114 protein-coding genes and 3 tRNA genes (1 of these 117 running past the window's edge) are annotated in these 111643 nt (G+C 60.8%); 56 read left to right on the forward strand and 61 right to left on the reverse strand.

Going from position 1 to position 111643, the window contains the following annotated elements; translation table 11 throughout:
* The 3 genes in view from PUT78_RS09665 to PUT78_RS09675 are tightly spaced (each overlapping or abutting the next) and all read right to left on the reverse strand, a layout consistent with a single transcriptional unit that may run on beyond the window.
* Positions 1-260 carry the 5' portion of a hypothetical protein gene (locus tag PUT78_RS09665; RefSeq protein WP_274352057.1) on the reverse strand. It extends 19 nt beyond the left edge of the window, so only the first 260 of its 279 coding nucleotides appear in the window; its start codon is at positions 258-260; its stop codon lies off the left edge, out of view.
* Complete coding sequence (locus PUT78_RS09670) at positions 257-811, reverse strand: hypothetical protein (protein WP_274352058.1); 555 nt, start codon at positions 809-811, stop codon at positions 257-259. Before PUT78_RS09670 ends, PUT78_RS09665 begins: the two co-directional genes overlap by 4 nt.
* On the reverse strand, positions 798-1010 hold the full coding sequence (locus PUT78_RS09675) for a hypothetical protein (RefSeq protein ID WP_274352059.1): 213 nt from the start codon (positions 1008-1010) through the stop codon (positions 798-800). Before PUT78_RS09675 ends, PUT78_RS09670 begins: the two co-directional genes overlap by 14 nt.
* A gap of 184 nt (positions 1011-1194) precedes the next feature.
* Here PUT78_RS09675 and PUT78_RS09680 point away from each other — a divergent pair, with 184 nt between their 5' ends.
* The 5 genes from PUT78_RS09680 to PUT78_RS09700 all read left to right on the forward strand — a co-directional run bounded on the left by PUT78_RS09680 (position 1195) and on the right by PUT78_RS09700 (position 7900).
* Positions 1195-2169, forward strand: a complete 975-nt coding sequence (locus PUT78_RS09680) for a hypothetical protein (protein WP_274352060.1) — start codon at positions 1195-1197, stop codon at positions 2167-2169.
* 591 nt (positions 2170-2760) lie between these two features.
* Positions 2761-4323: an ABC transporter substrate-binding protein gene (locus tag PUT78_RS09685; RefSeq protein ID WP_274352061.1), complete on the forward strand. Its 1563-nt coding sequence runs from the start codon at positions 2761-2763 to the stop codon at positions 4321-4323.
* 98 nt (positions 4324-4421) lie between these two features.
* Positions 4422-5375, forward strand: a complete 954-nt coding sequence (locus PUT78_RS09690; RefSeq protein WP_274352062.1) for an ABC transporter permease — start codon at positions 4422-4424, stop codon at positions 5373-5375.
* Positions 5376-5378: 3 nt separating this feature from the next.
* Positions 5379-6299, forward strand: coding sequence for an ABC transporter permease (locus PUT78_RS09695; RefSeq protein ID WP_274352063.1), 921 nt, complete (start codon positions 5379-5381; stop codon positions 6297-6299).
* On the forward strand, positions 6299-7900 hold the full coding sequence (locus PUT78_RS09700) for an ABC transporter ATP-binding protein (protein WP_274352064.1): 1602 nt from the start codon (positions 6299-6301) through the stop codon (positions 7898-7900). The genes PUT78_RS09695 and PUT78_RS09700 overlap by 1 nt, the downstream gene beginning before the upstream one ends.
* Positions 7901-8174: 274 nt before the next feature.
* Here the strand turns inward: PUT78_RS09700 and PUT78_RS09705 are convergent, their stop codons facing one another.
* From PUT78_RS09705 to PUT78_RS09715, 3 genes are all read right to left on the reverse strand, one after another.
* Positions 8175-9620 (reverse strand): aldehyde dehydrogenase family protein, encoded by a 1446-nt coding sequence (locus PUT78_RS09705; RefSeq protein ID WP_274352065.1) that lies wholly within the window; start codon positions 9618-9620, stop codon positions 8175-8177.
* Positions 9621-9690: 70 nt separating this feature from the next.
* Complete coding sequence (locus PUT78_RS09710) at positions 9691-10395, reverse strand: winged helix-turn-helix domain-containing protein (protein WP_274352066.1); 705 nt, start codon at positions 10393-10395, stop codon at positions 9691-9693.
* Positions 10367-10657 (reverse strand): hypothetical protein, encoded by a 291-nt coding sequence (locus PUT78_RS09715; protein ID WP_274352067.1) that lies wholly within the window; start codon positions 10655-10657, stop codon positions 10367-10369. The genes PUT78_RS09710 and PUT78_RS09715 overlap by 29 nt, the downstream gene beginning before the upstream one ends.
* A gap of 149 nt (positions 10658-10806) precedes the next feature.
* Here PUT78_RS09715 and PUT78_RS09720 point away from each other — a divergent pair, with 149 nt between their 5' ends.
* The 3 genes from PUT78_RS09720 to PUT78_RS09730 all read left to right on the forward strand — a co-directional run bounded on the left by PUT78_RS09720 (position 10807) and on the right by PUT78_RS09730 (position 13382).
* A complete protein-coding gene (locus PUT78_RS09720; protein ID WP_274352068.1) occupies positions 10807-11499 on the forward strand; it encodes a hypothetical protein in 693 nt (230 codons plus the stop codon).
* 40 nt (positions 11500-11539) lie between these two features.
* A complete protein-coding gene (locus PUT78_RS09725; protein ID WP_274352069.1) occupies positions 11540-12163 on the forward strand; it encodes a ribonuclease HII in 624 nt (207 codons plus the stop codon).
* A gap of 115 nt (positions 12164-12278) precedes the next feature.
* Positions 12279-13382: a site-specific DNA-methyltransferase gene (locus PUT78_RS09730; RefSeq protein WP_274352070.1), complete on the forward strand. Its 1104-nt coding sequence runs from the start codon at positions 12279-12281 to the stop codon at positions 13380-13382.
* Between the two features lie 302 nt (positions 13383-13684).
* Here PUT78_RS09730 and PUT78_RS09735 read toward each other — a convergent pair whose 3' ends face one another.
* The 3 genes from PUT78_RS09735 to PUT78_RS09745 all read right to left on the reverse strand — a co-directional run bounded on the left by PUT78_RS09735 (position 13685) and on the right by PUT78_RS09745 (position 15430).
* Positions 13685-14020, reverse strand: coding sequence for a carboxymuconolactone decarboxylase family protein (locus PUT78_RS09735; protein WP_274352071.1), 336 nt, complete (start codon positions 14018-14020; stop codon positions 13685-13687).
* Positions 14021-14111: 91 nt separating this feature from the next.
* Positions 14112-14759 carry a ChrR family anti-sigma-E factor gene (locus PUT78_RS09740; protein ID WP_274352072.1) on the reverse strand — a complete coding sequence of 216 codons (648 nt, stop codon included), beginning with the start codon at positions 14757-14759 and terminating at the stop codon, positions 14112-14114.
* Positions 14760-14761: 2 nt separating this feature from the next.
* On the reverse strand, positions 14762-15430 hold the full coding sequence (locus PUT78_RS09745) for a sigma-70 family RNA polymerase sigma factor (protein ID WP_420793488.1): 669 nt from the start codon (positions 15428-15430) through the stop codon (positions 14762-14764).
* Positions 15431-15562: 132 nt separating this feature from the next.
* Here PUT78_RS09745 and PUT78_RS09750 point away from each other — a divergent pair, with 132 nt between their 5' ends.
* The 5 genes from PUT78_RS09750 to PUT78_RS09770 are packed head-to-tail and all read left to right on the forward strand — an operon-like array spanning position 15563 to position 20211.
* Positions 15563-16861: an NAD(P)/FAD-dependent oxidoreductase gene (locus PUT78_RS09750; protein ID WP_274352074.1), complete on the forward strand. Its 1299-nt coding sequence runs from the start codon at positions 15563-15565 to the stop codon at positions 16859-16861.
* Complete coding sequence (locus PUT78_RS09755; RefSeq protein ID WP_274352075.1) at positions 16858-17631, forward strand: DUF1365 domain-containing protein; 774 nt, start codon at positions 16858-16860, stop codon at positions 17629-17631. The genes PUT78_RS09750 and PUT78_RS09755 overlap by 4 nt, the downstream gene beginning before the upstream one ends.
* Positions 17628-18887, forward strand: coding sequence for an MFS transporter (locus PUT78_RS09760; protein ID WP_274352076.1), 1260 nt, complete (start codon positions 17628-17630; stop codon positions 18885-18887). The genes PUT78_RS09755 and PUT78_RS09760 overlap by 4 nt, the downstream gene beginning before the upstream one ends.
* On the forward strand, positions 18884-19444 hold the full coding sequence (locus tag PUT78_RS09765; RefSeq protein WP_274352077.1) for a DUF3833 domain-containing protein: 561 nt from the start codon (positions 18884-18886) through the stop codon (positions 19442-19444). Before PUT78_RS09760 ends, PUT78_RS09765 begins: the two co-directional genes overlap by 4 nt.
* Positions 19441-20211 carry an SDR family NAD(P)-dependent oxidoreductase gene (locus PUT78_RS09770; RefSeq protein ID WP_274352078.1) on the forward strand — a complete coding sequence of 257 codons (771 nt, stop codon included), beginning with the start codon at positions 19441-19443 and terminating at the stop codon, positions 20209-20211. Before PUT78_RS09765 ends, PUT78_RS09770 begins: the two co-directional genes overlap by 4 nt.
* A 204-nt stretch (positions 20212-20415) precedes the next feature.
* Here the strand turns inward: PUT78_RS09770 and PUT78_RS09775 are convergent, their stop codons facing one another.
* The 15 genes from PUT78_RS09775 to PUT78_RS09840 all read right to left on the reverse strand — a co-directional run bounded on the left by PUT78_RS09775 (position 20416) and on the right by PUT78_RS09840 (position 28821).
* Entirely contained in the window at positions 20416-20901 is a 486-nt protein-coding gene (locus PUT78_RS09775; RefSeq protein ID WP_274352079.1) for a hypothetical protein, read from the reverse strand.
* A 48-nt stretch (positions 20902-20949) separates the two neighbouring features.
* Positions 20950-21132 carry a hypothetical protein gene (locus tag PUT78_RS09780; RefSeq protein ID WP_274352080.1) on the reverse strand — a complete coding sequence of 61 codons (183 nt, stop codon included), beginning with the start codon at positions 21130-21132 and terminating at the stop codon, positions 20950-20952.
* Positions 21133-21147: 15 nt separating this feature from the next.
* Positions 21148-21216, reverse strand: coding sequence for a hypothetical protein (locus tag PUT78_RS23795; protein WP_420793490.1), 69 nt, complete (start codon positions 21214-21216; stop codon positions 21148-21150).
* A 17-nt stretch (positions 21217-21233) separates the two neighbouring features.
* Positions 21234-21536: a PAAR domain-containing protein gene (locus PUT78_RS09785; protein ID WP_274352081.1), complete on the reverse strand. Its 303-nt coding sequence runs from the start codon at positions 21534-21536 to the stop codon at positions 21234-21236.
* Positions 21537-21662: 126 nt separating this feature from the next.
* Positions 21663-22541, reverse strand: a complete 879-nt coding sequence (locus PUT78_RS09790) for a hypothetical protein (RefSeq protein ID WP_274352082.1) — start codon at positions 22539-22541, stop codon at positions 21663-21665.
* Positions 22538-23050: a hypothetical protein gene (locus PUT78_RS09795; protein WP_274352083.1), complete on the reverse strand. Its 513-nt coding sequence runs from the start codon at positions 23048-23050 to the stop codon at positions 22538-22540. Before PUT78_RS09795 ends, PUT78_RS09790 begins: the two co-directional genes overlap by 4 nt.
* 98 nt (positions 23051-23148) lie before the next feature.
* Positions 23149-23559 carry a hypothetical protein gene (locus PUT78_RS09800; protein WP_274352084.1) on the reverse strand — a complete coding sequence of 137 codons (411 nt, stop codon included), beginning with the start codon at positions 23557-23559 and terminating at the stop codon, positions 23149-23151.
* Positions 23552-24055 (reverse strand): hypothetical protein, encoded by a 504-nt coding sequence (locus PUT78_RS09805; RefSeq protein ID WP_274352085.1) that lies wholly within the window; start codon positions 24053-24055, stop codon positions 23552-23554. Before PUT78_RS09805 ends, PUT78_RS09800 begins: the two co-directional genes overlap by 8 nt.
* A gap of 733 nt (positions 24056-24788) precedes the next feature.
* Positions 24789-25625: a hypothetical protein gene (locus PUT78_RS09810; RefSeq protein ID WP_274352086.1), complete on the reverse strand. Its 837-nt coding sequence runs from the start codon at positions 25623-25625 to the stop codon at positions 24789-24791.
* A gap of 2 nt (positions 25626-25627) precedes the next feature.
* Complete coding sequence (locus PUT78_RS09815; protein ID WP_274352087.1) at positions 25628-26086, reverse strand: hypothetical protein; 459 nt, start codon at positions 26084-26086, stop codon at positions 25628-25630.
* A gap of 36 nt (positions 26087-26122) precedes the next feature.
* The gene (locus PUT78_RS09820; RefSeq protein WP_274352088.1) at positions 26123-26326 is read right to left on the reverse strand and encodes a hypothetical protein; all 204 of its coding nucleotides are present in this window, start codon (positions 26324-26326) and stop codon (positions 26123-26125) included.
* Entirely contained in the window at positions 26323-26817 is a 495-nt protein-coding gene (locus tag PUT78_RS09825; RefSeq protein WP_274352089.1) for a hypothetical protein, read from the reverse strand. Before PUT78_RS09825 ends, PUT78_RS09820 begins: the two co-directional genes overlap by 4 nt.
* A 10-nt stretch (positions 26818-26827) precedes the next feature.
* Positions 26828-27955, reverse strand: a complete 1128-nt coding sequence (locus PUT78_RS09830; protein WP_274352090.1) for a type VI secretion system Vgr family protein — start codon at positions 27953-27955, stop codon at positions 26828-26830.
* A 93-nt stretch (positions 27956-28048) separates the two neighbouring features.
* Positions 28049-28216 (reverse strand): hypothetical protein, encoded by a 168-nt coding sequence (locus PUT78_RS09835; protein ID WP_274352091.1) that lies wholly within the window; start codon positions 28214-28216, stop codon positions 28049-28051.
* 11 nt (positions 28217-28227) lie between these two features.
* The gene (locus PUT78_RS09840; RefSeq protein ID WP_274352092.1) at positions 28228-28821 is read right to left on the reverse strand and encodes a type VI secretion system Vgr family protein; all 594 of its coding nucleotides are present in this window, start codon (positions 28819-28821) and stop codon (positions 28228-28230) included.
* A 536-nt stretch (positions 28822-29357) separates the two neighbouring features.
* On the opposite strand from PUT78_RS09840, the gene PUT78_RS09845 reads away from it, so the two are divergent.
* Positions 29358-29678: a hypothetical protein gene (locus PUT78_RS09845; protein WP_274352093.1), complete on the forward strand. Its 321-nt coding sequence runs from the start codon at positions 29358-29360 to the stop codon at positions 29676-29678.
* A gap of 243 nt (positions 29679-29921) precedes the next feature.
* Here the strand turns inward: PUT78_RS09845 and PUT78_RS09850 are convergent, their stop codons facing one another.
* The gene (locus PUT78_RS09850; RefSeq protein ID WP_274352094.1) at positions 29922-31154 is read right to left on the reverse strand and encodes a hypothetical protein; all 1233 of its coding nucleotides are present in this window, start codon (positions 31152-31154) and stop codon (positions 29922-29924) included.
* Between the two features lie 472 nt (positions 31155-31626).
* Positions 31627-32070, reverse strand: coding sequence for a redox-sensitive transcriptional activator SoxR (gene soxR / locus PUT78_RS09855; protein ID WP_274352095.1), 444 nt, complete (start codon positions 32068-32070; stop codon positions 31627-31629).
* Positions 32071-32175: 105 nt separating this feature from the next.
* Between soxR and PUT78_RS09860 the strand changes: the two genes are divergently transcribed.
* Together PUT78_RS09860 and PUT78_RS09865 are read left to right on the forward strand one after the other, a co-directional pair.
* On the forward strand, positions 32176-32553 hold the full coding sequence (locus PUT78_RS09860) for a VOC family protein (RefSeq protein WP_274352096.1): 378 nt from the start codon (positions 32176-32178) through the stop codon (positions 32551-32553).
* A gap of 341 nt (positions 32554-32894) precedes the next feature.
* Positions 32895-33260: an SOS response-associated peptidase family protein gene (locus PUT78_RS09865; RefSeq protein WP_274352097.1), complete on the forward strand. Its 366-nt coding sequence runs from the start codon at positions 32895-32897 to the stop codon at positions 33258-33260.
* Here PUT78_RS09865 and PUT78_RS09870 read toward each other — a convergent pair.
* Both PUT78_RS09870 and PUT78_RS09875 read right to left on the reverse strand, forming a co-directional pair.
* Positions 33248-33321: transfer RNA gene (locus PUT78_RS09870), tRNA-Cys, on the reverse strand. The genes PUT78_RS09865 and PUT78_RS09870 overlap by 13 nt on opposite strands.
* 49 nt (positions 33322-33370) lie before the next feature.
* Positions 33371-33754 carry a histidine triad nucleotide-binding protein gene (locus tag PUT78_RS09875; protein WP_274352098.1) on the reverse strand — a complete coding sequence of 128 codons (384 nt, stop codon included), beginning with the start codon at positions 33752-33754 and terminating at the stop codon, positions 33371-33373.
* An 86-nt stretch (positions 33755-33840) separates the two neighbouring features.
* On the opposite strand from PUT78_RS09875, the gene PUT78_RS09880 reads away from it, so the two are divergent.
* Both PUT78_RS09880 and PUT78_RS09885 read left to right on the forward strand, forming a co-directional pair.
* Positions 33841-34680: a sulfotransferase family 2 domain-containing protein gene (locus tag PUT78_RS09880; protein WP_274352099.1), complete on the forward strand. Its 840-nt coding sequence runs from the start codon at positions 33841-33843 to the stop codon at positions 34678-34680.
* 320 nt (positions 34681-35000) lie between these two features.
* Positions 35001-35330 carry a DUF3775 domain-containing protein gene (locus PUT78_RS09885; protein ID WP_274352100.1) on the forward strand — a complete coding sequence of 110 codons (330 nt, stop codon included), beginning with the start codon at positions 35001-35003 and terminating at the stop codon, positions 35328-35330.
* A 13-nt stretch (positions 35331-35343) separates the two neighbouring features.
* On the opposite strand, the gene PUT78_RS09890 is transcribed toward PUT78_RS09885, so the two are convergent.
* Complete coding sequence (locus tag PUT78_RS09890; protein WP_274352101.1) at positions 35344-35862, reverse strand: holin family protein; 519 nt, start codon at positions 35860-35862, stop codon at positions 35344-35346.
* 258 nt (positions 35863-36120) lie between these two features.
* Positions 36121-36720, reverse strand: a complete 600-nt coding sequence (locus PUT78_RS09895; RefSeq protein WP_274352102.1) for a holin-associated N-acetylmuramidase — start codon at positions 36718-36720, stop codon at positions 36121-36123.
* Positions 36721-36885: 165 nt separating this feature from the next.
* Between PUT78_RS09895 and ribB the strand changes: the two genes are divergently transcribed.
* From ribB to aat, 4 genes are read left to right on the forward strand one after another with little or no spacing between them, the layout of a single operon-like run.
* Positions 36886-38007 carry a 3,4-dihydroxy-2-butanone-4-phosphate synthase gene (ribB, locus tag PUT78_RS09900; RefSeq protein ID WP_274352103.1) on the forward strand — a complete coding sequence of 374 codons (1122 nt, stop codon included), beginning with the start codon at positions 36886-36888 and terminating at the stop codon, positions 38005-38007.
* Position 38008: 1 nt separating this feature from the next.
* Complete coding sequence (locus PUT78_RS09905; RefSeq protein ID WP_274352104.1) at positions 38009-38557, forward strand: 6,7-dimethyl-8-ribityllumazine synthase; 549 nt, start codon at positions 38009-38011, stop codon at positions 38555-38557.
* Positions 38558-38559: 2 nt separating this feature from the next.
* Positions 38560-39042 (forward strand): transcription antitermination factor NusB, encoded by a 483-nt coding sequence (nusB, locus tag PUT78_RS09910; protein WP_274352177.1) that lies wholly within the window; start codon positions 38560-38562, stop codon positions 39040-39042.
* 19 nt (positions 39043-39061) lie between these two features.
* On the forward strand, positions 39062-39688 hold the full coding sequence (gene aat / locus PUT78_RS09915; RefSeq protein ID WP_274352105.1) for a leucyl/phenylalanyl-tRNA--protein transferase: 627 nt from the start codon (positions 39062-39064) through the stop codon (positions 39686-39688).
* Here the strand turns inward: aat and PUT78_RS09920 are convergent.
* Together PUT78_RS09920 and PUT78_RS09925 are read right to left on the reverse strand one after the other, a co-directional pair.
* On the reverse strand, positions 39652-40047 hold the full coding sequence (locus PUT78_RS09920) for a DUF2155 domain-containing protein (RefSeq protein WP_274352106.1): 396 nt from the start codon (positions 40045-40047) through the stop codon (positions 39652-39654). The genes aat and PUT78_RS09920 overlap by 37 nt on opposite strands.
* Positions 40048-40572: 525 nt before the next feature.
* Positions 40573-40947 (reverse strand): NADH:ubiquinone oxidoreductase subunit NDUFA12, encoded by a 375-nt coding sequence (locus PUT78_RS09925; protein WP_274352107.1) that lies wholly within the window; start codon positions 40945-40947, stop codon positions 40573-40575.
* Positions 40948-41123: 176 nt separating this feature from the next.
* Here PUT78_RS09925 and msrB point away from each other — a divergent pair, with 176 nt between their 5' ends.
* The gene (gene msrB / locus PUT78_RS09930) at positions 41124-41567 is read left to right on the forward strand and encodes a peptide-methionine (R)-S-oxide reductase MsrB (RefSeq protein WP_274352108.1); all 444 of its coding nucleotides are present in this window, start codon (positions 41124-41126) and stop codon (positions 41565-41567) included.
* 378 nt (positions 41568-41945) lie between these two features.
* Complete coding sequence (locus tag PUT78_RS09935) at positions 41946-43373, forward strand: protein adenylyltransferase SelO (protein WP_274352109.1); 1428 nt, start codon at positions 41946-41948, stop codon at positions 43371-43373.
* 24 nt (positions 43374-43397) lie between these two features.
* Here the strand turns inward: PUT78_RS09935 and PUT78_RS09940 are convergent, their stop codons facing one another.
* Genes PUT78_RS09940 through tsaD form a run of 4 tightly spaced genes read right to left on the reverse strand, consistent with a single transcriptional unit; the run spans position 43398 to position 46186 of the window.
* A complete protein-coding gene (locus PUT78_RS09940) occupies positions 43398-43823 on the reverse strand; it encodes an EVE domain-containing protein (RefSeq protein WP_274352178.1) in 426 nt (141 codons plus the stop codon).
* The gene (locus PUT78_RS09945; protein ID WP_274352110.1) at positions 43823-44098 is read right to left on the reverse strand and encodes a YciI family protein; all 276 of its coding nucleotides are present in this window, start codon (positions 44096-44098) and stop codon (positions 43823-43825) included. The genes PUT78_RS09940 and PUT78_RS09945 overlap by 1 nt, the downstream gene beginning before the upstream one ends.
* Positions 44099-44117: 19 nt before the next feature.
* Positions 44118-45068 carry an NAD(P)H-dependent glycerol-3-phosphate dehydrogenase gene (locus tag PUT78_RS09950; protein ID WP_274352111.1) on the reverse strand — a complete coding sequence of 317 codons (951 nt, stop codon included), beginning with the start codon at positions 45066-45068 and terminating at the stop codon, positions 44118-44120.
* On the reverse strand, positions 45065-46186 hold the full coding sequence (gene tsaD, locus PUT78_RS09955) for a tRNA (adenosine(37)-N6)-threonylcarbamoyltransferase complex transferase subunit TsaD (protein ID WP_274352112.1): 1122 nt from the start codon (positions 46184-46186) through the stop codon (positions 45065-45067). Before tsaD ends, PUT78_RS09950 begins: the two co-directional genes overlap by 4 nt.
* Before the next feature lie 74 nt (positions 46187-46260).
* On the opposite strand from tsaD, the gene PUT78_RS09960 reads away from it, so the two are divergent.
* From PUT78_RS09960 to PUT78_RS09980, 5 genes are all read left to right on the forward strand, one after another.
* A complete protein-coding gene (locus tag PUT78_RS09960) occupies positions 46261-47004 on the forward strand; it encodes a uroporphyrinogen-III synthase (RefSeq protein ID WP_274352113.1) in 744 nt (247 codons plus the stop codon).
* A 57-nt stretch (positions 47005-47061) separates the two neighbouring features.
* On the forward strand, positions 47062-48438 hold the full coding sequence (locus tag PUT78_RS09965; RefSeq protein WP_274352114.1) for a hypothetical protein: 1377 nt from the start codon (positions 47062-47064) through the stop codon (positions 48436-48438).
* A gap of 10 nt (positions 48439-48448) precedes the next feature.
* Positions 48449-49930, forward strand: coding sequence for a heme biosynthesis protein HemY (locus PUT78_RS09970; protein ID WP_274352115.1), 1482 nt, complete (start codon positions 48449-48451; stop codon positions 49928-49930).
* Between the two features lie 147 nt (positions 49931-50077).
* Positions 50078-50153: transfer RNA gene (locus tag PUT78_RS09975), tRNA-Thr, on the forward strand.
* A 351-nt stretch (positions 50154-50504) separates the two neighbouring features.
* A complete protein-coding gene (locus PUT78_RS09980) occupies positions 50505-51491 on the forward strand; it encodes a cytochrome-c peroxidase (protein ID WP_274352116.1) in 987 nt (328 codons plus the stop codon).
* A 68-nt stretch (positions 51492-51559) separates the two neighbouring features.
* On the opposite strand, the gene leuB is transcribed toward PUT78_RS09980, so the two are convergent.
* Entirely contained in the window at positions 51560-52663 is a 1104-nt protein-coding gene (leuB, locus tag PUT78_RS09985; protein ID WP_274352117.1) for a 3-isopropylmalate dehydrogenase, read from the reverse strand.
* Between the two features lie 130 nt (positions 52664-52793).
* Between leuB and PUT78_RS09990 the strand changes: the two genes are divergently transcribed.
* From PUT78_RS09990 to PUT78_RS10000, 3 genes are all read left to right on the forward strand, one after another.
* On the forward strand, positions 52794-52979 hold the full coding sequence (locus tag PUT78_RS09990) for a hypothetical protein (protein WP_274352118.1): 186 nt from the start codon (positions 52794-52796) through the stop codon (positions 52977-52979).
* Between the two features lie 441 nt (positions 52980-53420).
* The gene (locus PUT78_RS09995) at positions 53421-54392 is read left to right on the forward strand and encodes a glycosyltransferase family 2 protein (protein ID WP_274352119.1); all 972 of its coding nucleotides are present in this window, start codon (positions 53421-53423) and stop codon (positions 54390-54392) included.
* Between the two features lie 38 nt (positions 54393-54430).
* Positions 54431-56530, forward strand: coding sequence for an NAD-dependent epimerase/dehydratase family protein (locus PUT78_RS10000; protein ID WP_274352120.1), 2100 nt, complete (start codon positions 54431-54433; stop codon positions 56528-56530).
* A 377-nt stretch (positions 56531-56907) separates the two neighbouring features.
* Here the strand turns inward: PUT78_RS10000 and PUT78_RS10005 are convergent, their stop codons facing one another.
* The 4 genes from PUT78_RS10005 to PUT78_RS10020 all read right to left on the reverse strand — a co-directional run bounded on the left by PUT78_RS10005 (position 56908) and on the right by PUT78_RS10020 (position 61787).
* Positions 56908-57333 (reverse strand): universal stress protein, encoded by a 426-nt coding sequence (locus PUT78_RS10005; RefSeq protein WP_274352121.1) that lies wholly within the window; start codon positions 57331-57333, stop codon positions 56908-56910.
* Between the two features lie 24 nt (positions 57334-57357).
* Positions 57358-60039, reverse strand: coding sequence for a TRAP transporter permease (locus tag PUT78_RS10010; protein ID WP_274352122.1), 2682 nt, complete (start codon positions 60037-60039; stop codon positions 57358-57360).
* Positions 60040-60159: 120 nt separating this feature from the next.
* A complete protein-coding gene (locus PUT78_RS10015) occupies positions 60160-61125 on the reverse strand; it encodes a TAXI family TRAP transporter solute-binding subunit (RefSeq protein ID WP_274352123.1) in 966 nt (321 codons plus the stop codon).
* Between the two features lie 248 nt (positions 61126-61373).
* On the reverse strand, positions 61374-61787 hold the full coding sequence (locus PUT78_RS10020) for a VOC family protein (RefSeq protein WP_274352124.1): 414 nt from the start codon (positions 61785-61787) through the stop codon (positions 61374-61376).
* A 565-nt stretch (positions 61788-62352) separates the two neighbouring features.
* Here PUT78_RS10020 and ileS point away from each other — a divergent pair.
* The 5 genes from ileS to PUT78_RS10045 all read left to right on the forward strand — a co-directional run bounded on the left by ileS (position 62353) and on the right by PUT78_RS10045 (position 69460).
* A complete protein-coding gene (ileS, locus tag PUT78_RS10025; RefSeq protein WP_274352125.1) occupies positions 62353-65364 on the forward strand; it encodes an isoleucine--tRNA ligase in 3012 nt (1003 codons plus the stop codon).
* A gap of 74 nt (positions 65365-65438) precedes the next feature.
* Positions 65439-66104 (forward strand): SDR family NAD(P)-dependent oxidoreductase, encoded by a 666-nt coding sequence (locus tag PUT78_RS10030; RefSeq protein WP_274352126.1) that lies wholly within the window; start codon positions 65439-65441, stop codon positions 66102-66104.
* Between the two features lie 80 nt (positions 66105-66184).
* On the forward strand, positions 66185-67288 hold the full coding sequence (locus tag PUT78_RS10035; protein WP_274352127.1) for a pyridoxal phosphate-dependent aminotransferase: 1104 nt from the start codon (positions 66185-66187) through the stop codon (positions 67286-67288).
* 78 nt (positions 67289-67366) lie between these two features.
* Entirely contained in the window at positions 67367-67795 is a 429-nt protein-coding gene (gene copM, locus PUT78_RS10040) for a CopM family metallochaperone (RefSeq protein WP_274352128.1), read from the forward strand.
* Positions 67796-68281: 486 nt separating this feature from the next.
* Positions 68282-69460, forward strand: a complete 1179-nt coding sequence (locus PUT78_RS10045) for an MFS transporter (protein WP_274352129.1) — start codon at positions 68282-68284, stop codon at positions 69458-69460.
* 139 nt (positions 69461-69599) lie between these two features.
* Here the strand turns inward: PUT78_RS10045 and PUT78_RS10050 are convergent, their stop codons facing one another.
* On the reverse strand, positions 69600-71087 hold the full coding sequence (locus tag PUT78_RS10050) for an NAD-dependent succinate-semialdehyde dehydrogenase (RefSeq protein WP_274352130.1): 1488 nt from the start codon (positions 71085-71087) through the stop codon (positions 69600-69602).
* Positions 71088-71487: 400 nt separating this feature from the next.
* Entirely contained in the window at positions 71488-71964 is a 477-nt protein-coding gene (locus PUT78_RS10055) for an Lrp/AsnC family transcriptional regulator (protein WP_274352131.1), read from the reverse strand.
* A gap of 275 nt (positions 71965-72239) precedes the next feature.
* Between PUT78_RS10055 and mbhE the strand changes: the two genes are divergently transcribed.
* Genes mbhE through mnhG form a run of 7 tightly spaced genes read left to right on the forward strand, consistent with a single transcriptional unit; the run spans position 72240 to position 77942 of the window.
* Positions 72240-74543 (forward strand): hydrogen gas-evolving membrane-bound hydrogenase subunit E, encoded by a 2304-nt coding sequence (mbhE, locus tag PUT78_RS10060; protein ID WP_274352132.1) that lies wholly within the window; start codon positions 72240-72242, stop codon positions 74541-74543.
* The gene (locus PUT78_RS10065) at positions 74543-74965 is read left to right on the forward strand and encodes an MnhB domain-containing protein (RefSeq protein WP_274352133.1); all 423 of its coding nucleotides are present in this window, start codon (positions 74543-74545) and stop codon (positions 74963-74965) included. The genes mbhE and PUT78_RS10065 overlap by 1 nt, the downstream gene beginning before the upstream one ends.
* A 3-nt stretch (positions 74966-74968) precedes the next feature.
* Positions 74969-75340: a Na+/H+ antiporter subunit C gene (locus PUT78_RS10070; RefSeq protein WP_274352134.1), complete on the forward strand. Its 372-nt coding sequence runs from the start codon at positions 74969-74971 to the stop codon at positions 75338-75340.
* Positions 75337-76839, forward strand: a complete 1503-nt coding sequence (locus PUT78_RS10075; protein ID WP_274352135.1) for a Na+/H+ antiporter subunit D — start codon at positions 75337-75339, stop codon at positions 76837-76839. The genes PUT78_RS10070 and PUT78_RS10075 overlap by 4 nt, the downstream gene beginning before the upstream one ends.
* Complete coding sequence (locus PUT78_RS10080; protein ID WP_274352136.1) at positions 76836-77315, forward strand: Na+/H+ antiporter subunit E; 480 nt, start codon at positions 76836-76838, stop codon at positions 77313-77315. Before PUT78_RS10075 ends, PUT78_RS10080 begins: the two co-directional genes overlap by 4 nt.
* The gene (locus tag PUT78_RS10085) at positions 77312-77647 is read left to right on the forward strand and encodes an MrpF/PhaF family protein (RefSeq protein ID WP_274352137.1); all 336 of its coding nucleotides are present in this window, start codon (positions 77312-77314) and stop codon (positions 77645-77647) included. The genes PUT78_RS10080 and PUT78_RS10085 overlap by 4 nt, the downstream gene beginning before the upstream one ends.
* Entirely contained in the window at positions 77640-77942 is a 303-nt protein-coding gene (gene mnhG, locus PUT78_RS10090) for a monovalent cation/H(+) antiporter subunit G (protein WP_274352138.1), read from the forward strand. The genes PUT78_RS10085 and mnhG overlap by 8 nt, the downstream gene beginning before the upstream one ends.
* Before the next feature lie 193 nt (positions 77943-78135).
* On the opposite strand, the gene PUT78_RS10095 is transcribed toward mnhG, so the two are convergent.
* Both PUT78_RS10095 and katG read right to left on the reverse strand, forming a co-directional pair.
* Complete coding sequence (locus PUT78_RS10095; RefSeq protein ID WP_274352139.1) at positions 78136-79986, reverse strand: SLC13 family permease; 1851 nt, start codon at positions 79984-79986, stop codon at positions 78136-78138.
* A gap of 177 nt (positions 79987-80163) precedes the next feature.
* Entirely contained in the window at positions 80164-82335 is a 2172-nt protein-coding gene (gene katG / locus PUT78_RS10100; protein ID WP_274352140.1) for a catalase/peroxidase HPI, read from the reverse strand.
* 274 nt (positions 82336-82609) lie between these two features.
* Here katG and PUT78_RS10105 point away from each other — a divergent pair, with 274 nt between their 5' ends.
* The 4 genes from PUT78_RS10105 (at position 82610) to pnp (ending at position 89401) form a co-directional block, all read left to right on the forward strand.
* The gene (locus tag PUT78_RS10105; protein ID WP_274352141.1) at positions 82610-83335 is read left to right on the forward strand and encodes an ABC transporter ATP-binding protein; all 726 of its coding nucleotides are present in this window, start codon (positions 82610-82612) and stop codon (positions 83333-83335) included.
* Positions 83329-85695, forward strand: a complete 2367-nt coding sequence (locus PUT78_RS10110; RefSeq protein WP_274352142.1) for an ABC transporter permease — start codon at positions 83329-83331, stop codon at positions 85693-85695. Before PUT78_RS10105 ends, PUT78_RS10110 begins: the two co-directional genes overlap by 7 nt.
* A 19-nt stretch (positions 85696-85714) precedes the next feature.
* Positions 85715-86926 carry an efflux RND transporter periplasmic adaptor subunit gene (locus tag PUT78_RS10115; protein ID WP_274352143.1) on the forward strand — a complete coding sequence of 404 codons (1212 nt, stop codon included), beginning with the start codon at positions 85715-85717 and terminating at the stop codon, positions 86924-86926.
* Positions 86927-87268: 342 nt separating this feature from the next.
* Positions 87269-89401 carry a polyribonucleotide nucleotidyltransferase gene (gene pnp / locus PUT78_RS10120; RefSeq protein ID WP_274352144.1) on the forward strand — a complete coding sequence of 711 codons (2133 nt, stop codon included), beginning with the start codon at positions 87269-87271 and terminating at the stop codon, positions 89399-89401.
* Positions 89402-89929: 528 nt separating this feature from the next.
* On the opposite strand, the gene ruvB is transcribed toward pnp, so the two are convergent.
* From ruvB to ruvC, 3 genes are read right to left on the reverse strand one after another with little or no spacing between them, the layout of a single operon-like run.
* Positions 89930-90970 carry a Holliday junction branch migration DNA helicase RuvB gene (gene ruvB, locus PUT78_RS10125; RefSeq protein WP_274352145.1) on the reverse strand — a complete coding sequence of 347 codons (1041 nt, stop codon included), beginning with the start codon at positions 90968-90970 and terminating at the stop codon, positions 89930-89932.
* A gap of 3 nt (positions 90971-90973) precedes the next feature.
* Complete coding sequence (gene ruvA / locus PUT78_RS10130; protein WP_274352146.1) at positions 90974-91639, reverse strand: Holliday junction branch migration protein RuvA; 666 nt, start codon at positions 91637-91639, stop codon at positions 90974-90976.
* On the reverse strand, positions 91636-92142 hold the full coding sequence (gene ruvC, locus PUT78_RS10135) for a crossover junction endodeoxyribonuclease RuvC (RefSeq protein WP_274352147.1): 507 nt from the start codon (positions 92140-92142) through the stop codon (positions 91636-91638). Before ruvC ends, ruvA begins: the two co-directional genes overlap by 4 nt.
* A 270-nt stretch (positions 92143-92412) precedes the next feature.
* Between ruvC and PUT78_RS10140 the strand changes: the two genes are divergently transcribed.
* Complete coding sequence (locus tag PUT78_RS10140; protein WP_274352179.1) at positions 92413-92583, forward strand: DUF1127 domain-containing protein; 171 nt, start codon at positions 92413-92415, stop codon at positions 92581-92583.
* A 340-nt stretch (positions 92584-92923) separates the two neighbouring features.
* Here PUT78_RS10140 and polA read toward each other — a convergent pair whose 3' ends face one another.
* The 3 genes from polA to PUT78_RS10155 form a co-directional block, all read right to left on the reverse strand.
* The gene (gene polA, locus PUT78_RS10145; RefSeq protein ID WP_274352148.1) at positions 92924-95743 is read right to left on the reverse strand and encodes a DNA polymerase I; all 2820 of its coding nucleotides are present in this window, start codon (positions 95741-95743) and stop codon (positions 92924-92926) included.
* Between the two features lie 35 nt (positions 95744-95778).
* Positions 95779-95976 (reverse strand): zinc-finger domain-containing protein, encoded by a 198-nt coding sequence (locus tag PUT78_RS10150; RefSeq protein WP_420793489.1) that lies wholly within the window; start codon positions 95974-95976, stop codon positions 95779-95781.
* A 78-nt stretch (positions 95977-96054) separates the two neighbouring features.
* Positions 96055-96537: a DUF805 domain-containing protein gene (locus tag PUT78_RS10155; protein WP_274352149.1), complete on the reverse strand. Its 483-nt coding sequence runs from the start codon at positions 96535-96537 to the stop codon at positions 96055-96057.
* Positions 96538-96660: 123 nt separating this feature from the next.
* On the opposite strand from PUT78_RS10155, the gene PUT78_RS10160 reads away from it, so the two are divergent.
* Positions 96661-97581: an ABC transporter ATP-binding protein gene (locus tag PUT78_RS10160; RefSeq protein WP_274352150.1), complete on the forward strand. Its 921-nt coding sequence runs from the start codon at positions 96661-96663 to the stop codon at positions 97579-97581.
* Between the two features lie 259 nt (positions 97582-97840).
* On the opposite strand, the gene PUT78_RS10165 is transcribed toward PUT78_RS10160, so the two are convergent.
* Positions 97841-99172, reverse strand: coding sequence for an HlyC/CorC family transporter (locus PUT78_RS10165; RefSeq protein ID WP_274352151.1), 1332 nt, complete (start codon positions 99170-99172; stop codon positions 97841-97843).
* A 115-nt stretch (positions 99173-99287) separates the two neighbouring features.
* Between PUT78_RS10165 and prfA the strand changes: the two genes are divergently transcribed.
* From prfA to PUT78_RS10180, 3 genes are all read left to right on the forward strand, one after another.
* Positions 99288-100343: a peptide chain release factor 1 gene (prfA, locus tag PUT78_RS10170; protein ID WP_274352152.1), complete on the forward strand. Its 1056-nt coding sequence runs from the start codon at positions 99288-99290 to the stop codon at positions 100341-100343.
* Complete coding sequence (gene prmC, locus PUT78_RS10175) at positions 100340-101185, forward strand: peptide chain release factor N(5)-glutamine methyltransferase (protein WP_274352153.1); 846 nt, start codon at positions 100340-100342, stop codon at positions 101183-101185. The genes prfA and prmC overlap by 4 nt, the downstream gene beginning before the upstream one ends.
* A gap of 238 nt (positions 101186-101423) precedes the next feature.
* On the forward strand, positions 101424-102248 hold the full coding sequence (locus tag PUT78_RS10180) for a DUF4167 domain-containing protein (protein ID WP_274352154.1): 825 nt from the start codon (positions 101424-101426) through the stop codon (positions 102246-102248).
* 347 nt (positions 102249-102595) lie between these two features.
* Here the strand turns inward: PUT78_RS10180 and PUT78_RS10185 are convergent, their stop codons facing one another.
* The 9 genes from PUT78_RS10185 to PUT78_RS10225 form a co-directional block, all read right to left on the reverse strand.
* Positions 102596-103243, reverse strand: coding sequence for a MarC family protein (locus tag PUT78_RS10185; protein ID WP_274352181.1), 648 nt, complete (start codon positions 103241-103243; stop codon positions 102596-102598).
* A gap of 2 nt (positions 103244-103245) precedes the next feature.
* Complete coding sequence (locus PUT78_RS10190; RefSeq protein WP_274352155.1) at positions 103246-104331, reverse strand: 2'-deoxycytidine 5'-triphosphate deaminase; 1086 nt, start codon at positions 104329-104331, stop codon at positions 103246-103248.
* Positions 104332-104444: 113 nt separating this feature from the next.
* Positions 104445-104521 (reverse strand) — tRNA-Pro (locus PUT78_RS10195).
* Positions 104522-104693: 172 nt separating this feature from the next.
* Positions 104694-105554, reverse strand: a complete 861-nt coding sequence (locus PUT78_RS10200; RefSeq protein WP_274352156.1) for a MerR family transcriptional regulator — start codon at positions 105552-105554, stop codon at positions 104694-104696.
* Positions 105555-105563: 9 nt separating this feature from the next.
* Entirely contained in the window at positions 105564-105866 is a 303-nt protein-coding gene (gene ihfA, locus PUT78_RS10205) for an integration host factor subunit alpha (protein WP_274352157.1), read from the reverse strand.
* Positions 105867-105964: 98 nt separating this feature from the next.
* Entirely contained in the window at positions 105965-106942 is a 978-nt protein-coding gene (locus tag PUT78_RS10210; RefSeq protein ID WP_274352158.1) for a beta-ketoacyl-ACP synthase III, read from the reverse strand.
* A complete protein-coding gene (plsX, locus tag PUT78_RS10215; protein WP_274352159.1) occupies positions 106939-108093 on the reverse strand; it encodes a phosphate acyltransferase PlsX in 1155 nt (384 codons plus the stop codon). The genes PUT78_RS10210 and plsX overlap by 4 nt, the downstream gene beginning before the upstream one ends.
* 30 nt (positions 108094-108123) lie before the next feature.
* Entirely contained in the window at positions 108124-108330 is a 207-nt protein-coding gene (rpmF, locus tag PUT78_RS10220; protein ID WP_274352160.1) for a 50S ribosomal protein L32, read from the reverse strand.
* A gap of 194 nt (positions 108331-108524) precedes the next feature.
* Positions 108525-109103 (reverse strand): YceD family protein, encoded by a 579-nt coding sequence (locus PUT78_RS10225; RefSeq protein WP_274352161.1) that lies wholly within the window; start codon positions 109101-109103, stop codon positions 108525-108527.
* 157 nt (positions 109104-109260) lie between these two features.
* Between PUT78_RS10225 and PUT78_RS10230 the strand changes: the two genes are divergently transcribed.
* From PUT78_RS10230 to cysE, 3 genes are all read left to right on the forward strand, one after another.
* A complete protein-coding gene (locus PUT78_RS10230) occupies positions 109261-109740 on the forward strand; it encodes an outer membrane protein assembly factor BamE (RefSeq protein WP_274352162.1) in 480 nt (159 codons plus the stop codon).
* A gap of 53 nt (positions 109741-109793) precedes the next feature.
* The gene (locus PUT78_RS10235; protein ID WP_274352163.1) at positions 109794-110585 is read left to right on the forward strand and encodes a GNAT family N-acetyltransferase; all 792 of its coding nucleotides are present in this window, start codon (positions 109794-109796) and stop codon (positions 110583-110585) included.
* Between the two features lie 87 nt (positions 110586-110672).
* Positions 110673-111491 (forward strand): serine O-acetyltransferase, encoded by an 819-nt coding sequence (gene cysE, locus PUT78_RS10240; RefSeq protein ID WP_274352164.1) that lies wholly within the window; start codon positions 110673-110675, stop codon positions 111489-111491.
* Positions 111492-111643: the final 152 nt, after the last annotated feature.

Raw genomic sequence — 111643 nt, forward strand, 5'->3', positions numbered from 1 at the left:
TCGAAATCCTCGTCATAATAGCTGTGGACCGCGATGAAGGGCCTCTCGCCCTCGGCCTCGAATACATAGACATGCAGCGCGTCGTCATTCATCGTGACGCGGCAGATCACATCGCCTGTGGCCAGCCCGTCCGGGCATTCTGCCAGATCGATATGCGGCACCGATACTTCGAAATCGGCATAGACATAGCGGCCATGCTCATCCGCCAGCGCGGGCAGAGCGATCAGGCAGCTTGCGGCGGCGATCAGGGTACGGGTCATGTGACATCTCCTTTTGTCGGGTCAATGGTGGGGTCGAAAACGGAACCGGGATATGCGTGATGGGTCAGCAGAACCTGCATGCCCGACAGCAGTGCCGTATCGGGCACGCCATCGCACAGGAGCTGGGCAATGATATGCGCCTGTCCGTGCTGACCCCTGCGCAGCGCTTCCAGCAATTCCAGAAGGCGGCGTTCATCGGGTGTCAGCCAGACACGGCAACAGGCGCAGGCTTCGGAATTGAAACTGACAGGGGTGGCGCGCGCCATGCGCAGGGTTTGCACAATGGCCACGATGTCAAAGCACAACCCGCCCGCCCGGCGTGATCCGACCTGCGCCGAGGCAAGGCGCAGCGCGGTCAGCCAGCTATGGCTGTCGGGCCGGGCGAAATTCTGGAAATGCCAGCGCAGCAGCGCCAGTGTCAGGCGTGCGAAAGGGTCGGGGGCCATCTGGTCCAGATGCACCTCGTCGGGTCGGCCTGCGCGGGCGGGGCTATGTGGTGCTGCGCTGTGGGGGCAATGCGGGTGGGCGCTGCCGCGGTTACGGCCGCGCATGGCGCAGCCCTTCAGGTGTGGCATGGCCTGCCGGGCCATCATGCCGGATTGGCAGGTCAAGTGCGGGAATGCCGGGGTGGCGGGCGTGGCGGTCCAGAAGCATGTCGCGCAGGCGCGGATTCAGCCCGCAACCATGGGCGCTGGCCTGCGCATTCATGGCCAGCATGTCGATCAGGAAGGGATGGCTTGGGGTGGTCATGAAACCTCCGGCAACAACAGGGGGCATTGGGGTCTGTCCTGCCGGGCTGCCGGGGCACGGGGGGTGACCGGCGGCTGGGTTTGCAATACTTGACAAAAATACTAGGCATTGTAAAGATATTTCTTGCCCATATGACCGCCAGCCGCGCGCCAGCAAGGAACCTTTTTATTTCAGGAGCTTGCCCATGCGTAAAACCACTGCCCTTGTTGCCGCCATCGGCCTGGCCGTCGTCAGCCTTCCCGTCCGGACCCAGGCATCGGATGACTGGCAGCTTGCCCATGGCGGGTTCGTCACTGCATCAGATGTCCGCCCGCATAACGGACTGGCGCAGGACCGCGCCGATATTCTGGCCGCGCTGTCGGGTGATACCCCCGACTGGGCGCAGGCGCTGGCGCTTTACACCTGGGGGGCGAATTTCCCGTGGCGGGACATGACCCATTCGCTGGGCCGTTTTGCCGACAATTACAACGGCGCGATGCCTGCGGTTTTGCCGCTGTCGGTCGCGCATTGGGGTGATGGCGCTTTTGCCTTGGCGCCGGTCTATTCGGCGCTTGCGGGGACGGGGGCGTTCAGCCCGCTTGCGCCCGATGCGCGCGTTGCCTTCATCGATGGGGCGAGTTTGGCGACGATCTTGAACTGGACGCGGTTTGAACTGGCCATGTCTGAACGCAAGGCGCTGGCGTCTGAACCCAACTGGGCGCTGAGCAATGGCAGCCCCAAGAACTGGAATGAAATCTTCGCCTTTCATTGGGGGCCGGAAGGGCAGCATTCGGTGCATGCCGCGCTGGAACAGGTGCCAGACGGGGCGCAGGTGAATGCGGCACTTTATGCCGCATTGGCCGAAGGGCAGCCGCAGCTGTTGCAGGAACGCTGGGCCGCAGCAGAGGCCGCGCGCGTTGAAACACTGCTGCATGAAGGGGCCTTGCGCCTGTTCCTCGCGGCATTGATGGATGCGGATACAGCCAGCGATGATGACAGCCGCACGCGCGCGGTGATGCGGGCGCGGGGGCTGTGGCTGGCGGCGGCGGAAGCCCTGCTGAGCGTGACCCCGGCAGAAGCTGACGGGATCGAGGCCGCATTGGCGGGCACAGGCGATGCCGACCTGCTGCCCTTCGCGGTGCAAGCTGTTGCGGATGCGCTGGCGCAATTGCACGGATGAGCGGGCGGTATGATTGCCGCAACGAAAAGATGCAGGAAATGAGACCGGTCCGCACGCTGCTGTTTTTGCAGCATGGCGTTTGCGGGCGGTTGCCGAGCTGAAGCGCAGGTTTCGGAAATCCCCAACGCGCGTGGAACAACGGCCGCGAGGCTGGCCCACGCCACCGGCGGGCCGTCCCGCGGCCTGCCGGGTACCCCAGAGACACGCCAGGCCTTGAATGGCGGAGTAACGCCGCTTGCATAAAGTGATCCCCTCACATGTCGGACCGGCAGACCCCGGCCCGCCGACAGCGCGGGCTTGATGCGTGGCCTGACCCCTGTTTCACACCCTCACCGACCGCCACCTGACGGCCTGATTGCGTGGATTGGGGCGATCACAACGGGCCGCCCCTGTCCAAAGCCCGTCCCGGTAATCCTGCAATAACCCACTATTAACCCTATGCTGCGTCTTGACGGCATGTTTTCTTTCGGTTCTTGTCGAAGAAGTCAGGCGCATGGGACAATCCGTTATTACAATGCGCCGGTAAACAGCGGTTATACTCTGCGGATTTCCGGCAAGAGCGAACCAACACCGCGAACAGGGAGACAGAACATGCATAATAAACCCACCCGTAACAGCGTGACGCGCCGGGGGTTGCTGAAGGGTGCCACAGCGCTTGGCGCGGCAGGGCTGATCCTGCCCGCAAGCTACCGCGCGGCGCAGGCAACCCCAAATCAGGGCGGCACGTTTCGCATTGGTCTGGGCCATGGCAATTCGACCGATGGCTATGATCCGGGGCTTTGGGATAACCTGTATGCCCAGGTTTTTGCCGCATCGCGCCATAACCAGCTGATCGAAGTGGACGCAGACGGCCAGCTTGCCCCAGAAATTGCCGAAAGCTGGGAATCCCCGGATGGGAAAACCTGGGTGTTCCGTATCCGCGAAGGTGTCAGCTTTCATTCCGGCAAGACAGTGACCGTGGAAGATGTGATTGCCTCGCTCAACCATCACCGCGGCGATGATGCGACATCGGCCATCAAGCAGTTCTTCGACCCGGTGACAGATATCAGCGCGGATGGGCAGAATGTGGTTGTCACGCTGGATGCGCCCAATGGTGACTTTGCCTATCTGATGTCGGATTACCATCTTGCGATCATGCCGTCTGTGGATGGCCGGATTGACCCGGCCTCGACCGATGGCTGCGGTCCTTATGTGGTGGAAAGCTATGAACCGGGCGTGCAGGCGTCGCTGACGCGCAACCCCGATTACTGGAAATCCGACCGCGCGCATTTCGACCGTGTGGAAATTCTGGCGATCCTTGATTCAGCCGCACGCCTGAATGCGCTGATGACAGGGCAGGTGGACCTGATCGACCAGATCGACCCGGCCACCATCGGCATGCTGGAAGCGCGCAATGTCGCCAATATCCTGTCGATTCCGGGCAATGCGCATTATGTCTTTCCGATGGACAGCCGCGCCGCGCCCTTCAACGACAACAATGTGCGGCTGGCGCTGAAATATGCTATCGACCGGCAGGAAATGGTGGACAAGATCCTTGGTGGTCATGGTGCCGTGTCCAATGACAACCCGATCGGCCCGGCCAACCGCTATTTCCATGCCGATATGGAAGCCAAGACATTTGACCCCGACCGCGCGCGCTTTCACCTGCGCGAGGCCGGAATGGAAAGCCTGAGTGTTGATCTGCATGTCGCGGATGCGGCGTTTTCGGGCGCGGTTGATGCGGGTGCGCTGTTTGCGGAAACCGCAGCGCAATCGGGGATCAACATCAATCTGGTGCGCGAACCCAATGACGGCTACTGGGACAATGTCTGGATGCAGAAACCCTTCTGCGCCAGCTATTGGGGCGGGCGCGCGGTCGAAGACCACATGTTCACCACCGGTTATGCCACCGGCGCGTCATGGAATGACAGTTTCTGGTCGAATGAACGGTTTGACGAATTGCTGGTCATGGCGCGGTCCGAAATCAACGAAGACCTGCGCCGCGAGATGTATCAGGAAATGCAGCAGATCGTGTCGTTCGAAGGGTCGGTCATCATTCCGATGAACAACAACTTCGTCATGGCCACCGCGCAGAATGTTGTCACGCCCGAACAGGTTTCGGCCAACTGGAACCTTGACGGGTTCCGCTGTGTCGAACGCTGGTGGTTCGCCTGATCCTGCCTTGCCCCGCCCCTTTCGGGCGGGGTTTTCGCCTGTCGTCACAACTGTCACGGCGCAGGCGCAACGAAGAATAACAATAAGAGGGGGGGACAATGCACGCAGTCCTCATGATGATCCTGCAGCGGCTTGGGCTGGGGATACTAACACTTTTCGTGGTATCGGTCGTCATTTTCGGCGCAACTGAATTGTTGCCGGGTGATCTGGCCTCGTCGCTGCTGGGCCAGTCGGCCACGCCGGAAACGGTGGCCGCGCTGCGCCAGCAGATGGGCCTGGATCAACCCGCGCCGGTGCGCTACTGGACATGGCTGACAGGGGTGGTGCAGGGCGATTTCGGTGTGTCGCTGGCCACGCGCAGGCCGATCAGTGACATGATGTCGATGCGGCTGGGCAACACGGTTTTCCTGGCGCTTTACGCCGCCGCGATTGCTGTGCCGCTGTCGCTGGTTCTGGGCATTCTGGCCGCACTGTGGCGCAATTCGCTGTTTGACCGTGTGGCCAATGCGGGCGCGCTGTCGGCGATTTCCTTTCCGGAATTCTTTGTCGCCTATATCCTGATTTTCCTGCTGGCTCAAAGTGGTGTGTTCCCGTCCATGGTGCGGATTTCGCCTGCGATGGGGCTGACGGACAAGCTGTATGTCACTTTCCTGCCCGCGCTGACACTGACGCTGGTGGTCACGGCGCATATGATGCGCATGACGCGCGCCGCGATCATCAACCTGATGGCCAGCCCCTATATTGAAATGGCGCGGCTGAAGGGGGTTTCGCCCCTGCGCATTGTGCTGCGCCATGCGTTGCCGAATGCACTGGCGCCGATCATCAATGTGGTGGCGCTGAACCTGGCCTATCTGATCACCGGTGTGGTCGTGGTTGAAGTGGTGTTCGTCTATCCCGGTCTGGGGCAGTTGATGGTCGACTCGGTCGCCAAGCGTGACATTGCGGTTGTGCAGGCCATCGCGCTGATCTTTGCCTCGGCCTATGTGTTGCTGAACCTGACGGCGGATGTGCTTTCGACCCTGACCAATCCCCGCCTGATGCGGAGGAAATAGGCAATGAATGTTCTGATCTTTCTTGTTCTGGCCATCGCCGCCAGCATTCCGTTGTCCTATGCCTTTCGTGCGGGGCTTGTCCGTGTCCTGCCACATGAAAAAGCGCTGGTGGCGCGGGATATGCCGCTGACGGCGGCCTTCGGAATCATGGTTATCGGGGTCTATGTTATTGTGGCGTTTGCCGCACCCCTTCTGGCCCCGTTTCCCGAACGTGCCGTGGTGGGCAGCCAGTTTCAGCCATGGGACAGCACCTATCTTCTGGGCACTGACCGGCTGGGGCGCGATATGCTGTCGCGGCTGATCTATGGCGCGCGCAACACGGTCGGCATTGCCTTTGCCACCACGGCGCTTGCCTTCGTTGTCGGCGCGCTTCTGGGGATTTGGGCTGCGTTGCGTGGCGGGTGGCTGGACCAGCTGCTGTCGCGCTTTGTCGATGCGCTGATGGCCATTCCGTCGTTGATTTTTTCGCTGCTGCTGCTGACAATCTTCGGCACCTCCGTTCTGACGCTGATCCTTGTGATTGCGGCAGTGGATGCGACCCGCGTTTACCGTATTGCGCGGTCTGTGTCGCAAGGCGTGGTGGTGATGGATTACATCGAGGCCGCGCGCCTGCGGGGCGAAGGCAACTGGTATCTGATCCGGCATGAAATCCTGCCCAACGCGCTGGCACCGCTGGTGGCGGAATTCGGGCTACGCTTCTGCTTCGTGTTCCTGACGATTTCATCGCTGTCCTTCCTTGGGCTTGGCATTCAGCCGCCCACGGCGGACTGGGGCAGCATGGTGCGCGACAATGCCACGCTGATCACCTTTGGCGACATGACGCCGCTTATGCCGGCGGGGGCGATTGCACTTCTGACAGTGGCGGTGAATTTCGTGGTGGACTGGCAGCTTTACCGCGCCTCTGGCCTGAAGGAGCAGGGATAATGAGCAGCGATGTGCTATTGCAGATCCGTGACTTGCAGATCGAAGGTCGCGCGGGCGAGGACTGGTTGCCGATCATCAAGGGCGTGAACCTGACCCTGAAGCGTGGCGAGGTTCTGGGGCTGATCGGTGAATCCGGGGCGGGAAAATCCACGCTCGGACTGGCCGCGATGGGCTTTGCGCGCGATGGCTGCCGCATTTCGGGGGGGGAGATCAATTTCGACGGGATTGACCTGCGCACCGCATCCGAACGCGCGAAGCGCAATCTGCGCGGGCAGCGCATTGCTTATGTCGCACAATCGGCGGCGGCCAGTTTCAACCCTGCGCATAAGCTGATCGACCAGTATTGCGAAGTGCCGGTCCTTGGTGGCATGTCCCGCAGCAAGGCCGCGGATGAGGCAGTGACCCTTTATCGCAAGATGCAGTTGCCGGACCCCGAAGATATCGGTTTTCGTTATCCGCATCAGGTGTCCGGCGGGCAGTTGCAGCGCGCCATGACCGCGATGGCGATGGCCTGTCATCCCGACCTGATCATCTTTGATGAACCCACCACCGCGCTGGATGTGACAACCCAGATAGAGGTGCTGGCCGCCATCCGCGATATCGTGCGCGATTTCAACACTGCCGCGATCTATATCACCCATGATCTGGCCGTGGTGGCGCAGATGGCCGACCGCATAAAAATCCTGCTGCGCGGCGACGAAGTGGAAGAGGCCGACACCCGCGCCATGCTGGCCGCGCCAAAGGCGGAGTACACCAAAAGCCTGTGGGCCGTGCGCAGTTTCACGCGCCCCGAACAGCCCCCCGCCGAAGGCGCGCCGCTGGTGTCCGTGCAGGGTGTCACGGCGGGTTACGGCAAGGCGCAGATCCTGCATGATGTCAGTTTTGACATTCATCCGGGGCGCACTGTGGCCGTGGTGGGCGAAAGCGGGTCGGGGAAATCTACCGTCGCGCGGGTGATTACCGGCCTTTTGCCGCCGCGCGAAGGGCAGGTGGTGTTCGACGGCCAGCCTTTGCCGCCTGATTACCGCGCGCGGACCCGCGACCAGTTGCGCCAGTGCCAGATGATCTATCAGATGGCGGATACGGCGCTGAACCCGAAACTGCCGCTACGGGAACTGATCGGCCGTCCGGCGCAGATGTATCTGGGGCTGAAGGGGCGCGCGCTGGACGCGCGCGTGCGCGATCTGCTGGCACTGATCGAACTGGAACCGGATCAATATATCGACCGCCTGCCATCTGAATTGTCGGGGGGCCAGAAACAGCGTATCGGCATCGCGCGTGCGCTGGCCGCAGAACCGCGCCTGATCATCTGCGATGAAGTGACAAGCGCGCTTGACCAGATCGTGCAGGAAGGCATTCTGAAACTGCTGGACCGGCTGCAACGTGAATTCGGGCTGGCCTATATGTTCATCACGCATGATCTGTCGACAGTGCGTGCCATTGCCGATGATGTGGTGGTGATGCAACTTGGCCGCGTGGTCGAACAAGGCCCGAAACCAGAGATGTTCACCCCCCCGCATGCGCCCTATACCGATCTGTTGCTGTCATCGGTTCCCGAAATGGACCCCGACTGGCTGACCCGCCTGCTGGCGGCGCGGTAGGCCGGGGGCAGCGGTCAGGATTCCCAAAGGCGCGGAGCAAAGGCCGCAGGGCTTGAAGGGACCGTCGCGCCAGTGGCGCGGCGAAAGCCCGGAAAACGCGCCACCGGCGGGCCGTCCCGCGGCCCGCCGGTGGCGCTGATGACACGCCAAGCCAATGATGCAGGAATTATGCCGCCTGCATAAAGTGAACTTATCCCACGTCGGACCGGCAGACCCCGGCCCGACCTGTGTCGCGGGCTTTGTGTGTCGTCGCCCCACCGGATGCCACGACAGCCTATTGCGCTGCGTTGTCCCAGCCGGAAACGGATTTCACTTCCAGAAAGTCCTCGATGCCCCAGATGCCGCCTTCGCGCCCGTTGCCCGAATGTTTCATCCCGCCGAAGGGCGCGCCTGCGCCGCGTGACTTGCCGTTCATCTCAACCATGCCCGCGCGCAATTGCCGCGCCAGCCGGTTGCGGCGCGCGCCGTCACTGCTCTGGACATAATTGGTCAGGCCATAAACCGTATCATTGGCGATGCGCAGCGCGTCGGCTTCTGAATCGAACGGAATGATCGACAGGACCGGCCCGAAAATTTCCTCTCGGGCGATGGTCATGTCATTGCTGACATCGGCAAACACGGTCGGGCGCACGAAATAGCCGCGATTCATGCCCTCTGGCCGTCCCAGCCCGCCCGCGACCAGCCGCGCGCCTTCGGATATGCCCTTGGCGATCAGGTCCTGAATCTTGTTGAACTGCGCTTCGCTGACCACCGGGCCGATGTGGCGGCCCTGCGCGCTGGCGGGGCCGACAGGGGTGGCCATGGCCACCTCGCGCGCCGTGTCCACAGCGCGGTCATAGGCGCTGCGTTCCACCAGCATACGGGTGGGGGCGTTGCAGGACTGGCCTGAATTGTTGAAGCAATGCTGCACGCCGCGCTTCACTGCCGCGTCATCGGCATCCGCGAAAATCAGGTTTGCGCCCTTGCCACCCAGTTCCAGATGCACCCGTTTCAGCGTGTCGGCGGCATTCTTGGAAATCGCAATGCCCGCGCGGGTGGACCCGGTGAAGCTGACCATATCGACATCCCGGTGGGTGGAAAGCTGCGTGCCCACACCCGCGCCATCGCCGTTGACCATATTGTAAACCCCCGGCGGGGTTCCGGCCTCGTGCAGGATTTCCGACCAGATAATTGATGACAGCGGCGCAATTTCAGACGGTTTCAGCACCATGGTGCAGCCCGCCAGCAGGGCCGGGATCACCTTCAGGGTGACCTGATTCATCGGCCAGTTCCAGGGCGTGATCAGCGCGCAGACGCCGACAGCTTCGCGGATGATGCGGTCATCGGGGGCATGCTCGCCAAGCGGTTCGATAAAACGGATATGGTCAAACGCTGTGATGAAATTGCCGATATGGCTGGCCCCCGCGCCGACCTGCGAATTGCGCGCCATATCGATGGGCGCGCCCATTTCAAGGCTGATCGCCTGTGCCATGTCATCGGCGCGGCGGGCATAGACATCGCTGATACGCTTGACCAGTTCCAGCCGGTCGGCGGGGGCGGTATGCATCCAGCCGGGCAGGGCGGCCTGCGCGGCAGCCACAGCGGCATCAGTATCGGCCTGCCCGCCAAGGGAAATCACCGCGCAGGACTCCTCGGTCGAGGGGTCAATGACCGCCAGATCACGCCCGTCCTGCGGCGCGACCCATTCCCCGTTGATATAGAATTTGCGTTTGTCCAGCATCACACCCTCCCGCGTTGCACATGTTCACTATCTTGCATCCGGGGGGCGGGGTTTCAAGGGACAGCGCGCATCAGCGCAGCGAGATCACCTTGCGGTCAATCGCCAGCATATAGCCTTGCCGCGCGATATTGCGCACCAGAACTTCGCTGATCAGCTGGTTGCCCAGCGTGTCGCGCAGCCGCTTGATGCGGGTGGCGCCCGCCGCTTCGTCGCAATCGGTGATGTCGCGGCCGGAAATCACGGATTCGATGGCGGCGCCGGTCAGCACTTCATCATCAATGCAGGCTTCGGCCAGCACGGCCAGCGTTTCAACGGCAGCGGGCGTCAGGCGGAATTCCATGTCATTCAGCGCGACCGTATTGGTGGCGCGGTCGATCACCAGTTGCGACACCTGCAACCCCTGTTTTTCGACCTGCACCATGCGCCGGTTCAGCGTGATCAGCACAACAATCACCACGAAGGACGTGATCAGAAGCCCGGTGGCAAACACCAGCAACACGAAAATCACCACCCGGTAGGAGATCAGCGTTTCGGAAAATGCCGTGCCCGACTGCGCCAGAATTTCCAGCAGCTTCAGTTCCGCCTGGCTGGTCAGATCGGCGTTTTCAACGAACACACGTTCCACGCGCGCATTGAAGGCCCCGGCATCGGGCAGGTGCAGAAACAATGCCACCGCGGCCAGTGCCAGCACGCCCACAATCGCGACAATGCCCCAGACAACCGCGCGGTTGCCCATGCGCGCCAGATCACTGGCGGAGATGGATGGCCCCTGCATTGACGCTCCTGCGTTGGAATTCGGCTTCCCCAAAGATGGATTCAATTTGTAGAAGGGTCCAGCCGCTTCGTGAAATGACAGGTTCGGCATAATTGCGTGCGGCCTGCGGTGATGTGCAGGCCGCCTGCGGCAATTCAATGATGCCATATTGCAGGCGCAACGGGTTGTCCTGCTTGGCCTTGTAATCCGCGTAACACTGGGCCGAGGCTTGTCCCGCAAGCGCCAGAACCAGAAAAGCAGCGGTCAGGAATGTGGTTTTCATGCCGGAACCATCGCACCAGTGATCGCGTTATTCAATATCAGCCACCCTGTGGGGAGGATGTTATCGGATAACATGCGGGCGTTATTGCGTGACGGGACCGGGCAGGCGCAGGGTCATGCCATGGCCCGTTTACGAAAGGAACCCGAGGCATGAGTAATTTATTCAGCAACCTGAGAACACGGACGACCGGTGCCCTGATGGCAGCAGGTGTCGCCATGGGCGCAATGACATTGCCCGCAACACCCGCGCAGGCCAATGACGATGCGCTGGTGAAATTCCTGTTGGGGGCCGCTGCAGTCGCGATTGTCGTGCATGCCGCGCGGTCTGATGGCGGCAGCAGCAATCGCGGCGGCAACCGGGGCCGCCCCCCACAGAACAGCCGCGAACTGCCCGCCCATTGCCAGGAAACATGGTCGGTGCGTAACCGCAACATCGCGCTTTACAACGCGCAATGCCTGAATGATGCAGGGTTGCGGCACCTGCCGCGCCATTGTCTGGAAAACTCGCGCACCAATCGCGGACATCGCAGCGTTTATCGCGCGGCCTGTCTGCATGATGCGGGCTACTACCCTGAACGCGCCGGGCGTCCGGGCCGTGACCACCCGCGCCCGGTTCCGCCGCGCGGTGGTGGTGGTGGCTGGCAGGACGGCATGCTTCTGCCGCAGCAATGTCTGATATCCTATCGCTATGGTGGGCAAACACTGGCAGGCTATCGCGCGTCTTGTCTGGAACAACACCGTGTTCGTGACCTGCCACGCACCTGTCAGGTGCGCAGCACCACCGGCACGATCTATTCCGCGCAATGCCTGACGGAACGCGGATATCGCACCCGCAACCGTTGATGGTTGCACTGGTCCGGGTGGTTGGGGCAATACATGCCCCATGACCCCGGCAGCAGAACCCGATTATGAACATGAGCGCCTTGCAGCAATGCAAGGCGCGCGCCGCGTTGTCGGCGTGGATGAAGTGGGGCGCGGGCCGCTTTGCGGGCCGGTCACGGCGGCTGCGGTCTGGCTGGACCCTGCCGCGCTGCCTGCGGGGCTGGCGGATTCCAAACGTCTGAGCGCGCAGGCACGCGAGCGCGTGTTTGCCGCCATCATGGCCAGCGCCGATGTGGGCATCGGCCATGCCACCCCCGCCGAGATTGACGCAATCAACATCCTGCAGGCGACCTATCTGGCGATGCAGCGCGCCATTGCCGCGCTGCGCGTGCCGCCTGACCATCTGCTGATCGACGGCAACCGCCTGCCGCCCGCGCTGCAATGTCCCGCGCAGGCTGTGGTCAAGGGGGACGGACGGGTTCTGTCCATCGCGGCGGCGTCCATTATCGCCAAGGTCACGCGCGACGCGATCATGGCGGAACTGGCCCTTCGCTACCCCGGTTATGGTTGGGAGGTGAACGCAGGTTATCCGACAAAGCGTCACAAAAATGCCATAGCAGATTTGGGTATCACCCCAGAGCATAGACGTTCATTCGCCCCCATACGCAAAATCTTGTGTCCATAGGTGACGTGAACAAAGTTTTTCAACCAACTGATTCAAAAAGAAATTGACGGCGAATCACCTTTGACTCATCTTAGGCCCATAACAAGCGCACCAAGCGCAATAAACAGAGGCAGAGATGGCAGTTTCAACATTGGCGCAGGGGGCGTCTGTGCTACCCTTGGATGAAATTCTGGACGGAGACTGCATCAAGGTGATGAACGCACTGCCCGAAGGCAGTGTTGATCTTATCTTTGCTGATCCGCCCTATAATCTTCAGTTGCGCGGTGAATTGCACCGCCCCGATAACAGCCGCGTCGATGCCGTGGATGATGCCTGGGACCAGTTCGACAGTTTCAAGGCCTATGACACCTTCACCCGCGCCTGGCTGAAGGCCGCGCGCCGGTTGCTGAAACCCAATGGTGCGATCTGGGTTATCGGGTCTTATCACAATATCTTCCGCGTGGGCACGGCGCTTCAGGATGCGGGCTTCTGGATTCTGAATGATGTCGTGTGGCGCAAATCCAACCCGATGCCGAATTTCCGTGGCAAACGGCTGACCAATGCGCATGAAACCATGATCTGGGCGTCAAAATCTGAAGGGGCGAAATACACCTTCAATTATGAAGCGCTGAAGGAGTTGAATGAAGGCGTGCAGATGCGCAGCGACTGGGTTCTGCCGATCTGTTCAGGGCATGAACGCCTGAAAGACGACAATGGCGACAAGGCCCACCCGACGCAGAAGCCGGAATCCCTGCTGCATCGTGTGCTGGTGGGCTCCACCAATCCCGGTGATGTGGTGCTGGACCCGTTCTTCGGCACCGGCACTACGGGCGCTGTGGCCAAGTTGCTGGGGCGGCATTATATCGGCATCGAACGCGAGGAAAGCTATCGCAAGGTTGCTGCGAAACGGCTGGGGCAGGTGCGCCCGCTGGAAGCCAGCGCGCTGGAAACCACCATTTCAAAACGCGCCCAACCGCGCGTGGCCTTTGGCCAACTGGTCGAACGTGGCCTGTTGCGCCCCGGCGAGGTTCTGGTCAACCCGCGCGGGCAGGCCGCCAAGGTGCGCGTTGACGGCTCGCTTGTCAGTGCGGAACATCGCGGTTCCATCCATCAGGTGGGGGCAGCGCTGGAAAACGCGCCCTCGTGCAATGGCTGGACCTATTGGCAGTTCAAACGCGATGGTCGTCTGATCCCGATTGACCTGCTGCGCCAGCAGATCCGGTCGGAAATGCACGACTGATCCCGCAGTATTACAGTTACCGCCGGTGTCCCAGTTCCCGCCGGGACACCCACTGACCCCGCCTGCTTGGCGGGGTTTTTTTGTGCCGCAGCGGTCGCAGGATTCTGATAGCGGGGGTGGCACTGGCACCAAGCCCGCGCCAGCCTGCGGCCTTTGTTCCGCGCAAATATCCGGTCAGCCGGGGCTCTCCCTTTCCCGCAAACCACATGCGAACACTGCACCAACACGGAACCCCCGGCCCGCAGGGCAGGGGGTGACATGATAAACCTGCGGCGCCAGCCGCACTATCAGATCACGCCGCGTCAGCCCGCCAACTGGTCCCAGCAGTCCAGCGCCTTGCCCGCATACATCACAGCCGGGCCGCCGCCCATCTGGATGCACATGCCAAGCACATCTGCCAGTTCTTCGCGGCTGGCGCCCGCCTTCATCAGCGCCTCGACATGAAAGGCGATGCACGGCTCGCAGCGCACGGCGACCGCAATGCCCAATGCCACGAATTCCTTTTCCTTGGCCCCCAGCACGCCGCTTGTCTTGGCCGCCATCGACAATGCGCCAAACCCTTTCATCGTGTCGGGAATGGCTTTGGCCAGAGTGCGGGACTTGTCGCGGGTTTCAGCGATGAAGGCGGGGTAATCCATGTCAGACCTCATATATCATGTTGTGCATATGATGTGCCTGACGCGCGCCGCCCTTGCGTTGATGCAGATCAAGCCGCGCGCAGGGGCCAGGTCATATTCTGAAAAACGGCTGCACCAGACGCGGCAGCAATGCGCGGAATCTCAGCGGCGCATCCGTGGCCGCCAGACAGATGCAATCCATCCCGGCTTCGGCAATGGGTGTGTGTTCCAACGCCTCATCCGCGATTTCAATGTCACCGCGCGCGAAACGGTCGGTTTCATCGACAAACGCGCCTTGCAGCACCAGCGTCAGTTCCAGCCCCCGATGCCCGTGATCGGGCACGGCGGTTCCGGCGGGAATATACAGCAGCCTTGCGCTGGCATTGCGCGAGGTGGGCAGAATGGCCTGCCGCACGCCGCCGCCGATACTGCGCCAGCGCACCGCATCCAGCCCCCCGCCGACATAGTTGCGCAACGGGCCGGGCAGAACGCTGTCGCGCGCAGGCAGGGGCGTAGCGGGGGATGGCTCGGCCCTTGATTTGATCTTCGCCATGGTCAGGGACAACGCATCAGATGACATGGCAACCGGGGCCACCCGCTGGTCCAGAACCGCCCCGCCCACACTGTCGAACGCGGCCAGACGGGCGCGGCATTCGTCGCAGATCGAAATATGTGTAGCGACAACAAGGCTGAATGCCTCTGGCAGGGTGCCTGCCGCATAGGCCATCAGTAACTTGTCGCTCAGGTGGTGTCTTATCATCGTTATGTCGTCTCTTTTTGTTCGGTCATGGAATGGCGCAGCCGTTCCAGTGCCAGTCTTATCCGCGATTTTATCGTGCCAAGCGGTAGCCCGGTTTCATCTGCGATTTCATTATGTGTCAGATCCCCGAAGTAAGCGCTTTCGATCATCTTGCGTTGCTTTTCGGGCAGGGCATTCAGGGCCTGCGCCAGTTTTTCGGTGTCCTGTTGCAGCGCCAGCGCGTCGAACTGGTCGGTTTCGCTGTCCGGGCCCCATGGCAGGTCTTCGGGTTCGGGCCTGCGGTCACGGCGCAGCATGTCAATGCGCCGGTTGCGCGCGATGGTGAAAATCCATGTTGCGGCACTGGCGCGGGCAGGGTCGAATTGTGCGGCCTTGTGCCAGACAGTTGCCATGACATCCTGCGCGCATTCTTCTGCTGTGGTCGGGTCCGCGCCCGATTTCATCAAGAACGCCTTCACCCGTGGCGCGAAATGTTCAAACAGCATTGTGAAGGCCTGCGCGTCCTGCGCGCGTGCCACACGGGTCACCAATTCGGCCCAAAGGGTTTTATCGCTTTTGTCCAACCTTGCCTGTCCCGCCGTCCTGCCCATGGCCCGGCCATCTGCGCCCACAGAAACTGCGGCGTGCCCGGGCTGTCTTGTGGTTGCATCGTCACAGATCTGATCAAACATGCAAGTCTTACGTCCACAAGGGGCAGTTGGATCAGAATGTCCGCCCGCGCGCGGAAGATGTTTTTTGCAGTGATCTGCATGCAGGGGGCGGACGTATAAGGTCACAACGACAAAAAACCGGAGCTTCCCCGCATGCCCTTCGAGATGCCAGAAAACCCCGCCCGCCGCATTGCTGTTATCGGCGGGGGAATATCGGGGCTTGCCGCGGCGTTTCTGCTGGCGCAGCACCATCGCATAACCTTGTTTGAATCGGAGTCGCGCCTTGGCGGGCATGCGCGCACCGTGCTGGCGGGCAGGCATGGCGACACGCCGGTTGATACCGGGTTTATTGTGTTCAATTACAGCAATTACCCCAACCTGACCGCGATGTTCGCGCGGCTGGATGTGCCCGTCGCGCCATCGAATATGAGTTTTGGCGCGTCCTTTGATGCAGGGCGGTTTGAATACAGCCTGTCGGGTATTGACGAAATATTTGCCACACGCCGCAATCTGGCCGATCCGCGTTACTGGCGGATGATGCGGGACATCGTGCATTTCAACAAGCACGGTCTGGCCATGGCGCAGGCAGATGCGACCCTTACCACAGGCGGGTTGCTGGCGCGGCTGGGCACGGGGGACTGGTTCCGCGACCGGTATCTGCTGCCCTTTTCGGGGGCAATCTGGTCCACGCCCACGCGCCGGATTCTGGATTTTCCCGCACAAGCGCTGATGGGGTTTTTCCGCAATCATGCGCTGCTGGGATATGAGGGGCAGCACCAGTGGTATACGGTTCGCGGTGGATCAGTGGAATATGTGCGCAGGCTAAGCGCGCATCTGGAACATGTAGGCGTGCGGTTGCGGACGGGAACGCCGGTGCAATCGGTGACGCGCGGGCCGCTGGGGGTGCAGGTCAAGGCATATGGCATGCAACCGGAGGAATTTGACGAAATCATCTTTGCCACCCATTCCGATGTCACCCTGCGCCTGTTGGCGGACGCTGCACCGCGCGAAACCGCGGCCCTTGGCGCTGTGCGCTATCAGCGCAATGACGCCATTCTGCATTGCGACCCGGCCGTCATGCCGCGCAGGCGCAAATGCTGGTCAAGCTGGGTCTATACCGAACGCGGCCCGGCGGACAGGGAACGCATATCGTTAAGCTACTGGATGAATTCGTTGCAACCCATCGCGCAGGATGATCCGATGTTCGTGACCCTGAACGCCAATCTTCCGCTGCGCGAGGAGTGCATTTATGACAGCTACAGCTTTGACCATCCGGTCTATGACGCGGGCGCGCTGCGGGCGCAGGCCGATATCCGGGCCTTCAACGGGACCAACCGCACATGGTTTTGCGGGGCATGGATGCGCAATGGCTTTCACGAAGACGGATTTGCCAGCGCCGTGGATGTTGCGCAGGCCATGACCAGCCCCGCCCGGCAGGTGGTCGCCGCATGAACGGGATAGACCATATCGCAGGGCGCACCTTTCACGGGCGGCGCGGGCCGGTGGGCAACCGGTTCAGCTATGGTGTGGATTATGTGCTGTTTGACGCCGAAAAACCGCTGCGCCTGCCGCGCCTGATGGTGCGCAACCGTGCGGGGTTGGTGTCACTGCGCGACCGCGACCATGGCGGCATACCGGGGCAGGGTACGGGTGCTGCATGGGTGCGCCAGGTTCTGGACGCACAGGGGCTGGCGGGTGCCACGGATGGCGCGGTGTTGTTGCTGACGCAGCCGCGCATTCTGGGGCATCTGTTCAACCCGGTCAGTTTCTGGCTGTGCCATGACAGCGCAGGCGGCCTTCGCGCCGTGATTGCAGAGGTCAGCAATACCTATGGCGACCGCCATTCCTATCTATGCGTGAAACCTGACCAGTCGGTGATCACGGCGCAAGATGACTTGCGTGCGCAGAAAGTGTTTCATGTCTCGCCGTTTCAGCCGGTGGCGGGGCGTTATGCGTTCCGGTTCGACATCACGCCGGAAAAGGTCAGTATCCGCATTGCCTATAGCCAGACTGACGAAGCGCCCGGTGCGGGGCTTGTGGCCACACTGGCAGGCCCGCGCGCGGGCCTGACCAACCGCCGCTTGCTGGGCGCAATGCTGCGCCGTCCCTTCGGGTCGCGCCGGGTGCTGGCGCTGATCCATTGGCAGGCGCTGAAATTATGGTGGCGCGGTGCGCCGTTCCGCCCCCGCCCCGAACCGCCCGCGCAGGAGGTCAGCCAATGAGTGCGATCGCGCGCGACGGGGCCCCCGCGCTGTGGGGCTATGGGCTGTTTGGCGGGTTGCTGGCCATGGCGGGCCTGCCGATCTATATTCACGCGCCCAAATTCTATGTCGATGAATATACCGTGTCGCTGGCGGCGCTGGGAACTGTGCTGTTCGTGCTGCGCGGCCTTGATTTCGTGCAGGATCCTGCTTTGGGCTGGCTGGCCGCAAGGCTGCGCAGGACACGCGCGCAGGCGGTGGCCATTGCGGGCATGCTGATGGTGCTGGCCATGCTGGCCCTGTTTGCCATTCCGCCGGCATTTGCGCCGATTTTGTGGTTTGCGCTGTCGCTGACAGTGTTGTTTTCGGCCTATTCCTTTCTGACGATCTGCTTTTACGCCACTGGCACGGCGCGCGGCGCGGAACTGGGGGCAGGGGGGCATGTGCGCCTTGCGGGATGGCGCGAAACCGGCGCGCTTCTGGGCGTGTGCGTGGCGGCGGCGGCCCCGGTCACGCTGGCCGGGGTGCTGGCGCAGCCCTTCGCGGGGTTTGCGCTGGGGTTCGTGGGGGTGGCCGCCTTGGCGCTATGGGTCATGCGCGCGGAATGGACCAGATACGCCGCCCCCGTTGCGGATGCCGCCACCCCGCGCCTGCGCGACATTGTGGCCGATGCCACGGCACGGCGGTTGTTGCTGATCGCGCTGGTCAATGCGCTGCCTGTGGCCATCACATCCACCTTGTTTCTGTTTTACGCGGAAACTGTGTTGCAGGCGGCGGGCTGGGAAGGGCCACTTCTGATTTTGCTGTTCCTGTCTGCGGCGGCTACGGCCCCGCTCTGGGCGCGGCTGGCGCAGCAGTTTGGCGCAAGGCGCGTGCTGATGGCGGGTATGGGCCTTGCGGCCTGCAGTTTTGTGTTCGTGCTGATGCTTGGCCCCGGCGACATTGCGCTGTTTGCGCTGATCTGCGTGGTTTCCGGCGCGGGTATCGGGGCGGACCTGACGCTGCTGCCCGCGCTTTTTGCCCGCCGCATGGCCGAATTGTCGCCGGAGGCGGCGCAGGGTTTCGGCCTGTGGGCCTTTGTCACCAAGGCGACACTGGCCCTTGCGGCGCTGATTGTTTTCCCGGCGCTGGATTTGGCAGGCTTCAGCGCGGGCGGCGCGAATCCCGACAGTGCGATCCTCGCGCTTATGCTGCTCTATGCCGCGCTGCCATCGGTGTTGAAACTTCTGGCGCTGGTGCTTCTGGCGCGCACCCCCCTGACGGAGAACCGCGCATGACCACCTTGTTAAGCATCCTGACAGGCATGGCCGTGATGCTGGTGCTGATGGCGGTTGCCCGGCATATGCGCGGGTTTCGGGCGCAGAAACCGTCGGATTATGCCGCACTGGAACCGCGCATCGATATCCGCCGTCACCTGTCCGGGCCGATCCGCTGCGAAGGTGTCATTTACGGCCCGATGGGGCGGGTGACGTCGCGGTTTACCGCCGATATGCATGGGCGCTGGGACGGAAACAGGGGCATTCTGTCTGAACATTTCATCTATGACAGCGGCACAAGGCAGGACCGTGAATGGCACCTGACGCTTGGCAATGACGGTGCCATCCGGGCGGACGCCGATGATCTGGCGGGAACCGGCCACGGGCAGCAGGCTGGCGCGGCGGTTTGTCTGAACTACACCCTGCGCCTGCCTGAAACTGCGGGCGGGTATGTGCTGCAGGTCACGGACTGGATGTATCTGATTGATGAGACAACCATCATCAACCGCAGCCAGTTCCGCAAATTTGGCATCAAGGTGGCCGAACTGGTCGCCACAATGCGCAGGATTGACGCATGAGCAGGCAGCTTGCAGGCAAGACCTATTGGCTGGTCGGCGCGTCCGAAGGGCTGGGGCGCGCGCTGGCGGTGCAAATGTCGAAGGCGGGCTGCGCGCTGATACTGTCTGCGCGCGATATGGGCAAACTGCAACGGCTTGCCGCCGAATTGCCCAGCCCCGCGCAGGTGGTCGCCTGTGATGTGGCGGACCGTGCATCAGTCATGGCGGCGGCGCGTGCGGCCTGGCCCATGGATGGGGTGGTGTGGCTTGCGGGGGTCTACTGGCCCTTTGCGGCGCAGAAATGGGACGCGGAGAAGGCCGAAGCGATGTTTGACATAAACCTGTCAGGTGCTGCGCGCGTGCTGGGGCAGGTGGTGCCGCAGATGGTGGCTCGCGGGCAGGGCCATATCGTGATTACCGGGTCGCTGTCGGGGTATCGCGGGTTGCCCGGCGCCATCGGCTACAGTTCCAGCAAGGCCGGGCTGATGCATCTGGCGGAATCGCTCTATGCCGATCTGCGCGGGACCGGTGTGGATGTGCAGCTTGCCAACCCCGGTTTCATCCGCACGCGGCTGACCGACAGGAATGATTTCAGAATGCCCTTTCTGATGGAACCGGAACAGGCGGCAGCGGAAATCATGGCGCTGATGCGCGGGCACAGGTTCCAGCGCGCCTTTCCGCGCCTGTTTTCGTTGCTGTTCCGGGGCGCGAATTTCCTGCCGGACTGGGCCTATTACCGGCTGTTCGCGCGCAAACCCGGCAACCACCGCCCCGCAGTCAGCCGATGACCGCGCGCGTCAGCGCATGTCGCAGAAAAGCGGTTCCCACCTTGTTTCACAACCTCCCTGTGGAAGGAAAAGCCGGAGGCGCGTACCGGAATCGAACCGGTGTACACGGATTTGCAATCCTGATTAATCCCTTTGAAAACAACATGCATTGTGCAAAATTCAGGCGGAGACGATGGGAATCAAATTGGCCCATTGCAAGCATTCTCAGATAACGTCCATCAAAGTGCCCAGCGGTGTGTCCGGGGGCATCCAGCCCTTCTCCGCTTCCAGCTGTCCCGCTGCGCGCAGTCTGGCATGGGGAAAACCGGGGCGCTTGTCGAACCGGAATTCGCGGATCGCCCGTCGCAGAGCTTCCCCCTTCCAGACCGACCGAAATATGGCAAGGGGCGCTTGTCCATCCTCGTCCAGCGGAACCATATTATAGCGCATGAAGATATCGCGGTCCCAGTCGGACAGTTTGTCCGGGCTTTCCAGTTCATCAATACGGCGATTGAAGTTATCGCGATCCCATATCTGCAAGAAAAATTCGGCAAACTCATTGAACTGTGCCTGTTCTTCAAGGCTCTGACCCACATCCGGCCAGCCATCCCGGCCGCGGGAATACTTCAACAGGATCGACGCCCATTTCATGTTCGGATTGGCCGGATGGTAAGAGGTATAGGCATTATGCGTCCATTGCAGGACATGCATTGCGATTTCGGCCGGCAGTGATCTGGGCGCAACGGCCTGAAGCGCGTCCTAGCACCGATCTTGCCAGCGTGAATACCCTGACTCAATAACTGTTTCCTTGAAGGTTTTGTTGATCATCTCAACCTCATCATCATGGCGGGCCAAGCCAATTCGGAGGTAGAGCGGTCGCGCAATATCCAGCGACGCAGGAGTAACTGTTTCACCCGGTCGGTTATGTTCTTCGTAGATCATACTGCGCTCCTGTATTCATGGTGTCACGGCATTGCCCGGTATTGTCCACCATAGGGGCGGAACCAAGGACAGGATCATGCGCATACCGCGATAGGGCTTTGTTACAACAAAGCCCCCTCATCTGCGAACACATCGCCCGATGCTGCGTCCATCGCCCCGCCGCAATCGACGGAATCACCAAGCCGCGCGACGGGGCGGCCATTGACGAACACGCTGCCTGATCCGCCGGATACGCTGCGTGGATGTGGTGGGCACTTGCTGCACCCATGCGGCGCTACCGCATCGCCCTGCCGTAATGCGGGGATGCCGTTCAAATTGACATCGGGGCTGCCGGTGATCGCAGGCGATGGCGGAAAGCAACCATGTCCGGACGCGATGTCACCTGTTCGGGAAATACCGGGCATTCAGGACCTCTCTGCAAAAGTTATGCGGCTGTGTTGATACCGATGCAAGCCGGTCCGCGCTCCGTTTTCGATCATAACACAATCAATTTTGGGTGCCAATTGACACGCGCTTGGGATTAGCAGTTTTCACGGCATCGAACTGGCCCGCCGACCCGGAGCAAAAATTGGGGTGTTGTCACCCAGATATCGTCGCCCCCAACCACCACGCGCATCACGTTTGGACGTATGCATCAGGTTCCAATCAGCGCGGTTATTCGGTGAAATACCGGTTTCCTGCAGTACGTCTATTGGACCACCCGTCACTTCGGCATAGTCGATCGAGACAAACGGGCTCAGTGCCGATACCAGCTTGTCGTCGTCACATTCAATCTCGCCAATACCAACCGCCATCGCGATCCGACGGTTTCCACGCAATTGCGCCAACGCCGATCCGACACGCCGATGCGTTGCCAGCATAAGTGGCTGCTCCGCACTTTCGATAATGAATGCCTCTGCATTGGGAAAACCGTCGCCCGTCATGCGCAGCGCAAATGACATTTTCCTATCGTCCCTATCGTCCCTATCGTCCCTATCGATCGTCAGATGTAGTGAACAAATGACATCGAGATCGGGAACGGAGCTTTCATACACCAGTTCGCGGGCAGTTTCCGAATTTCCCATCGGCATGGCAAAATTCTGGCCGCGGTAGCTGAGAAGAAGCTGAGCGGACTGGTCGCCATCTTCCAGGTAAGGATCTACTTGGCCTGAGAGGTTCGCGGTTGGTTGGGTTCCCTCTTGGCTGTAGTCCTGATGAAAGAGCCCAAAAAGCCAACTACTTTCGTCAGAATCAACGGTTTCGAGAAAAACACCAGAGTTTATCAAATCAATCCGGACAATGGCGTAAATCCGTGAAGTTACACTTAACGAGTAACTGAACCCGCGGTCATCGCCGCTGTAACCCAGCCCTGATGCGCCAAAATTGGCCCGCGGATGAAAGGAACGCACACAGAATCGCAGGAAACTCACGGCTCAATCCTGTCAAATGTTGCGTCGCAAACCTGCACTGCCGCAAACTCTTCGCAGGGGTAGCGTTCGGTCAGAAAGCCCATGTTCGTCGTCACACGCGCCTCCCGGCTTTGTCCCATGGTCCAGCCTCCGACATCAAAATGATGGGTAAAGATGGTGTCATAAGGTTCGACTTCCCCCGTCACAGGATGAATACCATTGCCAGACCCGACACCAATACGACCCGTCTGTATTCTCGACCAGTCAATTGCCGGGTCACGTGTCCGGAACCGGTAAGTGTACGGGACCCCCTCAGGAAAGTAGAATGTCACGATGGACCTTTGCGCAAACACATCGGCCCCGAGTATGATCTGATCCGCATCGCTGGCAACAACCAGGTCATTGGCCGGGTTTGGTAAATCGTTCGGCACAACGAACTCATCCGGTGGAACGGCTGTGGGTAAAACCATGATAACCCCACCATCTGTCGCGATCGTTCCGCCAAGATAGATTGTCAGGTCAATTCTCATGCCGCTTTCTCCTTGTAACAAGCGCGGTGCGGCCCACGCTCCCAGAACGAGTGTCGTGATCAAGAAAGCGAATATAAGGACCGCGTTTTTCCGTATCATTAGTTCAAGTCAATCCGAGGCGATTTCATATTAATCCTTTCCGACTGGCCGATGGAGAGTGAGTGTCCGTTCAGTGTAATCGTCCCATCTGGTTTCATGATCAACACAGCGCGCCCGCCGTCGAGGACTTGCGCAAGGGTTGCGCCCTTGCACCAAGACTGCGCAACAGCGCCGTAAGTCGTCTGGCCCGCAGCCGTGCAAAAACGTATCCAGTGCTCTGCCTCAACCGTTTCAAAACCCTTCAATAGCGTGACGATTTCCTGTGCGAATCGGTCCCTTTCTCTTGACACGCGTGGTTCGCTCAAAAGCTGTATTTCCAGGCGAGCATTAAGATGAAGCGATACCCACACATATGGCAGTGTCATGCCGTTGTTAAGGCAGACAGCACCTTGTTCGTATTGCTCAGTCATCCTTGCCTCGCAGCTTTCGCGAACTGAAGGGGCTGAAACGCCACCAGAGCCAAAAAATTAACCCGCTCGACGAAACAAATAAAAGAAAATAGCCAAAAACGAATAGGTTGCCTCGGTGCCACGGTATGGGCCCAATTAACAGAAGTAGGAAAAAAACTGAAAAAATGCATGAATATAACAACATAAGTATTATAGCGAAAAACCTCTTTGACTTATTTGAAAAACTCAACCTTTCGTCATGCTCAATCTTGTTTTCTCCCAGCATTCGTAAACTGAACGGGCTGAACCGCCACCAAATCCAATAAATAGCACCGCTACTTGTGAAAAATAATAAAAAAGTCCCAAAGATCATCACGTCAGAGCTATCAGCCATTGGAAGTGTTTTTTCAAGCAAAGAAGAAAACCACCCACCCAGCGCTAGCGTAACCATAGCTGAGCCATAGCAACTCAGTATGATCGCAATTCCATCTGTAATATGGAAAAGCGTTCTTTTCATGAATCACCTCCTAAGCCAGTTTGTTTCGTCGCTGATCACATCCAGCGCATTGGTTTCATAGCCCACCGGAATATTTCCCATTACACCGTGTGGACGGGATGAAGAAACCGGTCCAACAGGTACAACGAATGCACGCTGTTCATTCGTGTTCATATATTCGGAAGGATTGCGGATGCAACGCAGTACGCCACGCAAAACGTCAAGCAGAAATTCCTCTCGTTCGTCGGAAATATCATAGTTATCACCACTAATATCTAGCCGAGCAACTTCGTGAGCGACAGTTTACGCCAGTTGGGGGTCGCTGTAACCCAGTCCGGCTGCCACCACGACCTCAGCAAAGCTTGTTGCACCATTGTCGATTGCCCGAATTACTGCGCCAGTCGTTGCGAGTATAAAATTCACGCTAGCTAGCGATAACCCACCTACAGGCCCCAAAAGCACGCTGGTTCCCTTAGCAACGCCGAACTGCGTCGCAGTCCGCGCCCCGTTTGCGATCATAACACAAGTTGTCAGGGGGATGTTCTGACATCTCGGAGGGCCCTTGTTTTGTGGGCTCACAGCATACCCAGCTAGACATGTGTGAAAAGGCGTGTTCTGTGCCATTGATTGCCGGGCCGAGATTGCGCGGACGGGAGCGATATCCCAAAAAGAATGCATGGTTGACCATGCCATCAACAGTGTTGTTTCAGTCCGACAATGCTCGGTCTTCCATGTATCAACAAAGTATACTTTCTTATTGATATTGCTGCAGGACTGAGGCTGGATCGAAAAGATCTGCCGACAAATCGGATGCGCAACCAAACGGAGGCAACTCCTGAATAGCGGGATGTGCTCCATGGATCTGACGATAAGGCTGGTCATATGCCGGGAACGAGTCCTGTCGAATGCACTCTCCAATCTCAGAAATATCATCATCATAAAGTGTCCTGCGCGATAACTCAGTATAGAGATTGAAACATGATTCAATAGACCACCATCCGACCAAACCACCAATTGATGCTGAAACTAACCCTCCTCCAGAATTTGCGATATGCTGAGGGCCAAATATAAAAGGACCGCCCAACCCTCGTGTTGCTTCAATGTAATAGAGGGAATCAGATGCTATTACTTCCACTTCGGCACCAGAGACCGCACCAGTTTGGCCTGCAAGATCATTAAAAGAAAATGGTTCTGCGGCAATCATCCGCTGTGGAATAGCCTCTTGCATTTTCGCGTAGAGTGCCATTCCGCTGCCATATCCGGCCTGAATACGCTGTAAATCAAAGTGCCCATCAACGCCTCTCAGTGTTTCGCTGCCTTCCCATGTATGTTCAATGCGTCGCGCATGCGAGGGCTTCAACCGGCCAAGGAGCCTGCCGACAGGAAAACCAACCGAGGGGCTGCAACCGCTCAATGAAACGATCCCAATACTAAGTGAGTCGAAACCTAAGAAGATAAAGCTATGGTATCCGCAACCAAGTGAAAAGTTCCCCTCATAAGAGATTGTCCATCTTCGACTCTTCGCATTTGGCCCAGCAAGCCATCTATCGCGAGACGTCCAATCTTGACCAAAAGGAAAACTCATCGCCATTTTCAGTTCCTTGGATACGCAAGGCAGAACGCCTCGTTTTTGAATACCAGAGCGATTGTGGTGCAACCCGAATGACCATCCTTCAGGCACGTCATATCAGGCTCATTGGCTTCATGGCTGGTGCAGAGTTCATCATCGCAGGGAACAGGAAAAAGTTCACCGGTTTCTATATCTACTGCCACCAGGTACGTTGTATCCTGTGTCAATGTGAGCGCGGCAAACGCTTGTCGAAACCGCTCGTAAGCGCCCGGTCCGAAATCAAGAGATGTACCACCGAACCGAATTGGGGCGGCGTCTGCGCTGATATCGACATACTCTGCCCATCTCTGTGGTGAGCAATCTCCTAATCTATCTGATGTCTGCGCTGTCGCATCGTCAATTCTTGGTGCAGCATAAAAATAAGTGACTGCCAACGCAAATATAACCGCCATGGAAATCGAAAGCGTTGCTCTTTTTTTCATTCTCTGATCCTCAATTCAAGTCTATCCGCTTAGCACTCATAGCGATGGAATTTCCGCCAGCAAATTCGCAATGCCAATTGTCAAACTATCCAGCCCAAGGAAAATAAAGCTATGATACCCACATATGAGTGAAAGCCCGCCATCATAATAGACGCGCCAATTGAGAGACTTGGCATTCATATGACCCAACCAAGATTCAGCTTGATTAAGATCATTGCCGAATGGAAATGTATTGCTCATTGTTCCCCCTGAAACGGTGCGATCAGGCAGTAATCTTGCTCACGAAAGCGCACTGCTAAATCTATACAGTGCTGTCCCAAATCCACGCCGAGCGTCGATTCGCCACATTCGGACCATGCGCGGGCCCACTCGCCCCCAGTGCATCGTTCTTCTTCGCAAGTGTAGGTATAGGTGTTACCGGTCGGGATATGCGCGGCAACATGGATTGTTTCCGGCCCTTCAAGTTCGAGCGCGTCAAATGCGGCCAAAAGACGGTCAACATCCTCTGCGCTTTCCAGGGTTGACATCCCTATATTGGCTCCGATGAGGGGTGTAAGGCGAAAATACTCCATATGTGCTTGCTCTGAGCACACCAGCCGACCCGAAGGCGATATCACCTCGCCGCGCTGAGCGCTCTGTTGTATTCGATACCTAGCAAACTCCCCTAGGGCTACTGCTAAGGCAACCAATCCAAGCACCAAGAATAAAGCGATTTTTACAACTCTAGCCATCACCGTTCCCTCAATTCAGATTAATCTTTGAAGCCGACATCTTGATTTCCTTGCCGCCCTCGACCTCGACACCGTTTTCAAAATCGAGGTAGAGCGTGTCCCCTTTGAGCCTGATGAAACCATCCGCTGTCATTCTCAACTCAGCTTTCCCGACCCGGACTTCAATCTCATTCCCGCTGGTGACAGTAACCGTGTCCCCCGCATCGATGGACATTTGCGACCCGGAAACAAGTTGGATAGAGTTGCCAGCCTGTTCAACCAAAGTGCTGCCAACCTGCACGGATTTGCTTACGCCGATGATCTGCGATTTCACACCTGGCGTTGTTTCTGAAATCGCGGCATCTGCGAAGAGAGAGAATGTTCCCGACCCGGTATCCCGCAGACCGGGAACCGGAAGTGTTGCTGCGATCTTTCCAATTCCTTGCGACAGGGTTCGGCTCAACGAGTTAAGAACCCGGCCTTTGCCACTCTTGCCGACATGCAGCATGATACTGCCATGCACGGCCTCACTATGATTCCCGTCGACTTCGATGACTTTGTGGTTGCCAACCGATTGCACCCAGTTTTTATCGATGCGCTCCGTATGATTGTTGCGGACTTTCTCATTCCTGTCCTTCTGCGCATGCAGGAACACTTCTTCGCGCCCCTTCTCATCCTCAAACCGCAGCTCGTTGAAGCCCGTGCCCTGATGGGTGTCCGTCTTGAAGGTGCTGCGCGTCTTATGCTCCGGCAATTCATACGGCACCTTGTTGCGCCCGTTATAGACGCATCCCGTCACCAGTGGCTGGTCGGGGTCACCGTCGAGGAACTCCACCACCACCTCCATGCCCACGCGCGGGATCACCATGCCGCCCCAGCCATTACCCGCCCAGGATTGCGATACACGGCAGCGCATCGAATTAGCCTTGTTGAGGTCCCAGTGGAAGCGCACCAGAATGCGGCCGTATTCGTCGCAGTCGATCTCTTCGCCTTCAGCGCCCACCACCATCGCCGTTTGCGGGCCGCGCACATCGGCGAGGGGGGGCTTGCGTTCGGGCATCCTTTGCATGCGCATAATCCTCTCGTCAGTTTCCGCGATAGTCCGATGCAACGCTTGATTGGCCTGTTGTTGCGCCACTCTGTCGGAAGGATCGGCCATCGCGGCTTGCGGGGGATCAGGACCATTCCGTTGGTTGATGATCTTAACCCTCTGGGCGCTCCTGGAAACAGGTGACGCGTATCGAGCGCAAGATCACCGCTCGTCCATACTCCGCAGCAGGAAGAACCCGACGATCATCATCACCACGCCCACCAGCGCGCCGATCCAGATGCCGGACACAAGCCCGCCCAGCAGCATCATGAAGCCGAGGACTGTTATGATCTGCCCGCTCAAATCCATCAGTGAGCGCAGGATGAACATGATGAACCTCATCAGCGCCGCCCGATACTGTCATGCACATCCACGCAATCCGTCAGCACCATGCTATGCGCGCCAGCCTCGTGCCGGAAATAATAGGATATTCCGTGCCGTTCCATCAGCCGCGTGGCAAACTCCATGTCGCTTTCGCGGAACTGGACCGTGTATTCCAGCTCCGGATACTCGGCAGAGGTGGCCACCACCAGCGCGCCCGCATCACCATAGGCCGAGAGCAGCTCCGTGAGGATCTCGATCACGCTCAGGTTGTGGAAAATCCGCTGGTTGCGCCGCAGGCTGGCCAGCTTGAACCAGGGCTGCAGCCGCAACCGGTAGCGATGCCCGTTCTCGCCCGCGCCCATCCAGCGGGCTTCCGTCACGATACCGTCGAAATGACGCTCAACCTGGCGGTCATGCAGGGTGACAGTGGCATGGGTGCCGATCAGCGCGTCGAAATCGATGTCATCATTGGCGGCCAGACACTCGACCTGCCAGTCGAACAGATCATTCAACCGCTCGACACCCTCAAAGCGCATCAGCGCCAGCACATCCGGACCAAGAGAGGTCGTTAACTGACCCATACGAAAGACTTGAGAAAACGCTTTATTCATCAAATACGCCCGATACTAAACCTTAAGGCGAATTTAATTGACCCGGCACAGTCTGCAAGCAGAAATGCGCCGACGGCTCAGACACCGTGCGCAATTTAGCACCAAAGAACACCACACTGCTTCGGGCACACCGCGCGGATGATCACAAACGCGCACTACCCTCGGTCGAAGCAAATAGAGGGACTGGCAGCTTTTACTATTTTCTGCGGACGCGATGCCGCAGCTCTGTCAGGCGGCGCTCCGCCCTCCACGCCAATGATGCCGCACGGGTAAAGGATTTCTGCGTACATGCCCGGAACGGTAGGTGGAAGCGCCGCAACGCAGCCGCCCGCCCCATCATTGGCGCAAGCAACCAGCAACGGAACGAGAGGGCGCTTCTGCCAGGCGGCGCCTGGAGAGAAATAGACTTGACCAGTCGCCGAAATCAGACAACTTAACGCCAGCCGATAGGCCACTTCGGAAATGACGGCATTGTTTTACGACAGCGATTCAATCATGGGTCGCTGGGGCAGGATTTTCCTTGAAAGGAAAATTGCATGAAGAATTACCTTACACCGCTCGGCGCAGCTTTCGTGGTTTGCCTGGCCTTCCCGGCTGCCGGAGGCTCCTTCGAGATGGTCAACCAGACCGGCTACACGATCACCGGTGTCCATGCGGGTCCGTCGAACGAAAGCTCATGGGGGCCAAACGTACTGCAAGGCCGCATCACCGACGGAAACACTGTGGTTATCACGCTGGACAGTGCCGGATATGGTTGCAGCTGGGATCTGAAATACGTCTTCTCAGATGGCGACGAATACGAGGAATACGAAGTCAATATCTGCGCGATCGACGGGCAGCAATACGTCATTCAGTAGCGCTCTGCTTGCTTCGATATCGGCGGGCGGGTCATTCGCCTGCCGGTGTGCTACGCTCTGGATACGCGCGCATAACGACAGCTATGCGGGACGGTGCGGACGGTCGCTGTGCTGTCGAGCGGCGTCGTCTTCGCCCTAACAAGCTCACTTGAAAAATCAGATAATCTGCCAATCATCTCCAGCCTTTCGGCTTTCCGATATGCTGGACGACAGCGTTACAAAGACATGAAAGATGGCCGCCTGTCAGCCTGAAGGAAGGTTAACGCCAGCTTCGGCGTAAACTTTCTGGGCAAACTCGAATGCCAGTTCATTTGGAGCCAGAGATGAATCTATCTCCCGTCGTATCTCTATGACCTTCTCCGATATTTCGTGATTACGAGGGTGGAATCTTTCTCCAGACTTTACTGCTACGCCAGAAAGATCTGCGGCTGTTAAGCGTATCTCGGCAGAACCAACGATTAATTCGCTACAAAGGTTGATTGCATTTTCGATAGCGTCAGGAATATACCTCATAAGACGGTGGTCATTGGTAAACCATCGCGCGTTGTCCGGACCGTTATCTGTCACCTGAAATATTATTCCCCTCGCGAACATCCAGATTTCGCGGTTCTTGAGTATTTGGGTGCCGGATAAAATACTAGTTGTACCTTCATATTTGCAATATGTAAGCGCACCCCACTCGTTTACTGAACTAGAATAGCTATCTTCATACAACAATGGTGGGCAGTTTTTTACCATATTGCGACACTGCAATTGGGTAAGTTTGTCTTGAGCATGTGCGGGTATGACACGTATGGAAACAAGGCGACTCGACTCGCAAAACATCGGTTCATCTTGCTGATATATTTTTGCTATGGGTGCATTCTGCGGCCAAAATGCTGTTTCGACGAAACTACTAGATGTTGGCTCGTGTTTGTTCAGTTCAATTACTGGTGCAGAGCTTAAATTTTGCAAATACTCCGCCAATATTGCTTTCAGTTTTCTAGACAGGTTCTTCCTCTCTGTTTCGATCTGCACTTTCGTTGCGTCTGGTGATAGGCAGTATGCCACCGGATGACGTCTGTCCCTCAGATCGAACGGGAGCTTGTCAAAGTCGCCATAATGCGTATTCATGACTTTTAGTAAGGGTTCGTGACCTCTCTTACCCAAAGCATAGCCAAGTTCGATTGCCACATTACTATTGATGTGTCGCTTTTCTTCTCGCCCACACGCTATTAATGACACGTCTAGAACAACCACATCGGCGGCGGCAATCTTTTTAAGGATCGTTTCCGCGATAGATGGCGAGCCGAGGATTCCTTGAGTATCTTGATCCAAGGTGATCTGGCTTTCCGCGCGAGCAGCCTCGGAGATGCCTATGTCGGCGCTGATTTCGTTGATCGCAGCAACCAAAGCGTCGTGTATAAAATTCTTGTTGATCTTTCGGTCAACATCGGTTTGCCAAGAATAGAAAACCTGCAAGAGCAGTCCTCGCATCGAATGTAATTCTACAGCACAGTAGCGCATGTCGACGTATCTGCGCTAGCCCGAAAGCGGTTCCAATATGCCGGATATTAGTTGCGTCACGAAGGGCCGCTTTTGGGAAGCATGATCTGAATTAATACAGCGCACATAGGGTGAATCGCGGGCACAGGAAGAACACTGCCCGTCGTCCGCAAAGGACTCCAAGCGACGCGAACTTGGGCAAAAGCCATGTGTTTCTTCCTCGGGCGGAAGCGACCTTATCAGTCCCAGCGGTTGCTGTCGTTTGGGCAGGCAGAAAGGCGGGACGCAGCAGACGGCGAGGCTGCCTCGGGATTGATGGCCGTAGAGCACAGATTTTGCATCGCAATGGTGTTGGAGGGCGAACAGTCGCGTTCGGCGAGAGGAACGCGTCACGCGCTGAAACTGCAACAGGATGTGAAATCTCGGTTCGCGGACTTCCGTGCAAGTGGCCGCTGACTGACGATCAAGGTGCATCGCCCATCAGATACCGTGGACCGCTCCCATTTCGGGCAGCGCTGTCCTTAGGGTTGTACAATGCGCAGCGGTCAAGCGACAGACATCCGCAGCCGATACAGCCGTCAAGCGTATCGGAAAGCTTCTGTAGCGCCGCGATCCGTGTTGCAATCTCAGCGCGAAAGCCGGTGGCGATCTGTTCCCAATCTTGCCGGTCTGGGGCACGGTCGGCGGGAAGAGCCGTCAGATGCCGCGCGATTTCGGCCAAGGGGAAGCCCAATTGCTGTGCGATCATGGCAAAGGAAAGTCGCCTGAGGTCGGATTTGCCGTAGCGGCGGTGCCCGCCCTGATTGCGCAGCGGCTGCACGATGCCATGGGTCTCGTAAAACCGGATGGCCGAAACAGCGAGGCCGGACCGCTCGGCAAGCTCACCAATAGCAATGCCTTGACGCATGCAAATCTCTCCTTGACCTAAAGTTAACTTTAGAAATTACACAGGAGATTATCGAAGGCAAGCCCGGCCGGAATGTCCAAGGCCGGGAACAGGTGGGAGGTTAAAATGGCGCGTTTGGAACATGTGAACATCACGGTGGCGGACCCGGATGCAACGGCGGCGGTGCTATGTGAATTGTTTGACTGGAAAGTGCGTTGGTCCGGTCCGGGTATGACAACAGGCCGAACTGTCCATGTGGGCGACGAGACCTCTTACCTGGCTCTATTCAGCTACGGGAACCCGGATGAACTGCGTCAGGATAGCTACCGGACACGCGGCGCTCTGAATCACATAGCGGTCGTTGTCGATGATCTTGACGCGACCGAAGCTCGGGTTAAGGCGGCCGGGTTTCGGCCCGGAGAAGTCCATGACTACGAGCCGGGACGCCGGTTTTACTTTGTCGAAGCAAATGGCATCGAGATCGAAGTGGTGGATTATTCATAGAACCTGCAATGGTCAAACTGAATAAGCGCACCAAAGACTAGTGGCACCAACGGTTCCGCACGGAAACAGCGGCGACGAATTTCTTCGCAGAGTGCGCACATCCAGCGCCCTTCTGGCATGGCGGAGAAGCAACAACCGCTCAGGGCTCTTCGCGTTGACGCTCAACCGGAGCATTTGCGGCAGCAATGCGGGAGGGAGCTGCCGTTCCTGTCTGTGGTCGAGTGAATGCATCCTGCGGGCGCTCCATGAGGATAAGCCGCAGTCCCACCGCAAATAGTGAGCAGCCAGAGATACGTTCCAACCAGCCATGCAACCGTCTGGATTGACGAAGGCGTTGGCTGATGGAACCGGTGAACGCGGCGATCCAACGTTCATGCATGTGTGGCCGCTACATCGACGCCAGTCTGCGCGGGACTGAATCCGAGCTGAGTGAAATCAAGATCAATCCGTTTCCAAGGCGCTACAACATCAAGCCGACCCAGGAGGTTTACGTTCTCCGGGATGGTGCATTCCCATGCGCGCGCCGGGGTCTGATCCCGAGCTGGACAAAGAAAGGTACGCTGAAGGACTGGCGCGTGACAACACCCAAGGCAAGCCCGCCAGAAAGCGCGCGCGAGGGAAACGCAGGGCAGGCGGGACAGAACGTGACCGAGCATGAATGTGCAAACCAGAACCGGCAAATTCTGCTAAGTTCTGGAGGCGAGTAGGAGAATCGAACTCCTGTACACGGATTTGCAATCCGCTGCGTAACCACTCCGCCAACTCGCCTCTGGCCGTAGCGGATACGCAGTCTGGCCCCCCGCGTCAAGGCCGTTTCTTAGTCGCGGATCATCACCATCGGGCCGATATTGCGCCCTGCCAGAATATGCATATGCAGATGCGGCACTTCCTGCACGCCATCATTGCCGGTGTTGGAAATCAGCCGGTAGCCATTGCCATCCGCGCCAGGGGTGACGCCAAGTTTCGCGCAGACCTGACCGATTGCGCGGGTGAAATCCACGATTTCGGCCTCTGATGCGGCAGTTGCGAAATGATCATGGCAGACATATGGCCCCTTGGGGATGACCAGCACATGATGCGGTGCCTTGGGGGCAATATCGGTGAAGGCCAGCGAATGCTCGGTTTCCAGCACCTTGTTGCAGGGAATTTCGCCACGCAGGATTTTGGCAAAGATGTTCTGATCGTCATAGATATAGGGCATCGCATCCTCTTGCAATGAATGGGTCTGGCGCGCAAGGTAAGCCAGATCGGGGTGGAAGGGCACCCCTGAAAACAGGCAGGCGGCAGATGATGGAACATGCAAGCGGGATGGACCTTGCCCCAGCGCAATATGAGGGGTGCTGGCTGGCCTGCGGGGGGCGTCTGGTCTACCGTGAAGTCCCGAAAGCGGCCTGTTCGAGCCTGGCGCAACTGCTCTATCATGCCGATCATGGCAGGTTTTCCGGGGGCGATATTCATGATGCCGTGCAGGGTGTTGTCAAATGGCCCTTCGCGCCGGATCTGATGGGGCCTGCGCTTGCGGGGCAGGCCTTTGTGTTTTCGGCGCTGCGCAACCCTTTCGCGCGTATTCTGTCCACGTTTCATGAGAAGATCTGCATGCTGCAACGCGATGGCAAACCCTATCGCGGGACCTTGCGCCAGGTGCTGTGGGAACGCTATGGCGCTGATCTGCGCGAGGGGGCGGACCCTGTGCCGGCATTCCGGCGTTTTTTGCTGTTTGTGCGCGATGCGCATGTGTTCCGGCAGCGATTCTGGTTTGACCGGCACTGGACGCCGCAGGCGCAACATTTGCGGTCGGTCACGTTGAATGGTGTGGCCTTCAGCCATCTGTTCCGGATTGAGGACTGGGACAGCGGGATTGTGCCGGTGCTGGCGCAGATCCCGCAGGGGCGGCGGCCGGACAGGATACCGCGATTCAACAGCAGCCCGGCATCTGCGGTGCCGGTATCCGCATATTTCGATGATCTGAGCCTGCATCTGATGCAGGAGCTGTATCGCTGGGATTTCGAACTGTTCGGCTATGACCGGCATGACCCGGATGCCCGGCCCTCTGGCATGCCGGATCTTGCGGCAATCAACCAGCGGCTGAGCGATCCGCATGCGCCGCATTGGGCGGGGTTGAGCTGAATTCGCGCGACGCATCGGGGGGGTGGGGGGGGGGGGGGGGGGGGGGGGGGGCCCCCCCCCCCCCCCCCCCGCCCCCCCCCGGCGCTCGGCCCGCCCCGCCGGGGGGGGGGGGGCCCGGGGGGGGGGGCCGGGGGCCGCCCCCTGCCTGCCCCACGGGAGCACCCGCGCGCACCTGTCGGCGCGGCGGGTGTTTGCCCGCGCACAGGCCCGTGCGCGGGCATTGCGCATTCCGCGGCGTGGTTTTGCTGCGCGCCATCGATAGCTGTTGCAACATGACGCCCTTTGCGCGACACTCCTGACATGATCCACAGGAGGTTGCCATGCTTGCCATCAGCCCGCGCAAGGTCGTTCACATCATCTATCTGGCCCGCGAAGGGATAGCTGGCGCGGCAGAGGTGCATGCCTTCATTGATGGGCTGAATGAAGATGAGCAGGCCAGCCTGACAGCGGTTGCATGGGTCGGACGGGGGGCGTTTGAACCCGAAGATTACGACGAAGCCGTGGCGACGGCGATGACCGAAGCCACAACCCCCACGGCGGATTACCTGATGGGAATGCCGCATCTGCCGGAACATCTGGAAAACGGGCTGGAGGAACTTGGCATCGATGTGACGGGCGAGGAAGAGGATTTCCTGAAACAGGGGTCGTGACGGGCGCTGACATTCAGGCGTTGCCCTTTTTCCATTCCGCCAAGGCGGGGTTGGCCGCGCTGTCATGATGTTGCGGTGTGGCATCGGCTGACTGGCGCGATATGGCCATGGGGGCAGGGGCTGCCGGTCTGGTGCAACGCAGATGATGCGCTTCGCGTGCGCCGAAATAGAAGGCCACAACCGCACCCAGCAGCCACCATAACGGTTCGGGTACTGCCGATAATGCCAGCATGCGCAGGGCAAACCCGTCCGGGTCGGCCATGGCATAGACAAACAGCGCCAATGTGCCAAGCGCCAGCAGCGGGCGGGGCAGGCGGTTCAGCCCGTTGACCGCCGAATCGAACCAGCCGCCGCGCCCGAACTGGAATTCCGCTGTGTGGCTGGCATGGGCTGCCTTATAGGCATCATGGCCCAGTTCCATGGCGCGGGTCGCATTGGGGCGGAAGACTTCGGCGACAGAGGTGACAGTTTGCCCTAATGCGCGGGCTTCGCGTGCGCCGCCAAACAGCAGGCCGAACAGGGAACGGATCATCGGATTTATCCTTTTGAGAGTCGGAGGTCGGGGGGCAGTCTGGTCTGAGGGGGGTGGTGGGGCAGGTGCAAAGCCCGCGCCACCGGTGGGCCGGGGTCTGCCGGTCCCACGATATAGAAGTTCACTTTATGCAGGCGGCACAATCCTGAGTTCAAAGTCTTGGCATAACGCCAGCGAAACCGGCAGGCCGCGGGACGGCCCACCGGTGGCGCGGCGGGCTGCGCCCTTTGTTCCGCGCCTTTGGGATTCCCCACACCGTCATCCCCAACCCCGCACCCGTTCACGATGCTGTGCATCCGACAGGTGAAAGCGGGCGCTGATGAATTCCTCGGCGCGGGTGATCCAGCCGCCCTTGCCGCCATCGCGCCTGCGCGCGAATTTGCGGCTGGCGGGGCGCTGGTCGGCAAGGCGGTAATAATAATCGCGCCGCGCAATGCCATATGCGTCGACCAGATGCGACGGCGCCATGTCATAGCCGCGATGCGCCGCTGCGATGGTTTGCGGGCCGATCACGCCATCTGCGGCCAGATCCAGCCCCATATCGGCCAGCAAGCGCTGCAATATGCGCACAGCATTCGCGCCCGCATTGACATACATGTCAAACACAGTGGGCCATAGCGGTTCGGGCAGGTCCGCAATGCGCGGACGGGTGAAATAATGTTCCACATAGATTGCGATCGCCTGTTCGCGGGTCAGGGCGCGCACATCCTCCACCCCCACGCGGGCACCGGGGCGCAGGCGGCGCAGCGTGTGGATGGTGACACCGAAATTCGTGGCCCCGCCGGGATCATCTGGGTCATTGACGAAGCCGCCTTCGCGGGCGACGATTTCCGCAGCAAGCTGGGGGATGGTTTTCATGGGGCACCTGTTGCAAATCCGTGGGATGTGCAAATCTGCCAGTAGCAGGCAAATATCATCCTAGCAGGGCGTGCGTTGCGTAGCGTCGCGAATGCCCCTTTGCCCCTTTTCCCGCCGCCTGCTTTGGGCTATCTGGCCAGATACCGAAGTGAAGGATAGCCCGCCATGACCTATGAAACCCCCGGCGAGGTCGAGCAGAACTGGCGCGATGCCATCTCGACCACCGAAGAGATCATCGACGAGGCCCGCAAGGGCCGCATGTTCATCCTTGTGGACCACGAGGACCGCGAGAATGAAGGGGATCTGGTGATCCCCGCGCAGATGGCCACGCCAGAGGTGATCAATTTCATGGCGACCCATGGCAAGGGGCTGATCTGCCTGACGCTGCCCGGCGAACGCATTGACCAACTGGGCCTGCCGCTGATGGCGTCCAGCAATTCATCGCGGCATGAAACCGCCTTTACTGTGTCCATTGAAGCGCGCGAAGGTGTGTCCACCGGGATTTCCGCCTATGACCGCGCGCGCACTGTGGCTGTGGCGATTGATCCCGCCAAAGGGGCCGCTGATATTGCCACCCCCGGCCATGTGTTTCCGCTGCGCGCCCGCGATGGCGGTGTGCTGGTGCGCGCAGGCCATACTGAAGCCGCTATTGATATTTCGCGCCTTGCCGGGCTGAACCCGTCCGGCGTGATCTGCGAGGTGATGAAGGAAGACGGCGATATGGCCCGCCTGCCGGACCTTGTGGCTTTCGCGCAGAAACACGGGCTGAAAATCGGCACGATTTCGGACCTGATTGCCTATCGCCGCCGCAATGACAACCTTGTGCGGGTGATGGAAGAAAGCACCATCACGTCCGAATTCGGGGGTGAGTGGGTCATGCGTGTCTATTCCGACACCACCCAGGGGGCCGAACATGTCGTGCTGATCAAGGGCGACATCACCACCCCTGACCCGGTTCTGGTGCGCATGCATGCGTTTGATCCGCTGCTGGACATGGTGGGCACCGGCGGCGCGGGTCGCGCGGATGAATTTTCCGATGCCATGCGCCTGATCGGGGATGAGGGGCGTGGTGTTGTTGTGTTGCTGCGCGATACGCATATGAAAATGGCCACGGCCGATAGTTCGCCCCACACCCTGCGCCAATACGGGCTGGGCGCGCAGATCCTGTCATCTCTGGGGCTGCACGACCTGATCCTGCTGACAAATTCGGCAACGCCGCGCGTGGTGGGGCTGGATGGCTATGGCCTGTCCATTGCGGGCACCCGCAAGATTTCGAAAGGCGCCTGACATGGCCGGACATGAAACCCATTACACCCTGCCGCGCCCGGAATTTGACCGCGCACCGAAACTGCTGATCGTTGTGGCCCCATACTACAAGGATATCGCCGATCAATTGCTGGCCGGCGCGCGGGCGGAGATTGAAGCCGCAGGCGGCAGTCATGACACAATCGAAGTGCCCGGCGCGTTGGAAGTGCCGACCGCCATCGGGCAGGCGTTCCGCATGTCGAATTTCGACGGGTTCGTGGCACTGGGCTGTGTCATTCGCGGGGAAACCACGCATTATGATACGGTCTGCAATGACAGTTCCCGCGCGATTGCGCTGCTGGGGCTGCAGGGGGCCTGCGTGGGCAATGGTATTCTGACTGTGGAAAACCGTGATCAGGCCGTGGTCCGCGCTGATGCGGATGGCCAGAACAAGGGCGGCGGCGCGGCGGCGGCGGCGCTGCACCTGATCGCGCTGGCACGGCGCTGGGGGGGCGCGAAACGGTCCGTGGGGTTCCTGCCCGAACGCGCGGAATTCGACATTGCGGGCGGCAACGGAAATCCGGTGGCATGATCATGACAGCGAACAAGAAATCCCCGACAGTCGAAGAAAAGCGCGCCCTGCGGGGGGCTGCGCGGTTTTACGCAGTGCAGGCCCTGTTCCAGATGGAAGCGTCTGATCGCGGCGTCGATGAAACCCTGCGCGAATTCGAGGCCCACCGCATCGGTGCTGAAACCGAAGAAGAAACCTGGGCAGAGGCTGACATCAACTTCTTCCGCCGTCTGGTGGATGCCGCAGTCGACCGTCAGGGCGCGATTGACCAGATGACCGACCGCGCGCTTGTCGCCAAATGGCCCATTGCCCGGATCGACCCCACATTGCGCGCGCTTTTCCGTGCCGCAGGGGCCGAATTGCTGAATGCGCAGACACCTGCGCGGGTGGTCATCAGCGAATTCGTGGCGTTGGCGGGGGCGTTCTTTCCCGAAAGCCGCGAACAGAAATTCGTCAATGCCGTGCTGGACCATATGGCGCATGAGGCCCGCGCGGCGGAATTCTGACCGTGACATGCAGCCGCGAATGACAGCGCAGCACTTGCTTCAGGCCTATCGGCAGGGTGTTTTCCCCATGGCCGAAAGCCGTGACGATGACCGGCTTTACTGGTTTGATCCCGTCCTGCGCGGGGTTCTGCCGCTGGACGGGTTTCATCTGTCGCGCTCGCTGGCGCGGCGCATCCGGACAATGCCGTTTCAGGTGACGCTTGATCATGATTTCGCCGGTGTCATGGCGGGCTGCGCGGCGCGCGACGTGACATGGATCAATTCAGAAATAATGCGCCTGTTCAATGAATTACACGCGCTTTCTCATGCGCATTCATTGGAAATATGGGATGGGCGCGAACTGGTCGGCGGGGTGTATGGCGTGGCGATTGGTGGGGTGTTTTGCGGCGAAAGCATGTTTTCGCGCCGCAAGGATGCGTCGAAAATCGCGCTGGCCTATCTGGTCACCCATCTGCGCGCCTGCGGTTTCACGCTGTTTGATACGCAATATCTGACTGACCATCTGGCCAGTCTGGGTGGGCGCGAAATTCCGCGCGCCGCCTATCGCCGTACATTGGCAGCGGCGTTGCAAGCAGATGCCGATATCCGCCGCCTGCCACTACCGGCAGTTCACGATGTCTTGCATCTGAGAACCCATAAATCATAGCGCGCATGGTCAAGTGCGTTCAGCGCCGGGCTTGATGCGATCATCCAGCCTGAAAACAACATCTGATCGGCGCGGGTGTCATGGATGTCAATCCACGCATAGGCTTCGGATGCCGGATTATCCGCTGGGTAGCGGCATTCCCTGACGCTGGCCACCAGATGCCCGATATGGGTTTCCTGCCCCTGTTGCGCGTCAAAATCTATCGTGGTGCCCGCCACACGGTCCAGCCCGCGCAGGATTGCGCCGTCTGATCGCAAAATATGATCGCTGGCACCGGGCACGGCAATGCCCTGCGCCAGTGCTGCGGGAATGGCGAGGGTCGTCGCCGCCAGAATCGTGATTGCGCGGAATATCATCATGCGCCCCGTTGGGATATGTCCTGTTGGAACTGGCTTATGCATGAAGTCCGGCGCGAAAGCCAGCGTTTCACGGTCATCTTTGCTTGATCAGTGGCGGGGGCGTTGGGGCGCGGCCGCGTCGGCAGGCGGAAATGCGGGGCTGGTCGGATATGGCCTTTTGGGTGACGCCCCAAGGCGCGGAACAAAGGCCGCGAGGCTGGCCCGCGCCATAGGTCTGGCCGTCCTGCGGCCTGCAGATTGCGCTGATGCCACGCAAAGCCTTTGAACTCAGGAGTATGCCGCCTGCATAAAGTGAACTTCTACAACGCCGGACCGGCAGACCCCGGCCAGACCTGTGGCGCGGGCTTTGTGCGTATCCCAACGCCCCGTTCAGGCCGGAACACCCCCCAAAAAAGGGCTGTTTCAACCGCATCTGATCCGGCTGCGGATAAGCTCTGCGCTAACGTCTGGGACGGGTTCGCTGGCGCTGCGTGCGCCGCGCCATGCGCAGGCTACGTAATACCAGCGCGATGATCCGTGCGAAATTCACTCCGGCGTCCATGCCTCGTAATCAGTGCGCGCCTTTGGTTGTGCCTGCCGGATGGACCCTTTGGGGGCATAGGCCAGCGCCGTGCCGGTCAGGTTTTCCTGATGCGGCTTTTCCCAGTCCTTGCGCACAAGCGGGCGTTCATCCGGCAATTCGTCCCAGGTGTGGTGCAGCCAGCCATGCCAGTCGGGCGCAATGCGGCTGGCTTCAGATTCGCCATTATACATCACCCAGCGCTTTTTCCCGTCATGTGACCGGTAAAACACATTGCCCTGTTCATCTTCACCGACCTTGACACCATTGCGCCAGGTGAAAAAGGCAGTGTTCAGCGTTGAATAGTTCCACCAGGTCACGAAGCGAAGCAGGAATTTCATTATGCACCCATCATCAGTTGCCGCATGGCGTTGCGCCCTTATGCACCAGCGTTGCGGGGAAATCCAGTGCCAAGCGGGGCGCGGCGGCTGCACATTCCGCCGACCTGCGGGCAAAGGATGGAAACCGCGCTGCCTGCGCCTATATCCCTGTCATAATGCCGCTACAGGAGTGCCTGATGCCCCGCTATGAACGCCGCCCCGAAATCATCGAATCCCTTACGCCCGAACAGTATCATGTGACACAGGAAAACGGCACCGAACGCCCCTGGAGCGGGGCGTATAATGACAACAAGCGCGCAGGCATTTATGTTGATGTCGTGTCGGGAGAGCCGCTTTTTGCCTCCAGTGACAAGTTTGAATCGGGCTGTGGCTGGCCCAGCTTCACCAAGCCGCTTGTCCCCGCCCATGTGGCCGAATTGCACGATACCAGCCATGGCATGACGCGGATCGAAGTGCGCTCAACCCATGGTGACAGCCATCTTGGGCATGTGTTCCCTGACGGACCGCCAGACCGTGGTGGTTTGCGTTATTGCATTAATTCCGCATCGCTGCGCTTCATCCCGAGAGAGGAGATGGAGGCCGAAGGTTATGGCGACTATCTGGATCAGGTGGAAGGATAGTTCAGGGCCAGATCAGGGGGATACATCCGCATTGGCGGGTGGTTTTTGCCTGAAGGGGACGTTCGCGCTTGGATCAAGCCCGCGCTATCGGTGGGCCGGGGACTGCCGATCCCACGTTCAAAGAATGCAGTTTATGCAGGCGGAATACTCCGGCATCCAAGGACTGAACTGACACTGGCGTAATCGGCAGGCCGCGGGACGGCCCGCCGATGGCGCGGCGGCCTGCGGCCTTGATTCCGCGCCTTTGGGTGACTGCTTCAGGCCCAACGCGCCCACAAGCCCGGAGTTCCCCTTGATACATTCCATCCCAAAGGGGGGCTGGATCAACCCCGCCCAAGGGCTTAGGTCACATAAAGATACCCAAGAACGGATACTGCCATGCCCCTGACCCTTGATCACAGCTATGCCCGCGATCTGCAGGGCCTTTATGTGCCCTGGCAGGGGCAGGACTGGCCCGACCCGCAGATTCTGCTGCGCAATGACGCGCTGGCGCGAACGCTGGGGCTGGACCCGGACACGCTGGATGCGGGCCTGCTGACCGGTCATGCCCTTCCGGGCAGCGCGCGGCCGCTGGCCATGGCCTATGCGGGCCATCAGTTCGGCGGGTTTTCACCGCAGCTTGGCGACGGGCGCGCGATCCTGCTGGGCGAGGTGCTGGACGAAACCGGGGCGCGCTGGGATATTCACCTGAAAGGGTCAGGGCGCACGCCTTTTGCGCGTGGCGGCGACGGGCGCGCGGTGCTGGGACCAGTGCTGCGCGAATATCTGATATCGGAATCCATGGCCGCGCTGGGGGTGCCCACGACCCGGGCACTGGCCGCCTGTACCACCGGCGACCGCGTGCTGCGCCAGAACGGGCTGGAACCGGGCGCGGTGCTGGCGCGTGTCGCGGCCAGCCATTTGCGGGTCGGGACATTCCAGTTCTTTGCCGCGCGTGGGGATGCGCAGAAACTGCGCCTGCTGGCCGATTACGCCATTGCCCGCCATGACCCTGACCTGACCGACACCCCCGATTGCTATGTCCAGTTCCTGCACCGCGTTGCCGCGCGTCAGGCGCAGACTGTGGCGCAATGGATGGGGCTTGGTTTCGTGCATGGGGTAATGAACACCGACAATACCACGATTTCGGGCGAAACCATTGATTATGGCCCCTGCGCCTTCATGGACCGCTATGACCCTGCGACTGTGTTCAGTTCTATCGACCATCAGGGGCGCTATGCCTATGGCAACCAGCCCGCGATCATCTTCTGGAACCTTGCCCGTCTGGCAGAGGCGCTTTTACCGCTGATCGACGCGGATGAGGACCGCGCCATTGCCCGTGCCACAGAGGTGATTGCGCAGGCACAGGACAGCTACCGCGCCGCATGGCTGGGTGTTTTCGCGCGCAAACTGGGGCTGGCGGCACCAGATGCGGCGCTGATTGACGGGATGCATCAGCTGTGGCTGGGGCAGGGGGTGGATTTCACCGGCTTCTTCCGCGCGCTTCCGGATGCGCTGCGCGGCGATGAGCATGCCTTGCGCGCGCTGTTTGATGATGCCGAAGGGCTTGACCCATGGCTGGCGTCTTATCGTGCGGCCGCAGATGCCGACACACCGGACCGTGTGGCCGCCGCCAACCCGCTTTATATTCCGCGCAACCATCTGGTGGAGGCGGCGCTGAATGCGGCCACTGACGGCGACATGGGCCCGTTCATGGCGCTTCTGGCGCGGGTGCAGGCCCCCTTCACCCCCATTGACGGGGCAGAGGACTATGCCCACCCCGCCCCACGCGATGCCCCTGAACTGGTCACATTTTGCGGGACATAAGGAATTTCATCCTGCCGGAACGATTCAATCCTGCGCGCGGGTCCCACCCATATCGCAGATGATCTCCCATTCCTGCGCCGTGACCGGCTGCACCGACAGGCGTGACGTTTTCACCAGCGCCATATCCTGCAGGCGGGGGTCATCCTTGACCATGGCCAGTGTGACAGGGCGCGCAAATGGTTTGACTGCGCGCACATCCACGCATTCCCAGCGCGGGTCATCGGTGGTGCTGTCGGGATGGGCCGCGGCGATCACTTCGCAGATTCCCACCACTGCCTTGTCGGATTGCGAATGGTAGAAAAACGCCAGGTCGCCCGGTTCCATCGCGCGCATGTTGTTGCGTGCCTGATAATTGCGCACCCCGTCCCATTCTTCGCCTTGCGCCCCCTTGGCGACCAGATCATCCCAGCCAAAGGCGTCGGGTTCGGATTTCATCAACCAGTAGCGCATCAGCCGATGACCTTTTTCCATTCCTGAATGCGCACGGCCTCGAACAGGCCTGCGCCCGCATAGGGGTCTTGTGCGCCCCATGCCTTGGCCGCGGCCATGTCGGGCAGGTCCAGTACAATCAGCGATCCCGCCATTTCGCCTGCATCATCCAGCAACGGGCCTGCCATCTGCACGCAGCCGGTCTGCGCGATATAGTCCAGATGCGCCTGCCGGTTGGCCTTGCGAATGTCCAGCGCGCCGGGTTTGTCTGTGCAGACCATCATGTAAAGCGGCATGTTCTCTCTCCTCCATGGGTTATTCTTCGGTCAGGGGGCGGGCCAGCAGGGCATCGCGGGCCTCTGTCACGGTCAGGTAGCCTTCGATCATGGCCGCGACCATGCGGGTGATCGGCATGTCGATGCCATGTTCCTGCGCCAGACGGGCAACAGCGCGGGCGGTCGCGGCCCCTTCCACTGTGGTCGTGGTGTCGAATTCCGCCCCTGACCCAAGTGCCAGTCCATAGCGGAAATTGCGCGATTTTTCCGACCCGCAGGTCAGAATCAGATCGCCCAGTCCCGACAGCCCCGCCAAGGTATCGGCCTGCGCACCAAGCGCCAGCGCCAGCCGCTGCATTTCCGCATAGCCCCGCGCCATAAGTGCGGCGCGCGCGGATTCGCCCATGTCCGCGCCAATGACCATGCCCGCCGCAATCGCGATGACATTTTTCAGCGCGCCGCCCAGTTCCGCCCCGGTCACATCGGTATTGCGATAAAGCCGCAGCGCATTGGTGGACAATTCCTGTTGCAAGGCCATGCCCAGTTCAGGGTCTTCGCAGGCCAGTGTCAGCGCGGTCGGCAACCCGCGCGCAATATCATGTGCAAAACTCGGGCCGGTCAGCAGCGCTGCGCGCGCATCCGGCAGGTTCTGGCGGATGACGCCGACAGGCCCCAGCAACACGTCCAGATCAACCCCTTTGGAGCACGCGACCAGAACGCGGTCTTGCAGGACTGTGCCATGGTCGTGCAAGAAGCCGCGCATGGCCTGCATCGGCATGGCCAGCAGCAGGGTTTGCGCGTCAATTCCGGCCAGATCATGGGTGATCTGCACCTCTCCGGGCAAGGGAATGCCGGGCAGGCGGCGGGTGTTTTCGCGCGTATCCGCCATGTCGCGCGCATGGTCCGCATCGCGGGTCCATAGCGTGACCTGTCCCAGCGCACAGGCCAGTGCGGTGCCGAATGCGCCCGCGCCCAGGATTGCAACGCTCATGCTTTTGCCCCTTTCTTGCCGGACCCCAGCATGGGGGCGGCGCTTTGGTCCAGTGGCCAGCGCGGGCGTGCGGCCAGTGTCATGTCGTCACGCGCGCCCATGCGCAGCCGTTCCAGCCCCGCCCATGCGATCATGGCGGCATTATCGGTGCAAAGGGCCAGCGGTGGTGCCACAAAGCGCAGGCCCATATCCCGCGCCAGCCCTTCCAGCCCGGCGCGCAGCACGGTATTGGCCGCGACCCCGCCCGCAACTGCAAAAACCGGTCTGGCGGGGCATAGTTCCATATATTGCGCCAGTGCGCGGCGGGATTTGGCCACCAGCACATCCGCCACCGCCTGCTGAAACCCCGCGCACAGGTCGGCGCGGTCGCTTGCGCGCAATCCGCCATGTTCGGCGATCAGCCCATCGCGGGTGCGCAGCACAGCGGTTTTCAGCCCCGAAAAGGACATATTGCAATCATCGCGGTCGATCAGTGGGCGGGGCAGGGCGAAGCGCGTGGCATTGCCTGTGGCGGCCTGCGCCTGCACTGACGGGCCACCCGGTTGCGGCAGCGCCAGCAGTTTCGCGGTCTTGTCAAACGCTTCGCCCGGTGCATCATCGATGGTGCCGCCAAGGCGGGTAAAGTGGTCGGGGCCATGGGCAATCAGGAACTGGCAATGCCCGCCGGAGACCAGCAGCATAAGATAGGGGAACTCCACCCCATCGGTCAGGCGCGGGGTCAGGGCATGGCCCGCAAGGTGGTTCACGCCGATCATGGGCAGGCCGGTCGCAGCCGCCAGCCCCTTGGCCAGCATGACACCCGACAGCACACCGCCAATCAGCCCCGGCCCAGCGGTCACGGCGATGGCATCCACCATGTTCAGTGTCAGCCCGGCCTGTTCAAGGGCCGCTTCCACGGCCAGATCCAGCTTTTCGGCATGCGCGCGCGCGGCCAGTTCCGGCACCACCCCGCCAAAGGCCGCGTGCAGGTCTGTCTGGCCCAGAACCACATTGGACAGGATTTCCGCGCGCGCGGGCGGCGCGTGGCGGATGACGGCTGCGGCGGTATCGTCGCAACTGCTTTCCAGTCCCAGAACCGTCAGGGGCGTGTCAGGGGTCATGGTTGCTCCGGTTGCCATGGGGCATGCTTTCCCGCTACCACTTGGCGCAGGCGCGCACAATCCCGCAGCCGGTTTCAAGGATATTTGGCCCGATGACTGCCACGCTTTTACTCACCCGGCCTGAACAGGCGGCGCAGGATTTCGCACAACTTGTCATGGCGGCGGGCTGGCGGTGGCCCGTGGTGATCGCGCCGCTGATGCAGATCAGCCATTGCGCGCCCGACATGGACGCGCTGGCAGGGGCGGGCACGCTGGTTTTCACGTCGCGCCACGGGGTTGCGGCATGGCGGGCGGCAGGGGGCGGGTGCGAATTGCCGGTCTGGTGCGTTGGCCCGCGCACGGCGCAGGCCGCCCGTCAGGCCGGGTTTGCGCAGGTTCATCAGGCGCCGGGGGGCGATGCGGTGTCGCTGCGCGCGGCCTTGCTGGCGGCCCGCCCGGTACCGCCGGTCCTGCATCTGCGTGGGGACCATACCGCGATGGTGCTGGCGGCCGAACTGGTCAAGGCGGGCATTCCGGCGCGTGATGCGGTACTTTACCGCCAGCATGCCCGCGCGCTGTCAGATGCGGCGCGCACGCTGTTGTCGCACCCTGTGCCGGTGGTTGTGCCGCTGTTCTCGCCACGCTCAGCGCGGCTTTTTGCCGCTGAGTTGGCAAATCTGCCTGTGCCGCACAGGGCGGCGCTGCATGTGATTGCCATATCGCAAGCCTGTGCAGGCGCGCTGGGTGCCACAAAATGCGCCGGTATTCACGTGGCTGCGCGCCCTGACGCCGATGCAATGCGCGATGCCGTGATCACGTTGCAGGCTGAACTTGAGGAAGGGGACAAGCCGCGATAAGGTGACTGGTACAGATGCAGTTGCAGCATTGGCTGCGTAAAAGGCGGGGGTTGGATTTTGGCGCGTAACACGACCAGCAAGGGAACGACACCGCGATCACGCAAGACAAAAACCGACAGCGATGACAGCGCCCCCCAAGCCACCGGAACGGCCCAGTCCCCTGAAACACAACCCAAGGCCAGCATGCCGGAGGCGGGCACGCAAGCCGCACGCACGCCTGATGATTCTGCGGATGCGTCATCAGGCGCTGACCTGCCGCAAGACACCACGGCCGATACCCCGCCAGTGACTGCAGAATCGCCATTCGCGACCGCGCAGACCGATGCGCCGGAACCTGCGGCGGCGACAGGTGAACTGGTTGCCCCCGCGCCTGACGATACGCCACGTGATACGCGCGCGTCTGACGACACCCCCAGGTCTGATGATACACCCGCACCGGGCGACAGGCCCGCCAGCCCGCATGATACTGCCCCTGTTGAACCCGCACCCGCAGCGGTGCATGCGACACCGGCCCCCGCCGCCACAGTCAGCATTCTGCCGCTGCTTCTGGGCGGTGTTCTGGCCGGGGCAATCGGCTATGGCGCGCATTTCCTGATCGCGTCTCAGGGCAGTGGTCAGGCTGATCTGGCCGCGCTTCAGGCAGAACTTTCTGCGTTGCGGCAGGACATGCCGGATATGCCCGACCTTGCGCCGCTTCAGGCGGAACTTGCCGATCTGCGCAGCGACATGTCTGCGCTGTCCGGTCCGGGGGCCGATGCGGATATGCTGGCCGCGCTGGAAGGGCGGATTGATGCGCTGGCGGGTGACAGCGAAACCCGCGCCACCGTTTTGCGCGATCTGCAAGACCGGATAGCGGCTGATCTGGCGCAGATGCAGGCGGAACTGGCCGATCTGCGCGATCTGGCAGAAAACCGCATGTCCACAGCGGAAGCCGCCATTGACGCCGCACTGGCGCGTTCGGGGCTGGACAGCCTGCGCGCGGCGCTGGAAACCGGCCAGCCCTTCGGCGATGCGCTTGAGCGGATTGCGCAGGGCGGTTTTGACCCCGCACCAGTGCTGCGCGACAACGCCGCAACGGGCATCCCAACGCTGGAGCAGTTGCAGGACGGCTTCCCCGATGCCGCCCGCGCCGCCATCCGCGCCAGCCTTGGCGATGCACCCGCTGACAGCGCTGCGGAACGGGTGGTCAATTTCCTGCGTGCCCAGACCGGTGCGCGTTCCACCACCCCAAGGGATGGCGATGACCCCGATGCGGTCCTGTCGCGCGCCTCTGTCGCAGTGGAGTCTGGTGATCTGGACACGGCGCTGTCGTTGATTGCGCAATTGCCGCAAGCGGGGCGCGACGCGCTGTCGGACTGGCAGTCCGACGCCGAAGCGCACCAGGCGGCAACTGCGGAAGTTGGTGAATTAGAACAAATGGTTACGGAAGAATAAGGACGTAAAGATGTTTTGGACGCTTGCAAAGATCCTTGTTTTCGTGGCCGTGGTCATCGGTCTTGCTTTCGGGGCGGGACAGTTGATGGACAGCGGGCAGACTGTCGGTCTGCGCATTGTCGATATGGAATTTGAACTTGGCCCGGTTCAGGCGGCTATCGCGCTGGGTCTGTTTGTTCTGGCGGTATGGCTGGGGCTGAAACTGCTGGGCCTGCTGGTATCGGTGCTGCGGTTCATGAATGGCGATGAAACCGCCCTGCGCCGTTTCTTTGCCCATAACCGCGAAAAACGCGGGCTGGATGCACTGCTTGCGGCGTTGCTGGCGCAGGCATCCGGTGATGGCAAAACCGCCGTGGCCAAGGCCGAAAAAGCGCATGCGCTGCTGAACCGGCCCGTCATTACCAGCCTGCTGATTGCGCAATCTGCCGAACTGAAGGGCAACCGCCCGCTGGCTGAAGAACACTACAAACGGCTGTTGGAAGACACGCGCAGCCGGTTTGTGGGGGTGCAGGGGCTGATCCGCGCCAAGCTGGAAGAAGGCGATACCGACAAGGCGCGCAAACTGGCGCAGAAGGCGCTGGACATGCAGCCCGCCCATGAAGCCACGCAAAATACGCTGCTGAAACTGCAGACTGATGCCGAAGACTGGCAGGGCGCGCGCAAAACCTTGCAGATCAAGAAATCCAGCGGCCACCTGCCGCGCGATGTTTACCGCCGCCGCGATGCCATTCTGGCCTTGCAGAATGCCGATGCGCTGGCCGCCACCGATAACATGACCCGCGCCCGCGAAGCCGCGATCGAGGCCAACCGCCTGTCGCCTGACCTGATTCCCGCAGCTGTCGCAGCAGCCCGCGCGCTGGTGGCACAGGGCAAGGGCGGTTATGCCGCGAAAGCCATCAAGAAAGCGTGGAAAGTGCAGCCACATCCGGAACTTGCCGCCGCTTTTGCTGCGATTGAACCGGATGAAACCCCGCTGCAACGGGTGAGCCGGTTCCGCAAATTGCTGGCGCTGCACCCGGATCATGCCGAAACCCGCCTGCTGAAGGCCGAATTGCTGATCGGGGCAGAGGATTTTCCCGCTGCGCGGCGTGCGCTGGGGGATCTGGCGACAACTGCCCCGACAGTGCGCGCGCTGGCCATCATGGCGGCCATTGAACGCGGTGAAGGGGCCGATGATGCCGTGGTGCGGGGCTGGCTGGCCCGTGCGCTGACAGCCAGTCGCGGGCCGCAATGGGTGTGTTCGAACTGCCAGCATGTGCATGCAGGCTGGCAGGCCATCTGCGACAATTGCGGGGCGTTCGACACGCTGGAATGGCGCGATGCGCCCGACAGTGCGGGGCCGTCCGCCACGCAAACGGAATTGCTGCCGCTGATCGTCGGCAGCCTGCCATCGCGCCCCGCCGCGCCGGACGATGCTGATGTGGTCGCGGGCGATGTCGTCATTGACGATGCCGAAGAAGCCGGAGAAACACCCCCCCCGAAACCCGCCTGAAGCCCGGGCGCGCGGTGCCATTTGTCCCCGGGACACCAGTGGAACCGCGCCCTTGCCAGACTGGTTTTCGGCCGCCATTTTTTGCCGAAAATGCATGAATTGGGGCTGGCCTGCATCGTGAACCGGTGCTAAAGACTGCGCCACGGTGCCGCTGTAGCTCAGCTGGTAGAGCACGTCATTCGTAATGATGGGGTCGGGGGTTCGAGTCCCTTCAGCGGCACCAGTTTTTCCGGCAAGATTCGGGAAAGAACAGGAAAAACTGACAAGCAATTTCCCCTTTCGCGCCTTATCACCGACCTTTTGGTGCTTGCCTGACATGAATCTGATCGTGCGCAACGGACATGCCCCGGACGGGCGGGGCCGAGGTTTTGCGGGAGCAGCCGCGAATGCGCCGGATCTGATGGAAGACTTGCGCGCCTGGCATCCTGCGCAGGCAGACATGACTGCGAGATCCATATTTAGAATTATTCCAGACTTTGACCTGCATCAATGCTGCGCGCGGCTGATGTCGCTACTGTAATGCTGACACGCGCGACGACAGCAGGCGGGCAGACGCCCGCATATGGAGGATCAGATGACCCCTGGAATTTTGCTGCGCACGGGCGCTACGGCACTGGTTCTGGCGGTGGGTGCAACCGCGCTGCACGCCGGTGATATTGCCGAATACATGGATTTCTTCGAACCGCTTCCGGCGCTGCCACCGATCCCGGCCGGCAATTCGCTGACTGCCGAGAAGATCGAACTGGGCAAGATGCTGTTCTTTGAACCACGGATTTCCGGATCCGGCGTGATCAGCTGCGCGACCTGCCACAACCCCGCACTGGGCTGGTCGGACCGCATTCCCACCGCTGTGGGTCATGACGGGCAGGTGGGCAACCGCAACACGCCCACTGTGCTGAATTCCGGCTTTCTGGAGTCGCAGTTCTGGGACGGGCGCGAACCTGATCTGGAAGGGCAGGCGCTTGGCCCGATTCAGGCTGAGATCGAGATGAACATGGAACTGGGTGCCGCCATCCGGCGCCTAAAGGAATTCGACATCTATCATGAGCATTTCGCGGTGGCCTTCCCCGGGGAGGATGACCCGATCCGCGCTGAAAACATCGCCTTCGCGATTGCCAGTTTTGAACGGACGCTGAACACCCCCAATTCGCCCTTTGACCGCTTTCTGCGCGGGGATGAGGGGGCGATGACCAGCCAGCAGGTCGATGGGATGAAACTGTTTGTCGATGCGGGCTGTGTGGCCTGCCACAATGGCCCCGCCCTGACGGACAGCAATTTCCACCGTTTCCAATTGCCGGGGTCAACCGATGAGGGGCGCTTTGTCGTGACCGGGGATGACGCTGATATGTTCGCCTTCCGCACGCCGACATTGCGCAATGTGGCTGTGACCTATCCGTATTTCAACAACGGGTCAGTGGACAGGTTGCAGGATGCGGTGCAGCTTATGGGCCAGCAGATGCTGGGACAGGATTTCAGCGATGATGAACTGGACAGCCTTGTGGCCTTCATGCATGCGCTGACCGGCGAAATGCCCGCTGTGACTATACCCGCGCTGCCATAGGTATTTGCGCCGGAAAATGCAGAACGCCCGCCGGGTTGTCGGCGGGCGTTTATTGCGCTTTGGGGGCGTTACAGGCTTGCGTCCAGTGCCTTGACGATGGCGTCACCCATGCCCGACGTGGTGACCGGCACCCCGCCTTCCGGCCCCATCAGGTCGGCGGTGCGCACACCATCGGCCAGCACCTGCTGGATTGCCGCTTCCAGACGCGCGGCTTCTGCGCCCTGATCGAAGCTGTAGCGCAGCGCCATGGCAAAACTCAGGATACAGGCAATGGGGTTGGCCTTGGCCTGACCTGCAATATCGGGGGCCGAACCATGCACCGGTTCATAGAGCGCTTTCGGGCGGCCATTGGCCATCGGCGCACCAAGGCTGGCGGATGGCAGCATACCAAGGCTGCCGGTCAGCATGGCCGCGCAATCCGACAGCAGGTCACCGAACAGGTTGTCGGTCACGATGACATCGAATTGTTTGGGCCAGCGCACAAGCTGCATTGCGCCGTTATCGGCATACATATGCGACAGTTCGACTTCGGGGTAATCCTTGCCCACCTCGATCACCACTTCGCGCCACAGAATGCCTGATTCCATGACATTGGCCTTTTCCATGGAACACAGCTTTTTGCCCCGGCGCATGGCCAGTTCAAAGGCTGATTTCGCGACGCGCGCAATCTCGGATTCAGTGTAGCGCTGGGTATTGACGCCGACACGTTCATTGCCTTCCTCGAATATCCCGCGTGGTTCACCGAAATAGACGCCCGATGTCAGTTCACGCACGATCATGATATCCAGACCGGCAACGACATCTTTTTTCAGCGACGAAAAATCTGCCAGCGCGTCGAAGCATTGCGCCGGGCGCAGGTTCGAAAACAAATCCATTTCCTTGCGCAGCCGCAACAACCCGCGTTCGGGTTTCACGCTGAAATCAAGGTTGTCATATTTAGGCCCGCCGACCGCGCCCAGAAGCACTGCATCCACGGCCAGCGCGCGCGCCATCGTGTCATCATGCAAGGGCGTGCCATGCGCGTCATAGGCGGCACCGCCGACCAGATCCTCGGAGACATCAAAGGCCAGTCCGCGTTTTGCACCGAACCAGTCGATGATCTTGCGCACTTCGGCCATGACTTCGGGACCGATCCCGTCGCCGGGCAGGATAAGCAGGGAAGGGTTGGACATGTCAGCTCCTCTAGCAGGTTTGGCTTTCGCTACCGTCAAGCATGGGTCAGGTCAAGGTGACGCGGGCTTTACTTTGGCCGGACGGGCGGATGTGCTATGATGCCAGATCACGCAGCATAGGGAGGGAAGCATGACACGACATCTGATCGATACCCCGCGCCAAGGTGCCGACACATCGCGTCTGGCGCGCTTCATCCGCATTGCCCGGATGCGGGGCCTGCATCAGGCCAAAGACGCCCTGTCGCGCCGGGCACCATTGCGCAGCATGACACGGCTGACTGTCTATAGCCGGATTGCGCGGGGCAAGGTGGTCTGATCGCGGTCGCGTATCGGAGGGGGGGGCATGTCCGGGTGGTTCCGGTTTGAAATGAACATTGAGGGCACGCCCGAAGCCCGCGCCAGCGGTGGGCCGGGGACTGCCGGTCCGGCATTGGCGGGATTCACTTTATGCTGGCTCCATATTCCGGCTTTCAAGGTGTGAGTCAGCACCAGCAAAACCGGCAGGCCGCGGGACGGCCCACCGGTGGCGCGTTTTCCGGGCTTTCGCCGCGCCACTGGCGCGACGGTCCCTTCAAACCCTGCGGCCTTGATTCCGCGCTTTTGGGATGTGCCAGGCAGTGTTTCAAACCAGAAACCGCCCCCAAACGCGCTGTTTCCGCCTGATCTGCATCCCCAAAACGCCGGATACCCCAAAGCGGCCTTCATTCCCCGCCGGATTATGCTAAACCCGCAACCATAAGGTGATGCGGGGCAGGTGATGGGTGCAGTTCAGTTTGATGCCATTGTGATTGGCCGCAATGAAGGGGACCGGCTGGTCCGTGCGCTGGCGCAGGTCACCCCCGAAGCCCGCCGCGTGGTCTATGTTGACAGCGGATCAACGGATGACAGCGTGGCACATGCCCGCGCCGCAGGGGCGCAGGTGGTGGACCTTGACCCCGCGCGCCCTTTCACGGCGGCGCGTGCGCGTAACGAAGGGTTTGCTGCATTGGGGGATGACCCCGCGGAATTTGTGCATTTCATCGATGGCGACTGCATTCTTGCCCCTGATTGGCCCGCTACGGCACTGGCGTTTCTGCAGGACCACCCGAAAGCGGCACTGGTGCATGGCTATCATATTGAGGATGCGCCTGATGCATCGGTCTATAACTGGCTGACGGATCAGGAATGGAAAATGGCCACTGGTCCGGACGCGCGCGGGCTTGGCACGTTCATGGGGCGCAGCGCGGCCTTTGCTGCAGTGGGTGGGTTCCGCGATGACATGATCGCGGCGGAAGATGATGAATTGTTCTTCCGCCTGCGCAAATCCGGCTGGCAGACATGGTGCGTCCCCGACCAGATGTCAGGCCATGATGTGCGGCTTCTGAAATTTGCGGGCTGGTTCCGGCGCATGATCCGCGCAGGGCACAGTTTTTCCGAACTGGGCGTGTTGCATTCCGGTGCGGCGCGCGCACCACGGCTGCGCGCGGTGTTCTGGGCGGGCGTGTTGCCGGTGCTGGCACTGCTGGGTCTGTGGCTGTGGCCACCGCTGAGCGCGCTGGTGCTTGCGCTTTATGCGCTGTCGCTGGCGCGGTTGTGGCGGCGCAGCATGGCGCAGGGACTTGCCCCTGACCGCGCCGTCAAGGCCGCAGCGCTGCTCGTCATTTGCAAATTTGCCAATCTTTACGGCATGGCAACCTATTGGATCCGCCGGTTTCGCCGCAGTGACGCCAAAATCATTGAATACAAGTAAACCGCTGGCGCAGAATCAGCGGATGTGAAGGGGGCAGAATGCCACAGCGGGAATTGACGGTCGGTCTGGTGGGTGCAGGCTATATTGCGCAATGGCATGCCAATGTGCTGGCGCAGATACCCGGTGTGCGGCTGGTGGGGGTGTGTGACCCTGCTGTCACCGCCGCGCAGGGGCTGGCGCAGGCGCATGGCGCACAGGCGTTTGACAGCCTTGATGCCATGATGGCCACCTGCGGCTGTGATGCCGTGCATATTCTGACACCGCCGCATCTGCATGAACCGCTGGCGCTGCAGGCGCTGGGGCATGGCGCACATGTGCTGGTTGAAAAACCCTTTGCCCTGTCGGTCAGTTCCGCGCGGGCGATGGTGGACGCGGCGCGCGGCGCAGACCGCCGGATTGCGGTCAATCACAATTTTCTGGGTCTGCCCGCCTACAGGCGTTTGCGCGCTGCCATGGATCAGGGGGTAGTCGGGCGTGTGGATCAGGCGCGCATTCACTGGCATTTCCCGCTGCAACCGCTGCGCACCGGGCCGTTCGGGTTGTGGATGCTGCAAAGCCCGGAAAACCTGATGCTGGAACTCGGCCCGCATCTGCATGCCTTCGCGTATGATCTGTTTGGCCCGTTGCAGGACATGTCCTTGCGGCTGTCGCGGCCCGTGACGCTGCCGACAGGGGTGGAACTGCCGCAGGGCTGGTGCGTGCAGGGCCGTGCGGGGGGCACCGAAATCACCCTGTCGGCGTCGCTGGTCGAAGGGGCGGATGACCGCTCGCTTTCCTTGCGCGGTGCGGCAGGGGCGGCGCGGTTGGATTTTGCCAGTGACACGCTGATTATTGACCGTGCAAACACATCCGATATTGTGCTGAACCCGCTGCGCGCGGAAGTCGCACGCGCGGGCGCGCATCTGCGCGAAGGGCTGCGCAATGCCGCCGTGCAGGCGCGGTCACTGAACCGTCGCCAACCCTATGCGCTGGGGTTTGAGGGGGTGTTCGCGGCATTCTACAGTGCCATTTCGCGCGACGAGCCTGTGCCTGCGGCGTTTTGCGGGGAAAGTGCCGTGGCGGTCATGCAGGATCTGGAACATGTCACAGCGCAATTGCCCGCCAGACCGGCTGCGCGCCCTGCACCCGCCGCTGATCCATCCCGGCCAGAGGTTCTGGTCATCGGTGGCACGGGGTTTCTGGGCCGCGAACTGGTGGCGCAGCTTGCGGCCGCAGGTAAGCGCGTGGGGGTGTTAAGCCGCGCGCGCGCCAACCCCTTTGCCGGGCTGGACGGGCAGGTGCAGATGGTGGCCGCATCCGTTCACGACAGGGACGCGCTGCAACAGGCCATGGCGGGGGTGGAGTGCGTCTATCACCTTGCCCGCGCGGAAGAAGCCACATGGGATGGTTACCTGAAAAACGATGTCGGCGTGACCGAAAACCTGGCCCGTGCGGCGCTTGGCGCGGGGGTGAAGCGCTTTGTCTATACTGGCACAATCGCCTCCTATGATGCCTCGCGCCCTGAGCGCACCATTACTGAAGACACCGATTTCGGCGATATGTCGCGCCGAAATCTTTATGCGCGGTCCAAGGCGCTGTGCGAAGCGCGGCTTCTGGCACTGCACCGCAGCGACGGGCTGCCGTTGGTGATCGCGCGCCCCGGCATTGTGGTGGGGCCGGGCGGGCCGTTGCAGCATTGGGGGATTGGTCGCTGGCATGGGGCAGGGGCCGTGCGCATCTGGGGCAACGGGCGCAACACGCTGCCATTCGTGCTGAACGAAGATGTGGCGCGCGCACTGGTTCTGATGGCACAGAAGGACGGGATCGACGGGCAGTCCTTCAACCTTGTCGGGCCGCCCTTGCTGTCGGCGCAGGACTGGTTTGACGCGATTGCCGCCCATACCGGCACAAGGATTGCCGTCTCAAAGGGTAATCTGGTGCTGTTCTGGGGCATGGATTGGGTGAAATATACGCTGAAACGCTATGCGCTGGGGCGGGGCGGGCTGGAACAGCCGCTGCTGGCCGACTGGCGGTCGCGCGCGCATCTGTCGCCCTTCGCCAATAGCCGCGCCTGTCAGGTGCTGGGCTGGGCGCCGGAAGCAGACCGTGCGGCATTCATCCGCAAGGCGCTGGACCCACAGGCGCTGTTCGGGTTCTGATGCGCAGATTCTGCGTTGCGCAGGATGGCGTGCGTCGAAATGGATCTGCAAGGGTGTTGAAGCTAGCCTGAAGGGGACATTGGAGAGCGCTAAAAGCGCGGAGCAAAGGCCGATAGGGTTTGAAGGGACCGTCGCGCCAGTGGCGCGGCGAAAGCCCGGAAAACGCGCCATCGGCGGGCCGTCCCGCGGCCTGCCGATTACGCAGATGTCACGCCAAGCCTTGAAAGCCGGAGTATGGAGCCTGCATAAAGTGAACTTCTCCCACGCCGGACCGGCAGACCCCGGCCCACCGATAGCGCGGGCTTGATCCGGGCACGAATATCCCCTTCAGGCCAGCAACCGCCCGCGAAGGGGCCGTGCATCAACCCGCGCACACGCTAATCGCGCACCACATAAACGGATTGCTTTGCATGGCGCACCACCCGCGCGGCATTCGGCCCCAGCAGGTAATCCTTCGCTTCGGGGCGGTGGGCGGCCATGACAATCACATCCACATCCAGCTTGTCGGCTGCACGCAGGATTTCGTCATAGATATTGCCGTGCAACACATGCGGATGGACATCCACTGATCCGGGCACATTGTCGCGCACCCATTTGCGCATGGCTTCGGTGAATTGCATCAGTGCGGCCTGTTCAAACCCTTTCTGAAAGAACGCGCCGACCATCGACAGGCCGAAATCCGGCAAGACGCTGACGACATGCAATTCGCCCCCGTCGCGCAGCATCTTCTGCGCCTCGCCCATGGGTTTGACCCATGATGCGGGATGCGACATGTCAATGGGCAACAGGATTTTCATGGCCATCAGTCTTCCCCCGGGTGTTGCGGCCTAGAAGGCCGGTTGCGTCTGCCTGCGCCGTTGCAACAGGATCACCCCCAGAAGCAGCAGCAACGCAGGAATGAAGAACACATGTGCGGGCATCCGGTCTGCAGGGCGCAACACGGCGACCAGTTCAACCGGATCAGCGGCATAGAAATCGAAATCCTGCAAGGCCGTCTGATAGGGCGTGCCGAACATGGGTTCATCCAGCGCAACCCCGTCATCACCGGGCATCAGCAAAAACCCGGTGGCATTCAAGCGTTGCTCAGGCGGCGTGTCATCCACAGGCAGCGACAATGTCAGGCTGCGCATCTGCCCGGTGGCGAAATCCGGTCCTTCGATTTCAACGCGCAGGTTGCTGCCTGCGGGCAGATCACGCAAGACCTGTTCGAATTCGGCCCCGGCCACGCGGTCGAATTCCGGCTGCACGCGGTCCAGCCAGAAATTCGGCACAAACAGCGTGAAGGCCACCAGCAGCAGCGCCGCTGATTCATGCCATCTGGACCGCGCAAGGAAATAACCCTGCGTGGCGGCAGCAAACAGCAACATCGCAATCGTGGCCACCACGAAGATGAAGGCCGCGTGTAATATGCCCGCCGTTGTCCCAAGATCCACGCCATAAAGGATCAGCGTCGGGTTATAGATGAACAGGAACGGCAGGGCGAGGGTGCGCAGGCTGTAGAAAAACGCCTGAAAACCGGTCTGGATCGGATCGCCCCCCGACACTGCCGAGGCCGCGAAACTCGCCAGACCCACGGGCGGTGTCACATCGGCCATCAGCCCGAAATAGAAGACGAACAGATGCGCCGCGATCAGCGGAATAAGCAGCCCTTCCTGTGCGCCAAGGCTGACCACAACCGACGCCATCAGCGACGACACAACGATGTAATTCGCCGTGGTCGGCAGGCCCAGCCCCAGGATCAGTGAAAACACACCCACCAGCAGCAGCATCAGGAACAGATTGCCAAGCGCCAGGAATTCGACCAGCCCGGCCAGTTCAGTGCCGATGGGGGTGCGGGTGACAGTGCCCACGATGATACCTGCCGCCGCTGTGGCCACGCCGATACCGATCATATTGCGCGCGCCCGCAATCAACCCTTCGATCAGGTCATTGAAGCCCGCGCGCGCCTGTTCCATCATATCGCCTGAACGGCGGAGCAAGGCTTTCAGCGGGCGCTGCGTGATGATGATGAACAGCATCATGGCCACTGCGAAAAAGGCCGATTTGGCGGGCGATTGCCGTTCAATCATCAGATACCAGATCAGCACAAGGATCGGCAGCAGGAAATGCAGCCCTGTCGGCACGACCTCTTTCATGACGGGCATTCTGATTTCTTCGGCGTGGGGATCGTCCATTTCCAGATCCGCGCGCTGCGCGGCAACATAGATCGCGCCCAGATACACCGCCAGAACCGCGGCCAGCGTGACCGCATCGGAAATGCCCGGTGCGACAGTGCGCAATCCGTTGACACCTGCGACCACCGCATAGAAGGCCAGACCCGCAATCACGAAGCCGACAAAGACTTTCAGGAACATCTGCGTCAGGCTGCGCGATGGCCCCAGCGCCTTCATGCCGGATTTCAGCGCTTCCAGATGCACGATATAGACCAGCGCGATATAGGAAATCACTGCCGGAATGAAGGCATGCTTGATGACTTCCAGATAGGAAATGCCGACGAATTCCACCATCAGAAACGCCGCAGCGCCCATGACCGGCGGCATGATCTGGCCGTTGACGGAACTGGACACTTCGACCGCGCCCGCCTTCTCGGATGAAAAGCCCACACGCTTCATCAGCGGAATGGTGAATGTGCCGGTGGTCACCACATTGGCGATGGATGACCCCGAAATCAGCCCGGTGGCAGCTGACCCGACAACGGCAGCTTTCGCAGGGCCGCCCCGCAGATGCCCAAGCCCCGCAAAGGCCATCTTGATGAAATAATTGCCCGCGCCCGCCTTGTCCAGCAGCGAGCCGAACAGCACGAACAGGAACACAAACGCCGTGGATACCCCCAGCGGAATGCCGAACACGCCGACATTGGTGTCATACCATTGGGTATTGATGATTCCGTTGAAGGACCGGCCCGAATGTTCAATCAGTTCCGGAATCAGCCAGCCGGTGCCGAAATAGGAATAGGCCAGAAACAGTGACCCCACGATCGTCAGCGCCGGGCCAAGCGCGCGGCGCGACGCTTCCAGCAGCAACACAAGGCCGACAGACCCGATGATCACCTGCGGATAGATCACATCAATCTGCCAGCCAAGGATGTTCCAGTCGGCCTGCCACTGGATCAGCCTGCCCTGACGGGCGGTATTGGAAATTTCGCGCGAGAACCAGAAAACGTAAAACGCCGATCCCGCCGCCACGAAGGCCAGAACCCAGTCCAGCAGCGGCACGCGGTCGCGCGGCGAGGATTTGAACGCCGGATAGGCCAGAAAGGCCAGAAACAGCGCGAATGTCAGGTGCAGCGGGCGCGTCTGATCGGACCCGATGATGCTTAGCCCCGGTATTTTCGGGGCAAGGGCGAATTGCGGGTCTGCAATCCATAACTGAAACAGCGACCAGACCAGCGCAACAGCGGAAATCAGCAGCGCAACGGCACGGTTTTTCGGATTGCGTGCGCCCGAATCCGTGCTGGCAACCAGATCCTGAAGCTCGGAATCACTGAAACTGCGTCCCTGTTCCGCCATGACCAAACCCCCTGTCATATGTTACTTATGTTTGGAAATGCCCGCACTCTTTTTGGTCCGGGTGGCCCTGACGGGCATGGAAATGGTGCGGGCCGTATCTGGCCCGCACCGGTATTAACTTCAGTCGATCAGGCCCGCTTCGCGGAAATAGCGTGCCGCGCCATCATGCAAGGGTGCAGACAGACCATCGCTGACCATTTCTTCGGGGACCAGATTCTCGAATGCCGGGTGCAGACCACGGAAAGTGTCCATCCCTTCGAAAATGGCCTTGGTCACTTCATAGACCACCTCTTCGGGCACATTGGCAGAGGTCACGAAGGTTGCGCCGACACCAAAGGTGGTCACATCCTCATCAGAGCCGCGATACATGCCGCCCGGAATGGTCGCCATGCGGTAATAGTCGCGGTCATCGACAAGGGCGCGGATGGTGTCGTTGTCAGCGTTGACCAGAACCGTGTCACAGGCGGTCGTGGCTTCCTGAATGGCGCCGGACGGGTGGCCGACAGTATAGACGATGGCATCAATATTGTTGTCGCACATCGCCTGTGCCTGCTCGCCCGCTTGCAATTCAGACACGACAGCGAATGTGCTCATGTCCCAGCCCATGGCTTCCATCACCACTTCCATGGTGCCGCGCTGGCCGGAACCGGGGTTGCCGATATTGACGCGCTTGCCTGCCAGATCATCGAAGCTGGTGATGCCGGAATCGCTGCGTGCGACAACAGTGAAGGGTTCAGGATGCAGCGAGAAGACCGCGCGCAGGTCTTCATGCGGGCCATCTTCTTCGAAGCTGGAGCTGCCGTTATAGGCATGGAACTGCCAGTCCGACTGCGCCACACCGAATTCCAGCTCGCCCGAACGCAGCGCGTTGATGTTGAAAATCGACCCGCCGGTCGATTCCACACCGCAGCGGATGCCATGTTCAGCGCGGCCTGCATTTACCAGTCGGCAGATCGACCCGCCCGCCGGATAGTACACGCCCGTGACACCGCCGGTGCCGATGGAAACGAAGGTCTGTTGTGCCAATGCGGTGCTGCCCATCAGTGCGCCGACGGTCAGCACCCCTGCTGTGAAAATCTTGTTCATGTATACCTCCAAGGATTTGCGATCTCTTGTCGCGTGTCGTTGGGACGATGCGCTGGTATCCGCGTGGAACCGCGCGGCCCAATGCCTTCAATGGACACCAGCCCTGATAAGGAGTCAACCCGCAGCGTAGGGGTATGAGCCGCCCCACAACTTGAAATCGCACGGAAAACTTTTGTGCAGGGCGGGGATGCGCATAGCCTTTGGCCGGGCATGCTGTCATCCGCAGCAGTCATGACAGCATGCGGCGTTCAGGTGGCAAAAATCCCTGATGTACCGGCAAAGCCCTTCACCTCGATCGGGTTGCCGGACGGGTCGCGGAAAAACATGGTCCATTGCTCGCCGGGTTGCCCCTCAAAGCGCAGGCTGGGCGGGATGATGAATTCCACACCCGCCGCTGTCAGGCGGTCAGCCAGCGTGCGGAAGCGTGCCACATCCAGCACCAGCCCGAAATGCGGCATTGGCACCATATGGTCCCCCACGCGGCCTGTGGGTGCATTGGCGAAGGGTTCGCCCTGATGCAGGCTGATCTGATGGCCGAAGAAATCGAAATCAACCCATGTGTCGGTGCTGCGCCCTTCGGTGCAGCCCAATATGCCGCCGTAAAAAGCGCGCGCGTCATCCAGATCGCGCACATGATAGGCAAAATGAAAGGGCATCAGCATTGGGGGTATCCTTATGTTGCGGGGTGAATGTTACAGACTGCGCGCAAAGCCGCGCCAGCGGTGGGGGATGGAGCAGCCTGAAACCATCCATTCGCGGGTGGTGCCGGTCTGAAACGGGTGGTGGCGAATCCCAAAGCGCGGAACAAGGGCGAAGCCCGCCGCGCCACCGGTGGGCCGTCCCGCGGCCTGCCGGTTTTGCTGAGGTCATGCCAGGCATTGAAGGTCGGAGTATGGAGCCTGCATAAATTGAACTCCTATAGCGTGGGACCGGCAGACCCCGGCCCACCGCTGGCGCGGGCTTTGTGCATGACACCCACCATTCGCGTCAGACCCATAATTCAACCCGCTTCGGGATTTCACCAATCATCCCCGCACACTAATGCGACCATACCGCCGCATCAAGCATTTCGCCCTCTGGACGCTGCGCGCCATGCCACCTATAAGGCGGCCCATGTTCGGACCATGGATCATTCAGCGAATTAGCGTCCCGGCACTCTGACGCGCCCGGAGTGCCGGGTTCCCTTTGGCGTCTGCATGTTTTCCCCAATTCGCAAGGTATCCGAAAATGACCGACACTCCTGATTATAAAGACACGCTGTTCCTGCCGCAGACCGAATTCCCCATGCGCGCAGGGCTGCCCCAACGCGAACCCGACTGGCTGGCGCGCTGGGAACGGCTTGGCATTTATGACCGGCTGCGCGCAGGGGCGCAGGGGCGCAAGCCCTTCATCCTGCATGACGGCCCCCCCTATGCCAATGGCCACCTGCATATCGGCCACGCGCTGAACAAGGTGCTGAAGGATTTTATCACCCGCTCCCAGCAGATGATGGGGCGGGATGCGCGTTATGTGCCGGGCTGGGATTGCCACGGCCTGCCGATTGAATGGAAGATCGAGGAACAATACCGCGCCAAGGGGCTGGACAAGGATGCGGTGGATATTGTCGATTTCCGTCAGGAATGCCGCCGCTTCGCCGAAGGCTGGGTCGATATCCAGCGCGAGGAATTCAAGCGCCTTGGCGTCACCGGCAAATGGGACAAGCCCTATCTGACGATGGATTACCACGCTGAAGCGGTGATCGCCGATGAGTTCATGAAACTGCTGATGAACGGCACGCTGTATCAGGGGTCCAAGCCCGTGATGTGGTCACCCGTTGAGAAAACCGCGCTGGCAGAGGCGGAGGTGGAGTATCACGACAAGGAAAGCTTTACCGTTTGGGTGAAGTTTCCGGTGGTTTCCGCGACAAACACGCCGTTTTTTACGCCATCTGGTGCTGGTGGCGAATTAACAGAGGAAGACAAAGCCGCTGCACTGGCAAAACAAAAGGAGCCTGAGGGCGCTTCAGTGGTCATCTGGACCACCACCCCCTGGACCATCCCGTCGAACAAGGGTGTCGTCTATGGCGCGGATATTTCCTATGGTCTTTATGAAGTGATTGACACGCCCGAGCAATGCTGGGCCGAGGTGGGCGAACGCTTCATCCTTGCCGACAAGCTGGCCGATGCAACTTTCGCCCGCGCCCGCCTGACCGAAGGCCAGTGGCGGCGCGTCGCCGATGTGACACAGGCGCAGCTTCAGGGCATCACGCTTGCCCACCCGTTGGCCGGGGCCGAAGGCGGAAAGGAAGAATGGGACGACCCCCGCGATTTCCGCGCTGCTGCTTTCGTGACCGATGAGGAAGGCACGGGTTTTGTCCATTGCGCACCATCGCACGGGATGGAGGAATATGAGCTTTACCGCGATCTGGGGATGCTGCCGCAGGTCATCACCTATAACGTCAACGATGACGGGCGCTTCCGCGATGGTCTGTCGTTCTTTGCCGGCAAAGCGATCCTGCGTGATACGCCCAACAAGAAGAATAAGGACAACCCTTGGGAAGGGGATGCCAATGCAGCGGTGATCGACAAACTGGTGGAAGTGGGCGGCCTGCTGGCGCGCGGCAAGATCAGACATTCCTACCCGCATTCGTGGCGCTCCAAAGCACCGGTAATCTATCGCAACACGCCGCAATGGTTCGCGGCCATCGACAAACCGCTGGATGATGGCATGGGCACGCATGGCGACACCATTCGCGCGCGCGCGCTGGAGTCCATCGACAGGCTGGTGAAATGGACGCCGCAGACCGGGCGCAACCGGCTTTATTCCATGATCGAAGCGCGGCCAGACTGGGTGTTGTCGCGCCAGCGCGCATGGGGTGTGCCGCTGACCTGTTTTGTCAAAACCGGCGCGAAACCCACCGACCCGGATTTCCTGCTGCAAGATGCGGCGGTGAATGCCCGGATCAAGGCCGCGTTTGAAGACCATGGCGCGGATGTCTGGTATACGGACGGGTTCAAGGAACGGATGCTGGACGGGCTGCATGACCCCGACGCCTATACCCAGGTGTTCGATGTACTGGACGTGTGGTTCGATTCAGGATCCACCCATGCGTTTGTGCTGCGTGACCGCGAAGATGGTGCGCCGGACGGGATTGCGGACCTCTATCTGGAAGGGACCGACCAGCACCGGGGCTGGTTCCATTCATCGATGCTGCAAGCCTGCGCGACCAAGGGCCGCGCACCGTACCGCGCTGTCGTGACCCACGCCTTCACGCTGGATGAGAAGGGCATGAAAATGTCCAAATCCCTTGGCAATACCATCGTCCCGGAGGAGGTGGTCAAGCAATACGGTGCCGACATCCTGCGGCTGTGGGTGGCGCAGACCGATTATGTGCATGACCACCGGATCGGTCCGGAAATCCTGAAAGGGGTGGCCGACAGCTACCGCCGCTTGCGCAACACCATGCGCTTCATGCTGGGCAATCTGGACGGGTTCACTGACGCCGAGCGCGTGGCCCCCGCTGACATGCCGGAGCTGGAACAATGGGTTCTGCACCGGCTGGCGGAACTGGATACGCAGGTGCGCAAGGGCTATGCCGCCTATGATTTTCAGGGTGTGTTCCAGAAGCTGTTCACCTTCGCGACCACGGATCTGTCGGCCTTCTATTTCGACATCCGCAAGGACACGCTCTATTGCGATGGCCCCAACAGCCCCCGCCGCCGTGCCGCGCGCACGGTGTTGGACCTGCTGTTCCACCGCCTGACAACATGGCTGGCCCCTGTACTGGTTTTCACCATGGAAGATGTGTGGTTATCGCGCTTCCCCGGTGACGATGCATCCGTGCATCTGCAGGATTTCCCCGACACGCCGGCAGACTGGCTGAATGAACCGCTGGTGCAGAAATGGGCGGGCATCCGCGCTGCGCGCCGCGCGGTCACGGCCGCACTGGAAATCCAGCGCCGCGACAAGGTGATCGGCGCATCGCTGGAAGCGGCACCTGTGGTGCATGTGCGCGATGCGGGCGTGATGGCGGCGCTGAAATCAGTGGATTTTGCCGATATCTGCATCACATCTGACCTGATCCTGACGCCGGACCCCATCCCGTCAGAGGCCTTCCGCATGCCCGAAGTTGAAGGGGTCGGTGTGGTGTTTGAACGCGCAGACGGGCAGAAATGCCAGCGCTGCTGGAAGATCAGCCCGGATGTGGGCAATCACAAACACCCCGGCACCTGCGCGCGGTGTAACACTGCACTGGGCTGAAACGCGGGCGCGGGCGTGACTTGCCGCCCCCGCGCCCTATCTGCGCGCCCCATGGCAACAGGGGGGCGCAGGCCATGAAACGGGCGTTGGTAATTGGTGCGTCTGGCGGAATAGGCAGCGCGCTGGCCGCCGCCTTGCAGGGGCAGGGCTGGCAGGTGACGGGCCTGTCACGCAGCAAGGACGGGCTGGACATTACGCGCGAGCCGTCGGTTGCCGAACACATAGGCGCGCTGACCGGCGTGTTTCAGCGCATTGTCATTGCCACCGGCGCGCTGGAAATTGACGGCCACCGCCCTGAAAAGGCACTCAAACAGATCGACCCGGCGGCGATGGCTGCGCAATTTGCGCTTAACGCCATCGGGCCGGCGCTGGTGCTGAAACACGCGGCCCGGTTGCTGGCACGCGATGAACCGGCGGTTCTGGCGGCATTGTCGGCGCGGGTGGGGTCCATCGGCGACAATCGCGCGGGCGGCTGGCACAGCTACCGTGCCGCCAAAGCCGCGTTGAACCAGATCATCCGCTGTGCGGCAATTGAACTGGCCCGCACGCATGGGCAGGCCGCTTGCGTGGCGCTGCATCCGGGCACCGTGGCCACGCCATTTACAGCGAAATACCTTGACCGTCATCCCACCGTTGCGCCCGATATGGCCGCGCAACGCTTGCTGGCGGTCATGGACGGCCTGACCCCTGCTGACACGGGCCAGTTTTTCGATTACGCGCGAAAGCCGGTGCCATGGTGAAACCGGGGCCGGCGGCCTGCCATGCGCGCCGCGTGATCAAGGCACTTGCCGCTGGGCTGCGGCTCGCCTATCCCTAGGGCATGAACACACCGCGCTATACCGAATTGCTGCAATCACTGCCCGCCACTGTGCCCTTTGTCGGGCCGGAGGCCCATATGCGTGCCGCCGGTCGCCCGTTTGCGGCGCGGCTGGGGGCCAATGAAAGCGGCTTTGGCCCGTCGCCGCGCGCTGTGGCCGCAATGCAGGCCGCGGCATCCGATGTCTGGATGTATGGCGACAGCGAATGCCATGATCTGCGCCACGCACTTGCCGCGTATCATGGGGTGGGGGCGGAAAATATCATCATCGGCGAAGGGATCGACGGGTTGCTGGGCCTGGTGGTGCGCATGCTGGTGGACAAGGGCGATCCGGTCGTCACATCGGACGGGGCCTATCCGACCTTCAATTACCATGTGGCGGGGTTTGGCGGTGTGCTGCACAAGGTGCCTTACCGCGATGATCATCAGGACCCTGCAGCCCTGCTGACCCGCGCGGAAGAAACCGGCGCGAAACTGCTGTATTTCTGCAACCCCGACAACCCGATGGGAAGCTGGCATTCCGCGCGCATTGTCCAGCGCATGATTGATGCGGTGCCCGACGGCACGCTTCTGGTGCTGGACGAAGCCTATGTCGATGCTGCCCCGGATGGGACAGCGCCCGCGCTGAACCCGGATGATGCGCGTGTTATCCGCATGCGCACATTTTCCAAACTATACGGCATGGCCGGGCTGCGGGTGGGCTATGCCATTGGCGCGGCCCCGCTGATTGCCATGTTCGACCGCATCCGCAACCATTTCGGCATGGGGCGCATTGCGCAGGCGGGCGCGCTGGCAGCCCTGCAGGACCAGGCGTGGCTGGCCCATGTGCAGGCACAGCTTGACCGCGCACGCGCGCATCTGGCGCAGATTGCTGCTGATAACGGCTTGCACGCGCTGCCATCGGCCACGAATTTCGTGACCATGGATTGCGGGCGCGACGGGGATTTCGCGCGCGCGCTGCTGCGCGAATTGATGGCGCGCGATGTGTTCGTGCGCATGCCATTTGTCGCGCCCATGGACCGCTGCATCCGTGTCAGCGCAGGCCCGGAGGCGGATTTGCAGGTTTTCGCGCGCGTTCTGCCGGAGGCATTGCGCGCCTGCGCCTGATCCGTCACGCAGACGTGTCTTTCCTTCCGGTTGATGGAAGGTGCTATTGCAGCTTCCCATATAAAACCGGAGGATGACATGGCTTTGAAAACATCAGTTCTGACAGGGATAGCAACCTTTGTCGCAGGCGGGGTGCTGGTTGCGGGGATCGGCTTCGCGTCCAGTCATATGTCGCATGGCGATCATGCGGCCGGGCATGCGGGCGATGATGCGCATGCTGGTCATCAGATGGCCCCTGCGCCCGAAGGGGCCAGTGACGCAACGCTGGCCTATATCGCGGCCAATGCCGCCATGCATGAGGCGATGGATATCGACTTCACCGGCGATGCGGATGCGGATTTCATTCTTGGCATGATCCCGCATCATGAAGGCGCGGTGGCCATGGCTGAAATCGTGCTGGAATACGGGCAGGACCCGGAAGTTGCTGAACTGGCACGCGAAGTGATTGCAGCCCAGCAACAGGAAATCACCTGGATGCGCGACTGGCTGGCGCGGCGCGGGTATTGATGTGCCGCCGGTCCTTGTGGTGCCATCATATCGGGTGGCACGGCAAGGCTGGTTGAACCTGGTGTAAAGCGGATGTTGGCGCCCCCCAAAGCGCGGAGCAAAGGCCGCAAGGCCGCCGCGTAATCGGCGGGCCGTCCCGCGGCCTGTAGATTACGCTGGCGTTAATGCCAGCCTTGGATGTCGGAGCATGCCGCCTGCATAAAGTGAACTTCTCCGACGTGGGACCGGTAGTCCCCGGCCCGCCGATGGCGCGGGCTTTGTGCGCAACGCAGGGTTCACATCGCGCCGCGCAAACTCTCGGCCTGATCTGATCAAGGCCCCGGCGTTCGGCAAGGGGGGGCATCTGCGCGGCGTTTGCTGACATAATATTGCCCCTGCGCATATCGCCCGCGCCCAAATTACCCGATCCGTGGTCGCGCATGGATTGCAAATGTTTCACAGGTTCACTACGCATGTTCAGGTTTGCACAGGAATCGGGCATTTCGCATGAAAACCGGCCTTTTCTTTCTGGTCATCGGCTATCTGCTCAGCCAGTTCTACCGCTCGTTTCTGGCGGTTCTGGCGGGTATGCTGCAAAGTGATATCGGCGTCAGCGCTGATGATCTGGCGCTGTCATCGGGGGTGTGGTTTCTGGCCTTCGCGCTGATGCAACTGCCCGTGGGTTGGGCGCTGGACCGTTTTGGCCCGCGCCGCAGCACTGCGCTGATTCTGGGGATCGGCGGAACCGCCGGTGCGCTGCTTATGGGACTGGCGCAGACTGCGGTGCATGTGCATCTGGCAATGGTGCTGCTGGGGGTGGGGTGTGCGCCGGTGCTGATGGCGGCCTATTACATTTTCGCGCGCAGCTATCCGCCCGCGATCTTTGCCACGCTGGCAGGCGCGGTGATCGGGTTCGGCAGCCTTGGCAATATTCTGGGCGCATGGCCGCTGGCCTGGGCAGCAGAGATGTTCGGCTGGCGTGAAACCCTGCTGGCGCTGGCCGCACTCACTGCGCTGATATCCGCGCTGCTGTGGCGGATGATCGAAGACCCGCCGGTTCTGGCCACGCCTGAAGGGCAAAAAGGCAGCCTGCTGGATTTGCTGAAAATTCCCGCACTCTGGCTTATTCTGCCCTTGCTGGCAGTGAATTACGCGCCCGCAGCCGGATTGCGCGGGTTATGGGCGGGGCCGTATTTCACTGATGTCTATGGGGCGGGGGCAAGCCAGGTGGGGCAGATCACGCTGGTAATGGCTTGCGCGATGATTCTGGGCAATTTTGCCTATGGGCCGCTGGACCGGCTGCTGGGGACACGCAAATGGGTCATTCTGGCAGGGAACGGGCTGGGCGGGCTGTGCCTGATGGCGTTGTGGCTGGTGCCGGTGCCGGGGTTCTGGACCAGCGCGCTGATGCTGGCGGCCATCGGTCTGTTCGGGGCCTCATTTCCGATGATGATGGCGCATGGCCGCAGCTTCTTTCCTGCCCATATGATGGGGCGGGGGGTGACGCTGCTGAACCTGTTTTCGATTGGCGGGGTGGGGGTGTTGCAGATGATCAGCGGGCGGGTGCATTCGGCCACCCCCCCAGCGCCGCCAGAGGCCCCCTATCAGGCAGTATTCCTGTTTTTCGGGCTGTTCCTGCTGGCGGGCTGTGTGATCTATGCCTTTGCCAGGGACCGTGTGGATTGATGGACCCGGCGGCGGTTTTTCCTGAGGGGGGCCTTGGGTGGCTGCCGCCCCCCAAACCCCCTGCCGCAAGGGGGGCACGCCCCCCTTGCGAAACCCCGGTGGATATTTGGACCAGACTGAAAGCAGCAAGGGCTGGGGTTCAGCCCCAGTCGCGGCAGACATATTTGATTTCGGTAAATGCCTCCATGCCCCAGCGCGCGCCTTCGCGCCCGAGCCCTGATTGTTTCATGCCGCCAAAGGGGATGGGTGCGCCGGTGACCTTGGTGCGGTTGACAGCAACCATGCCGAATTGCAGTGCCCGCGTCATGCGGTAGATGCGGCGCGGGTCCAGTGTGTGGACATAGGCCACAAGCCCGAATTCGGTCGCATTGGCGCGGGTGATGGCGCAGGATTCGGTGTCAAAGGGTGCAACGGCGGCAACGGGGCCGAAGGTTTCTTCATGCATGATGCTGGCATCGGTGGGGACATCGACCAGCAGGGTGGGTTTGTAATAAAGCGGCCCTTGCGCATCGCGCGCCCCGCCCACAAGGCAGCGTGCGCCGCGCGCCATGGCATCGGCCACATGGGTTTCCTGTTTGGCCACGGCGCGTTCATGCATCAACGGGCCGAGGTCGCAATCTTCCATGCCCGGACCAAGGGTCAGTTTGCGGATGGCGGCGGCGAAGCGGGTGCAGAATTCGTCATAGACGGGGCGTTGCACCAGAAAGCGGTTCGCGCCCAGGCAATCCTGTCCGGTGGTGGCGAATTTCGCTTTCACCGCTTCTGTGACGGCGCGGTCCAGATCGGCATCGGCAAAGACGATGAAGGGCGCATGTCCGCCCAGTTCCAGTACCAGCCGTTTGATGGTATCGGCCGATTGACGGTAGAGCAGGCGCCCGACTTCGGTGGAACCGGTGAAGGACAGCGCGCGCACGCGGGTATCCTGCGTCCATGTGCCGACGATTTCGGGCGCGTCCCCCGGCACGACATTCAGCACGCCCGCAGGGATGCCCGCGCGTTCGGCCAGCACGGCAAGCGCCAGCGCTGAAAGCGGCGTTTCCGCAGAGGGGTGCAGCACGCAGGTACAGCCCGCAGCCAGAGCGGCCGCGGCCTTGCGGGTGACCATGGCGCAGGGGAAATTCCATGGTGTGACAAGGGCCGCAACGCCCACCGGTTCGCGCCAGAGTTCCACTTCGGCATCGGGCAGATGCGATGTGACGCCGCGGATATCGGGGCGCTTGGCTTCTTCGGCGTAGAATTCCACGAACCCTGCGCCATAGTCGATTTCGCCGCGCGCCTCCGACAGGGGTTTGCCCTGTTCGGCCACCATGATCAGGGCCAGATCTTCGCGGTTGGCATTGATCAGGTCGAACCAACGGCGCAGGGCGGTGCTGCGGGTCTGGGGCAGGGCGGTGGACCAGTCTGCGAAGGCGGCCTGCGCGGCATCCACGGCGGCGCTTGCATCGGGGGCGCGCATGCGGGCCACGCGCGCGCAGACCGTGCCGGTGGCGGGGTCTGTGACAGCGAAATCCGACGCAGCACCACGCCACCCGGCGATATAGGCCTCCGTGCGCAGCAGAGATGGATCTGCCAGCAGGGAAGGCAGGTCGGGGGATTGTGTCGCGGTGGAGCGGGGGCTGCGCGTCATGGCTGGTCCTTCGGTCAGGTGAGTTGCTGGCCCAGCATAGCGCCGCTGGGCCAGAGGATTCGTTGCTGTGACCGGGCCGACCGCAGGGGAATGTTCCGAATTGCCCCTGAATATCCGATGATCCGTCCAGAAGGGGGGAAACGTGAACAATGCGTTGCGCATAAAGTCCGCGCTATCGGCGGGCCGGGGTCTGCCGGTCCCACGATATAGAAGTTAACTTTATGCAGGCGGCATACTTCGACATCAAAGGCTTGGCGTGTCGCTGGCGCTATCGGCAAGCCGCGGGACGGCCCGCCGATGACGCGGCGGGCTTGCGCCCTTTGTTGCGCGCCATTGAATTCCCCAACGCCCGTTTCAGGCCGGACTCAACCACCCTTCCGTCTTCCCCGATATGACAATGCTACAGCAGAATCCGCAGCGGCAGGGGGGTGTCCTTGACGTTTTTGGTGACGATATAGGTGTAGTAGCGTTTCACACCCGCGCGCCGTTCCAGAAGCCCGTCCATCAGCACCTGATAGGCGGCAATATCGGGGGCGGTCAGTTTCAGCAGGTAATCGAAGCCCCCGCCAAGAGACCAGCAATCAGTGATTTCATCGATTGCCGCGATGGCGCGTTCAAAGCGCTGGAAATCCTCGGATTTGTGGCTGTCCAGTTCAATCGTCACGAAAATGACCACATGCGGCGCAATGCGGGCAAGGGCAATATCAGCGCGGTAGCCGCGGATAAGCCCCGCATCTTCCAGCCGTTTCAGCCGTTCCCAGCAGGGCGTCGGCGAGAGGTTGACGCGCCGGGCCAGTTCGGCCTTGGTGATCCGCCCTTCGCGCGAAAGGGTGGAGAGGATGGCGATATCGCGGTCATCAAGGGCGGGGCTGCGCATGGGGCCATCATCCGGAGCGGGGGGGGCTTGTCAAGGGAGGGCGGCAGCGATGGCATATGCGGATGCGCGGCCCTGATGCCCTGAATTTCAGCGCAATTATAGGATATCGGGGCGTATTCCATGCCAAAACGTAATTTTTTTCACCGATTTGCGTTGCGAAATCGGGCGCAAAATGTGAAACAACGCGCGCCATGGTGGTTCGGGCGGTCAGGCTGCCCATGACATGCCGCGATGGTGATCGAGATCCGAGTGCCAGACAGGAGTCGACCGAGCAGATGGCAGAGCCTTCCGACCCGAACGCGCCCTGGGTAACCCCGGCGGGCATGATCACAGTGGCGTTGACCGCCACACTTTTCCTGTTTTTCCTGCAATACCTGCCTGTTGTGCCCCGCGATGGTGCGGTGCAATGGGTATGGGACTGGATACCCAGCCTGCAGGTGCGCCTGTCGTTCTGGCTGGACGGGTTAAGCCTGATGTTTGCGCTACTGATCACCGGGATCGGCACGCTGGTCATGCTGTATGCCGCGCGTTATCTGGCAGGGCATCCGCAATATAACCGCTTTGCACTGTATCTGTTCAGTTTCATGCTGTCGATGCTGGGGCTGGTGCTGGCGGATAACCTGATTGCGCTGTTCGTGTTCTGGGAACTGACGACATTCACGTCCTATCTGCTGATCGGTTTTTCGCATACGGACCCGAAATCGCGCCGCAATGCGTTGCAGGCGCTGCTGCTGACGGCGGCGGGGGGGCTGGCCTTGCTGGCGGGGTTCATCCTGATCGGGGTCACGCAGGGCACGTTCGAGTTGTCGCAGCTGAACGCAGCAGGCAGCATGGCAGAACAGCCTTACTATCTGGGCATTCTGATCCTTGTGTTGCTGGGGGCGTTTACCAAATCGGCGCAGGTGCCGTTCCATTTCTGGTTGCCCAATGCCATGGCCGCACCGACACCGGTTTCGGCCTATCTGCATTCCGCAACGATGGTTAAGGGCGGGGTCTATCTGCTGGCGCGGATGCATCCCAGCCTGTCGGGCAGTGATGTCTGGATTTATACGCTGACGATTTTTGGCGGGGTGACAGCGGTATTTGCGTCCTTCATGGCGCTGCGTCAGACAGACCTGAAACAGACGCTGGCCTATACCACGCTGATGGCACTGGGCACGCTGGTCATGTTTCTGGCCGGGTCTTCGGGCTATGCGATCACGGCGGCAATGACCTTCCTGCTGGTGCATTCTCTTTACAAGGCCGGGTTGTTCCTTGTCATCGGGATTGTTGACCATGAAACCGGTACGCGCGATGCCAATCTTCTGGGCGGGCTGGCGCGGGCCATGCCGATCACGGCGCTGGCGGCAGGGCTGTCGGGGCTGGCGATGGCGGGTTTGCCGCCGTTTCTGGGTTTCATCGCCAAGGAACTGTCCTATGCGGGTGCGCTGACCATGGCGATAAGCTGGTTTGTTGTCATCATGGGGATGGCGGCCTTCGCGCTGATGTTCGCCGTGGCGTTGATTGTCGCGTGGAAGCCGTTTTTCGGCCCGCAAGGCGATCTGCCGCGCAAACCTCATGAAGGGCCCTGGGCCATGGTTCTGGGTCCGGCCATGCTGTCGGTCATCGGGCTGCTGGCAGGGCTGCTGCCCGGTGTGACGGCGTATTATCTGGTGGAACCGGCCGTGGCCGCCGTGATGGGCGCGCCAGATGTGGGCGGGCGGCTGAAGCTGTGGGCGGGGTTCAACCTGCCTCTGGTGCTGAGTCTGCTGACCTTTGCGCTGGGGTTTGTGCTGTATCTGGTGCATGCGCGGCTGCGTGCCATGCTGGCTGCGATGGAAGCGCGCGCCATTGATATGGATGCGGGCTGGGATGTGCTGCTGGACCGTTTCATGGCGGTGGCCAAGGGCCAGACGCGCGTTATCCAGACCGGGGTTCTGCGCCATTACATGTTTGTGACATTTGCGGTCTTCGCGCTGACAGTGCTGGGCACATTGGTTCTGCGCCCTGCGGCTGCGCCTGCACTGAATTTCGCGGGCACAGGTTTTGTCGAATGGGGCATTGCCGCGCTGATTGTTGCGGGAACCATGGTGGTGGTGCTGACTTCATCGCGCATCGCGGCACTGGTGGGGCTGGGCGTTGTGGGGATCGGCGTTGCGCTGATCTTTATCGCCTATTCCGCGCCGGATGTGGCGATCACGCAAATTCTGGTGGAATTGCTGGTCGTGGTGCTGCTGGCGGTTGCGCTGCTGAAAATGCCGCATCTGGACCGCACCGGCAAACAGTCGCACCGCCCCTTTGACGCCGGACTGGCGGTTCTGGTGGGCGGTGTCACGACATGGGTGTTGCTGCGCGTGACCAACACGCCCTTTGACCGCCGCCTGACAGATTTCTTCGAGGCGTCATCCTGGACCGAGGCCTTCGGGCGCAATATCGTCAATGTCATTCTGGTGGATTTCCGCACGCTTGACACATTCGGCGAAATTGCAGTGGTGATTGTCGCGGCGCTGGGGGCGTTTGCGCTTCTGAAAGGGGGCGCGAAGCGTCCCCCCGAAGATGCGCCCGAACCTGCGCCTGAAACTGCGAGGGAGGAACGCTGATGAATTCCATCATCTTTACTGCGGGCGCGCGGATTCTGGTTGCGCTGCTGTTCGTCTTTTCGCTGTTCATGCTGCTGCGCGGCCATCACCTGCCCGGTGGCGGGTTTATTGGCGGGCTGTTGGGGGCGGTGGCGTTTATTGTCTATTCGCTGGCCTGCGGTCCCGCCGAGGCAAAATCCGCCCTGCGCGTAAGCCCGGAAGGCATTGCCATTGTCGGGCTTGGCATTGCGCTGGTGGCGGGGCTGGTGTCGTTTTTATTTGGCGACCCGTTCTTTACCGGCCAGTGGTACTGGGTGGGCGGCGACAGTTATGAAACGTCGCTTTTCTCGCTGAATACGGTTCTGGTGTTCGATATCGGGGTGTATCTGGTGGTGCTCGGGTCGATCCTGTCACTTGCCTACGCCTTTGAAGAGGAGACCTGAACCATGGAAGCACTGACTGCCCTTGTTGTCGGCCTGCTGGTTGCCGCTTCGGTCTATCTGATGCTGGCGCGCAATTTCATGCGCTTCCTGTTCGGGCTGATCCTGCTGTCGAACGCGGCCAATCTGGTGATTTTCGCATCGGGGCGCATGACCAAAGGCGCGCCTGCGCTGGTGCCATATGGCGCCGATACCCCTGCCGGTGTGGTGGGCAATGCGCTGCCGCAGGCGCTGGTTCTGACGGCTATTGTTATCGGCTTCGGGCTGCTGGCCTTCACGCTGGCGCTGGCTTTTGAAACCTATCGCCGGTTGCGCACGATGGATACCGACAAGATGCGTGTTGCCGAACCCAAAGATGCCGACGAGGACATGAAATGACAAGCTGGCTTCTGGTCATGCCCATCGCCGTTCCCTTTGCAACGGCGGTTCTGGCCTATCTTATGCGCCGCGCACCAAGCGGCCGCTGGATTTCGCTGACAGGGTCTGTCCTGTCGCTGGTCGCGTCCATCGCGCTGCTGATTGCCGTGCTGAATGAGGGTGTGATTGCCGCGCAGATGTCCAACTGGGACGCGCCTTTCGGCATTACGCTGGTGGCGGATTATCTGGGCGTGGTGATGGTTGTCATCACGGCGATCACCGGCCTTGCCACGGCGGTTTATGCGCTGGGTGAAATCCCCGAACGGATTGAACATCTGGGCTATCACGCGCTGTTCCAGACCCTGATTGCCGGGGTGACCGGCGCGTTCCTGACAGGCGATCTGTTCAACCTTTATGTCTGGTTCGAGGTGATGCTGATTTCATCCTTCGGGTTGCTGGTTCTGGGGGGCACGCGCGAACAGCTGGATGCGGGCATCAAATATGTGGCGCTGAATCTGGTATCGACCATCATTTTCCTGTCGGGGATCGGGCTGCTTTATGGGGTCACCGGCACGCTGAACATGGCCGATCTGCGCGAGGCTGTGGCCAATGCCGAAGATCAGACATTGATTACTGTCATCGCCATGATGTTCATGGTGGGTTTCGGGGTGAAGGCCGGGGTGTTCCCGCTGTTCTTCTGGCTGCCTGCGTCCTATCACACGCCAACTTTTGCCGTGTCGGCGGTGTTTGCGGGTCTGCTGACCAAGGTGGGCGTCTATGCGATGATGCGCATGTTCACGCTGGTTTTCGTGGGCGATGTGGGGTTCACGCATGAAATTCTGATCTGGGTGTCATTGCTGACCATGCTGACCGGCGTTCTGGGCGCTGCGGCGCAGACCGATTTCCGCAAGATCCTGTCGTTTCATATCATCAGCCAGATCGGGTATATGACGCTGGGGCTTGCGCTTTATACTCCGCTGGCGCTGATGGGGGGCGTATTCTATCTGGTGCACCACATCATCGTTAAGGCGAACCTGTTTCTGGTGTCCGGGGTTGCCAACAAGCTGGCAGGGTCCACTGACCTGCGCCGCATTGGCGGGCTTTACAAATCCTCGCCGTTTCTGGCGGCGCTGTTCATTGTGCCCGCATTCTCTCTGGCAGGTTTTCCGCCATTGTCGGGGTTCTGGGCGAAATACCTGATTGTCAAGGCAGCGATCGAACTGGATGCGTGGTTCGTGGCCTTCATCGCGCTGTTCGTAGGCTTGCTGACCATCTTTTCCATGACGAAGATCTGGGGCATGGCCTTCTGGAAGCCCCATCCCGACGGGATTGACCCTGTGCCGGAGCGTGTGCCTGCGAAAATCCGGGTGCCGATGATGCTGCCGATTATCGGTCTGGCCATCATGACAGTCGTGATCGGGTTCTTTCCTGAACCCTTCGTGCAATTTGCCGAAACGGCGGCCACGCAATTGCTGGACCCGAGTGATTATGTCACCACTGTTCTGGGGGCGCAAAGATGAATGGTTTGCTGATAAACCTGCTGCTTGCCTTTGCCTGGGCGGCGATGACCGGGTCTTTCGGATTGGGCACGCTGGCGACGGGCGCGGCGCTGGGGTTCTTCGCGCTGTGGCTGTCGGCACCATTGACGGGAATTGACCGGCTGTATTTCCTGCGCACCTACCGGGTGGTGCGGCTGGCACTGTTTTTCTTCTGGGAATTGCTGCTGTCATCGCTGCGCGTGGCATGGGACGTGATCCGTCCCTTTCCGAAAAACAAACCCGCCATCATTGAAGTGCCGCTGACCGTACAGTCCGATATCGAGATATTGCTGGTCACCAACCTGATTTCCCTGACGCCGGGCACATTAAGCGTGGATGTCACGCAGGACCGCAGTACGCTGCTGGTGCATGCCATGTTCGCTGATGATCCTGATGCGCTGGTGGCGGAACTGAAGAATGGCATGGAACGCATGGTCGCGGAGGTATTTGAGAAATGAGCACTGCTGATTTTCTTGATCTGTCGGTCCAGATCGGCCTTGGGCTGATCCTGCTGGGGCTTGCGGTTGCCTTTATCCGGCTGGCCATTGGCCCGACACTGGCGGACCGCGTGGTGGCGCTGGATATGATGAATATCACCATCATCGCGTTTTGCGGCCTGTATGCCATTGCGATTGACGACCCGTCGCTGCTGGATGTGGCGATTGTGGTGGCGCTGGTGGGGTTTTTGGCAACTGTGGCGTTGGCGCGCTATGCCGAACGCTATTTCGACCGCGAGAATAAAGCGGCAGACACAGATGCCAGCCAGACCAAAGGGGGCCACGATGATTGATATTCTGAAAGCACTTCTTGTTCTGGGCGGTGGTGCGTTTGTGCTGATCGCGGCCATCGGGATCGTGCGCCTGCCGGATTTGCTGACACGGATGCATGCGTCCACCAAGGCGGGCACGCTGGGCAGTCTGCTGATCCTGGCGGCACTGGCCATTCATATCGGCACTGTGTCGGGCACCAGCAAGGTTCTGGCGACAGTGCTTTTCCTGCTGCTGACCGCGCCGATTGCCGCACATATGATAGGCAGGGCCTATGCCCGCACCAATGTCCGGAATGACAAATCCGCCAAGGATTGATGTCTGGAATGCCATCCCGTTCGCGGGGGCCTGAGGCGGACGTTTGGGCGACAGATAAAGCCCGCGTCACTGGCGCGACGGTCCTTTCAAACCCTGCGGCCTTTGTTCCGCACCTTTGAAATTACAGCATTCGTTTTCAGGCTGAACGCGCCGGTCTTGCGGTTTTGTGCATCCATGCGCCAATGGGTCACCCTCACAATGGCCAGACCCATAGCAGCATCGGAATGCTGACCGTGACGACCAGAATTTCCAGCGGCAGGCCCAGCCGCCAGTAATCCCCGAAGCGAAATCCGCCGGGGCCAAGGATAAGCGTGTTGTTCTGGTGCCCGATGGGCGTCAGAAAGGCACAGGACGCCCCGATGGCCACGGCCATCAGAAAGCTGTCAGGATTGACCCCCAGCGCACCGGCAATGCCCAGTGCAATGGGGCACAAGACCGCCGCTGTCGCCGCGTTGTTCATCACATCCGACAGAAACATGGTTGTGACCAGCACTACCGTAAGCGCCGCTATGGCGTTGCCCTGCGCGATGGTCTGCACCAGAAATACCGCCAGCATATCGGCCGCACCCGTGGCCTGCATTGCGCCCGCGACCGGGATCAGTGCTGCCAGCAACACGATGACCGGCCAGTCAATCGTGGTATAGACCTGTCTTGGCGGCACAGTGCGCACCAGCATCGTCACCACCACCGCCAGCGAGAAACCGACCGCAGCCGATACCAGCCCTGATGTGACCAGCACCACCGCGCCGACCATGATCGCCCCGGACAGAATGGCCTTGCGTTTATCGGGGATGCGCAGGTCGCGTTCGCCCAGGGGCACACAGCCCGCGTCATTGATGAATTCCGACATCGCTTCTGCCGGGCCTTGCAGCAACAGCAGATCGCCCGATTTCAACGCCACTTCGCGCAGGCGTTTGCGCTGCGGGTTCTGCTCGCGCGACACGGCCAGCAGGTTCAGGCCATAGCGGGTGCGCAGGCGCAGATCACTGGCGGACCTGCCGACGATATTCGACCCCGGTAAAACCGCCACCTCGCGCAGAACGATATCCTGATCTCGGGTCTTGTCATCGGTGGTTGCGGCGTCGGGTTTGTCGTCTTTCGCGGGCGGGGCTGGGGCGTCTGCATCCTCTTCGGTGTTTTCTGCGCTTGCAGGATCAACCTGTTCTTCCAGCTTCATGTTAAACACACTCAGTGCTTCGGCCAGACTGTCCACATCCGCTTCCAGTACCAGAATATCGTCGGCCTGAATGTGGCGCCCGCCATGGGGGGCGATCATGCGCACTTCGTTGCGTACAAGCCCGGCAATCTGCGCGCCGCTGTCTTCAATCTTATGCTCGAAGGCGCGCAGGGTCATGCCCACCGCCTTGCTTTTTTCGGGCACCCGCACTTCGGAAAAATAGGGGCCGGTTTCGAACTGCGCTTCGCCCGCAGCCTTGCGCGCGGGCACCAGCCGCCAGCCGAGAAGGGCCACAAACGCCACACCAAGCACCGCGACAGTGGCGCCCACAGGCGCGAAGTCGAACATGCCGAAGGCACCCTGACCCGCCTGTGCCCGAAACCCCGAGACAATCAGATTTGGCGGTGTGCCGACCAGCGTGGTCATGCCCCCCAGAATGGTGCCGAAGGCAAGCGGCATCAGCACTTGCCCGGCTGTCATGTTCAGCCGCCCAGATAATTGCACCGCGACCGGCATCAGCAGCGCCATTGCCCCCACATTGTTCATGAAGCCCGACATAGCCGCCCCCAGCCCGATCAGTGCGGTCAGGCTGGTGATGCGCCCGGCATTGCGCGGCAGCACTGTGCGCGCCAGCCAGTCGACAGCGCCGGTATTCTGCAACCCCTGACTAAGGATCAGGACACAGGCTACTGTGATGACCGCAGGATGGCCGAACCCTGCGAAAGCGTCAGGCGCGGGCACCAGACCGGCAATCACACAGGCAAGCAGCGCGCTCAGCGCCACAATGTCATGCCGCAGTCTGCCCCACAGGAACAGACCCATCGTTGCGGCAAGGATGGCGAAAATCAGGAACTGGGGGGTGGTCATGTGATACGGTCCTGCTTGCTGCCATTTATGCCAGACAATCAGGAATGCCCGCAGGGATCAACGCCCATCGGGACCGGGGGTTCCGCGCTGCGCTTACGGGACGTGGGGGCGCAGACAAGAATGCGCGCGCGCCCCACATGTTATGCAAGGCGCGCGCGCGCTTTTGATTACTTCAGTTTACGCCAGATCGAAGCGGTCGGCGTTCATCACCTTGGTCCATGCGGCGACGAAATCATGGATGAATTTTTCCTGATTGTCGTCCTGCGCATAAACTTCGGCATAGGAACGCAGCACCGAATTCGACCCGAAGACCAGATCGACGCGGGTTGCGGTGAATTTCTCCGCGCCGGTCCTGCGGTCCACAATCGCGTAAAGATTGCTGCCCTTGGGTTCCCATTTGAAACCCATATCGGTCAGGTTGACGAAGAAATCGGTTGTCAACGCGCCTTCGCGGTCAGTGAAGACCCCGTGCTTGGTGCCGCCATAGTTGGTGCCGATCACGCGCATACCACCGATCAGGCAGGTCATTTCCGGCGCACTCAGCCCCATCAACTGCGCACGGTCCAGCAGCATTTCTTCGGGCGTAACGGCATAGTCCTTCTTGACCCAGTTGCGGAACCCGTCGGCCAGCGGTTCCAGATACTTGAAGGAATCGGCATCTGTCATCGCGTCCGTTGCATCGCCGCGACCGGGGGCGAAAGGCAGCTTGATGTCGAAACCGGCGGCCTTGGCGGCCTGTTCAACACCGTAATTGCCTGCCAGAACGATGACATCGGCAATGCTTGCACCGGTTTGCGCCGCAATCGGTTCCAGAACGCCCAGAACACGCGCAAGGCGGTCGGGTTCATTGCCTTCCCAGTCCTTTTGCGGGGCCAGACGGATGCGTGCGCCATTGGCACCACCGCGCAGGTCGGACCCGCGGAAAGTGCGCGCGCTGTCCCATGCAGTTGTCACCATATCGCTGATGCTCAGCCCGCTTGCCGCGATCTTGTCCTTGGTGAGGGCGATATCATAGCCTGCATTGCCTGCGGGAACCGGATCTTGCCAGATCAGGTCTTCGGACGGGGCTTCCGGGCCGATATAGCGTTCTTTCGGCCCCATGTCGCGGTGGGTCAGCTTGAACCATGCGCGCGCGAAGGCGTCATCAAACGCTGCCGGGTCGGCCATGAATTTTTCACAGATGGCGCGATAGGTGGGGTCCATCTTCATGGCCATATCGGCGTCGGTCATGATCGGGGTGACGCGGATTGACGGGTCTTCGACATCGACCGGCCGGTCTTCGTCCGCAATATCAACCGGTTCCCATTGCCATGCCCCTGCAGGGGATTTCTGCAATGCCCATTCATAGCCGAACAGCAGCTTGAAATAGCCCATGTCCCATTTGGTCGGGTGCGTGGTCCAGGCTCCTTCGATGCCGGAGGTCACAGTGTCGCGGCCAATGCCACGGCCCTTGTGGTTGTTCCAGCCAAGCCCCTGTTCAAACAGGTCTGCAGCTTCGGGTTCCGGCCCCAGATCCTCGGCGCGGCCATTGCCATGCGTTTTGCCGACAGTGTGACCACCGGCGGTCAGCGCGACGGTTTCTTCGTCATTCATCGCCATGCGGGCAAAGGTTTCGCGCACCTGCGCTGCGGTTTTCAGCGGGTCGGGCTGGCCGTTCACCCCTTCGGGATTCACATAGATCAGGCCCATCTGCACAGCCGCCAGCGGGTTTTCCATAGTGGCGGGGTTGGCGACATCGCCATAGCGTTCGTCGCTGGGGGCCAGCCATTCGCGTTCTGCGCCCCAGTACACATCTTTTTCAGGGTGCCAGATATCTTCGCGGCCAAAGGCGAAACCATAGGTTTTCAGCCCCATCGTTTCATACGCCACAGTGCCTGCCAGAACCATCAGATCGGCCCAGCTGAGTTTGTTGCCGTATTTTTTCTTGATGGGCCACAGCAGGCGGCGGGCCTTGTCCAGATTGGCGTTGTCGGGCCAGCTGTTAAGCGGGGCAAAACGGTGGTTGCCGGTGCCTGCACCGCCGCGCCCGTCCTGAATGCGGTAGGTGCCGGCGGCGTGCCATGACATGCGGATCATCAGACCGCCATAATGGCCCCAGTCTGCGGGCCACCAGTCCTGACTGTCGGTCATCAATGCGGACAGGTCTTTCTTCAGCGCGTCAAAATCCAGCGATTTGACTTCCTCGCGGTAGTTGAAACCGTGCAGCGGGTTGGGCTTGGTGTCATGCTGGTGCAGGATGTCCAGGTTAAGCGCCTTGGGCCACCAGTCCATGACGGAACTGCCGGTTTCGGTGATGGCGCCGTGCATTACCGGGCATTTGCCGCTTTTGGGGGTGTCGTTGCCGTCCATGTCATAACTCCTCGGATTTGCTTGTCGAACTGGCTGTCGGGAAGGGGGGGCGCGCAGGCGTGCCGATACTGTTCCCATCCGTCTGATCGGGGTGATAGCACGCGAATATCATAAGTAGAACTTGCATTTTCTTATAGCGGCCATCAAAGTTTCTGATGAATTGCCAATATGTCTGCCGCCCGCATTCTCGGCGCGCGTGGGGTTTTCAGCCAATATGCGGTTTCATTTGACGTAAATCAGTTACAGCGCGATGGTGCCTGTGAAAGGTAACACCATGGCCAATGCGCGCGACATTGCTGAACCTGTTTTCCGACTGGTCGATGTGACCCGTGTGTTCCGCACGGGCAAGGTTGCGGTGCATGCGCTGCGCGGTGTCACCCTGTCACTGAATGAGGGCGAGGTGGTGGTTCTGTTGGGCGCGTCCGGGTCGGGCAAATCCACGCTGCTGAATATTCTGGGCGGGCTGGACCTGCCGACCGACGGGCAGGTGTTTTTCCGCGACCGTAACCTGACCCGCGCAAGTGACGGCGACCTGACACGTTTCCGGCGCGAGCATGTGGGGTTTGTGTTCCAGTTCTATAATCTGGTGCCCAGCCTGACCGCGCGCGAAAACGTGGCGCTGGTCACGGAAATCGCGCGCAACCCCATGACCCCGGAAGAGGCGCTGGATATGGTGGGCCTTGGCCCGCGGATGGATCATTTCCCGTCCGAATTGTCGGGCGGTGAACAGCAGCGCGTGGCCATTGCGCGCGCCATCGCCAAACGCCCCGAAGTGCTGTTATGCGACGAACCCACCGGCGCGCTGGACAGCAAGACCGGCGTGCAGGTGCTGGAAGCGCTTTGTGCGGTCAACCGCAATCTTGGCACGGCAACTGTGCTGATCACGCATAACGCCGACATCCAGCGCATTGCGCACCGGGTAGTGGTGCTGGCAGACGGGCGGATCACCCGCGATGAGGTCAACCCCGACCGCGTTGCCCCATCACAGGTGTCATGGTGAGGGTGCTGGACCGCAAATTGCTGCGTGACCTGCGCCAGATCTGGGCGCAGACGCTTGCGATTGCGCTGGTTCTGGGCTGCGGGATCATGGTGATGGTGGCGGCGTATGGCACGCAGCGTTCGCTGGTGGAAACGCAGGCCGCCTATTATGACCGGCACCGTTTTGCTGATCTGTTCGTGGCGGCCACGCGCGTTCCGGTCACGCGGCTGGCGGAACTCGCCGACATCGACCATGTGGCGCAGGTGGACGGGCGCATCAGTTTTCATGCAGTGCTGGACATAGACGGCATGCAGGCCCCGGCGGTGGGGCAGGTGTTGTCGCTGGCCGCAGATGCGGGGCAGGGGCTGAACGTGCCGCTGCTGCGCCACGGGCGTTTGCCCGACCCTGACCGGCTGGATGAAGTGGCGCTGAACGAATCCTTTGCGCAGGCGCATGATCTGGTGCCGGGCAGCCGGTTCCGGGCCGTGCTGAACGGCCAGCTGCGGGAATTGCAGGTCACTGGCTGGCTGCTGTCGCCAGAATTCATCTATACGATGGCGCCGGGAACCATCATGCCCGATGACCGCCGTTTCGGGCTGATCTGGATGAATGAGGCGGCGGCTGCGGCGGCCATGGACATGCAGGGCGCGGTCAATGACATTGCGCTGCGCCTGATGCGCGGCGCGGATGCGCGCGCGGTCATTGCGCAGGTGGACAGCGTGCTGGACCCGTTCGGCGGCACAGGCGCGCATGGCCGCGACCGCCAGACCAGCCATGCCTTTCTGGATAGTGAACTGACCCAGCTGGATGCGCTGGCCCGCTTCCTGCCGCCGGTGTTTCTGGTTGTGGCGGCGTTTCTGGTCAATATGGTGCTGGGGCGGCTGATCGCGATGGAACGCGCGCAGATTGGCCTGATGCGCGCGCTTGGCTACCGGCGCGCTGAAATCGGGCTGCATTACCTGAAACTTGCTGGCATGATCGGTCTTCTGGGTGTCGGGCTGGGCTGGGGTGGCGGGTTGCTTCTGCGCGAAGGCATGCTGCTGCTATATGTCGAATTCTTCCGCTTTCCGTTTCTGATCCGTGATCCGGCATTGGGGGCAATGGGGCTTTCGGGGGCGCTGGCGCTTGCGGCGGTGCTGGCGGGCGCTGCGCGCGCCGTCGCCGCAGCCATCCGTCTGCCACCGGCCGAGGCAATGTCACCCCCCGCGCCCCCCAGTTTCGGGCGCGGGCGCATTGACCGCGCCATTGCTGCGCTGCGCCTGCGCCAGACCAGCATGATGATCCTGCGGTCTGTCCTGCGCTGGCCGGGCAGGGCGGCGATCACGCTTCTGGGGGTGTCGACATCAGTGGGGGTGCTTGTCGCGTCCTATTTCCTGTTCGATGCCATTGATGTGGTGCGTGACCGCGTGTTCCAGCAGGGCAACCGCCAGCATGTGACCCTGACACTTGCGCGTGATGCGCCCGACTCCGTTCTGCTGGACGCGCTGACCCTGCCCGGTGTGACGTCGGTGCAGGGTGGCTATGCCTTGCCGGTCCGGCTGGTGAACGGGCATCGCAGTCGCCAGACTGCGGTTATCGCGCAGTTCGAAGGCGCAGAACTGGCGCAGGTGATGGATGATGAACAGGGGGTGATTACCCTGTCGGACCGCGGGCTTGTGCTGCCTGAACTGGTGGCGCGGCATCTGCGCATTTCCGCAGGCGACAGCGTGCAGCTGGACCTGCTGGTGCCCCCGCGCGACACCCTGACACTGCCGGTCACGGCGATCATTCGTCAGGGCATGGGAAGCGAGGCGCATATCGCCGCCCCCGCGCTGTTCGCCGCCATGCGGGTGGCCCCGCGCGTGAACCAGATACATCTGCGCATCGACCCGCAGCAGATGCCAGCCTTGCAGGCGCGTATCAAGTCACTGCCGACAGTGGCGGGCTTTGCCGACTGGGAAGAACTGCGCGCGCAGTTCGATGCGTCCTTGCAGGAAGGCATGCTGACGATGGTCATGATCTATACATTGATCGGTGTGCTGATTGCCATTGGTGTGGTCTATAACGCCGCGCGCATCCAGTTGTCGGAACGCAGCCATGAACTGGCCAGCCTGCGCGTGCTGGGCTTTACCCGTGCCGAGGTGGGCTTTGTCCTGATCGGAGAGATGATGTTGCTGACATTGCTGGCCGTACCGCTGGGCTGGGTCATGGGCTATGCTTTTGCGCAGGGTATGGTCGATGCCATATCGACCGATGTGGTGCAACTGCCCTTTGTTATTTCACGCAGAACCTATGCGCTGGCCGCGCTTGTTGTGGTGGGGGCGTCATTGGCTGCCGTGCTGCTGGTGCGGCGCAGGCTGGACCGGGTTGATCTTGTATCCGCGCTGAAGGCGCGCGACTGACAGGAAAGGAAGAAAACGCATGTCACGACAGCGGATAGCAACAGGGGCGGTGCTTGCCTTCGGGGTGGTCGGGGCGACGGTCTGGGCCATGTGGCCGGTCCCGGCGGCGGTTGATCTGGGCACTGTCACCCAGGGGCCGATGCAGGTGAGCATCGCTGCCGAAGGGGTGACCCGCGTGCGCGACCCCCATACCATCACGGCGCCGATTGCGGGAACGACAACGCGCGCGCCGGTGCAGACCGGCGATCATGTCGAAGCGGGGCAGACTTTGGTTGCCGTCATTCAGCCAGCAGACCCCGGCTTGATGGATGCGCGCACCCGTGCGCAGGCCGAAGCCGCCGTGGCAGAGGCGCAGGCAGCGGTCCAACTGGCTGACGCCAATGTCGCCAGCGCGCAATCATCGCTTGAACATGCGCAAAGCCAGCTGGAGCGGGGGCGCAACCTTGCGCTTGCGGGCACGATCGCGCAGCGCATGCTGGAAGATCTGGAACAGGCGGTCAGATCGGCCGGTCAGACCCTGACCGCCGCACAGGCAGAGCGTGACCTGAGCGAGGCCGCGCTGATGCGCACCCGCGCGCAGCTGCTGGGGCCCGGGGGAACGCGGATTCCGGACGGGCAGGCGAACGAATGCTGCCTGCAGATCATCGCGCCAGTGACCGGCACTGTGCTGGATGTGCCCGACCGCAACGCCAGGCAGATTGGCGCGGGCGCACCGCTGCTGACCATCGGGGATCTGACCGATCTGGAAATAGAGGTGGAGCTGCTCTCGTCCGATGCGGTTCGGGTGCAGCAAGGGGCAGTGGCGCATGTCGAACGCTGGGGCGGGCAGGGCGTGCTGGATGCGCGCGTGCGCAGGGTGGAACCCGCGGCCTTTACGCGCGCGTCGGCACTGGGAATCGAAGAACAGCGGGTGCGGGTGCGGCTGGATCTGCAAACCCCGCCAGAGGGGTGGCCGGGTCTTGGCGACCAGTTCCGCGTGATGGTGCGCATTGTCGTCTGGCAGGGCGAGGACGTGCTGCAGGTGCCCCATAGCGCGTTGTTTCGCCATGACGGGGGCTGGGCGGTATTTCGCAACGTGAACGGGCGTGCCGATCTGGTTCCGGTATCCCTTGGCATGCGGGCCGATCAGATGGCAGAGGTGCTTGACGGGCTTGTTGCAGGCGATCAGGTGATCCTGTTTCCCGCCAGCGATCTGGAACCGGGTGCAAGAATTATGGCCCGCGCGGAGTGATGCTTGCGGCATGATGATGACGCTGGCCTCATATCAGTCCTTGGATGCGGGAGCATGCCGCCTGGATAACGTGAACTTCACCAATGTCGGACCGGCAGACCCCGGCCCGCCGATAGCGCGGGCTTCATGCAGGCCAAGCATCCCCCCCAACGCCTGTTTCAGGCCGGTCAGGGCGGCATAATCGCCACTTTTCAGACCCGGGTTTTTGCTGTATGCCCCCCAATATCTGAGACGTGACGCATTGACCCCGGCGTGATGCACAGGATTGGGGGTCGGCGGCAATGGGGCCGCTATGCAATCGGGGGCCGGAGGGCCGGGATAACCCCCATGAGGATACGCTGAATGTTCAATATCATCAAGAAATCGATCCAGTGGGGCGAAGAAACGCTGACACTGGAAACGGGCAAGATTGCCCGCCAGGCCGATGGTTCGGTTGTCGCCACACTGGGCGAAACATCGGTCATGGCAAATGTCACCTTCGCCAAACAGGCGAAACCCGGTCAGGACTTCTTTCCGCTGACCGTACATTATGTTGAAAAATATTATGCGGCGGGCAAGGTTCCCGGCGGGTTCCTGAAACGCGAGGCACGCCCTTCCGACAAGGAAACGCTGACATCGCGGCTGATTGACCGCCCCCTCCGTCCGCTGTTCGTCGATGGCTTCAAGAACGAAGTTCTGGTCATCTGCACTGTGCTGTCCCATGATCTGGTCAACGAACCTGACGTGGTGGCGCTGATTGCTGCCTCTGCCGCGCTGACGATTTCGGGCGTGCCGTTCATGGGGCCGGTCGCAGCTGCGCGCGTGGGCTACTCCAACGGCGAATATGTCCTGAACCCCGAATGCCAGGACATGGAAAAGCTGCGCGAGAACCCCGAGCAGCGCCTTGATCTGGTCGTCGCAGGCACCAAAGACGCCGTGATGATGGTGGAATCGGAAGCCTATGAACTGTCCGAAGCAGAAATGCTGGGGGCCGTGAAATTCGCGCATGAAAGCTATCAGCCAGTCATCGACCTGATCATCGATCTGGCCGAAGATGCCGCGAAAGAGCCGTTTGATTTTCACGCACCGGATTACGCTGATCTGTACGCGGCAGTAAAAGCAGCGGGTGAAACCCAGATGCGTGCCGCTTTCGCCCTGCGCGACAAGCAGGAACGTGTCGGCGCAATTTCGGCCGCCCGTGATGCCATCAAGGCCGCGCTGAGCGAAGAACAGCTTGCAGACGAGAATCTTGGTTCCGCGCTGAAAAAGCTGGAATCCTCGATCCTGCGCGGCGCGATCATCAATGGCGAACCCCGCGTTGACGGGCGCGACACCAAGACCGTGCGCCAGATCGTTGCGGAAACCGGCCTGCTGCCGCGCACGCATGGGTCTGCGCTGTTCACCCGTGGTGAAACGCAGGCGCTGTGTGTCACCACGCTGGGCACCGGTGATGATGAACAATTCATCGATGCGCTGACCGGTACATCCAAGTCGAACTTCCTGCTGCATTACAACTTCCCCCCCTATTCGGTGGGCGAGGTTGGGCGTTTCGGCCCTCCCGGCCGGCGTGAAGTGGGGCATGGCAAGCTGGCATGGCGCGCGCTTCAGGCGGTTCTGCCTGCGGCAACCGATTTTCCCTATACCATCCGCCTGGTGTCCGAGATCACGGAATCCAACGGGTCCAGTTCCATGGCGACTGTCTGCGGCAGTTCCCTGTCGATGATGGATGCGGGCGTGCCGCTGAAAGCAGCGGTCGCGGGCGTTGCAATGGGCCTGATTCTGGAAGATGGCGGCAAATTCGCTGTTCTGACAGATATTCTGGGCGATGAAGACCACCTTGGCGACATGGATTTCAAGGTTGCGGGCACATCTGAAGGCATCACCAGCCTGCAGATGGACATCAAGGTTGCCGGCATCACCTTTGAAATCATGGAACAGGCACTGGCACAGGCCAAGGATGCGCGGATGCACATCATGGGCGAGATGTCACAGGCCCTGACTGCGCCGCAGGGCTTCAGCCAGTATGCACCCAAGATCGAAACCATGCAGGTGCCGACCGATAAAATCCGCGAAGTGATCGGTTCGGGCGGCAAGGTCATCCGCGAGATCGTGGAAACCTCTGGTGCGAAGGTCGATATCAACGATGACGGCATCATCAAGATCGCGTCCAACGATCAGGCAGCCATCAAGGCGGCGTATGACATGATCTATTCCATCGTCGCGGAACCTGAAGTCGGCAAGATCTATACCGGCAAGGTCGTCAAGCTGGTGGATTTCGGTGCCTTCGTGAACTTCTTCGGCAAGCGCGATGGTCTGGTTCATGTCAGCCAGATCGAAAACCGTCGCCTGAACCATCCGTCGGATGTGCTGAAAGAAGGTCAGGAAGTGAAAGTCAAGCTGCTGGGCTTTGATGATCGCGGTAAGGTCCGTCTGGCCATGAAAATGGTTGACCAGACCACCGGCGAAGAACTGGCCGCTGAAAAAACCGAGGAATAAGGGGCACCCCCTTTTTCCCGTCGCATGCGTGCAAACTGGCAGAAAACCGGAATCCGGTTTTCTGCTTTTTGCTTTCCGGTCGCTATAACCCCTTGTTTTCGCATATCCGGAAAGCGCAATGCCAGTGCCCGTTTTTGCGCGGCATGTTCTGTGGCCTGCGCGGGCTGGGGCATACTTTTGGCGTTTGCGGATGTTATTCTCATGCACCAAGCCCGCGCCAGCGGTGGGCCGGGGTCTGCCGGTCCGACGTTATAGAAGTTCTCTTTATGCAGGCTCCATATTCCGGCTTTCAAGGCTTGGCATGACGCTGGCGAAACCGGCAGGCCGCGGGACGGCCCACCGGTGGCGCGGCGGGCTTGCGCCCTTTGCTCCGCGCCTTTGGCAAATTCAAACCAGCCTCACCGCCCGTCTGCCAGCGATCGCAGCCTACAGCGTGTAGCGTTCATTCACATTCAGGATGCGCTGTAACCCCTTGTTTTCGCAGTTTCGGGGCGCGCAATGCCAGCGCCCGTTTTTGCGCGGCACGCTTTAGCCCTCAAACAACCGCCCCTGTGTGTCAGGCGCGGCGGGGGCAGGCAGGCCCAGATGCGTCCATGCCCTGGCCGCCAGCATGCGCCCGCGCGGGGTGCGCGCGATCAGGCCCTGTTGCAACAGAAAGGGTTCGATCACTTCTTCGATCGCATCGCGCGATTCCGACAGCGCGGCGGCGATGGTTTCCACCCCCACCGGCCCGCCGCCATAATGTTCCGCCAGCAACACCAGATAGCGCCGGTCCGCCCCGTCAAGGCCCAGATGGTCCACGCCCAGCCGTGTCAGCGCATTATCCGCCAGCGCCTGTGTCAGCTTGCCATCCCCTTCGACCAGCGCGAAATCAACCACACGGCGCAGCAACCGCCCCGCAATGCGCGGTGTGCCGCGCGCGCGACGTGCAATTTCGCGCACGCCATCGTCGGTGGCGGGCACACCCATCAACCGGGCGCCGCGCGCCACGATCTGGCACAATTCCGCTTCGGTATAGAATTGCAGCCGCGTGGGAATGCCGAACCGGTCGCGCAGGGGCGTGGTCAGCAACCCCAGCCGCGTCGTCGCCCCCACCAGCGTAAAGGGCTGCAATTCAATGCGCACTGTGCGCGCGGCAGGCCCTTCGCCGATGACCAGATCAAGCTGGTGATCCTCCATCGCGGGGTAAAGCACTTCTTCCACCGCTGGGTTCAGGCGGTGTATTTCATCGATGAACAGGACATCGCGCGCTTCCAGATTGGTCAGGATGGCGGCCAGATCGCCCGCCCGCGCCAGAACCGGCCCGGATGTCATGCGAAACCCGACCCCCAGTTCGCGCGCCATGATCTGCGCCAAAGTCGTCTTGCCTAGCCCGGGCGGGCCGTAAAACAGGGTATGGTCCATGGCCTCGGCGCGCATGCGGGCGGACTGGATGAACACCCGCAGGTTGGAGCGCGCTTCCTGCTGGCCGATGAATTCATCCAGCCCCTGCGGGCGTAAAGCCTTGTCCAGCTCCGGCGGGTCTTCGGGCAGGTCAGTGCCGCGCAATGTCGGGTCCGGCATTGTCATTCATCAGCCTTTCGGGGCCAGCAGGCGCAGGGCTGCGTGGATCAGGGCAGGGGTGTCAGATTCGGGGGCGGTGGCCTGCGCTTCGGCCACGGCGCGGGCGGCGTCACTTGGGGCATAGCCCAGATTGGCCAGTGCTGACATCGCATCTGCAGTGGCATTGGTTTGCTGCGCGATAACCGGTGCCTGTGGCAGCACTGCCGGATCTGCATCCGGCACAGCGCCCTGTGCGGCGCGGATGGTCGCAGGCGCGCTTTCAATCCCCATCAGGGCGGGGGCCTTGTCCTTCAGTTCATTGGCGATGCGCAGCGCCAGTTTCGGCCCCACACCCGGCGCCTTGCGCAATGCGCTGCTGTCGCCAAGTGCGATGGCCCGCGCCACGCCTTCCGGTCCCAGCGCGCCCAGAATCGCCAGCGATGCTTTCGCCCCCACCCCCTGAACAGAGGTCAGCACGCGGTGCCATTCCTTTTCCAGCAATGTGGGGAAACCATAAAGTTGCAGCAAATCTTCGCGCACCACCAGATCAGTGTAAAGTGCGGCCACCTCTCCGCGTCCCGGCAGGCCCATCAGCGTGCGGTCCGACACATAAACGATATAGCCCACGCCGCGCACATCCAGCAGCACATGATCCGGCCCGCGCATATCGATCACGCCTGTCAGTTTGCCGATCATCGCGCACCGCCCCCCGCGATTGCAAGCTGACGGGCCGACTGGCAATGAAACGCATGGCAGATGGCAATGGCCAGCGCGTCGGCTGCATCCGGCCCTTCGATCTGCACACCCGGAAGCTGCATCCGCACCATATGATCCACCTGTTCCTTCGCGGCCTTGCCCACACCGACCACGGCCTTCTTGACGGCATTGGGCGCGTATTCGCCCACTTCCAGTCCGGCCTGCGCGGGCACCAGCAACGCAATACCGCGCGCGCTGCCCAGTTTCAAAGTGGCAACCGCATCCTTGTTCACGAATGTCTGTTCAACGGCGGCAGTGTCGGGGGCAAAGCGCGCGACAACCGCACTCAGCCCGGTATGCAGGGCCAGCAGCCTTGCGGCCAGCGTGCCCTTGGGGTCCGAATGGCAGATGCCGTTGCCGACATGGCGCATCCGCACGCCATCCACATCTATCACCCCCCAGCCAAGATTGCGCAAGCCTGGGTCAATGCCGATCACGCGCATGGCTGTATCTCTCCGGGATGGTAAGGGCCTGTATTTTCACAAGCACTAGCACGAAGCAAGAACATCTGCCAAGCCTTTCGGTGAATTCGTCACCAAAACATGCGCAGCCATGCAGCCAGAACATAGGGGGATTGCGATTTCGCGTAGTTGTTCTGCCCATGAAACCGGCATATTTGAGAGAGGTCCGCACAAAGAGGCGGCATTTTGTAAACATTCTGACCGGAGACGAACATGTCTTTCTATGCCCAAAGCCGTCCACATGCAGACCGCATGTTCAGCGGTTTCCAGACCCTGACATTCGGTGCATTCTTTGCTGGCCTGCGCAGCTGGAACGATGCGCGCGTGACGCGCCGTGAACTGAATGCACTGACCGACCGGGAACTTCAAGATATCGGCCTGATCCGCGCAGATATCGAACAAGTTGCCCTGAAGGGACGCTGATGCGGGACGCAACAGCGCGCAACCCCAAAGTACGAAAGTAAAAGGCCCCGGACATCCGCCGGGGCCTTTTGCATTTCTGACTATGTTGCGTGAGCATGCTGGTCCGGAAGCCGGTTGAGGCATATCCTGTTCCGGTCTGTTGCGGTGGTTTTGCCATGCACCACGCCCGGTGGGGTTCACTTCATGCAGGCAGCATGGCGCCGCCATTCAAGGCGTGAGGCGACGCCAGCCAAACCGGCAGGCCGCGGTACGGTTCACCTGTGACGCAGCGGCCTTGCAGCCTTTGTTCCGCACCTTTGGGAATTTTCCGTGCCCGGGTCCAACCCGACCCGGTGACGCGCTAATGCGCCTGCGCCCAGTTGTCGCCGATACCGGCATCCACGACAAGCGGCACATCAAGCCTGACCAAAGGTTCTGCGGCAGCTTCCATCACAGCGCGGACGCGATTGATCGTTTCATCCACAGAATCTTCGGGCACTTCGAAGACCAGTTCGTCATGCACCTGCATCAGCATCCGTGCGGGCAGACCGGCCAGTGCATCGGGCAGGCGTACCATGGCGCGGCGGATAATATCGGCGGCGGTGCCCTGTATTGGTGCGTTGATGGCGGCGCGTTTGGCAAAGCCCGCCCCCGGCCCCTTGGTGTTGATTTCCGGTGTATGGATACGCCGCCCGAACAGGGTTTCCACGCGGCCATGTTTCTTTGCGAATTCCACAGTATCATCCATATAGGCGCGGATACCGGGAAAGCGCTGGAAATAGGTGTCGATAAAGGCCTGCGCCTGCGCGCGCGGAATGCGCAGGTTACGCGCAAGCCCAAAGCCGGAAATGCCATAGATCACACCGAAATTGATGGCTTTTGCCTGACGGCGTACATCCGGTGTCATCTGATCAAGCGGCACGCCGAACATTTCCGATGCGGTCATGGCGTGAATGTCATGGCCGTCGCGGAAGGCGGATTTCAGGCTGTCGATCCCGGCGATATGGGCAAGGATGCGCAACTCGATCTGGCTGTAATCCAGCGCGACCAGCTTATTGCCCTGATCCGCGACGAAAGCCGTGCGGATGCGCCGCCCTTCTTCGGAACGGATGGGGATATTCTGCAGGTTCGGATCGGTCGAGGCCAGACGCCCTGTCACCGCACCAGTGATAACATAGGACGTGTGCACGCGGCCCGTATCAGGGTGGATATGGTCCTGAAGGGCGTCGGTATAGGTGGATTTCAGTTTCGACAATTGCCGCCAGTCCAGCACGCGGGCGGGCAGGTCATGCCCCTCTGCGGCCAGGTCTTCCAGCACGTCGGCGCCGGTGGCATAGGCGCCGGTCTTGCCTTTTTTACCGCCTTGCAGGGACATTTTGTCGAACAGGATTTCGCCCAGTTGCTTGGGGCTGCCTACATTGAAACTTTCGCCCGCAAGTTCGTGGATTTCCGATTCAAGCGCGGCCATTTTCTGGGCGAAGGCGTTGGACATGCGCGACAGCACATCGCGGTCCACCTTGACGCCGTGGCGTTCCATCTGCGCCAGAACCGGGACCAGCGGGCGGTCCAGTGTTTCATAGACGCGGGTGACCTGCGCGGCATGCAGGCGGGGTTTGAACATCTGCCACAGGCGCAGTGTGATGTCGGCATCTTCGGCGGCATAGCGGGTGGCGTCGTCAATGCCCACCATGTCGAAAGTGATGGCGGATTTGCCCGACCCCAGCAGCGATTTTATCGGGATCGGCTGATGGTTCAGGTAGCGGTCGGACAACTGGTCCATACCGTGCCCGTGCAGACCGCCATGCAGCGCATAGGACAGCAGCATCGTGTCATCAATCGGGGTTACGGTCACGCCAAGATTTGCAAATATCTTGGCGTCATATTTCATGTTCTGGCCGATTTTCAGGATGGCGGGATCTTCCAGAACGGGCTGGAGGGCGCGCAATGCCTGTTCCAGCGGAATCTGGCCGTCCAGCAGGGCGCTGGCCCCGAACAGATCATCCCCGCCTGCGCGGTGTGCAAGCGGGATATAGGCGGCATGGCCCGCGTCCACGCATAGTGAAATGCCCACCAGTTCCGCGCGCATTTCATCAAGGGATGTGGTTTCGGTATCAACCGCGACATAGCCGCGTTCGCGGATGCGGTCGATCCAGATATTCAGCGTGTCCAGATCACGGACGCAATCATATTGCGCGGCGCTGAATTCCGGCATGTCGGGGGTGCTGTCCTGCGACGGGGCCGTTGCGGGGGCAGGGTCGGGCAGGGCGGGCGCTTCTGTGCCGAACCTGTCGGCCACGCGGCGTGTCAGGGTGCGGAATTCCATCTGGTTCAGGAAATCCACAAGCGCGGTCGGGTCGGGGTCGCGCACTTCCAGATCGTTCAGGGTGAAATCCAGAGGGGTGTTTTCATCCAGCAACACCAGTCTGCGCGACATGCGAATCTGGTCTGCATGGTCAATCAGGGTCTGGCGGCGTTTGGGTTGTTTGATTTCCTCTGCGCGGGCCAGCAAGCTGTCGAGATCACCATATTCGTTGATCAGCAGCGCGGCCGTTTTCACGCCAATACCGGGTGCGCCGGGAATATTATCGACCGAATCCCCCGCCAATGCCTGCACATCCACCACGCGGTCAGGGGCGACGCCGAATTTTTCGATCACTTCATCAATGCCGATGCGCTTGTTTTTCATCGCGTCCAGCATTTCGACACCGCCACCGACAAGCTGCATCAGATCCTTGTCTGATGAAATGATGGTCACCCGCCCGCCCGCTTCACGCGCCTGACGGGCAAGCGTGGCGATGATGTCATCTGCTTCATAATCCTGCACTTCGATACAGGACAGGTTGAAGGCGCGGGTTGCGTCGCGGGTCAGCGGGAATTGCGGGCGCAGGTCTTCGGGCAGTTCCGGCCGGTTGGCCTTGTAAAGGTCATAGATGTCATTGCGGAAGGTTTTCGACGAATAGTCGAAAATGACCGCCGCATGGGTGGGTGCATCGCTGCTGTTGCCGTTCTCGCCCAGATAGCGCCACAGCATGTTGCAAAACCCCGCCACAGCCCCGACAGGCAACCCGTCGGATTTGCGCGTCAGCGGTGGCAGCGCATGATAGGCGCGGAAAATATAGGCCGATCCGTCGATCAGATGCAGATGGCAGCCTTTGCCAAAGCCCGTTTCGCTGTCGCTCATGGCTGGCCCTCCGTTCTCTGGTCTCGTCTGCGTGTTCAGGACGCCTGATCGCCCGCAAAATCGCGGTGGATGAAGCGTTTATCGCAATAGGGGCATTCGACCACGCCGGTATCATGTGACAGCGACAGCCACACACGCGGGTGCCCCAATGCACCTTCGCCACCATCGCAGCAGACGCGCATACTGCTGACAATTTCGGTTTCAGGGGCATCGTGGGGCAGGGTGGACTTCATCTTGGTGACCTTCTTGCTATCTGTGCGGGAACATACTTGATCCTGTCGCGCAGGCAAGGGGCGTTCGGGCGGTTCGGGTCAGGCAGGTGGCGGGCCGAAGCGGTTTTCTTCGGCGTCGCCCTTCAGGATGCCCAGTTCCACCAGCGCCCAGATGCTGACCACCAGCGAGATGAACCCAAGCGTCATGGCAATAGTACCCGGCATCATCGCCCCGTTCATGCCCATCCCGCCCATTTCCGGCGCGGCGCGATACCCGATGCGGAATGTGTCGATGATGGAAAACAGGATGCTGGGGCCAAAGAAGATGACCAGCCGTGGCATGGCCGGTGTGCCGCGATCCGCCAGCCGTTTGGTGGCCAGTGCCGCTGAAGCATAAAGCACCGCGAATGTGAGCAGCAATGTCAGAAGGCGCGCGATAATGCCGTCGCCGAACAGAAGGCCCACGACGATTGCAAAAATAATGCTGAAGACAATCAGCACCACCGCACCCAGCCACCATTTCCCGCGCCCGATACGTCCTTCAAATGATGTCAGCAATTCCTGCATGGTAATCCCTTTCATGCTGATAGATTGCGCACAGCCTATGAGTGCGCGGCCCGCGCGTCAAGAAAACTGCGCTGCCTTTCAATCCGCGCCGATATGCTTATGTTCACCGCTAACACAGTACGAGGACGGGCGAAGGTCATGACTGACAATGCAATTGAAATCACCAATCTGAGCAAGACCTATGCTGATGGCAAGACAGCGTTGAACAGCGTTGATCTGGCAATTCCGGCAGGCAGTATATTCGGGTTGCTTGGTCCCAATGGTGCCGGTAAATCCACCATGATCAACATTCTGGCAGGGCTGGTGAATAAAACTTCCGGACAGGTGCGGATATGGGGGTTCGATCAGGATGTGAATCCGCGCCAGTCGCGCGCGGCCATCGGGGTCATGCCGCAGGAACTGAATATCGACCCGTTCTTCACCCCGCGCGCGGCGCTTGATGTGCAGGCGGGGCTTTATGGCGTGCCGAAATCCGCGCGCCGCACAGATGAAATACTGGAACTGATCGGACTATCCGACAAGGCAGAAGCCTATGCGCGCACCCTGTCAGGCGGCATGCGGCGGCGGCTGTTGCTGGGCAAGGCGCTGGTGCATCATCCCCAAGTGCTGGTGCTGGATGAACCCACAGCGGGGGTGGATATCGAATTGCGTCAGATGTTATGGACCAATGTGCGCAAGCTGAATGAGCAGGGCATGACAATCATTCTGACCACCCATTATCTGGAAGAAGCCGAGGCAATGTGCGACGAAATCGCCATCATCAACCATGGCGAGGTGGTGGTGCGCGACCGCACATCCGCGCTGTTGGGGCGGCTGGACGCCAAGACGCTGGTGCTGCGGCTGGAAAATCCTGTGCCTGCGCTGGTGCTGCCCGGGAATGTCACGCAGGAACAGCGCCGCGACGGGCAGATCGCACTGACCTATCGGCGTTCACAGGTCAGTGCGGGGCAATTGCTGGCGGCGGTCGCGCAATCGGGCGGTGTGGTGACGGATGTGACCAGCGAAGAACCCGATCTGGAAGATGTCTTCCTGTCCCTGACCAGCGGCAAGGCGGCGTGATACGGGCGTCGGAATCTTTCAGGCGCGGAGCAAAGGGCGAAGCCCGCCGCGCCATCGGCGGGCCGTTCCGCGGCCTGCCGATACCGCCAGCGTCAAGGCAAGCCTCGGACGCAGGAATATTAAGCAAGCATAAAGTGAACCCCTCCAACGTGGGACCGGCAGACCCCGGCCCGCCGATAGCGCAGGCTTCGTGAATGCGTATTAACCGTTTCACGCCGCACTCAACCAGCCTTGTGGTGCCATCTGGCGCGATCACGCGCTAGTCGTCCTGATCTGCGTCTTCGGTCGTGTTCAGCAGGCTCAGCCGCGTGATCCGGTTGCCTTCACGTTCAAGAATCCTGATCCGGCAACCATGAAAGAAGAAGGACTGGCCCGCTTCGGGGATGGTCTGCGCTTCGTGGATGACAAGTCCCGCAATGGTGACGGCTTCTTCGTCGGGCAGTGTCCAGTCGGTGGCGCGGTTCAGGTCGCGGATGGTCATCGCCCCATCGACCAGCACTTCGCCATTGGGATTGCGTTCTATCTCCGGGGCGTGGGTGGTGTCGTATTCGTCTTCAATCTCGCCCACGATTTCTTCAAGGATATCTTCCAGCGTGATCAGCCCGCGCAGCGCACCATATTCATCGACCACCAGCGCGAAATGCCGCCGCAGCCGCAGGAATTCCTGCATCTGTTCGTCCAGCGGGGTGGTTTCAGGCACGAAATAGGGCGCGCGGATCAGGCCGGAAATGTCCAGCCGCGCAATTGCGCCATAATCCCCGCCCGCGTCAGAAACCTGCCGGTGCATGTCGCGCACCAGATCACGGGCATACAGGATGCCGACAATATTTTCCGGGTCATCGCGGTAAACCGGCAAACGCGAATGCGCCGAATTGATGGATGTCGCAATCAGGTCTTCTACCGGGTCATCGGCATTCACGGTTTCGATCTGGCTGCGGTGGCGCATGATTTCCTCGACCGTGCGTTCCGACAGGTCCAGCGCGCCCAGCAACCGGTCGCGATGTTCCTTTTCGACCGAACCGCTGGAATGGCCCAAAGCCAGCGTGCCTGCGATTTCTTCATGCACCGACAGGATATTGCTGTCCGGGTCGATGGTCAGACCGAACACCGCCAATATGCGCCGCACCACGAAACGGACCACCGCCACAACAGGCGAAAATACCGCCACCACCCATTTCAGCGCGGGCGATATGCGGATTGCAGCGGTTTCAGGGCTGGAAATGGCATAGGTCTTTGGCAGTACTTCGGCAAAGATCAGCACCAGCAGGGTCATGATCAGCGTGGCCAGTGCAACACCGCTGTCGCCGAAAACCCGCGTGAACAGCGCGGTTGCAAGGGACGCGGCAAGAATATTGACCAGATTATTGCCCAACAGCACCGCGCCGATCAGGCGCTCGCTGTCTTCGGTCAGTTCGAGGGCGCGTTTCGCGCCGACTGACCCTTTATCCGCCTGTGCCTTCAGCTTTCCGCGGCTGGACGCGGTCAGCGCGGTTTCCGACCCGGAAAACAGCCCGGAAATGACCAGTAGCAGAAGAATGGAACCGACACTGAACCAGAATGCAGTGTCAAGGTGACTGGCGAAATCGCCCATACGGAAAAAATCCTCATTTTTGATGGCCGGAGTTTATCGCCTTGGCAAAGGCAGGTCCAGTGCAAGGGCAGCAGGGGCTTGACCATTTCCGCCCGCCGCGCCACATGCTTACGCTATGTTCCAATCCGATACGCTTGACCAGATCACCCGTCGCTTCGGCTTCCTGGAAGCCCGCCTTATGGAAGGCGTGGCATCGCAGGATATGGCGGCACTGTCGCGCGAATATGCCGAACTGAAGCCGGTTGTCGAACAGATCGCAGCCTATCAGCAGGCGCTTGCGGACCGCGAGGATGCGCTGGCCATGTGCGATGACCCCGAAATGCGCGCGCTGGCCCAGGAAGAACTGACCCGTCTGGAAACCGCGCTTCCCGCGCTGGAACAGGCATTGAAGCTGGCGCTTCTGCCCAAAGATGCCGCCGATGCCCGCCCCGCGCTGCTTGAACTGCGCCCCGGCACCGGCGGCGAGGAAGCAAGTCTTTTTGCCGCCGATCTGCTGCGCATGTATCAGCGCTATGCTGAAAACCGCGGCTGGCAGGTGCAGATGGTCAGCTACAGCGAAACTGAACTGGGTGGCCTGCGCGAAGCCGTGATGCGTATTGCAGGCGAAGGGGTTTTCGCGCGGATGAAATTCGAATCCGGTGTTCACCGCGTGCAGCGCGTGCCGGTCACCGAATCCGGCGGGCGAATCCACACATCCGCCGCAACCGTGGCCGTCCTGCCAGAGGCAGAGGAGGTCGATATCGACATTCCCGCGCAGGACATCCGCATTGATACGATGCGCGCATCCGGCGCGGGCGGGCAGCATGTGAACACGACCGATTCGGCCGTGCGCATTACCCATATTCCCACCGGCATTGTGGTGATGAGTTCCGAAAAATCCCAGCACCAGAACCGCGCGATTGCAATGCAGGTTCTGCGCGCGAAACTGTTCGACATGGAACGTCAGCGCGCCGCCGATGACCGTGCCAGCGCGCGCAAGGCGCAGGTCGGGTCGGGTGACCGGTCTGAGCGCATCCGGACCTATAATTTCCCGCAGGGACGGATGACGGACCACCGCATCAACCTGACGCTGTATAAGCTGGACCAGATCATGCAAGGGGATCTGGAAGAGGTGATCGACGCGCTGAGCACCGCCGATCAGGCCGCCCGTCTGGCCGAGATGGAGGCATGAGCACTGCCGCGCAAGCACTGGCCGCCGCTGTGGCACAGTTGCGTGCGGCAGGTATTGAGGGCGCGCCGCGCGATGCGCGCTGGCTGCTGGCCCATGTGCTGGGTATTGACGCCGCACGCCTGACCCTTGTGTTGCCCGACCCTATAAGTGATGCACAGGCCGCGCGGTTTTGCAGCGCAATCGAAGCCCGCGCCCGCCATCAGCCCGTGGCCCAGATTATCGGCTACCGTGATTTCTGGGGGCGGCGGTTCCGTGTCACGCCTGATGTGCTGGATCCGCGCCCCGAAACCGAAACGCTGATTGACGCGGCGCTGGCGCGTGATTTCAGCAATGTGCTGGATCTTGGCACCGGATCGGGCGCGATTTTGCTGACGTTGCTGGCCGAACGGGCCGGGGCGCAGGGGGTGGGGGTGGATCTGTCGCCTGCCGCATTGCGGGTGGCGGCAGAAAATGCCCGCCAGCATGGGGTGCAGGACCGGGCGCAACTGCGGCATTCCGACTGGTTTTCCGGTGTGACCGGCCGCTTTGATCTGATCGTCTCGAACCCGCCCTATATTTCCGCGCCGGAACTGGACACATTGTCTGCCGAATTGCGCCAATGGGAACCGCGTATGGCGCTGGTGCCCGATGCCGATGACGGCAGCGGACTTGCGGCTTATCGCCTGATTTGTGCGCAGGCCCCGGCCTTTTTGCGCCCTGGTGGTGGGCTGGTGGTGGAAATCGGTGTAACCCAGGGGCAGGATGTGCAGGAACTGTTCACGCGCGCCGGGTTTGAGGACATTGCCGTTCTGCGTGATCTGTCGGGCCATGACCGTGTTGTTCTGGGCCATATTCCGCAGTAGCCGGGCATCCGGACCCCGTGGCTGTGTGTTTTTTGGCAATATCCTGCGGAATTTGACGATTTGCCGTATAAAACCCTTGTCATGACAGCGTAGCCATGGCACACAACCGCCATTAGGTCGCGGTGCCAGACACGGCGCTGACCTTGGTTTCCCTTGCAACCTACCGGAAAACTCGCTTGCCGATTTGCTCCGCGACTGGTTCGCACGCCATGCCACATAGGGCCGGAATTTTTACAGTATGAGATCAACCAAACAACGCTCGCGTTCGAAATCGAACCGCCCGAAATCCTTGGGCAATATTGTCAATCGCGTCTTTGACAGCTCGGGGCCGGAAGGCAAGGTACGCGGCACGCCGCAGCAAATAATTGAAAAGTATCAGGTTCTTGCGCGCGATGCGCAGCTGTCGAATGACCGTGTGGCCGCAGAAAACTTTCAACAGCATGCGGAACATTACACGCGCATGTTGGCGCAGGCGCAGCGCGAAATGCAGGCCGAAGCCGATGCGCGCCGCCAGCAGCAGGACGACCGCAGCCGCCAGCAGAATGATGACCGCGGACGTCAGCAGGACGACCGCAACCGCCAACAGAATGACGACCGCAACCGTCACCAGCGCCGTTCGCCTGATGACCGCTTTGAACAAGGCGATGCGCAGCAGCCGCAGCAGGGGAATGCGACCTATGCCAGCAATGGTGACAGCGCTCCGCAATCTGTATCCGACACGCGATCAGATGCGTTTTCGGTGCAGGATCAGGAAGATGCTTTTGACAGCACTCTGGTTGAAACCCCGGAAGCGAAGCATACAACTGTCATAGCGGACAGGCCGGAAACCCCGGCCCAGCCGTCGCAGAAGGCAGATACCGATGCCGAAGGCGAGGGCACCCGCAAACCTGTACGGCGCAAACGCACGACCAGACCCGCAGCGCCAAAGGCCGATGCCCCTGTAAGTGATGCTGCCGCCAGCGATGAGAAGCCAAAACCGCGCCGCAACACGCGCAAACCGCGCAAATCCAGCGCAGATGCGCAGCCGGAATTGCCCGAGATAAAACCAAGCGCGGCAGAATAAGCGCAGCGTCTGTTTGACAGATATGGCTGCGTTTACGCGCCAACCTTGGGCGCGCGCGTCGGAGTTTGGCATCGCAAAGCATGTTGCGGAATATGTCGTGACACTGGTTTCCCGGTGACCTCAGCCTGAAGCATGTATTGCGCACTTCAAGGCGTGAAACAAAAGGCGCGAGCCCTTCGGTTTGGCTGGCGTTGATTTGGTCCCCGGATGTCGGAGTATGGGGCTTGCATAAAGCCTTCCCCCAATTTCGGACCGATGGCGCGGCTTGGGGCATTGCCAAACATCTGTTTCAGGCCGGAATTGCCCAAGCCTCTGTTTGCACAACCCCGCACGCCACCTGACAGCCCCTACAGGCCCGACTGAACCACAGGCAACAGCCCGATAGCGGCGGCACCGTTCATGACGAACTGCACCGAAAGCGCGGCCAGAAGCAGGCCGAACAGGCGTGTCATGACCATGGTTCCGGTGCGCCGCAGCAACCGTTCAATCGGTCCGGCGGCCAGAAACGCTAGCAGAACCATTCCCACAACGCCAAGCATGACACCGGTGATCAGTGCAATTCCTTCAACGCTGCGCCCCGCGTCATTGATCAGCAGCACCATCGTTGCCATGGCACCGGGGCCGGCAATCAGCGGCATGGCCAGCGGAAAGACAGATGGGTCATCTGCGGCCTCTCCCTCTCCCTCGTCGGCATGATCAGCGCGGCGGCGCGCGCGGCGGTCAAACAGCATGTCCAGCGCGGTCAGGAACAGCAGGATACCGCCCGCAATCTGGAAGGCGGGCATCGAAATGCCGATGGCATTCAGGAAATCCTCGCCCGCCAGCCCGAACAGCGCCAGCAGGATAACCGCAATCAGACAGGCGCGCAGCGCGATGACACGCCGCCGTGCCGCACTCATGCCCTGGGTCAGGGCCAGAAACAGCGGTGCGGTCCCGATCGGGTCGATCACCACAAACAATGTGACAAAAGCCGTGATCAGAAACGCGGGGTCCAGCATCAGCCTGCCATCCTGAAATGTTTGGCCAGTTTCAGCCCCTGACCCTGATAATTCGACGCCATATCCGCCCCGTAAAGCCGCGTGGGCCGCGTGCGCATATGTTCATACACCAGCCGCCCGACGATCTGGCCATGTTCCAGCACGAAAGGCGCTTCATGGCAACGCACTTCCAACACCCCGCGCGACCCGGTGCCGCCAGCTGCGTCATGACCGAAACCGGGATCGAAGAAGCCCGCGTAATGCACCCGGAATTCACCCACCATGGCCAGAAACGGCGCCATTTCCGCCGCATAATCAGGCGGAATATGCACAGCTTCGCGGCTGACCAGAATATAGAATGCGCCGGGGTCCAGAATGATGCGCCCGTTGTCGGAATGCAGTTCTTCCCAGAAATCGCGCGGGTCATAGGCGGCGATCCTGTCCAGATCAATCACGCCGGTATGCGGCTTGGCGCGGTAGCCCACCAGCGTCCCGTTATCCGGGCGCAGGTCAACTGAAAACCCCAGCCCCTGCGAAATAACCGGCGTGCCCGGCACCAATGTCTGCGTGGCGTGCAGTGTGGCCAGTTCATCATCATCCAGCACGGCATGGCCCGCGCGAAACCGGATCTGGTTCAGGCGCATGCCGGGGCGGACCAGCACGGAAAACGATCTTGGACAGATTTCAGCGTAAAGCGGCCCACGATACCCTTCGGCCACGCGGTCAAATTCGGTCCCGTCATCGGTGATGACACGGGTCAGCAAATCCAGCCTGCCGGTGGAACTTTTGGCATTGGCAACGGCCTGTACCCCCGCAGGCAGCGCAAGCGATTCCATCAGGGGCACGACATAGACGCAGCCCTTTTCCAGAACCGCACCATCTGTCAGGTCCATCTGGTGCATTTCAAACAGTTTCAGCCGCTCGGACACAGGGTTGCCCTTGCCTGCCAGAAAGGATGCACGCACCCGCCATGCGCGCGTGCCCAGCCGCAGGTCAAGGCTTGCGGGCTGGATCTGGGCATCCTCTATTTCGGCCGGTGCCGTGATTTCGCCGCGCGCAATCATGGCGCGCAAATCCTGAGATGGCAAAACGCCGCGTTCGCTCATGCGTGTCCCCTGATAATGTTTTGTGCTTCTATGCATCGGGGGCGGTGTTTGTCCACCCTCTTGCCTGCCACGCGCCAGGTGCAGGAAAACAGGTCAGTGATGCCGGAAGAAAATGGTCGGGCTAGCAGGACTTGAACCTGCGACCTTCCGTCCCCCAGACGGACGCGCTACCAGACTGCGCTATAGCCCGACATCAATGCGCGCTTTCTACCCGATTCCGCGGTGAGGGCAAGCGCGAATTCCGAAAAAACTGCCGCTTTCATGGCGGGGGCATGCGGGCGGTCGCAGCGGCCGGTCGCGGAAAGCAGGGAACCGGTTTTCTGCGCCCGAACCGGCGTTGTGAAAATCCGGCGTGGGGCGCGTTACCGGGGCGGCTGGTCCTGTTCAGCTTTTGCCGCCATGCGCGCCAGCAGCCCCTCCAGCCGGGTGAGAAGGGGGGTAATCCGGGCTGCATCGGGGGCAGCAACGGGCAGGCGGCGGCGTATGTCATGGGCCAGCCTGACAGCGGTTGTTGCCGTGGTTGTCGCTTTGGTTTCTGCGGACGCGGCGGTGGTGCCGGCGCCGGGCAGGTGCGGATCATCGGGTTGTGGTGCCTTTTGCGCAGCGAGTGGCGCGACGCTTTCCGGGGATGGCGGTTCTGCCGCAGTTGCAGGGGGCTGCTGCACCGGTTCCGGGGGGCGCTGCGGTGCCACTGGCGCAGTCAGGTTTGCCGGTTCAACGCGGGTGCGCTGCGGGGAAGGCGGGGTTTGCGGGGCGTTGGGCGTTGGTGGGGCCACCGGTGGGGAAACCGGCGCTGGGGGCCTTGGTGTGGCTGTTGACGGGGAAACCGGTGCAGGGGCCGTTGACGGGGTTGGTGTGGCGACTGGCGGCGAAACCGGCGCAGGGGCTGCTGCCGGGGCTGCGGGCATTGGTTCCGCATCCGCTCGTTCATCTTCGCCCAATGTCTTGTCCATGACAGGGGCGAGGGCGGCCACATGGCGTGCGCCCTTTTCCTGCAGCAGTTTCTGCACGCCGCGAATGGTCATGCCCTGTCCGTGCAGCAGTTCCTTGATACCTGCAAGCAGGTCAATATCCGCACGCCGGTAATAGCGACGCCCACCGGCGCGCTTCACAGGTTTGACCTGTGAAAACCTGCTTTCCCAGAACCGCAGGACATGCGCGGGGGTTTCCAGCGCCTCTGCGGTTTCGCTTATGGTGCGAAACGCCTCTGGGGCCTTGCGCATGGGGGCACCTTATCCGCGGTTTCCGTCGATGACCCGCTCTTTCATGATATGGGACGGGCGGAATGTCAGCACGCGCCGCGGAGAGATGGGCACTTCTTCGCCGGTCTTGGGGTTGCGGCCCAGCCGGGCATTCTTGTCACGCAGTGAAAACGTGCCAAAAGACGAAATCTTGACCTGCTCGCCATCTACCAGCGCATCCGAGATATGTTGCAACACGGAATCCACCAAGGCAGAGGATTCATTGCGCGACAGGCCCACCTCGCGAAAGACGGCCTCGGTCAAGTCCATTCTTGTGAGTGTTTTATTTGACATACCTGTTCCCCGCTTTGAGCGAACAGGATGCGGGAAAGAGTTTTACGAGTCAATATCAGGGGGTTGCAGACGGGCGTTAATCCGCCCTTGAAACGCGATTACCAGCGCAGAACAACCGCGCCCCAGCTAAGACCGCCGCCAATGGCCTCGGTGACGATGACATCGCCGGGGTGAAAGCGCCCTTCGGCATTGGCAACCGACAGTGCAAGGGGAATCGATGCCGCAGATGTATTGCCATGATCCTGCACAGTGACCACGACCTTTTCCATGGACAGGCCAAGCTTTTGCACCGTGCCCCGGATGATGCGCAGATTGGCCTGATGGGGCACAACCCAGTCCACATCGTCTGCCTGCAACCCGGCCTTGTCCAGGGCACTGTTGGCCGATGTCGCCAGCTTTTCGACGGCGTGGCGGAACACTTCGCGGCCCTGCATGCGCAACACGCCGGCCGTGCCGGTACGCGACACACCACCGTCAACATACAGAAGTTCGCGGTATTGCCCGTCTGAATTCAGATCAGATGCCAGAACACCGCGGTCGGTATTCTTGCCTGTGCCGGTCTGCGCTTCCAGAATGACGGCCCCTGCGCCATCGCCGAACAGCACGCAGGTGCTGCGATCATTCCAGTCCAGAATGCGCGAGAAGGTTTCCGCACCGATCACCAGAACCCGTTTCGCCTGACCAGCCATGATCAGCCCGGTCGCATTTGCCAGCGCAAAGACAAATCCCGCGCAGACGGCCTGAATGTCGAAGGCAAACCCGCTGCGCATGCCCAGCCCGGCCTGTACTTGCGTCGCGACAGCGGGAAAGGTGAAATCCGGGGTGGATGTGGCGACAATCACGGCGTCGATATCGTCGGCAGCAAGCCCGGCATTGTCCAGCGCGGCGCGCGCGGCCTTGATGGCCAGATCTGAGGTGTATTCGTCCTCTGCCGCGAAATGGCGCCGCTCTATGCCTGAACGCGATACGATCCAGTCATCACTTGTATCCAGCGTTTTTGCGAATTCCGCATTCGGCACGACACGCGCGGGCAGATAATGACCTGTGCTTCGAATCACCGCTCTGGTTACGCTCATGCCTGATCTGTCCCGTCTGAAGTGCTGCGCGGTGCGGCAAGGGGGCCGGTTCCCGCGTCATCCGTGGCCTTGAGCAACCGTTCCTGCAAGGCGTCTGAAACAGCAGATATACGCTCTGCCATGCGATCCTGAAAGCCGGATTGCGCCAAAGTGAACGCAAGTTTGATCGCCGAAGACACGCCAGTCGCGTCTGCAGACCCGTGTGATTTGACGACAGTTCCGTTCAGCCCCAGAAAAACGCCGCCATTCGCAAGGCGCGGGTCCAGCCGTTTTTTCATCCGCTTCAGGGGGCGCATCGCGAATAATCCGCCAAGTTTGGAAAACAGGCTGCGTTCCAGTTCGGTGCGCAGCACATCCCCCATCAGTTTTGCAGTGCCTTCGCCGGTTTTCAGCGCTACATTCCCGGTAAAGCCATCGGTGACAATGACATCGACATGCGCGGACGGAATGTCATTGCCTTCGACGAAACCCACGAATTCATACCGCCCGACTTCGGCAGCATCGGCGATCAGCCGCGCGGCTTCCTTGATTTCGGCGCGGCCCTTATGTTCTTCGGTGCCCACATTCAGCAAGCCCACACGCGGATGCACCGCGCCAAAGGCATTGCGGAAATAGGCCGACCCCATCAGGGCATAATGCAGAAGGGATTCTTCGTCAGCGCGCACATCGGCACCGACATCAAGCATGGTGTTATAACCATATGGCCCGTGCGATGGCCACAGACAGGCGATTGCGGGCCTGTGAACACCGGGCAGTTTGCGTAGCCGTAGCATCGACACCGCCATCAGCGCGCCGGTATTGCCACAGGACACAGCCGCCTGCGCCTGACCGTCGCGCAGGGCCGTTACAGCGGACCACATGGATGTGTCACGCCCGCGCCGCATGATCTGCGCGGGTTTGTCTTCCATGCTGACAACGCCGGGGCTGTGAATAATATGCACGCGGTCCGCCAGAGCGGATTCGCGTGCGACCAGCGCCTTCAGCACCGATTCATCGCCATGCAGCAGAAACGCGATATCGCTGTTCCGGCTGGCCGAAATGGCACACCCGCCGACGACAGCTTCCGGTCCGTAATCCCCGCCCATTGCATCCACCGAAATGGTGGTCATGCTGGCGTCAAAGGGAATGCGACCGTGCGGCGCGTCAGACATGGATCAACCAGATAGGCATGATCAGCGATCTTATGCGGCGTCGTCGTCCAGATCGACAGCCGGTGCGGCTGCAACGACTTCGCGGTCGTTATAGTGGCCGCAGGACGGGCACACATGGTGCGGGCGCTTCAGTTCGCCGCAATTGGGGCATTCGTTCGGGTTGCCCGCGACCAATGCGTCATGCGACCTGCGCATGTTACGACGAGAGCGGGTAACGCGGTTCTGTTGGACGGCCATATCAAACCTCGGGTTGCAGGCGTTTGCAGGTAAGCCCGGACTGGGCCCCCGACAAACGCGGAATCTAGGGGTTGCGATTTGAGGCGCGGCATACACGGCTTATCCCGCGTTTCCAAGCCCTCTTTGCATGAGCGGCGTAAAATACTTGCTTTGCGGCAGTTTTCAAGCCGGAATTTGCCCGCGGGCGGGTTTGTTCAGTCCTTATTCTGATCGCGCATAAGTTTTTCGCGCAGACCCGCCAGCCCGGCAAATGGTTTTGGCCTTTCCTGCGCGGGCAGCGGGGCGGCACCTTCGGGGGCGGCGCTCAATGTGCCTTCGCCGGGCAGGGTGGCCCCGTCAATGCGGGGGAAGGCGGGAATTGCAAGCGCCAGCGCTTCAATCGCCACCGAACCGGGGTCGATCATGGCGCCCAATGCTTCCTGGGTGTCATCGTCGGGCATTTCGATCTCATGTCCCTGCGGCTCCGGCATCTGCGCCAGATAGCGGCGCTGCACGGTTTCATCGATTCGGGTGGTCACCGGGTCCAGCGTCACGGCGCAGGATTGCACCACCGTCGCCCCAAGCGATGCGCTGATTTCCCAGTCCTGTCGGCCAAGAGGGCGCAATTCCCCCTGAAAGCGGAATTTACGCAGACTCAGCAGCCCCAGATCATGCGCAATACTGGCGCGCAATGCGGCATCGGGCTGCAAATCAAACGGCACGGGCTTGCGTGCATTCAGTTGGGCCACCTTCACGGGGGCGGATAAACTTGGCTGGGCAGGTGATCCGGTCACGAAATCCTCGATATGCTGGAATGGGAAAGTTGCATGACTTTATAGAGTGTTTCGTTCCTTTCTTGAATAGCGTCGCATCCTTCTGTATCCCTTTTGCCAAAGCTGGCCATGGGCAGCACCGCACATTGTTGTGTGCAGGCTGTTGATGTGCCCGATAATGGGACAGGTTCAAGAGGTATTGCTGCGCATGCGAACATTCGGATTGTGGATCTTGTCACCCGTCCTGATTCTGGCTTTCGTGGCGTGCAGCCCAGTCGCACGTTTTCACGGCTACGCCCCGGATGACATGCAACTCGCTGAAATCGAGGTGGGACGCGACACGCGCCAGAGCGTCGAGGAAAAGATCGGTCGTCCCGGTGTGTCCGGTGTGATGGAAGGGTCCGGCTGGTTTTATGTCCAGAGTGACTGGATCGAAGAAGGATGGCGCGCCCCTGTTGAAGTGGACCGCCAGATTGTCGCAATTTCGTTTGATTCCGCTGATAGAGTGTCCAATATCGAACGCTTCGGGCTGGAGGACGGAGAGATTGTTGCGCTGTCGCGCCGTGTCACTGATACCGGCCCCTCTGGTATGAGTGTGTTGCGACAGCTTATGTCCAATTTCGGCAGGTTCAACCCCGCCCAGATGCTGGGTGGCTAGGATAACCGGGACGGGATTGCCTGATATGAACACCGCGACAGGCAGACGAACCAATGACGATAACGCATTTTCCTGCGCGCGAACTGACAGCGTTTCCCGCTGACCTGGTTGCGGGCGGGCTGGTCATCGGCGGTTTCCCCGTCCGTATCGCACAAAGCACAGCTGACCTTCAGCAGGTTCATGCGTTGCGGCGGGCGCGTTTTCTGCCGGACGGGCAGGCGAAATCCGACAGAGACCGCTTTGATTCGCTGTGCGTGCATCTGATGGTGTCCGATCCTGACGGCGCGCAATTGCTGGCCACTGCGCGGCTGCGGCTGGTCACGCAGGGGGCGGCATTCCCCGACACCTATACGGCACAGTTCTATGACCTGTCGGCGGTGGCACGACACTATGCGCGCGCGCTGGAAATCGGGCGGTTATGTCAGGTGGAACACGCGGATAACATGCCTGATGCCTTGCGCGCCCTTCTGGCCGGGGTGACGCTGGTTGTTCTTCACGCGAATGTCGATCTGATGTTCGGTTGCACCTCGTTCCGGGGGCAGGATGTGGCGCGCCACAGGCTGGCGCTGGCGTGGCTGAAGGCGAATCACCTTGGCCCCGCCGCCCTGCTGCCCGGCAGCATTCATCCGCGTGCCAGTAACCTGCCGGATGAAATTGTCGACCCGCAAGCCGCAAGACAGGCCCTGCCTGCCTTGCTGCGCATGTATCTGGGCATGGGCGGGTGGGTGTCCGATCTCGCGATTACTGATCCGGAACTGGACACAGTGCATGTTTTCACTGCTGTTGCGACCGCAGCCATCCCGCTTGCCAGATTGCGTGCGCTGCGCGCTTTATGTCCGGTCTGACATGACAGGCGTTGTTTTCCTGTTTCATGTGCTTATTTTCATTGATACGCGCCAGTGCCTGCAGGCAATATGACAAGGATCTGCCCCATGCCCGAACTCAGCAAGAACCCGCGCCCTGTGCCTGAACTTGACCCGGTCTGGTCCCGGATCCGCCAAGAGGCAAGCGCGGCAGTGGAAATGGAGCCGCTGATGGGCGGTGTGTTCCATTCCTCGATTCTGCATCACAGGACACTGGAACAGGCGCTTGCCTTCCGTTTGTCACAGAAACTGGCCTCTGCCGAAATGTCGGAACAGATTCTGCGTGAAATCATGGACGAAGCCCATGCCCGCGATCCGGGTCTGGGCACAGCCGCGCGCGCCGATATCGTCGCCACTTTCGAACGTGACCCGGCCTGCGAACGGTTCATGAAACCGCTTCTGTATTTCAAGGGCTTTCAGGCGGTGCAGGCCTACCGCATCGCGCATTGGCTGTGCCTGCAGGGCCGCAGTGATTTTGCAAGCCTGATACAGATGCGGGTGTCCGAAGTGTTCGGTGTGGACATTCATCCCGGTGCGCGGATCGGTCAGGGAATCATGATCGATCACGCCCATTCCATTGTTATCGGGGAAACCGCAGTCGTCGGTGATAATGTGTCGATGCTGCATTCGGTCACGCTGGGCGGCACCGGCAAGCAGGATGGCGACCGTCACCCGAAAATCGGCAATGGGGTGCTGATCGGGGCGGGGGCCAAGGTGCTGGGGAATATCCGCGTGGGCGATTGCGCCCGCATCGCTGCAGGGTCCGTCGTGCTGGAAGAAGTGCCGTCGCGCAGCACTGTCGCCGGTGTTCCCGCGCGCGTGGTGGGGGAAGCGGGCTGTTCGCAGCCCTCGCTGACCATGGACCACCTGCTGCGCGGCGAGATATGACGCGCGCGGGGCGGGGGCGGGGGCGGATGCCCCCCGATAACGTCGGGCAGATGCGCTTGACGCGCGGATCATCGATACCGGGATCACCGCGCGCCTGATCCCCGGCACCGCCGATGGGGAAGTTGCGCCTGCAACACTTTATTCCGACAACT

Origin of the sequence: Roseinatronobacter alkalisoli (genome assembly GCF_028745735.1) — a bacterium.
GTDB classification, from domain to species: domain Bacteria; phylum Pseudomonadota; class Alphaproteobacteria; order Rhodobacterales; family Rhodobacteraceae; genus Roseinatronobacter; species Roseinatronobacter alkalisoli.

Excerpts from the sequence above, each read along its gene's own strand:
- PUT78_RS09670 (WP_274352058.1), bottom strand. The coding sequence starts at position 811 with ATGCGCGGCCGTAACCGCGGCAGCGCCCACCCGCATTGCCCCCACAGC.
- PUT78_RS09675 (WP_274352059.1), bottom strand. The coding sequence starts at position 1,010 with ATGACCACCCCAAGCCATCCCTTCCTGATCGACATGCTGGCCATGAAT.
- PUT78_RS09680 (WP_274352060.1), top strand. The coding sequence starts at position 1,195 with ATGCGTAAAACCACTGCCCTTGTTGCCGCCATCGGCCTGGCCGTCGTC.
- PUT78_RS09685 (WP_274352061.1), top strand. The coding sequence starts at position 2,761 with ATGCATAATAAACCCACCCGTAACAGCGTGACGCGCCGGGGGTTGCTG.
- PUT78_RS09690 (WP_274352062.1), top strand. The coding sequence starts at position 4,422 with ATGCACGCAGTCCTCATGATGATCCTGCAGCGGCTTGGGCTGGGGATA.
- PUT78_RS09695 (WP_274352063.1), top strand. The coding sequence starts at position 5,379 with ATGAATGTTCTGATCTTTCTTGTTCTGGCCATCGCCGCCAGCATTCCG.
- PUT78_RS09700 (WP_274352064.1), top strand. The coding sequence starts at position 6,299 with ATGAGCAGCGATGTGCTATTGCAGATCCGTGACTTGCAGATCGAAGGT.
- PUT78_RS09705 (WP_274352065.1), bottom strand. The coding sequence starts at position 9,620 with ATGCTGGACAAACGCAAATTCTATATCAACGGGGAATGGGTCGCGCCG.
- PUT78_RS09710 (WP_274352066.1), bottom strand. The coding sequence starts at position 10,395 with ATGCAGGGGCCATCCATCTCCGCCAGTGATCTGGCGCGCATGGGCAAC.
- PUT78_RS09715 (WP_274352067.1), bottom strand. The coding sequence starts at position 10,657 with ATGAAAACCACATTCCTGACCGCTGCTTTTCTGGTTCTGGCGCTTGCG.
- PUT78_RS09720 (WP_274352068.1), top strand. The coding sequence starts at position 10,807 with ATGAGTAATTTATTCAGCAACCTGAGAACACGGACGACCGGTGCCCTG.
- PUT78_RS09725 (WP_274352069.1), top strand. The coding sequence starts at position 11,540 with ATGACCCCGGCAGCAGAACCCGATTATGAACATGAGCGCCTTGCAGCA.
- PUT78_RS09730 (WP_274352070.1), top strand. The coding sequence starts at position 12,279 with ATGGCAGTTTCAACATTGGCGCAGGGGGCGTCTGTGCTACCCTTGGAT.
- PUT78_RS09735 (WP_274352071.1), bottom strand. The coding sequence starts at position 14,020 with ATGGATTACCCCGCCTTCATCGCTGAAACCCGCGACAAGTCCCGCACT.
- PUT78_RS09740 (WP_274352072.1), bottom strand. The coding sequence starts at position 14,759 with ATGATAAGACACCACCTGAGCGACAAGTTACTGATGGCCTATGCGGCA.
- PUT78_RS09745 (WP_420793488.1), bottom strand. The coding sequence starts at position 15,430 with ATGTTTGATCAGATCTGTGACGATGCAACCACAAGACAGCCCGGGCAC.
- PUT78_RS09750 (WP_274352074.1), top strand. The coding sequence starts at position 15,563 with ATGCCCTTCGAGATGCCAGAAAACCCCGCCCGCCGCATTGCTGTTATC.
- PUT78_RS09755 (WP_274352075.1), top strand. The coding sequence starts at position 16,858 with ATGAACGGGATAGACCATATCGCAGGGCGCACCTTTCACGGGCGGCGC.
- PUT78_RS09760 (WP_274352076.1), top strand. The coding sequence starts at position 17,628 with ATGAGTGCGATCGCGCGCGACGGGGCCCCCGCGCTGTGGGGCTATGGG.
- PUT78_RS09765 (WP_274352077.1), top strand. The coding sequence starts at position 18,884 with ATGACCACCTTGTTAAGCATCCTGACAGGCATGGCCGTGATGCTGGTG.
- PUT78_RS09770 (WP_274352078.1), top strand. The coding sequence starts at position 19,441 with ATGAGCAGGCAGCTTGCAGGCAAGACCTATTGGCTGGTCGGCGCGTCC.
- PUT78_RS09775 (WP_274352079.1), bottom strand. The coding sequence starts at position 20,901 with ATGCATGTCCTGCAATGGACGCATAATGCCTATACCTCTTACCATCCG.
- PUT78_RS09780 (WP_274352080.1), bottom strand. The coding sequence starts at position 21,132 with ATGATCTACGAAGAACATAACCGACCGGGTGAAACAGTTACTCCTGCG.
- PUT78_RS09785 (WP_274352081.1), bottom strand. The coding sequence starts at position 21,536 with ATGCCCGGTATTTCCCGAACAGGTGACATCGCGTCCGGACATGGTTGC.
- PUT78_RS09795 (WP_274352083.1), bottom strand. The coding sequence starts at position 23,050 with ATGAGAATTGACCTGACAATCTATCTTGGCGGAACGATCGCGACAGAT.
- PUT78_RS09800 (WP_274352084.1), bottom strand. The coding sequence starts at position 23,559 with ATGACTGAGCAATACGAACAAGGTGCTGTCTGCCTTAACAACGGCATG.
- PUT78_RS09805 (WP_274352085.1), bottom strand. The coding sequence starts at position 24,055 with ATGAAAAGAACGCTTTTCCATATTACAGATGGAATTGCGATCATACTG.
- PUT78_RS09810 (WP_274352086.1), bottom strand. The coding sequence starts at position 25,625 with ATGGCGATGAGTTTTCCTTTTGGTCAAGATTGGACGTCTCGCGATAGA.
- PUT78_RS09815 (WP_274352087.1), bottom strand. The coding sequence starts at position 26,086 with ATGAAAAAAAGAGCAACGCTTTCGATTTCCATGGCGGTTATATTTGCG.
- PUT78_RS09820 (WP_274352088.1), bottom strand. The coding sequence starts at position 26,326 with ATGAGCAATACATTTCCATTCGGCAATGATCTTAATCAAGCTGAATCT.
- PUT78_RS09825 (WP_274352089.1), bottom strand. The coding sequence starts at position 26,817 with ATGGCTAGAGTTGTAAAAATCGCTTTATTCTTGGTGCTTGGATTGGTT.
- PUT78_RS09830 (WP_274352090.1), bottom strand. The coding sequence starts at position 27,955 with ATGGCCGATCCTTCCGACAGAGTGGCGCAACAACAGGCCAATCAAGCG.
- PUT78_RS09835 (WP_274352091.1), bottom strand. The coding sequence starts at position 28,216 with ATGTTCATCCTGCGCTCACTGATGGATTTGAGCGGGCAGATCATAACA.
- PUT78_RS09840 (WP_274352092.1), bottom strand. The coding sequence starts at position 28,821 with ATGAATAAAGCGTTTTCTCAAGTCTTTCGTATGGGTCAGTTAACGACC.
- PUT78_RS09845 (WP_274352093.1), top strand. The coding sequence starts at position 29,358 with ATGAAGAATTACCTTACACCGCTCGGCGCAGCTTTCGTGGTTTGCCTG.
- PUT78_RS09850 (WP_274352094.1), bottom strand. The coding sequence starts at position 31,154 with ATGCGAGGACTGCTCTTGCAGGTTTTCTATTCTTGGCAAACCGATGTT.
- soxR (WP_274352095.1), bottom strand. The coding sequence starts at position 32,070 with ATGCGTCAAGGCATTGCTATTGGTGAGCTTGCCGAGCGGTCCGGCCTC.
- PUT78_RS09860 (WP_274352096.1), top strand. The coding sequence starts at position 32,176 with ATGGCGCGTTTGGAACATGTGAACATCACGGTGGCGGACCCGGATGCA.
- PUT78_RS09865 (WP_274352097.1), top strand. The coding sequence starts at position 32,895 with ATGGAACCGGTGAACGCGGCGATCCAACGTTCATGCATGTGTGGCCGC.
- PUT78_RS09875 (WP_274352098.1), bottom strand. The coding sequence starts at position 33,754 with ATGCCCTATATCTATGACGATCAGAACATCTTTGCCAAAATCCTGCGT.
- PUT78_RS09880 (WP_274352099.1), top strand. The coding sequence starts at position 33,841 with ATGATGGAACATGCAAGCGGGATGGACCTTGCCCCAGCGCAATATGAG.
- PUT78_RS09885 (WP_274352100.1), top strand. The coding sequence starts at position 35,001 with ATGCTTGCCATCAGCCCGCGCAAGGTCGTTCACATCATCTATCTGGCC.
- PUT78_RS09890 (WP_274352101.1), bottom strand. The coding sequence starts at position 35,862 with ATGATCCGTTCCCTGTTCGGCCTGCTGTTTGGCGGCGCACGCGAAGCC.
- PUT78_RS09895 (WP_274352102.1), bottom strand. The coding sequence starts at position 36,720 with ATGAAAACCATCCCCCAGCTTGCTGCGGAAATCGTCGCCCGCGAAGGC.
- ribB (WP_274352103.1), top strand. The coding sequence starts at position 36,886 with ATGACCTATGAAACCCCCGGCGAGGTCGAGCAGAACTGGCGCGATGCC.
- PUT78_RS09905 (WP_274352104.1), top strand. The coding sequence starts at position 38,009 with ATGGCCGGACATGAAACCCATTACACCCTGCCGCGCCCGGAATTTGAC.
- nusB (WP_274352177.1), top strand. The coding sequence starts at position 38,560 with ATGACAGCGAACAAGAAATCCCCGACAGTCGAAGAAAAGCGCGCCCTG.
- aat (WP_274352105.1), top strand. The coding sequence starts at position 39,062 with ATGACAGCGCAGCACTTGCTTCAGGCCTATCGGCAGGGTGTTTTCCCC.
- PUT78_RS09920 (WP_274352106.1), bottom strand. The coding sequence starts at position 40,047 with ATGATGATATTCCGCGCAATCACGATTCTGGCGGCGACGACCCTCGCC.
- PUT78_RS09925 (WP_274352107.1), bottom strand. The coding sequence starts at position 40,947 with ATGAAATTCCTGCTTCGCTTCGTGACCTGGTGGAACTATTCAACGCTG.
- msrB (WP_274352108.1), top strand. The coding sequence starts at position 41,124 with ATGCCCCGCTATGAACGCCGCCCCGAAATCATCGAATCCCTTACGCCC.
- PUT78_RS09935 (WP_274352109.1), top strand. The coding sequence starts at position 41,946 with ATGCCCCTGACCCTTGATCACAGCTATGCCCGCGATCTGCAGGGCCTT.
- PUT78_RS09940 (WP_274352178.1), bottom strand. The coding sequence starts at position 43,823 with ATGCGCTACTGGTTGATGAAATCCGAACCCGACGCCTTTGGCTGGGAT.
- PUT78_RS09945 (WP_274352110.1), bottom strand. The coding sequence starts at position 44,098 with ATGCCGCTTTACATGATGGTCTGCACAGACAAACCCGGCGCGCTGGAC.
- PUT78_RS09950 (WP_274352111.1), bottom strand. The coding sequence starts at position 45,068 with ATGAGCGTTGCAATCCTGGGCGCGGGCGCATTCGGCACCGCACTGGCC.
- tsaD (WP_274352112.1), bottom strand. The coding sequence starts at position 46,186 with ATGGCAACCGGAGCAACCATGACCCCTGACACGCCCCTGACGGTTCTG.
- PUT78_RS09960 (WP_274352113.1), top strand. The coding sequence starts at position 46,261 with ATGACTGCCACGCTTTTACTCACCCGGCCTGAACAGGCGGCGCAGGAT.
- PUT78_RS09970 (WP_274352115.1), top strand. The coding sequence starts at position 48,449 with ATGTTTTGGACGCTTGCAAAGATCCTTGTTTTCGTGGCCGTGGTCATC.
- PUT78_RS09980 (WP_274352116.1), top strand. The coding sequence starts at position 50,505 with ATGACCCCTGGAATTTTGCTGCGCACGGGCGCTACGGCACTGGTTCTG.
- leuB (WP_274352117.1), bottom strand. The coding sequence starts at position 52,663 with ATGTCCAACCCTTCCCTGCTTATCCTGCCCGGCGACGGGATCGGTCCC.
- PUT78_RS09990 (WP_274352118.1), top strand. The coding sequence starts at position 52,794 with ATGACACGACATCTGATCGATACCCCGCGCCAAGGTGCCGACACATCG.
- PUT78_RS09995 (WP_274352119.1), top strand. The coding sequence starts at position 53,421 with ATGGGTGCAGTTCAGTTTGATGCCATTGTGATTGGCCGCAATGAAGGG.
- PUT78_RS10000 (WP_274352120.1), top strand. The coding sequence starts at position 54,431 with ATGCCACAGCGGGAATTGACGGTCGGTCTGGTGGGTGCAGGCTATATT.
- PUT78_RS10005 (WP_274352121.1), bottom strand. The coding sequence starts at position 57,333 with ATGGCCATGAAAATCCTGTTGCCCATTGACATGTCGCATCCCGCATCA.
- PUT78_RS10010 (WP_274352122.1), bottom strand. The coding sequence starts at position 60,039 with ATGGCGGAACAGGGACGCAGTTTCAGTGATTCCGAGCTTCAGGATCTG.
- PUT78_RS10015 (WP_274352123.1), bottom strand. The coding sequence starts at position 61,125 with ATGAACAAGATTTTCACAGCAGGGGTGCTGACCGTCGGCGCACTGATG.
- PUT78_RS10020 (WP_274352124.1), bottom strand. The coding sequence starts at position 61,787 with ATGCTGATGCCCTTTCATTTTGCCTATCATGTGCGCGATCTGGATGAC.
- ileS (WP_274352125.1), top strand. The coding sequence starts at position 62,353 with ATGACCGACACTCCTGATTATAAAGACACGCTGTTCCTGCCGCAGACC.
- PUT78_RS10030 (WP_274352126.1), top strand. The coding sequence starts at position 65,439 with ATGAAACGGGCGTTGGTAATTGGTGCGTCTGGCGGAATAGGCAGCGCG.
- PUT78_RS10035 (WP_274352127.1), top strand. The coding sequence starts at position 66,185 with ATGAACACACCGCGCTATACCGAATTGCTGCAATCACTGCCCGCCACT.
- copM (WP_274352128.1), top strand. The coding sequence starts at position 67,367 with ATGGCTTTGAAAACATCAGTTCTGACAGGGATAGCAACCTTTGTCGCA.
- PUT78_RS10045 (WP_274352129.1), top strand. The coding sequence starts at position 68,282 with ATGAAAACCGGCCTTTTCTTTCTGGTCATCGGCTATCTGCTCAGCCAG.
- PUT78_RS10050 (WP_274352130.1), bottom strand. The coding sequence starts at position 71,087 with ATGACGCGCAGCCCCCGCTCCACCGCGACACAATCCCCCGACCTGCCT.
- PUT78_RS10055 (WP_274352131.1), bottom strand. The coding sequence starts at position 71,964 with ATGCGCAGCCCCGCCCTTGATGACCGCGATATCGCCATCCTCTCCACC.
- mbhE (WP_274352132.1), top strand. The coding sequence starts at position 72,240 with ATGGCAGAGCCTTCCGACCCGAACGCGCCCTGGGTAACCCCGGCGGGC.
- PUT78_RS10065 (WP_274352133.1), top strand. The coding sequence starts at position 74,543 with ATGAATTCCATCATCTTTACTGCGGGCGCGCGGATTCTGGTTGCGCTG.
- PUT78_RS10070 (WP_274352134.1), top strand. The coding sequence starts at position 74,969 with ATGGAAGCACTGACTGCCCTTGTTGTCGGCCTGCTGGTTGCCGCTTCG.
- PUT78_RS10075 (WP_274352135.1), top strand. The coding sequence starts at position 75,337 with ATGACAAGCTGGCTTCTGGTCATGCCCATCGCCGTTCCCTTTGCAACG.
- PUT78_RS10080 (WP_274352136.1), top strand. The coding sequence starts at position 76,836 with ATGAATGGTTTGCTGATAAACCTGCTGCTTGCCTTTGCCTGGGCGGCG.
- PUT78_RS10085 (WP_274352137.1), top strand. The coding sequence starts at position 77,312 with ATGAGCACTGCTGATTTTCTTGATCTGTCGGTCCAGATCGGCCTTGGG.
- mnhG (WP_274352138.1), top strand. The coding sequence starts at position 77,640 with ATGATTGATATTCTGAAAGCACTTCTTGTTCTGGGCGGTGGTGCGTTT.
- PUT78_RS10095 (WP_274352139.1), bottom strand. The coding sequence starts at position 79,986 with ATGACCACCCCCCAGTTCCTGATTTTCGCCATCCTTGCCGCAACGATG.
- katG (WP_274352140.1), bottom strand. The coding sequence starts at position 82,335 with ATGGACGGCAACGACACCCCCAAAAGCGGCAAATGCCCGGTAATGCAC.
- PUT78_RS10105 (WP_274352141.1), top strand. The coding sequence starts at position 82,610 with ATGGCCAATGCGCGCGACATTGCTGAACCTGTTTTCCGACTGGTCGAT.
- PUT78_RS10110 (WP_274352142.1), top strand. The coding sequence starts at position 83,329 with ATGGTGAGGGTGCTGGACCGCAAATTGCTGCGTGACCTGCGCCAGATC.
- PUT78_RS10115 (WP_274352143.1), top strand. The coding sequence starts at position 85,715 with ATGTCACGACAGCGGATAGCAACAGGGGCGGTGCTTGCCTTCGGGGTG.
- pnp (WP_274352144.1), top strand. The coding sequence starts at position 87,269 with ATGTTCAATATCATCAAGAAATCGATCCAGTGGGGCGAAGAAACGCTG.
- ruvB (WP_274352145.1), bottom strand. The coding sequence starts at position 90,970 with ATGACAATGCCGGACCCGACATTGCGCGGCACTGACCTGCCCGAAGAC.
- ruvA (WP_274352146.1), bottom strand. The coding sequence starts at position 91,639 with ATGATCGGCAAACTGACAGGCGTGATCGATATGCGCGGGCCGGATCAT.
- ruvC (WP_274352147.1), bottom strand. The coding sequence starts at position 92,142 with ATGCGCGTGATCGGCATTGACCCAGGCTTGCGCAATCTTGGCTGGGGG.
- PUT78_RS10140 (WP_274352179.1), top strand. The coding sequence starts at position 92,413 with ATGTTCAGCGGTTTCCAGACCCTGACATTCGGTGCATTCTTTGCTGGC.
- polA (WP_274352148.1), bottom strand. The coding sequence starts at position 95,743 with ATGAGCGACAGCGAAACGGGCTTTGGCAAAGGCTGCCATCTGCATCTG.
- PUT78_RS10150 (WP_420793489.1), bottom strand. The coding sequence starts at position 95,976 with ATGAAGTCCACCCTGCCCCACGATGCCCCTGAAACCGAAATTGTCAGC.
- PUT78_RS10155 (WP_274352149.1), bottom strand. The coding sequence starts at position 96,537 with ATGAAAGGGATTACCATGCAGGAATTGCTGACATCATTTGAAGGACGT.
- PUT78_RS10160 (WP_274352150.1), top strand. The coding sequence starts at position 96,661 with ATGACTGACAATGCAATTGAAATCACCAATCTGAGCAAGACCTATGCT.
- PUT78_RS10165 (WP_274352151.1), bottom strand. The coding sequence starts at position 99,172 with ATGGGCGATTTCGCCAGTCACCTTGACACTGCATTCTGGTTCAGTGTC.
- prfA (WP_274352152.1), top strand. The coding sequence starts at position 99,288 with ATGTTCCAATCCGATACGCTTGACCAGATCACCCGTCGCTTCGGCTTC.
- prmC (WP_274352153.1), top strand. The coding sequence starts at position 100,340 with ATGAGCACTGCCGCGCAAGCACTGGCCGCCGCTGTGGCACAGTTGCGT.
- PUT78_RS10180 (WP_274352154.1), top strand. The coding sequence starts at position 101,424 with ATGAGATCAACCAAACAACGCTCGCGTTCGAAATCGAACCGCCCGAAA.
- PUT78_RS10190 (WP_274352155.1), bottom strand. The coding sequence starts at position 104,331 with ATGAGCGAACGCGGCGTTTTGCCATCTCAGGATTTGCGCGCCATGATT.
- PUT78_RS10200 (WP_274352156.1), bottom strand. The coding sequence starts at position 105,554 with ATGCGCAAGGCCCCAGAGGCGTTTCGCACCATAAGCGAAACCGCAGAG.
- ihfA (WP_274352157.1), bottom strand. The coding sequence starts at position 105,866 with ATGTCAAATAAAACACTCACAAGAATGGACTTGACCGAGGCCGTCTTT.
- PUT78_RS10210 (WP_274352158.1), bottom strand. The coding sequence starts at position 106,942 with ATGAGCGTAACCAGAGCGGTGATTCGAAGCACAGGTCATTATCTGCCC.
- plsX (WP_274352159.1), bottom strand. The coding sequence starts at position 108,093 with ATGTCTGACGCGCCGCACGGTCGCATTCCCTTTGACGCCAGCATGACC.
- rpmF (WP_274352160.1), bottom strand. The coding sequence starts at position 108,330 with ATGGCCGTCCAACAGAACCGCGTTACCCGCTCTCGTCGTAACATGCGC.
- PUT78_RS10230 (WP_274352162.1), top strand. The coding sequence starts at position 109,261 with ATGGGACAGGTTCAAGAGGTATTGCTGCGCATGCGAACATTCGGATTG.
- PUT78_RS10235 (WP_274352163.1), top strand. The coding sequence starts at position 109,794 with ATGACGATAACGCATTTTCCTGCGCGCGAACTGACAGCGTTTCCCGCT.
- cysE (WP_274352164.1), top strand. The coding sequence starts at position 110,673 with ATGCCCGAACTCAGCAAGAACCCGCGCCCTGTGCCTGAACTTGACCCG.